General features: G+C 40.1%; 97 protein-coding genes, 1 tRNA gene and 1 pseudogene. 47 read left to right on the forward strand and 52 right to left on the reverse strand.

What is annotated here, in order from left to right; translation table 11 throughout:
- Window positions 1–157: 157 nt before the first annotated feature.
- The 5 genes from fruA to folD all read right to left on the reverse strand — a co-directional run bounded on the left by fruA (window position 158) and on the right by folD (window position 5493).
- Entirely contained in the window at window positions 158–1852 is a 1695-nt protein-coding gene (gene fruA, locus PSE72_RS07130) for a PTS fructose transporter subunit IIBC (protein WP_115166817.1), read from the reverse strand.
- 11 nt (window positions 1853–1863) lie between these two features.
- Complete coding sequence (gene fruK, locus PSE72_RS07135) at window positions 1864–2808, reverse strand: 1-phosphofructokinase (protein ID WP_115166818.1); 945 nt, start codon at window positions 2806–2808, stop codon at window positions 1864–1866.
- On the reverse strand, window positions 2805–3959 hold the full coding sequence (fruB, locus tag PSE72_RS07140) for a fused PTS fructose transporter subunit IIA/HPr protein (protein WP_115166819.1): 1155 nt from the start codon (window positions 3957–3959) through the stop codon (window positions 2805–2807). Before fruB ends, fruK begins: the two co-directional genes overlap by 4 nt.
- Window positions 3960–4404: 445 nt before the next feature.
- Window positions 4405–4617: a ribosome-associated protein YbcJ gene (gene ybcJ, locus PSE72_RS07145; RefSeq protein ID WP_004913522.1), complete on the reverse strand. Its 213-nt coding sequence runs from the start codon at window positions 4615–4617 to the stop codon at window positions 4405–4407.
- An 18-nt stretch (window positions 4618–4635) separates the two neighbouring features.
- On the reverse strand, window positions 4636–5493 hold the full coding sequence (gene folD / locus PSE72_RS07150) for a bifunctional methylenetetrahydrofolate dehydrogenase/methenyltetrahydrofolate cyclohydrolase FolD (RefSeq protein ID WP_004913518.1): 858 nt from the start codon (window positions 5491–5493) through the stop codon (window positions 4636–4638).
- Window positions 5494–5680: 187 nt separating this feature from the next.
- Between folD and PSE72_RS07155 the strand changes: the two genes are divergently transcribed.
- The 3 genes from PSE72_RS07155 to PSE72_RS07165 all read left to right on the forward strand — a co-directional run bounded on the left by PSE72_RS07155 (window position 5681) and on the right by PSE72_RS07165 (window position 8186).
- A tRNA-Arg gene (locus PSE72_RS07155) sits at window positions 5681–5757 on the forward strand.
- A 719-nt stretch (window positions 5758–6476) separates the two neighbouring features.
- On the forward strand, window positions 6477–7286 hold the full coding sequence (rhaS, locus tag PSE72_RS07160; RefSeq protein WP_115166820.1) for an HTH-type transcriptional activator RhaS: 810 nt from the start codon (window positions 6477–6479) through the stop codon (window positions 7284–7286).
- Window positions 7287–7328: 42 nt separating this feature from the next.
- Entirely contained in the window at window positions 7329–8186 is an 858-nt protein-coding gene (locus tag PSE72_RS07165) for a helix-turn-helix domain-containing protein (RefSeq protein ID WP_115166821.1), read from the forward strand.
- A gap of 34 nt (window positions 8187–8220) precedes the next feature.
- On the opposite strand, the gene rhaM is transcribed toward PSE72_RS07165, so the two are convergent.
- From rhaM to rhaB, 6 genes are all read right to left on the reverse strand, one after another.
- On the reverse strand, window positions 8221–8535 hold the full coding sequence (rhaM, locus tag PSE72_RS07170) for an L-rhamnose mutarotase (RefSeq protein ID WP_115166822.1): 315 nt from the start codon (window positions 8533–8535) through the stop codon (window positions 8221–8223).
- Between the two features lie 11 nt (window positions 8536–8546).
- A complete protein-coding gene (gene fucO, locus PSE72_RS07175) occupies window positions 8547–9698 on the reverse strand; it encodes a lactaldehyde reductase (protein WP_004913500.1) in 1152 nt (383 codons plus the stop codon).
- 39 nt (window positions 9699–9737) lie between these two features.
- Window positions 9738–10772 (reverse strand): L-rhamnose/proton symporter RhaT, encoded by a 1035-nt coding sequence (rhaT, locus tag PSE72_RS07180; RefSeq protein ID WP_004913498.1) that lies wholly within the window; start codon window positions 10770–10772, stop codon window positions 9738–9740.
- Between the two features lie 74 nt (window positions 10773–10846).
- A complete protein-coding gene (gene rhaD, locus PSE72_RS07185; RefSeq protein ID WP_004913496.1) occupies window positions 10847–11668 on the reverse strand; it encodes a rhamnulose-1-phosphate aldolase in 822 nt (273 codons plus the stop codon).
- Between the two features lie 10 nt (window positions 11669–11678).
- Window positions 11679–12929 (reverse strand): L-rhamnose isomerase, encoded by a 1251-nt coding sequence (locus PSE72_RS07190; protein ID WP_198641403.1) that lies wholly within the window; start codon window positions 12927–12929, stop codon window positions 11679–11681.
- A gap of 44 nt (window positions 12930–12973) precedes the next feature.
- On the reverse strand, window positions 12974–14422 hold the full coding sequence (gene rhaB / locus PSE72_RS07195; RefSeq protein WP_115166823.1) for a rhamnulokinase: 1449 nt from the start codon (window positions 14420–14422) through the stop codon (window positions 12974–12976).
- Between the two features lie 181 nt (window positions 14423–14603).
- On the opposite strand from rhaB, the gene PSE72_RS07200 reads away from it, so the two are divergent.
- A complete protein-coding gene (locus PSE72_RS07200) occupies window positions 14604–14819 on the forward strand; it encodes a YccJ family protein (RefSeq protein ID WP_004913488.1) in 216 nt (71 codons plus the stop codon).
- 81 nt (window positions 14820–14900) lie between these two features.
- Here PSE72_RS07200 and PSE72_RS07205 read toward each other — a convergent pair whose 3' ends face one another.
- Window positions 14901–16241: a 2-carboxy-D-arabinitol-1-phosphatase gene (locus tag PSE72_RS07205; RefSeq protein WP_272690936.1), complete on the reverse strand. Its 1341-nt coding sequence runs from the start codon at window positions 16239–16241 to the stop codon at window positions 14901–14903.
- A gap of 428 nt (window positions 16242–16669) precedes the next feature.
- Here PSE72_RS07205 and PSE72_RS07210 point away from each other — a divergent pair, with 428 nt between their 5' ends.
- A complete protein-coding gene (locus PSE72_RS07210; RefSeq protein ID WP_004913482.1) occupies window positions 16670–17647 on the forward strand; it encodes a LysR substrate-binding domain-containing protein in 978 nt (325 codons plus the stop codon).
- A gap of 61 nt (window positions 17648–17708) precedes the next feature.
- Here the strand turns inward: PSE72_RS07210 and PSE72_RS07215 are convergent, their stop codons facing one another.
- The 4 genes from PSE72_RS07215 to PSE72_RS07230 all read right to left on the reverse strand — a co-directional run bounded on the left by PSE72_RS07215 (window position 17709) and on the right by PSE72_RS07230 (window position 22082).
- Window positions 17709–18887 (reverse strand): M20 metallopeptidase family protein, encoded by a 1179-nt coding sequence (locus tag PSE72_RS07215; RefSeq protein ID WP_196723739.1) that lies wholly within the window; start codon window positions 18885–18887, stop codon window positions 17709–17711.
- A gap of 573 nt (window positions 18888–19460) precedes the next feature.
- Window positions 19461–20786 (reverse strand): amidohydrolase, encoded by a 1326-nt coding sequence (locus PSE72_RS07220; RefSeq protein ID WP_004913476.1) that lies wholly within the window; start codon window positions 20784–20786, stop codon window positions 19461–19463.
- An 18-nt stretch (window positions 20787–20804) separates the two neighbouring features.
- A complete protein-coding gene (locus PSE72_RS07225) occupies window positions 20805–21281 on the reverse strand; it encodes a hypothetical protein (protein WP_004262394.1) in 477 nt (158 codons plus the stop codon).
- A 12-nt stretch (window positions 21282–21293) separates the two neighbouring features.
- Window positions 21294–22082 (reverse strand): DUF3100 domain-containing protein, encoded by a 789-nt coding sequence (locus PSE72_RS07230; protein ID WP_004913472.1) that lies wholly within the window; start codon window positions 22080–22082, stop codon window positions 21294–21296.
- An 811-nt stretch (window positions 22083–22893) separates the two neighbouring features.
- Between PSE72_RS07230 and PSE72_RS07235 the strand changes: the two genes are divergently transcribed.
- Window positions 22894–23340 carry a GNAT family N-acetyltransferase gene (locus tag PSE72_RS07235; RefSeq protein WP_004913470.1) on the forward strand — a complete coding sequence of 149 codons (447 nt, stop codon included), beginning with the start codon at window positions 22894–22896 and terminating at the stop codon, window positions 23338–23340.
- A gap of 77 nt (window positions 23341–23417) precedes the next feature.
- Here PSE72_RS07235 and PSE72_RS07240 read toward each other — a convergent pair whose 3' ends face one another.
- Genes PSE72_RS07240 through PSE72_RS07250 form a run of 3 tightly spaced genes read right to left on the reverse strand, consistent with a single transcriptional unit; the run spans window position 23418 to window position 28687 of the window.
- Window positions 23418–26381, reverse strand: a complete 2964-nt coding sequence (locus PSE72_RS07240) for a TonB-dependent receptor domain-containing protein (RefSeq protein WP_115166826.1) — start codon at window positions 26379–26381, stop codon at window positions 23418–23420.
- 25 nt (window positions 26382–26406) lie between these two features.
- On the reverse strand, window positions 26407–27906 hold the full coding sequence (locus PSE72_RS07245; RefSeq protein WP_272690937.1) for a porin family protein: 1500 nt from the start codon (window positions 27904–27906) through the stop codon (window positions 26407–26409).
- A gap of 34 nt (window positions 27907–27940) precedes the next feature.
- On the reverse strand, window positions 27941–28687 hold the full coding sequence (locus PSE72_RS07250) for a Slam-dependent surface lipoprotein (protein ID WP_004913462.1): 747 nt from the start codon (window positions 28685–28687) through the stop codon (window positions 27941–27943).
- Window positions 28688–29170: 483 nt separating this feature from the next.
- Between PSE72_RS07250 and PSE72_RS07255 the strand changes: the two genes are divergently transcribed.
- The gene (locus PSE72_RS07255) at window positions 29171–29794 is read left to right on the forward strand and encodes an SDR family oxidoreductase (protein ID WP_115166828.1); all 624 of its coding nucleotides are present in this window, start codon (window positions 29171–29173) and stop codon (window positions 29792–29794) included.
- Window positions 29795–29844: 50 nt separating this feature from the next.
- Here the strand turns inward: PSE72_RS07255 and PSE72_RS07260 are convergent, their stop codons facing one another.
- Window positions 29845–30381 carry a GNAT family N-acetyltransferase gene (locus PSE72_RS07260; RefSeq protein ID WP_115166829.1) on the reverse strand — a complete coding sequence of 179 codons (537 nt, stop codon included), beginning with the start codon at window positions 30379–30381 and terminating at the stop codon, window positions 29845–29847.
- Between the two features lie 183 nt (window positions 30382–30564).
- Here PSE72_RS07260 and PSE72_RS07265 point away from each other — a divergent pair.
- Window positions 30565–31104 (forward strand): annotated as a pseudogene (locus tag PSE72_RS07265) (Rpn family recombination-promoting nuclease/putative transposase); the annotation flags it as partial.
- Between the two features lie 99 nt (window positions 31105–31203).
- Here the strand turns inward: PSE72_RS07265 and torD are convergent.
- From torD to torC, 3 genes are read right to left on the reverse strand one after another with little or no spacing between them, the layout of a single operon-like run.
- The gene (torD, locus tag PSE72_RS07270; RefSeq protein ID WP_004913446.1) at window positions 31204–31818 is read right to left on the reverse strand and encodes a molecular chaperone TorD; all 615 of its coding nucleotides are present in this window, start codon (window positions 31816–31818) and stop codon (window positions 31204–31206) included.
- The gene (torA, locus tag PSE72_RS07275; RefSeq protein WP_272690938.1) at window positions 31815–34361 is read right to left on the reverse strand and encodes a trimethylamine-N-oxide reductase TorA; all 2547 of its coding nucleotides are present in this window, start codon (window positions 34359–34361) and stop codon (window positions 31815–31817) included. Before torA ends, torD begins: the two co-directional genes overlap by 4 nt.
- Window positions 34351–35529, reverse strand: coding sequence for a pentaheme c-type cytochrome TorC (gene torC, locus PSE72_RS07280; RefSeq protein ID WP_036958495.1), 1179 nt, complete (start codon window positions 35527–35529; stop codon window positions 34351–34353). The genes torA and torC overlap by 11 nt, the downstream gene beginning before the upstream one ends.
- Window positions 35530–35665: 136 nt before the next feature.
- Between torC and torR the strand changes: the two genes are divergently transcribed.
- Entirely contained in the window at window positions 35666–36367 is a 702-nt protein-coding gene (gene torR, locus PSE72_RS07285; protein WP_198641409.1) for a two-component system response regulator TorR, read from the forward strand.
- On the opposite strand, the gene torT is transcribed toward torR, so the two are convergent.
- Window positions 36340–37362 (reverse strand): TMAO reductase system periplasmic protein TorT, encoded by a 1023-nt coding sequence (gene torT / locus PSE72_RS07290; protein ID WP_371021352.1) that lies wholly within the window; start codon window positions 37360–37362, stop codon window positions 36340–36342. The two genes, torR and torT, sit on opposite strands and share 28 nt — an antisense overlap.
- 93 nt (window positions 37363–37455) lie before the next feature.
- On the opposite strand from torT, the gene torS reads away from it, so the two are divergent.
- A complete protein-coding gene (torS, locus tag PSE72_RS07295) occupies window positions 37456–40209 on the forward strand; it encodes a TMAO reductase system sensor histidine kinase/response regulator TorS (protein ID WP_217007912.1) in 2754 nt (917 codons plus the stop codon).
- Between the two features lie 70 nt (window positions 40210–40279).
- On the opposite strand, the gene cfa is transcribed toward torS, so the two are convergent.
- The 4 genes from cfa to PSE72_RS07315 form a co-directional block, all read right to left on the reverse strand.
- Entirely contained in the window at window positions 40280–41443 is a 1164-nt protein-coding gene (cfa, locus tag PSE72_RS07300; protein ID WP_115166830.1) for a cyclopropane fatty acyl phospholipid synthase, read from the reverse strand.
- Window positions 41444–41916: 473 nt separating this feature from the next.
- Window positions 41917–43209 (reverse strand): cytosine deaminase, encoded by a 1293-nt coding sequence (locus PSE72_RS07305; RefSeq protein WP_115166831.1) that lies wholly within the window; start codon window positions 43207–43209, stop codon window positions 41917–41919.
- Window positions 43202–44449, reverse strand: a complete 1248-nt coding sequence (gene codB, locus PSE72_RS07310) for a cytosine permease (RefSeq protein WP_115166832.1) — start codon at window positions 44447–44449, stop codon at window positions 43202–43204. The genes PSE72_RS07305 and codB overlap by 8 nt, the downstream gene beginning before the upstream one ends.
- Window positions 44450–44610: 161 nt before the next feature.
- Window positions 44611–45495 carry a LysR family transcriptional regulator gene (locus PSE72_RS07315; RefSeq protein ID WP_115166833.1) on the reverse strand — a complete coding sequence of 295 codons (885 nt, stop codon included), beginning with the start codon at window positions 45493–45495 and terminating at the stop codon, window positions 44611–44613.
- A gap of 101 nt (window positions 45496–45596) precedes the next feature.
- Between PSE72_RS07315 and PSE72_RS07320 the strand changes: the two genes are divergently transcribed.
- Window positions 45597–46040 carry a PACE efflux transporter gene (locus tag PSE72_RS07320; protein ID WP_004262335.1) on the forward strand — a complete coding sequence of 148 codons (444 nt, stop codon included), beginning with the start codon at window positions 45597–45599 and terminating at the stop codon, window positions 46038–46040.
- A 70-nt stretch (window positions 46041–46110) separates the two neighbouring features.
- On the opposite strand, the gene dbpA is transcribed toward PSE72_RS07320, so the two are convergent.
- The 3 genes from dbpA to PSE72_RS07335 form a co-directional block, all read right to left on the reverse strand.
- The gene (gene dbpA / locus PSE72_RS07325) at window positions 46111–47484 is read right to left on the reverse strand and encodes an ATP-dependent RNA helicase DbpA (RefSeq protein WP_115166834.1); all 1374 of its coding nucleotides are present in this window, start codon (window positions 47482–47484) and stop codon (window positions 46111–46113) included.
- A gap of 240 nt (window positions 47485–47724) precedes the next feature.
- A complete protein-coding gene (locus tag PSE72_RS07330; protein ID WP_004913421.1) occupies window positions 47725–49164 on the reverse strand; it encodes a YfcC family protein in 1440 nt (479 codons plus the stop codon).
- Window positions 49165–49187: 23 nt separating this feature from the next.
- On the reverse strand, window positions 49188–50318 hold the full coding sequence (locus PSE72_RS07335) for a M20 family metallopeptidase (RefSeq protein ID WP_004913419.1): 1131 nt from the start codon (window positions 50316–50318) through the stop codon (window positions 49188–49190).
- 1212 nt (window positions 50319–51530) lie between these two features.
- On the opposite strand from PSE72_RS07335, the gene PSE72_RS07340 reads away from it, so the two are divergent.
- Genes PSE72_RS07340 through PSE72_RS07355 form a run of 4 tightly spaced genes read left to right on the forward strand, consistent with a single transcriptional unit; the run spans window position 51531 to window position 56328 of the window.
- Window positions 51531–52676, forward strand: coding sequence for a trans-sulfuration enzyme family protein (locus PSE72_RS07340; protein ID WP_115166835.1), 1146 nt, complete (start codon window positions 51531–51533; stop codon window positions 52674–52676).
- 46 nt (window positions 52677–52722) lie between these two features.
- Window positions 52723–54147: a Na+/H+ antiporter NhaC family protein gene (locus PSE72_RS07345; RefSeq protein ID WP_115166836.1), complete on the forward strand. Its 1425-nt coding sequence runs from the start codon at window positions 52723–52725 to the stop codon at window positions 54145–54147.
- A 16-nt stretch (window positions 54148–54163) separates the two neighbouring features.
- Window positions 54164–55162 carry a D-cysteine desulfhydrase gene (locus PSE72_RS07350; RefSeq protein ID WP_115166837.1) on the forward strand — a complete coding sequence of 333 codons (999 nt, stop codon included), beginning with the start codon at window positions 54164–54166 and terminating at the stop codon, window positions 55160–55162.
- Window positions 55163–55185: 23 nt separating this feature from the next.
- Window positions 55186–56328, forward strand: a complete 1143-nt coding sequence (locus tag PSE72_RS07355; protein WP_272690939.1) for a trans-sulfuration enzyme family protein — start codon at window positions 55186–55188, stop codon at window positions 56326–56328.
- A 144-nt stretch (window positions 56329–56472) separates the two neighbouring features.
- Here PSE72_RS07355 and dmsD read toward each other — a convergent pair whose 3' ends face one another.
- The 7 genes from dmsD to PSE72_RS07390 all read right to left on the reverse strand — a co-directional run bounded on the left by dmsD (window position 56473) and on the right by PSE72_RS07390 (window position 63955).
- Window positions 56473–57090: a Tat proofreading chaperone DmsD gene (gene dmsD, locus PSE72_RS07360; protein WP_198641413.1), complete on the reverse strand. Its 618-nt coding sequence runs from the start codon at window positions 57088–57090 to the stop codon at window positions 56473–56475.
- 121 nt (window positions 57091–57211) lie between these two features.
- The gene (locus PSE72_RS07365) at window positions 57212–58069 is read right to left on the reverse strand and encodes a DmsC/YnfH family molybdoenzyme membrane anchor subunit (RefSeq protein ID WP_109912725.1); all 858 of its coding nucleotides are present in this window, start codon (window positions 58067–58069) and stop codon (window positions 57212–57214) included.
- A gap of 1 nt (window position 58070) precedes the next feature.
- A complete protein-coding gene (locus tag PSE72_RS07370; RefSeq protein ID WP_115166839.1) occupies window positions 58071–58688 on the reverse strand; it encodes a DMSO/selenate family reductase complex B subunit in 618 nt (205 codons plus the stop codon).
- A 10-nt stretch (window positions 58689–58698) separates the two neighbouring features.
- Complete coding sequence (ynfF, locus tag PSE72_RS07375; protein ID WP_147281931.1) at window positions 58699–61125, reverse strand: selenate/tellurate reductase subunit YnfF; 2427 nt, start codon at window positions 61123–61125, stop codon at window positions 58699–58701.
- Between the two features lie 476 nt (window positions 61126–61601).
- Window positions 61602–62348: an energy transducer TonB gene (locus PSE72_RS07380; protein WP_109912723.1), complete on the reverse strand. Its 747-nt coding sequence runs from the start codon at window positions 62346–62348 to the stop codon at window positions 61602–61604.
- Between the two features lie 289 nt (window positions 62349–62637).
- Window positions 62638–63105: a hypothetical protein gene (locus PSE72_RS07385; RefSeq protein ID WP_147281932.1), complete on the reverse strand. Its 468-nt coding sequence runs from the start codon at window positions 63103–63105 to the stop codon at window positions 62638–62640.
- A 379-nt stretch (window positions 63106–63484) separates the two neighbouring features.
- Window positions 63485–63955, reverse strand: a complete 471-nt coding sequence (locus PSE72_RS07390) for a multidrug/biocide efflux PACE transporter (RefSeq protein ID WP_109912721.1) — start codon at window positions 63953–63955, stop codon at window positions 63485–63487.
- Window positions 63956–64064: 109 nt separating this feature from the next.
- Between PSE72_RS07390 and PSE72_RS07395 the strand changes: the two genes are divergently transcribed.
- On the forward strand, window positions 64065–64919 hold the full coding sequence (locus PSE72_RS07395; protein ID WP_115166843.1) for a LysR family transcriptional regulator: 855 nt from the start codon (window positions 64065–64067) through the stop codon (window positions 64917–64919).
- Window positions 64920–65104: 185 nt separating this feature from the next.
- Complete coding sequence (locus PSE72_RS07400; RefSeq protein ID WP_115166844.1) at window positions 65105–65584, forward strand: DUF4822 domain-containing protein; 480 nt, start codon at window positions 65105–65107, stop codon at window positions 65582–65584.
- Between the two features lie 82 nt (window positions 65585–65666).
- Here PSE72_RS07400 and yegD read toward each other — a convergent pair whose 3' ends face one another.
- The 8 genes from yegD to nrfA all read right to left on the reverse strand — a co-directional run bounded on the left by yegD (window position 65667) and on the right by nrfA (window position 74766).
- A complete protein-coding gene (gene yegD, locus PSE72_RS07405; protein WP_004913388.1) occupies window positions 65667–67019 on the reverse strand; it encodes a molecular chaperone in 1353 nt (450 codons plus the stop codon).
- A 407-nt stretch (window positions 67020–67426) separates the two neighbouring features.
- Window positions 67427–67825, reverse strand: coding sequence for a hypothetical protein (locus PSE72_RS07410; protein ID WP_115166845.1), 399 nt, complete (start codon window positions 67823–67825; stop codon window positions 67427–67429).
- Window positions 67826–68156: 331 nt separating this feature from the next.
- The gene (nrfF, locus tag PSE72_RS07415) at window positions 68157–69203 is read right to left on the reverse strand and encodes a heme lyase NrfEFG subunit NrfF (protein WP_115166846.1); all 1047 of its coding nucleotides are present in this window, start codon (window positions 69201–69203) and stop codon (window positions 68157–68159) included.
- Window positions 69196–71070, reverse strand: a complete 1875-nt coding sequence (locus PSE72_RS07420) for a heme lyase CcmF/NrfE family subunit (protein WP_004913376.1) — start codon at window positions 71068–71070, stop codon at window positions 69196–69198. The genes nrfF and PSE72_RS07420 overlap by 8 nt, the downstream gene beginning before the upstream one ends.
- Before the next feature lie 24 nt (window positions 71071–71094).
- Window positions 71095–72051 (reverse strand): cytochrome c nitrite reductase subunit NrfD, encoded by a 957-nt coding sequence (nrfD, locus tag PSE72_RS07425; RefSeq protein ID WP_004913373.1) that lies wholly within the window; start codon window positions 72049–72051, stop codon window positions 71095–71097.
- Window positions 72048–72719 (reverse strand): cytochrome c nitrite reductase Fe-S protein, encoded by a 672-nt coding sequence (gene nrfC / locus PSE72_RS07430; RefSeq protein ID WP_004913371.1) that lies wholly within the window; start codon window positions 72717–72719, stop codon window positions 72048–72050. The genes nrfD and nrfC overlap by 4 nt, the downstream gene beginning before the upstream one ends.
- The gene (gene nrfB / locus PSE72_RS07435; protein WP_198641416.1) at window positions 72716–73285 is read right to left on the reverse strand and encodes a cytochrome c nitrite reductase pentaheme subunit; all 570 of its coding nucleotides are present in this window, start codon (window positions 73283–73285) and stop codon (window positions 72716–72718) included. The genes nrfC and nrfB overlap by 4 nt, the downstream gene beginning before the upstream one ends.
- A 47-nt stretch (window positions 73286–73332) precedes the next feature.
- On the reverse strand, window positions 73333–74766 hold the full coding sequence (gene nrfA / locus PSE72_RS07440) for an ammonia-forming nitrite reductase cytochrome c552 subunit (protein WP_004913367.1): 1434 nt from the start codon (window positions 74764–74766) through the stop codon (window positions 73333–73335).
- 806 nt (window positions 74767–75572) lie between these two features.
- Between nrfA and napF the strand changes: the two genes are divergently transcribed.
- The 19 genes from napF to PSE72_RS07535 all read left to right on the forward strand — a co-directional run bounded on the left by napF (window position 75573) and on the right by PSE72_RS07535 (window position 94355).
- The gene (napF, locus tag PSE72_RS07445; protein WP_004262238.1) at window positions 75573–76064 is read left to right on the forward strand and encodes a ferredoxin-type protein NapF; all 492 of its coding nucleotides are present in this window, start codon (window positions 75573–75575) and stop codon (window positions 76062–76064) included.
- Window positions 76054–76332 carry a chaperone NapD gene (napD, locus tag PSE72_RS07450; protein ID WP_004913364.1) on the forward strand — a complete coding sequence of 93 codons (279 nt, stop codon included), beginning with the start codon at window positions 76054–76056 and terminating at the stop codon, window positions 76330–76332. The genes napF and napD overlap by 11 nt, the downstream gene beginning before the upstream one ends.
- Window positions 76313–78799 (forward strand): nitrate reductase catalytic subunit NapA, encoded by a 2487-nt coding sequence (gene napA, locus PSE72_RS07455; protein WP_004913361.1) that lies wholly within the window; start codon window positions 76313–76315, stop codon window positions 78797–78799. The genes napD and napA overlap by 20 nt, the downstream gene beginning before the upstream one ends.
- Before the next feature lie 6 nt (window positions 78800–78805).
- Window positions 78806–79516, forward strand: a complete 711-nt coding sequence (gene napG, locus PSE72_RS07460) for a ferredoxin-type protein NapG (RefSeq protein WP_004262231.1) — start codon at window positions 78806–78808, stop codon at window positions 79514–79516.
- Window positions 79503–80366, forward strand: a complete 864-nt coding sequence (gene napH / locus PSE72_RS07465) for a quinol dehydrogenase ferredoxin subunit NapH (RefSeq protein WP_004262229.1) — start codon at window positions 79503–79505, stop codon at window positions 80364–80366. The genes napG and napH overlap by 14 nt, the downstream gene beginning before the upstream one ends.
- Window positions 80363–80812 carry a nitrate reductase cytochrome c-type subunit gene (gene napB, locus PSE72_RS07470; RefSeq protein ID WP_004913351.1) on the forward strand — a complete coding sequence of 150 codons (450 nt, stop codon included), beginning with the start codon at window positions 80363–80365 and terminating at the stop codon, window positions 80810–80812. Before napH ends, napB begins: the two co-directional genes overlap by 4 nt.
- Window positions 80813–80821: 9 nt before the next feature.
- Window positions 80822–81460: a cytochrome c-type protein NapC gene (gene napC, locus PSE72_RS07475; protein WP_109912715.1), complete on the forward strand. Its 639-nt coding sequence runs from the start codon at window positions 80822–80824 to the stop codon at window positions 81458–81460.
- A 197-nt stretch (window positions 81461–81657) separates the two neighbouring features.
- Window positions 81658–82398 carry a heme ABC transporter permease gene (locus PSE72_RS07480; RefSeq protein WP_004913347.1) on the forward strand — a complete coding sequence of 247 codons (741 nt, stop codon included), beginning with the start codon at window positions 81658–81660 and terminating at the stop codon, window positions 82396–82398.
- Window positions 82395–82607, forward strand: coding sequence for a heme exporter protein CcmD (gene ccmD, locus PSE72_RS07485; protein WP_272690940.1), 213 nt, complete (start codon window positions 82395–82397; stop codon window positions 82605–82607). Before PSE72_RS07480 ends, ccmD begins: the two co-directional genes overlap by 4 nt.
- Window positions 82604–83095: a cytochrome c maturation protein CcmE gene (gene ccmE, locus PSE72_RS07490; RefSeq protein ID WP_004913345.1), complete on the forward strand. Its 492-nt coding sequence runs from the start codon at window positions 82604–82606 to the stop codon at window positions 83093–83095. The genes ccmD and ccmE overlap by 4 nt, the downstream gene beginning before the upstream one ends.
- Window positions 83092–85023: a heme lyase CcmF/NrfE family subunit gene (locus PSE72_RS07495; RefSeq protein ID WP_115166850.1), complete on the forward strand. Its 1932-nt coding sequence runs from the start codon at window positions 83092–83094 to the stop codon at window positions 85021–85023. The genes ccmE and PSE72_RS07495 overlap by 4 nt, the downstream gene beginning before the upstream one ends.
- The gene (gene dsbE / locus PSE72_RS07500) at window positions 85020–85577 is read left to right on the forward strand and encodes a thiol:disulfide interchange protein DsbE (RefSeq protein WP_004262204.1); all 558 of its coding nucleotides are present in this window, start codon (window positions 85020–85022) and stop codon (window positions 85575–85577) included. The genes PSE72_RS07495 and dsbE overlap by 4 nt, the downstream gene beginning before the upstream one ends.
- Window positions 85574–86647, forward strand: coding sequence for a cytochrome c-type biogenesis protein CcmH (locus PSE72_RS07505; protein ID WP_115166852.1), 1074 nt, complete (start codon window positions 85574–85576; stop codon window positions 86645–86647). The genes dsbE and PSE72_RS07505 overlap by 4 nt, the downstream gene beginning before the upstream one ends.
- A 652-nt stretch (window positions 86648–87299) precedes the next feature.
- A complete protein-coding gene (locus tag PSE72_RS07510; RefSeq protein WP_272690941.1) occupies window positions 87300–88520 on the forward strand; it encodes a PfkB family carbohydrate kinase in 1221 nt (406 codons plus the stop codon).
- 26 nt (window positions 88521–88546) lie between these two features.
- On the forward strand, window positions 88547–89284 hold the full coding sequence (locus PSE72_RS07515; protein WP_213942539.1) for a glutamine amidotransferase: 738 nt from the start codon (window positions 88547–88549) through the stop codon (window positions 89282–89284).
- 119 nt (window positions 89285–89403) lie between these two features.
- Complete coding sequence (locus PSE72_RS07520; RefSeq protein ID WP_198641420.1) at window positions 89404–90369, forward strand: DMT family transporter; 966 nt, start codon at window positions 89404–89406, stop codon at window positions 90367–90369.
- A gap of 1 nt (window position 90370) precedes the next feature.
- Window positions 90371–91402, forward strand: a complete 1032-nt coding sequence (locus PSE72_RS07525) for a phosphotriesterase family protein (protein ID WP_004913332.1) — start codon at window positions 90371–90373, stop codon at window positions 91400–91402.
- A gap of 407 nt (window positions 91403–91809) precedes the next feature.
- Window positions 91810–92142, forward strand: a complete 333-nt coding sequence (locus tag PSE72_RS07530) for a DUF2946 domain-containing protein (RefSeq protein ID WP_371021336.1) — start codon at window positions 91810–91812, stop codon at window positions 92140–92142.
- Between the two features lie 179 nt (window positions 92143–92321).
- Window positions 92322–94355, forward strand: a complete 2034-nt coding sequence (locus PSE72_RS07535) for a TonB-dependent copper receptor (protein ID WP_198641421.1) — start codon at window positions 92322–92324, stop codon at window positions 94353–94355.
- Between the two features lie 50 nt (window positions 94356–94405).
- On the opposite strand, the gene PSE72_RS07540 is transcribed toward PSE72_RS07535, so the two are convergent.
- Window positions 94406–95290, reverse strand: a complete 885-nt coding sequence (locus PSE72_RS07540; protein ID WP_004913323.1) for a helix-turn-helix domain-containing protein — start codon at window positions 95288–95290, stop codon at window positions 94406–94408.
- A gap of 908 nt (window positions 95291–96198) precedes the next feature.
- Between PSE72_RS07540 and PSE72_RS07545 the strand changes: the two genes are divergently transcribed.
- The gene (locus tag PSE72_RS07545; protein WP_004913320.1) at window positions 96199–96453 is read left to right on the forward strand and encodes a helix-turn-helix domain-containing protein; all 255 of its coding nucleotides are present in this window, start codon (window positions 96199–96201) and stop codon (window positions 96451–96453) included.
- A 110-nt stretch (window positions 96454–96563) separates the two neighbouring features.
- Here PSE72_RS07545 and PSE72_RS07550 read toward each other — a convergent pair whose 3' ends face one another.
- Entirely contained in the window at window positions 96564–97559 is a 996-nt protein-coding gene (locus PSE72_RS07550; RefSeq protein WP_232800843.1) for a hypothetical protein, read from the reverse strand.
- A gap of 232 nt (window positions 97560–97791) precedes the next feature.
- Window positions 97792–98628, reverse strand: a complete 837-nt coding sequence (locus PSE72_RS07555; protein WP_004913314.1) for a MurR/RpiR family transcriptional regulator — start codon at window positions 98626–98628, stop codon at window positions 97792–97794.
- 393 nt (window positions 98629–99021) lie between these two features.
- Between PSE72_RS07555 and PSE72_RS07560 the strand changes: the two genes are divergently transcribed.
- The 9 genes from PSE72_RS07560 to iolB all read left to right on the forward strand — a co-directional run bounded on the left by PSE72_RS07560 (window position 99022) and on the right by iolB (window position 111608).
- On the forward strand, window positions 99022–100533 hold the full coding sequence (locus PSE72_RS07560) for a CoA-acylating methylmalonate-semialdehyde dehydrogenase (RefSeq protein WP_004913311.1): 1512 nt from the start codon (window positions 99022–99024) through the stop codon (window positions 100531–100533).
- A 12-nt stretch (window positions 100534–100545) separates the two neighbouring features.
- Window positions 100546–102483 (forward strand): 3D-(3,5/4)-trihydroxycyclohexane-1,2-dione acylhydrolase (decyclizing), encoded by a 1938-nt coding sequence (gene iolD, locus PSE72_RS07565; protein WP_110732113.1) that lies wholly within the window; start codon window positions 100546–100548, stop codon window positions 102481–102483.
- A 581-nt stretch (window positions 102484–103064) separates the two neighbouring features.
- Complete coding sequence (iolG, locus tag PSE72_RS07570) at window positions 103065–104051, forward strand: inositol 2-dehydrogenase (protein WP_004913306.1); 987 nt, start codon at window positions 103065–103067, stop codon at window positions 104049–104051.
- A 392-nt stretch (window positions 104052–104443) separates the two neighbouring features.
- Window positions 104444–105850, forward strand: coding sequence for a sugar porter family MFS transporter (locus tag PSE72_RS07575; RefSeq protein WP_004913304.1), 1407 nt, complete (start codon window positions 104444–104446; stop codon window positions 105848–105850).
- Window positions 105851–105904: 54 nt separating this feature from the next.
- A complete protein-coding gene (locus PSE72_RS07580) occupies window positions 105905–106333 on the forward strand; it encodes a PTS sugar transporter subunit IIA (RefSeq protein ID WP_115166858.1) in 429 nt (142 codons plus the stop codon).
- A 316-nt stretch (window positions 106334–106649) separates the two neighbouring features.
- Window positions 106650–107783: a Gfo/Idh/MocA family protein gene (locus PSE72_RS07585; RefSeq protein WP_115166859.1), complete on the forward strand. Its 1134-nt coding sequence runs from the start codon at window positions 106650–106652 to the stop codon at window positions 107781–107783.
- Between the two features lie 25 nt (window positions 107784–107808).
- Window positions 107809–109713 carry a bifunctional 5-dehydro-2-deoxygluconokinase/5-dehydro-2-deoxyphosphogluconate aldolase gene (locus PSE72_RS07590; protein WP_115166860.1) on the forward strand — a complete coding sequence of 635 codons (1905 nt, stop codon included), beginning with the start codon at window positions 107809–107811 and terminating at the stop codon, window positions 109711–109713.
- Between the two features lie 30 nt (window positions 109714–109743).
- Window positions 109744–110637 (forward strand): myo-inosose-2 dehydratase, encoded by an 894-nt coding sequence (gene iolE / locus PSE72_RS07595; RefSeq protein ID WP_004913294.1) that lies wholly within the window; start codon window positions 109744–109746, stop codon window positions 110635–110637.
- 140 nt (window positions 110638–110777) lie between these two features.
- A complete protein-coding gene (iolB, locus tag PSE72_RS07600; RefSeq protein ID WP_004913292.1) occupies window positions 110778–111608 on the forward strand; it encodes a 5-deoxy-glucuronate isomerase in 831 nt (276 codons plus the stop codon).
- 84 nt (window positions 111609–111692) lie between these two features.
- Here iolB and PSE72_RS07605 read toward each other — a convergent pair whose 3' ends face one another.
- Both PSE72_RS07605 and PSE72_RS07610 read right to left on the reverse strand, forming a co-directional pair.
- Window positions 111693–112334, reverse strand: coding sequence for an NAD(P)-dependent oxidoreductase (locus PSE72_RS07605; protein ID WP_115166861.1), 642 nt, complete (start codon window positions 112332–112334; stop codon window positions 111693–111695).
- Window positions 112335–112475: 141 nt separating this feature from the next.
- Window positions 112476–113444: an FUSC family protein gene (locus PSE72_RS07610; RefSeq protein WP_004913289.1), complete on the reverse strand. Its 969-nt coding sequence runs from the start codon at window positions 113442–113444 to the stop codon at window positions 112476–112478.
- Window positions 113445–113654: 210 nt separating this feature from the next.
- Between PSE72_RS07610 and PSE72_RS07615 the strand changes: the two genes are divergently transcribed.
- Window positions 113655–114275, forward strand: coding sequence for a malonate decarboxylase holo-ACP synthase (locus PSE72_RS07615; protein WP_004913285.1), 621 nt, complete (start codon window positions 113655–113657; stop codon window positions 114273–114275).
- A 141-nt stretch (window positions 114276–114416) separates the two neighbouring features.
- Here the strand turns inward: PSE72_RS07615 and PSE72_RS07620 are convergent, their stop codons facing one another.
- Window positions 114417–115046: a glutathione S-transferase family protein gene (locus PSE72_RS07620; protein ID WP_109912706.1), complete on the reverse strand. Its 630-nt coding sequence runs from the start codon at window positions 115044–115046 to the stop codon at window positions 114417–114419.
- Between the last annotated feature and the right edge of the window lie 297 nt (window positions 115047–115343).

Raw genomic sequence — 115343 nt, forward strand, 5'->3', positions numbered from 1 at the left:
TTTCGAGTACTGATGGACTTAAAAAATCCTGCATATTTAAACGGTTAAATATTGATATTTAACCGTTTTTTATTTTTAGTGTGAAATAAAAGCCCCCCAGTTAAGGGGGGAATAAGACTACCAACAGGGACTAGGAATGGAACTTAAATCTGAGCGATTAAGCGATACTTGCCATTTCTTGTTGAGCTTCTTTGGGCGTTGCTTTTTTGACAATGGCATAAAGCACACCAGAAACCACCGTACCAGCTACTATCGCGAATAAATACATCAATACATGATTAATAGCTCCGGGTATTAACAGCACAAATAAACCACCGTGAGGTGCCATCAACTGAATACCAAAGTACATGGATAGCGCCCCAGTTATTGCACCACCAATGATACAAACAGGAAGAACACGGATAGGGTCTTTGGCGGCAAACGGAATAGCACCTTCTGAAATAAAACATAAACCGAGAACAAAAGAGGCTTTACCTGCTTCGCGTTCAGCGGGAACAAATTTATGTCTCGCTATTAATGTGGCAATCCCCATTGCCAATGGCGGCACCATACCTGCAGCCATAATCGCTGCCATTGGTGCGTAGGTTTGTGAACTTAATAGGCCGACACCAAAGGCGTAAGCAGCTTTGTTGACCGGGCCTCCCATATCCGTACACATCATGGCACCCAATATTGCACCTAAGATCACTGCATTGGTGGTTCCCATGGTATTTAGCCAGTTAGTTAACCAGTCCATCAACCACGCTACAGGGTGACCAATCACATAGATCATGGCTAAACCGGTAAATAAAGTCGAAATCAATGGCACGATTAAAATCGGTTTTAACGCTTCCATTGTTTGCGGTAATTTTAATCGAGTGCTAATAAAGTGAGCACTGTAGCCCGCAAGGAAACCGGAAATGATCCCGCCTAAAAAACCTGCACCTAAGGTGGTCGCAAGTACCCCACCGACTAAACCCGGGGTTAGCCCTGTTCTGTCAGCAATGGAATAGGCGATATAACCCGATAGTACAGGCACCATTAATGCAAGGGCTGTTTGCCCACCAATTAGGCTAAGCGCCCAGGCCAGAGAGCCTTCTACATTGGATGCCTCTAAACCAAAAGCAAATGAAAGTGCAGTACACAATCCTCCTGCCACAACCATCGGGAGCATATAAGACACACCTGTGAGTAAGTGCTTATAGACTCCGCGTTTTTCGTTGGATTGGCTTGATTGTGATGAGTTTTTGCCATTTTGTGGCGAAAATGTACTCGCCTCCTTTATCGCTCTATCTAATTCCTGTGCTGTTTTCTTCAATGCTGCACTGGTAGAGGTGCGGTACATTGGCTTTCCCGCAAATTTATCCACATTGACTTCGATATCAGCAGCGACAATGACTAAATCAGCTTGTGCAATTTCTTCTGGTGTAATTTCATTTCCAACCCCTACAGAACCACGGGTTTCTACTTTGATATTCCAGCCTCGTTTTTTTGCTTCAGCTTCAAGTGCTTCTGCGGACATATAAGTGTGAGCAACCCCTGTAGGGCAAGCTGTAACGGCTAATATAGAGAAAGTTTTTGTGTGCTGCGGTTCGGCAATTTGTTGTTCACAAAGTGTGGCTTCATTAATTGCTGATGTCAGGAATTCAGCAGGTTGCCTAACAGCGACATCGGGGTGGCCGAAATAGATTTTTTTGTCTGCACAATTGAAATCTTCAGGCAACTGAGTGTCGAAACAAATCACAATATCTGCATCAGTAATTTGTTCAGTAAAGGTGATATTTTGTAAGGCAGATACATTTTTTAAGGCATCGATGGCTAGCCAGCAAATAGCAGGGCCTTGCTGGTGGCTTGGAGCGATTAATATTTTCATGTTTTTCATCCTCATTGAGCCGTAAACGGTTGTAAGTCAACCTTTGTCATCATATGTGCAAGTTGCGCTCGGTCTGTGATACCGACATTGGGTTGGGAGACTGCAAGTGCAGAAATAGCAGTAGCTAAGCGTAGTGTGTGCTCACTTGTCTGCCTCATCATTAGCCCGTAAATTAACCCTCCTACCATTGAGTCCCCTGCGCCAACGGTGCTGATAACGTCACATTCAGGTGGTTTAGCAAACCAAGCGCCTGATGAATTGACCCACATGGCACCTTTTTCGCCTAAAGAAACCACCACATGGGCAATACCTTGTTCGCGAAGTTGATTTGCGGCATCAACAATATCTTGATGAGTGGGAAGAGGTTTTCCTGCCCAAATTTCAAGTTCACGATGATTCGGTTTTACTAACCAAGGAGAAGCTTTGAGTCCAGCAACAAAAGCTTCACGGCTACTATCAAAAATGACACACATGCATTGTTCTCTAAGGCGTAACATCCATTGAGTAAAATCATTCAAATCAATACCTTGTGGTAAACTTCCACTGACGCAAATCATATCAAACTGGCCCGCCCAACTGAGTGAATCGGTGACGAAACGCTGCCAATCCGCTTTAGTGACACTGAAGCCCGAGAAGTTAAAATCGGTAACTTCGCCGGTGTGCTCAGTCAGTTTTACATTGATACGGGTGCGGCCTTCCACAACTTGAAAGCGGTTAGCTATTCCTGTTTCACTGAAAGCTTTTTGGAAACCATCTTGGTTTTCTTTGCCTAAAAAGCCACCAACAGTGACATCAATTCCTAAGTTTTTTAGCACTTTAGCTACATTTATGCCTTTTCCAGCAGCATGAAGCCCTGCAGTTTTGACTAAATTCACATCACCTCGATGAATATCAGGTAATAACCCAACCAAATCATAGGCGGGGTTTAGCGTGATAGTTGCGACTCTTCTGCTCATGCGATTTTTTCTCCAAGTCCTGAATTAATTGCCTCGCCAATGGTAACGATAGCTTCTTGTGCATCTGTACCTTCTGCGTGAATTCGTAAACGGTGCCCACATTTAGCGCCTAAACTGACGATTTTCATTAAGCTGCGACCATTTACGGGAGTCGCAGTACCATCAAGATTACTCACAGTAATAGTGCTTTCGAACTGCTTAATGGTGGTGACTAACTGGGTGCTCGGGCGCGTATGTAGCCCATGTGGATTAAGAACGGTGAAGTCCTGAGTGATTCCGGATGTACTTGATGATTCACTTTCCGTGTGTGAATCTTCACTACGCAATAAATTAATTAAATTGTTAACGTTATCAGTGTTGTTAATTAGATTTAATTCTTTATTTTTCAATATATTATTTATTTTAAGTAAAAAAGTTTCTATCTGATAATTAGCGTAAGAGAGAGTGATTAGGGCATTGACTGGGTTACCTTGAAAGCTAAATGGTTTTTTTACGGTCGTTATCGCAATCGCATTCTGAATATTTCCAATAGGGCTATCACTTAACCAAATACCTTGACCTAAATACGAAGGTGTTTGGGTGAGAACTTGGGTAATAAAGTCGGTACTAACAGCTTGGGCATTTTGTAAGTTAATAATATTCTGTATTTTTAATGTGTTTATATTATCAACTTGAGCACTAACAGTGACCATTGAGTCATCAAGTTTCACTGGTTGGGTTTGACGTTCACCCATTAGAATTTGCTTTAAGGCTTCAGGGGTGTCAGCTTTGGCCATCGCGTCAGCAGTGTGCTCATCACTGATAATGTGGGTTAACTGGCGAAGTAATTCGAGATGTTCATTGGATTGAGCTGCAATGCCAATAACAATATAAGCAGTTTGGTTATCACCCCAATCAATACCATTAGGGAATTGGAAAACAGCAAAACCTGTTTTCAACACTTGGTCTCTTGTCTGCGTTGTCCCGTGTGGGATTGCGATACCATTTCCCAAAAAGGTGGGAGCTTGGGTTTCTCGGTTAAGCATTCCTTGTGCGTAACCGCTTTTTGCATAACCTGCATTTTCGAGAGCCTTAGCGACTTGTTCTATTGCATTTTTTTTATCAGATGCAGCAGCTGCAAGGTGGATATCGCTTATTGGTAAGTTAAACATAATTTCTCCTGATTATTATTTATTGCCGGATCAGCCAGAAGACTTGCAAGCGGATCTGATTGTTTGTTAATCATGTTATCGTTAACAAGGTTAGCTGAATCGTTTAGTCTTGTCTATGTCGCTAAGGTACGAAATACAAAAAATGAGAGCTAAGTTAAATTTTTTAAGGGGAGGAACTGAGTGTGTTTTATCTGCCTTATGACAAAGCTGAAGTAATTGCTGAAGCTTTTTGTTTTTGTAAACCAATAAGTTAAATTATCAATATGTTTGGTTATTTGAATGTTTAATACACTAAATATGGCTAAAGAAAAAATCTTCTAAAACCTCAAAAGAGCTTTGGTCGTTTTACAATAAATCGGATTATTTTGAACAAAGGGGGAGAGGGAGGTGGTTATTTATTATGCAAAGGGAGGTAAGCTGAAATTTTTCAGCTTACCTAAATGTATTATTCTACAACTTTAATTTTTTGGCTGCCCATTGAAACGATTTTACCCGCGACAATTTTACAGCGTTTACGTGTTTCGACCACACCGTCAACTTCAACTAAGCCATCTGCAATCATGGCTTTTGCCATTGCACCGCTTTCCGCCCAGCCTTCAATTTTTAGCAAATCACACAGTTCGACGTGTGGGTGCCCATTTAAATTGAATATATCCATGATTACTCCAAAATTACATTAAATATCGTGGTACTCTTCACATGCTTGAAGGGTGTTTTGAATTAAAGTCGCAACGGTCATTGGGCCAACACCACCAGGCACTGGGGTGATCCAAGCTGCGTTTTTCGCGGCTTCGTCAAAATCGACATCTCCTGTGACTTTGCCGCTATCTAAGCGGTTGATACCGACATCGACCACAATCGCGCCAGGTTTAATCCATTCACCAGGAATAAAATTGGGTTTCCCCACTGCGACAACAACTAAATCAGCATGGCGAACGTGGTGTTCTAAATCTTTGGTAAAGCGATGCGTTACTGTTGTAGTGCAACCCGCTAGCAGAAGCTCTAAGCTCATTGGACGACCAACAATATTGGATGCGCCAATAATTACAGCGTTTAAACCATAAGTGTTGATACCGCAGCGCTCAAGTAGAGTAACAATCCCTTTGGGGGTGCATGGGCGAAGGCGCGGCGCACGTTGGCACAAGCGGCCGACATTATACGGATGAAAACCATCAACGTCTTTGTCTGGATGAATACGCTCAATAACTTTGACGTTATCAATCCCCGCAGGTAATGGTAGTTGAACTAAAATTCCATCAATTTCAGTATCTTGATTTAAATCATCAATCAGTTTGAGTAATTCAGCTTCTGTTGTTGTATCTGGCAAATCATAAGAACGTGAAATAAAACCGACTTCTTCACAAGCACGGCGTTTGCTGCCGACATAGATTTGTGACGCGGGGTTAGCGCCAACTAAAATCACAGCAAGCCCAGGGGCGCGTTTTCCTTGTTCTAAACGTAATTGTACTTTTTGAGCAACTTCTTGCCTAATTGTCTGCGCAATCGTTTTCCCATCAATAATTTTTGCTAACATCTGTAACTTAATCCATATATGAGACACGGTAATGTCTCTATTTTGTCAGAAGTTAACGTCATTGTCAGTTCAAACTATTACATAAAATGAGCATATAGTTATTTTAGTAGCGAAAAGCCATTGACTCAGCGCGCAGCAACCGTATAATTCAACGCCATCAGCCAGATAGGCTGCCCGCATTATCAATGCGCCCTTAGCTCAGTTGGATAGAGCAACGGCCTTCTAAGCCGTAGGTCACAGGTTCGAATCCTGTAGGGCGTACCATTTCGAAGTCAATGGACATCAACTGATGTCTTTTTTTATGTCTAAAATTCAGTGAATTAGCTGGTTTTTACCTTATAGTCTTCCCAAGTAGCCCTCATGAATACCTACAAACTATTTTTCTATCAGATTAACTTTCTTATAAATGTACTAAGCTCGACCAGTTTGATAGAAATCGATTCTGATAATGCGATATGGGCGTTTCATTTAAATAGGAATTGATAGATGAAATTAAGTACTCAGACCGCGGAGCAAAAATACGTACCTCTCATGTAGTTTCTTTAAAATCGAAAAATCATTGTGATACTAAAGCAGACTTATCCATTTGGCGGTAATAATTAACCGATCTTTATCGGGAGCCATAGATCCAGAAACTAATAAGTGAAAACATAAGGTTATGTTTACATTCGATAACAGTTTATTGATAACCAATCCTATTTTTATAAGCCAGAGAGTTAAAATACCTGAAAATTGCCTTCTCTTACAAAACAGTAATCTTAGATGAAGTAGCTTTGGTGTATTCAATGTCACATTTCGCACATTTATTCGATGAACTCTTGAAAATATTGCCAATAACAAGTGATTGCTTGGCAGTAATTTCAAGGTGATTTTGGATAAGATCACTAGAATGAAAGGGTAGGGGTATTTACGGTAAATGGAATATCGCGACATAAACCCAACAGTGAATATACAGGTGAGGAGTACTTATTGGGAGATCTTTCATGAAACTCTATAGCGAAGATTTTTTTATCACACCACAGCAGCACATTGCGGTTGAACCAAGGGTACCTCAGCCTATTTTTCCTGAGCATACACATGATTTTAGTGAGATTTTTTTGGTGACTCAAGGCGTTGGCCTGCATGTACTTAATGGGCGGCCTTATACATTATGCCCAGGTATGGTGTGTTACATTAAATCCAGCGATTATCACTTATTTGATAATGTCTCTAACCTCAATTTAACTAATGTGTTATATCGTTCAGACTCTGCCTTTACTTATTTAAACAATATCAGTCATTTTTTTCCTGCCGACACTGAAAAAAACATTTCCCATTGGCTATTAAATAAAGAGCATTGCAATAAAGCGCAACAGATTATTGATAAACTTAACGAAAGTGATGGTTCTGACCCTGCTTATACTGAAAGTTTGTTCTTACAGTTAATTATGAACTTGCAAGAGGGACGTTATAACCACGTAGGTGAGGGGAATAATGAACAGCGTATTATTCAGATGTTACGATGGTTGAATGCAAACTTTATGGAAGAAATTGATTGGGAAAGTTTAACCACTCAGTTTTCGGTTTCGCTGCGTACTTTTCATCGATATATGAAAAATAATTTAGGCATATCGCCACAAAATTATTTAATAAAATTAAGGCTATCTGAAGCATATTATCAAATCCGTTTTTCAGAGAAAACTATTACAGATATTGCGCTGGAAAGTGGTTTTAATGATAGTGCGTATTTTTCAACGCGTTTTAAGAGCGAGTATAATTTCACACCTCGTGACCTGCGTCATTGCAGTAATTAACAAAGATCGCCATGATCATCTTTACACTTTTTTGAGGTGACCATGATACAAAAAATTATCACTCTCAACAGCAGCGATTATTTTATTCGAACTGAAAATACCGTGACGGTAGAAAAACGGAATTCTCAGGAAGATTTTATTATTCATAGCCATGATTTTAATGAGTTTGTGATTGTTTTTTCCGGGAATGGCTTACACCATTGGAATGGTGATGATTATCCGATTACGTGTGGTGATCTGTTTTATATTAACGCAGAGGATCGTCATGGCTATCACTCTGTAAATAATTTAAAACTGGTAAATATATTATATAAGCCTAATGAGTTTTTGATTCAACAATCTATTGAAAAGTATGTGCCATTAGACCATCAGCCAGCAATATCTAGGCATTGGAAGCTACCGCCTTCGAGTTTACCAACATTAACGCCAATTATTGAAAAAATAGCATCAGAATGCCAAAAGCCTGATATTCCATCGATTCATCTTTGTGAAGGGTTATTCTTACAACTGGCAATTTATATTTACCGTTTAAGGTATCAGCCTGACCAAGCGCCAATAAGCTTATTACATCAAATGGATCAGCTAATAAACTGTTTAAATTTAAGTATAAATACACCATTTTCATTAGATAATTTTGCTCAGGAACACCAGTTGTCCGCGCGTTCATTACAGCGTTTGTTCAAGTCGAAAACAGGAATGACGGTAATGGAATATCTGCAACAATTACGTCTGTGCCAAGCGACATTATTATTACGTAGTACTTCATTGTCTATCAGTGAAATCGCGGGGCAATGTGGCTATGAGGATAGTAATTATTTTTCGAGTGTTTTCCATAGAAAAATGAATATGACCGCAAGCGCATATCGACGCTGTTTTTTACAGAAAAATAAATTGAGGTAAGTGCTAGCCAAAGACTAGCACTGTCTGGGGGATATTAGTCTAAATAAAATACCGATCTTAACTCATCACTGATAGGGCTGTTGTCAGGGTTTGATGGCATAATATCCGACATATACCTCCACCATTTTTGGCATACTTCCGTTTGTGCAACGCTATCCCAGCGTTCTTGAGATTCAATTTCCACATAGGCGAACAATAAATTTCGCTTGTTATCTAAGAAAATAGAATAGTGATGTGCACCGTGTTCTTTGAGTGTAAGCACTAATTCAGGCCAAATTTCATCGTGTCGGCGCTGGTATTCTTGGTGAGCGTTAGGAGCAACTTGCATCACAAATGCTTTTTTTATCATGATACTGTCCTCTAATAAATCGCTTGATATAATTCAGCGATATCCTCTAATGTTGCATCACGTGGATTACCCCCAGTACACACATCATCAAAGGCGGCTTGAGCAAGGGATGGAATATCCTCTGGTTTCATGCCGATTTCACGCAGTTTTTCAGGAATACCAACGTTCTTGTTTAGCGCAAAGACAGCTGCAATGGCGGTATCTCTGGCTTCTTGAAGTGGTAGGGAGTCTATATTTTTTACGCCCATTGCACGGGCGATATCGCGGTATTTTTCCCCTGTATAATTTGCGTTATACGCCATGATATGGGGCAATAAAATGGCATTGGCGACTCCATGAGGTGTATTGTAAAACGCCCCAAGTGGGTGAGCCATACCATGCACCAACCCTAAACCAACGTTAGAGAAGCCCATTCCAGCCATATATTGTGCAAGAGCCATTGTTTCAACGCCTTGCGGGTCGCCCTTAACGGATTGCCGTAACGAATTGCTGATCAACTCTATGGATTTAAGGTGCAGAGCATCGGTAAGTGCCCAAGCTCCTTTCGTGATATAGCCTTCAATGGCATGAGTGAGGGCATCAACGCCAGTAGCAGCCTTTAAGCTTGCAGGCATGGATGCCATCATTAATGGGTCAATAATGGCTACTATAGGGATACTATGGGGGTCAACACACACAAATTTACGGCACAGTTTGTTGTCCGTGATGACATAGTTAATCGTGACTTCAGCCGCGGTTCCTGCGGTCGTTGGGATGGCGATAATTGGAACCGCTGGGTTTTGGGTTGGAGCGACACCTTCTAAGCTCACCACATCTTCGTACTGTGGGTTATTGATAATAATCCCAATCGCTTTAGCGGTGTCTTGTGGGGAACCACCACCGATAGCGATAAGATAATCTGCATTAAATTGTTTGAAGTGTTTTAGTCCTTGTTGGACGGTATCAATGGTTGGGTTAGGAATAACGGCATCATAAATGGCGTAGTCCAATTTAGCGTTATCTAATAATTGGGTGACTTTACTGACAACATTAAATTTAACCAGATCCGCATCCGTAACAATCAGTGCTTTGTTAAATTGGCGTTTTTGAATTTCCTCTACAAGGTGGTTAATAGCCCCTTCGCCAAAGTATGAGGTTTCATTGAGTATCATTCTATGGGTCATCGCTGACCTCCCGATCGATTAAAATAAAAAGTCGTTACGTTATGCTGCCATTCCCAAGCCAACAATGTTTGCAGCTAAGATAATCACTAAGCAGCCTAAACATAAAATTCGGACAGGTTTTCTGCCAGTGCCTTTCCATTCTTTTAGGGCTAACCCCACAATACCGCCACACAGAACATAAAAACTCATATGTAGCATCCAGCTCATAAAGCCGTATTGTGATGGGATATTGGCGTGTCCCCATGCGTAGAAGAAGAATTGGAAGTACCACATACCGCCACCCAAAATGGCAAATAAAATATTGCTGATCAGTAGGGCTTTGGGGACAGAGATATCTGATTTGAAAGAGATATCTTGGCGATAAATAAGCCTAATAAAACAATAACCCAAGTTGATTAATGCGCCGCCACCCATGATGATGACGTAACTTGGTAATGCGACATAAAGAGAAGAAACGCCGAGGGCAGCGGAAGCTTCGTGCATAGGGACGGCTGCACTCATGGCGAATGACATACCGGCTGAGAAAATACCGCACATGACTGCCAGTAATAAGCCTTTTTTCAGGTTAAACTCTTCAGCTTGCACTCCGGTCGCTTTTTCTTTCAGTAATCCGGCATAGGAAACGATAGCAACCCCTAGAACAGCCACTAAGACACCAAGAATCGTTAGTTTTCCGCCAGTCGAGGCAATCAACTCGCCAAATGTGCCTTGAATAATAGGGGTCATCAAGGTACCAACAATGAGTGTAATACCAATGGCAATCCCAATCCCCATTGACATACCTAAATAGCGCATGGTCAAGCCATAACCAATATTACCAACCCCCCACATGGCGCCAAATAAAAATACAGGGATCAGAATACTTGCACTGAAAGAGTTGTAATAGGCCCAAAAGTCAGGAAGTAAAATATAACTGATGGTCCAAGGTAAAATAATCCACGAAAAAATACCGGCAATGGACCACATCGTTTCCCATGACCAGTTTTTAACTTTTTTTAATGGTGCGTAAAAGCAGGCAGCTGAAGCTGCGCCGACAAAATGCCAAAAAATACCGAGTAAAATTCCACTGCCCATGAACTATTCCTCACTGTTTATTATCGTTTTAATTTCTCTGTGGAAGGAAAGGGGTATCCACAGAGAAACAGGTTTTATTTCAATGCATCAGACATTGGTGTGACATTAAATCGCTTGGCAAGCGCAATCAGATTTTCTGTTGAAATAGTTTGTTTTTTACCACCCATGGAGAGAACTTTTACCAATATCTCCGCAGATTTTTCTGCGGTATCAATTAAACCAAAAGCATCATCTAAAGTTGGGCCAGAGCCAAAAATACCGTGGAATGGCCAAAGTACTAAGCCATGTTGTTTCATTTGTTCCGCTGTTTCTAAACCGATACCATCTGTACCGGGGACCATCCATGGCAGCACACCAATACCATCAGGGAAAACCACCAAACATTCAGTACTCATTTCCCATAAATGACGAGTGATGGATGCACTATCGAGCGGTAAAACATAACTTAATGCAATGATGTTAGTTGCATGACAGTGCATGATGACGCGGTTAGTGCCATTAGTGGCTTGCATACGTGTGATATGCGATTGAAAGTGTGCAGCAAATTCAGAGGTTGGTATTGCACCATTCACAAAGCCCCAAACAATGTGGTAACCCTGACCTTCGTTATCGATACGAACCAGACCCAAGTTATCTGCGGGGTCTAAGGCAACGTTACGGAAAAACTTACCGGAGCCTGTAACAATAAAATATTGGTTTGCGAGCTCTTTAACTGGCTCTGTCGCTTCGATATAACGTGGGTCAGCGTGAAAAGTGTGTTTAAATGGCGAAACATCATCTTCAGTGAGTCGTAAGCTCACATTACCGCCATTACGTTCATCCCAGCCTTTGAGCCACATATCGCTGGTGGCTTTTATCATTCCTTGAACAAACCAAGATGTCAGAATATCTTGCATACAATTCACCTTAACGTGTTAATAATGTTGATTTTTCGTATTTTTTAACTTCATCTAACCATTTTTCGCCGACAGGAACATTGTTGCGTTCACAGTATTCATCCCAAACAGCTTGCCATGGCAGGCATTTTTGTTCTTCTAACAGCGCGAGGCGAGCTGTGAAGTCTCCTTCAATTTCGAGTTGGCGTAGTCTTGTGGTTGGTTCAAGTAAGGCGCGAAGTAACGCTTTTTTCATATTACGAGTCCCAATGATCCAAGCGGCAATACGGTTAATTGATGCGTCAAAGAAATCGAGGCCAATATGCACACGGTTCTTTAAGTTATGGCGAATGATTTCATTGGCAATGGCTTGAGTTTCATCATCGAGTAAAATGACGTGGTCACTGTCCCAACGCACAGGACGGCTGACGTGCAGTAATAGACGTTCAACATAAGGAATGACCGCTGAAATTTTATCCGAAATGACTTCAGTTGGATGGAAATGCCCCGCATCTAAACATAAAGCGGTTTTACGTGTGATGGCATAGCCCAAATAAAACTCACTGGAGCCTGCGGTGTAAGATTCTGCACCAATACCAAATAATTTACTTTCGACGGCATCGATATGATATTTAATATCAATTTTTTCACTGATAATTTCATCCAATGACTCGACTAAGCGTTGACGAGGGGCATAGCGGTCAATAGGGAGATCTTTCATGCCGTCAGGGATCCAAATATTCATCACGGAAGCGCTGTTTAATGACTCACCAAAATACGCAGAAATACGGCGGCAAGCTTGTCCATGACCAATCCAATAGTCTCTAATTTCCTTATTACTGTGAGTCAGCGTCGCTTCGCTACTTAGCGGATGGGAAAAGTAAGATGGGTTAAAATCGAGCGCGATATGGTTTTTTTTCGCCCAATCAACCCAATTGGCAAAATGGCGAGGTTCAATTTCATTACGTTCGACGGCGGTATCAGCTTCGAGGTAAAGAGCGTGCAGATTAACGCGTTTAGGGCCCGGAATTAAGCTCATTGCTTTATCCATATCTGCACGTAATTCAATCGCATTAGTCGCTTTGCCGGGGTAATTACCTGTAGCTTGAATACCGCCGCTTAAAGCGGTTGCTGATTTTTCAAAGCCGGCTACGTCATCTCCCTGCCAGCAATGCATTGATACAGGCAAGTCAGCCATAGCTTGCATCGCTAGTTCAGTATCGATACCAAGGTCAGCAAAACGTTGTTTGGCAATAAGATAACTTTCTTTGTAATTAGACATGAAATTTTCCTTATAACTTATCGATATACGGTTAATAACCTGAGTTAGCCCGTAATGGTTTTAAATCGTTTCCAAGGTTCATCCAGCGCGATGCTTTGAGGTTGAAACCAACAAAGCTCGGTATTTTCTGCAATAATGGTGCGCAGAGTGGGGACGTCTGGAATGGTGTTGAGGGCAATCAACTGATACCCAATGTTTCCTAAGGTGGAGGCTTCAATCGGACCTGTGCTCACAGGAACCCTGCAAGTGTTGGCGCAGAGTTGGTTAAGTAGGGCATTTTGGCTGCCGCCACCGACGATATGGAGCTGTTGTAATGGGGCATGATTTATCTGCTGCAATTCAAGGAACACTTGACGATAAAGCAGTGCTAAGCTGTCGAAAACACAACGAGCTAGCTCAGCGACAGTATTTGGAACGGATTGTTGATTTTCCTGACAAGCTTCTTTAATGGCTTGGCTCATCGACTCCGGGTTCAAGAACCGGTTATCGTTCGGGTTGATCAGATACGTGAATGCTGGGATAGCTTCTGCTGAGGTAATGAGGCTGCAAATATCTTGCACATTGTGTTCAAGACAAATGCGTTGGAATAACCATAACCCCATAATATTCTTTAGGACTCGGTAGTGGCCATTAATTCCTCCTTCATTGGTAATGTTGGCAACAAATGCATTTTCACATGTACAAGGGGATGTGCGCTCGAGGCCCATTAATGACCAAGTTCCTGAGCTTAAGTAAGCACTATGGCTATCGGCTATTGGTGCCGCAATGACAGCGCTGGCCGTATCATGGCTGGCTACAGCGACCACGGGAGTTTTTTGGCCTTTGGGCGTGATCCAATAGCCAATGACATTACCCGGTTGCTTGATTTGACCTAATAAACGGCGTGGCAATTGTAAATATTCGACTAACTCCTCATCCCAATCACCTGTTTGCAGGTTAACCATTTGGCTGGTGGTAATATTGGTATATTCATGGTTGATTTGCCCGGTCAAACGGTATGCTAAATAATCAGGAATCAATAATAAATGGTGTGCTTGTTCCAGCCATTGGGGGTGTGATTGTTGCAAGGCCTTCAATTGATATAAGGTATTGAAAGGGAGAAATTGGATCCCTGTTTTTTGGTAGATATTTTGAACACCGAGATCGGTTTGAACTCGTTCCATGACACCTTGCGTGCGGTTATCTCGGTAGGAGAAATTGCGACCAACGGTATGACCCTCACGGTCAAGTAGGACATAATCAACACCCCAAGTGTCGATCCCGATGCTGTCAATGTTGATGCCAGATTGTTCTACACGGTGTAAGCCAATCAGGATTTGGTTCTCAATGTCGTCAAGATCCCAATAGCAATGGTTGCCTTCAGTGATCAAATGGTTTGTAAAACGATGAATTTCATCTAATGATAATTTTTTATTATGCACATCATAGCAAGCCAACATGACTCGACCGCTAGATGCGCCTAAATCAATAGCAACAACATGGCGAATATTCATGACTTTTTTATCTCTATTACTTAACTTATAGTCATATACTAGAGAGAGTGAATAGTGAGCGCGTTCAATGGAGCGCCACTAAAAGGGAAAAATGGCAATATATTTAAAGTCGTAGTGATCTTATTCACAGACTTGAAATCTCTCAGTATTTTTACCAGAACCATTTAATCAGGAGCGAATAATGAAAGAGCCTCACGATATAGCTGAATGGGCTAAAGTTAGAGAAACCTCAATTGAAATTGCTCAAGCTATTTTTGAGTTAGCGAATAATGATGAAGTGTTAGCGGAACAAATTTGGGAGGAAGGTTCTGATGAAGTTTTACCTCTGGCCTTTTCGAAGACAACTGCGGATAGGCTATATTGGGGGGAAGAAACTATCGAAAGGAAAAATGTATAATTCGTTTTGAGCTTTTCTGAAGAGATAAAAACCTCGCAATGGCGAGGTTTTTTATTGGCGATTATAAGGTGTTAATTTCTCTTATTTACCATTAAAAGATTGGATGTTTTTGACACTGAATTTTTCATTTTTATATTGCAGGGTAATCAGTTGTAAGTCTTTTTTAGGGATGAATTGGTACTCTGGCTGAACTTTATTTAAAAACGCACTGAAAATAATCGGGTGAGTAACCACCATGATTTTTCCAGTATGGAATTCATTTTGGATACCAATATCTCTAAGTAAGCTTTCTAATCGGTAGGCTGCAATAGCTCCTGTTTCACCATCGACTGGGGATTCAAAGCTCAACACATTTTTTCCTGAATGTAATTTGGTAAACTGGCCTTTAGGGTCTTTTTCTAATGTGCTGATTTTCTCCGCTTCCCAAAGGCCAAGGAAAATTTCATCTAAATTACGATTAATTTGGATTGGTAGGGTGCTATTTTCAAATAAGTGGTTTGCAGTATATTTGGCTCTATTTAATGTGCTGCTATAAACCGCCAAATAGTCAGTAGGGTTAATGTGTTGTTTCAATTGATTAACCGCCGCAACACCTGATTTACTGAGATCGGAGTCTGAGGTGCCTTCCATTACATTGGCATCATTTAAAATAGTCATTGGGTTGATGACAATCGAGATTTCAAGAGGCGGAAGTTTCTCTTGTTTTGCATAACCTGATTTTAAATAATCCGTATTATTAAAGTCGATAAGCGTAAATTGACCATCTTTATATTTTAATACCGAAACGGCAGTATTGCTTAACCCTGATAATGGCTTATCTTGACGATATTTCTGCAAGTAAAATGCCATTGATGAGTGGCCAACGGCTAAAATATTACCAGTTTCATTTTTATGACGGTTAGCAATATCTAATAATGCAGACTCGAAGCGTTGGGAAAAGTCATACATGCTTTCAGTGTTGACGACAGATTTGAAGTTTTTATCTTTATAGTTCCCAAAGTAGTATTCAAATTCATTACCAGAATGGCCGTATTGGCTCGTTAAGTCATCAATTCTACCGCCTTCAGCGTTACCCCAAGAAATATCTTTTAAGTTCTCAATCTCAATAATATCCATGTTACGGCCAGTTAAAATATTACTGGCGGTTTCATGAGCTCGACCTAATGTACTGCTGTATCCGGCGATAAAATCGACATCTTCTAAACCTAAACCAAGGCTGCGTGCATCATAGCGCCCTTTGGTTGTAAGCTGAGTATTACCGCCTCCACCAATGGTCATTTCTTTAATATTAGAATAAGTTTGTCCATGTCTAACAAGGTAAAAATAAAGGGCATCGCTATCTGATGTAGCTAAAGCACTGGTGGAGGTTATTGAAATAATTATATAAAATAACAAAAGAAACTTGGTTTTAATTCTTTTCATGTTTGCACCTATAATTTATTTATAATGCCATTCTTAGTGGCATAATTAACCTGTCTACCAATTGATTAATAAGAAATTGGCGCCCCCAATCTAAGTAAAATGAATTAGGATTAATTGTATTGTTTAGCCAGATATTTTTGAAAATGGCGTAAAAAACAAAGTAGGTAAGATGGCTATCACAAAATGACTATTTATTTTGTGATTATTTTAATTTTAGTGATCTTGAGTGAATAATTTGCTTTTCATTTACTAATGTCAGGTTGCTTGATTACAAAAGAGAAGCGGTTTGCTTGGGAATAAGCAACAGTGTAGTTCTTGCTAATCCATTCGTTATGGTATAATTACTGTACATAACAACCAAGATGTCGCATCTCACTCTGGATTTATATCTCTATTTTTTAATCCATTTTGCATTGGATAAATCAGCAATGAACATTAGTCAGCTTAAAAGTTTTGTTGAAGTGGTTAGAAGTGATTTCAATATCACCAACGCGGCTGAAAAATTATATACCTCTCAGCCGACTGTCAGTAAGCAACTTAAAATATTGGAAGATGAACTGAACGTTTCATTATTCAATCGGAAAAATAATAACTTATTGTCTCTTAGCCCGATTGGTGAGAAAGTTCATCACGTCGCGTGTGATATTCTGGCGCAGTTCGATAAAATTAAAAGTATCGTTTCACATGAAGATACCACGATAAAACAAAATCTTCATATCGCAACCACACACACACAAATCCGCTATAAATTACCCCAAGTGATTGAACGTTTTAACGCACGTTATCCCAATATCTCACTGCATTTTCACCAAGGGGCTCCCGCCCAAATTGCAGAAATGGTGAATAATGGGGATGTGGACTTTGCTATTGCGACCGAATCTATGCACCTTTATGATGACTTATTGGTGATGCCTTGCTACCAATGGTCGCGCAGTATTATTGTGCCCCATGACCACCCGCTAGCTCAATGTGAACAGCTCTCTATTGAAGACCTTGCTGGTTACCCATTAATTACCTATGTATTTGGTTTTACCGGGCATTCAAAACTTGACCAAGTTTTTTACCAACATAAATTAACGCCAAATGTTGTTTTAACTGCGGTAGATACCGAAATTATTAAATACTATGTAAAACGTGGTGCTGGGGTAGGTATTATTTCAACGGTTGCTTTTGACCCAGAGGAAGATAGCGAGACATTACGCTGTATTGATATCAGCCATTTAGTGAAGCCAAGTTATACACATGTATGCATTAACCGGCATATGCATTTAAAAGATTATATGTATGATTTTATCTCTAATTATGCACCTCACCTTGATTTGAACTATATTCATCAGCCGAATCAATGGGTGCCTACAGAACAAAGTGAGCGAGATAGGTTGTATAGAGAATTACCTGAGCTATAAGAAAAAAGCCGAGTAATATGATTTACTCGGCTTTGAAATTGCTGTGTGTGTTATTTTTATCCTAACGAGTGGCAATATTAATAAAAATTTGAGCGCCAATCAGCAAACAATCGTCATCAACAAAATAAGGGTTAGCGTGTAAATAATTATTAATCCCTTTTGCTTGATTACCACTTCCTAAAAAGTACATGGCACCGAGTTTATCTTTAGTGGCATTGATCATATAACTGAAGTCTTCACTACCCGTCATTGGCTTACCATTCGCATCAATCTGTTCAGTAGGTAAGAATGCAGCAGCAGCATCATAAATCACTTTTGCGGCTTGCGGGTGATTGACGACAGCGGGATAACCGCTTGCTTCTAATGTGGTTTTAAACCCGCCGGCTTCACTACGAGCGACAATTTCATGAAAGCTGGCTTTTAAAATTTTGTCGGTTTCTTCATCCATTGAACGGATGGTACCGCGTGCCTGAACATGATCAGCCAACGCATTTGGAATAGTTCCACCGTTAATCATTCCACAACCAAATACGGCAGGGCTGAAAGGATCGGTTTTTTTGGCAACAATGTAGTCCATATAATCAATGATACGTGTTGCTTCTCGGATAGCATCTAACCCTTTATGAGGGGTTGAGCCGTGGGCTGAAACGCCATGAACATCTAGCGTCCACGCTGAGCCATAAGAGGACATAACCCCGGAATTGAATTTAATATAACCCGTTTCAAAAGCGGCATCATTATGTAAGCCGTATACTTCATCAACACCTTCCATACAGCCCATTTCTACCATTTTGTTAGCGCCCGGTACTCGCATGTCTTCTTCGGCCATTTGGAAGATAAAACGGACGTTATGAGTGAGTTCAGAACGGTTTTCGCTAAGGTATTTTGCTGCCGTTAAGGCGATGGTCATGTGGGTATCATGGCCACAGTTATGAGCGCAACCTTCATGGACAGAGCTGTGCTCATTGCATGTTAAATCAGGCATTTCAAGGCCGTCAATATCGGTACGATAGGCAATCAAGCGCTTTGCTGGGTCGATAATCAATTCAGCGGTAAAACCGGTGTAACCTTCAAATAAACGGATGTTATAGCCAAAGCTTTCCATCAATTCACGGCAATATTGTGAGGTTTTGAATTCTTGCCCAGATAATTCAGGGATCTTATGTAAATCCTGACGTGTTTTTTTGCTAAACGTTTCTAAAGCAAAGAGCTTTTCACTGATATTGTATTTATTGGTCATTACGTTTTATCCCGTATACAAAAAGCGTTTTTAATGCTGTTAAGGAGCCCCTGGTGTGAGCATGAATAAGAAACAGCGTACTCATTTAATTTATGTATATTTTAAGCGCTAGATTCAGAAATAAATCACTTCTGATAGATGTTATTTTATCTAACAATTCATAGAGTGAATTTTAACGTGGATATTAAAAAAGTGAGCGTGATGGAGATCGTATTTATATCATATCAGTATTGCATGGCTCATGAATAATAAGGATGGTAATTTAATAAAATAATCATCAGGAAATGCAAAAATAATTAAATTCCTTTAATATCAGTATTTTAAATTTGTATTTTCTGGTTTTTATATTAAAGATTTTTATATTTAAGAGAGGCGGTTATTGAGTTTACGCTAAATTTTATTATTTGAAATAGGACGTAGATAGCATGGTTTTACAAATTATTTTACATGAGATGACGAATATAAAGTATATTGAATTAATGAGAGGGGAAACTATAAAGATAGGATTAAAGCTGGAAAGATTATATGCCCCTTATTGCGATTAACGCATTAATAAGGGACATGTTTCTATAATTAGTTCTTAAAAGAGCCAATAAATGAGAGATATTCCTCTTTGCTCATCAATGGGGTGTAATCAGCTAACATTTCGTCAGCTTGGGATGCATCATCAAATAATAGGTCAATAATTGCCATTGCCATCATTTGCGCAGGGCGGATGTAGGCCATATCATCATCAAAAACAACGTAATCTTTACCGTGCAAGCCACCGCGAATTGCGCCAATCCACGGGTGACTCACTGGCATGATATGTGATAAGTCACCTGTATCTGTGCTTCCAGTCATATGGCCAGCAACCCAAACATTTTCTTCGCCAATCAAGTCGTGGGCATTGTGCTGCAATAAGTCGTTTAACGTATCGTTGTTATATAGCGGCAGGTAACCCGGTAAATCTTTGACTTCTACTTCTGCACCGACTGACATTGCGCCAGCAACCAATGCGCGAGTAATACGCTCATTCGCATCAATCATTGCGGGAACATTTGACGCTCGGACATAACTTTCCATACGGACATCACTTGGGGTGACATTCACTAAATCACCGCCTTGTGTGATGATAGGATGGAAACGAATATAATCTTTTTCTTGGAAGGTTTCGCGAATTGCATTCACCCCCATGATCCCCATCATTGCCGCATTGAGTGCATTAACGCCCAGATGAGGGGCCGCCGCCGCATGGGATGCTTTGCCTTTGTAGTTAATCAGCTTGCCAATAAACCCATTGGTGGTGGTCGACATTTCAATAAAACCAGTCTCACGTTCAGGTTTGACACTGGTTAAATGAATTTGCATTGCCATATCGATATCATCAAACTCACCAAGAGATATCAGCTCAGGTTTACCGCCGATATAACTGATTTTTCCTTGCTCAATCAGTTTATTACGATAAGCTAGTTCAACATATTCCTCTGCGGGAACGGCGAAAGGAACGACGTCTCCCGCGAGGTATTGCATAGCACCTGACTTAACCAGACCAATAGTGACTGCCATCATGTTAGCTATTTGTGCATTGTGCCCGCAGCAATGGGCAGCGCCCGTTAAATCATCAGCTTCTGGGTGCTCCGCACAAATAATTGCATCGAGCTCACCAATCACAGCAATACTATGTTTACTCCCTTTTCCACCCTTAAGGCGAGCCTTAACCCCCGTCAATGCGAGTTGGTTACGGTAATTAACGCCTAAGGCAGAAAATGCAGCTTCCACTTTTTTTGCTGTTTTAACTTCCTTATAGCCGAGCTCAGGTTCTGCCCAAATATCTTCAGCCAATTTTTTGATATCCCCTTTATGGGATGCAATTGTCTCGCAGACGATGGCTTTCAATTGGTCTTTGGTCATTGTCATGGTAAATATTTCCTATTGTTAGATAACGCCGCTCCATGAAAGTGTCACTTGACCAATAAGTGCAGCGAATAAGAATGTTCCCGTAAAGACCGCCAGTGAAACTGGGATGATCCGCCATGAAATGGCTTTAAATTTGTCGATATCTTTACCGAGTGAAAGACCAGCAAAGGCAAGTACTGTCGTACTGATGACGGCAAGTGAGATTTTACCTGTCATTGCGATCATTTCTTTATCGTAAGGGAATAACGGTGAACACAAACCTGCAGCAATCAAAGATACCCAGAAAATCACAGGTAACTTACCTAATGGTGGGATTTGTGCAATTAAGTATGCCACAAATGACATACCTCCTAATAATGCCATGGCGATAAGTGAGTCACTAAAGACTGCGCCAAAGCTACCACGGCCATAAATTGAACCGCCGAGTGCATCACCCAGTGAAGTGAAGATGATGACTAACACGATGATTATTGCAATTTCTGCCATCTTTTTCATGATCTTATATCCTTATTCTGTATCTGCTGATGCGGTTGCACGTTTTCTTTTCAATTTGTTATACAAGAAAGAGGCAAACGGTAAGGAGAAGAAGATGTAGATGTACAGACCTAATACCGAAGACATCAAGTTTGCAGAGGATGAGAATGCTTGAATATCTGCGGCGTGTTCAGGATAAAGTTCCAATAATGGGGCAACAGATGCTGCTAGCATCGAACCACTACCCACACCAGCACCCATGGCTAAAGCAAGTGGGCTCATAATATCGAGTCCTGCGATAACACTGGCGATAACACCCATCCAAACCGCACCGTATAACGTCCCGCAAATATACATTGCCATAACGCCGCGGCCTTCTGGTGAACTTAAACCATATTTGGCTTCGATAATGGCAATATTGGGTTCACGACCGATAGAGTAGGTGGCACCAACAGCCTCACGGCCCATGCCTAACATGATAGCAAGTGGTAAACCGAGCAAAATAGTACCGATAAAGTGACCGACTTCTTGCAAGATTAATGCGCCACCGGCTTGAATTATTTTTTCCCAAGATGCACCAACGGAGGTGCTTAATTTTGCAATTAAGATAACTAACGCAACACTCATTATCGAGCTCGCGTGTGCCATATTTTTTTCGCTAAGGATTTTGAATTTTGGAAAACTGATAATACCACCCATCAACATGGAATAAAGCATTGGAAAAACCATGACTAAACTGATTTTAATTTGCCCTATAGCTTCCGAAAGAAGAATGATAAGTAAGCTAACCAAAAGCAACTTACTATCTTTTAATATACCCATAGTGTTACCTTTCATTGGAAATGTTTTTAAGAGTTTTTCGTATATATTTATAATAAAAATGCATCATTTTCGTATTCATACTATCCATGAAACTATTTTCCTGACAATATTCCGAAAGTCTCTTAGACATGCCGAAAAGGCATGGTTAAAATCAATAAATTAATATTTATTAATAAAGATGTAGTTATTGAAATGTTTTTGCATTTTCATATTAAAAATATTTTTATTTTTCAGATTGATACAAATTATTATTAATTATTTAACATGCTGTTTCATAAGTAATTTTGATTTTTTGGTGTGTTAATGCGAGAAATTATCAAATACCCAGTAAATGTGAGGTTGTTCAGGTTTTATTTATTTTTTTATGGCAAGGTTTTATTTTTACTAAATTTATATAATGATAAAAATTGAATTTTAATTGGAGGTTGTTATGGTTTCTTTGGGCTTTTATTTTTATTTTGGTCTGAATTTAATTTGATTATTAGAGTAATAAACTGATTTGTTTTTGCTGATTTTATTCAAAAAAATTTGATAAATTACAATAATATTGTATTTGGCAGTGATATTTGACATGGATCTCAATTCTGAATATTTCTTAATTTGAAAGCAATAAATGAGTCGAAATTTTATTTTAGTCTATTTGCTGAAATTCATGTTATCCGTAACATGTTTACCTGTTATTTGTTTATTGAATATCGAAAAATATAAAGGCACGAATTGCGCGAACAAAAAAGTGTTTGTTGTTAATTTACACTAAGTCGTCTTTTTATCGCAGCGGCATTGTGAACGGCAAACCAAAAGAAAGGTGTTTATGACTATTACGTTAAAAGATATCACCAAAGATAATTGGGTGGATATCATCTGTCTTGAAATAACTAAAGAACAGGAAGACTTTGTGGCTCTTAACTCAGAGTCAATCGCAGCCTCAAAATTTTTTGATTACTATATTAATCGTGGTATCTATGTTGATAATGAGCCCGTTGGTTTTGTTCAATATTATTCAAACCATGAAAATGGTCGGCCCGAAGAGGTTTTTATTGGCCAATTGATGATTGATATTAAACACCAAAGAAAAGGCTTTGGTTCTCTGGCTATTCCACTTGTTCTCGATGAAATAAAAAGCTTAGGTAAATATCAATCAGTATCAATTTGTTATATCGAAGGCAATGACATGATGAAACCATTTTTTGAACAGTTTGGTTTTTCCGTTGTTGACCAAGATGAATTTGATGAAACCATTATGCGGCTAGTTTTTTAGTGCTGAAATGACGAATATCCGCTCCAACTTATAGTTAGCAGCGGATATTTGTAGAGCGATAAACCTACAATATTTATCTAAAATTGCGCATTTAATCCTAAGCGTAGTGTGCGCCCGGGGGCTGGCATCATACTGCGCGTCAGTGGGTCGATATAATAACGGTCAGTTAAGTTGGTCACTAAGAATTCGACATTAATATTTTTGTCAATTTGGTAACTTGCGTAGGCATCTGCAGTAAAGGTAGGCGTCCAGTGCATTGGGCTATTATTCGCCATCGAATAACTCCCCGGGAACTGCTGCATCAGTTTGCGTTCATCTTTATTTTGTACGCTACTGGTATAACGTAAGCGTGTTCCCACTTCGAGGGCCTCATCCATAAAGCGCATGCCTAGGTTGGAATTTATGGCATATTTAGGCTGTAATTGTGTACGTAAAAAACCGCCAGGGAAACCTGCAGTTGTACATTGGGAGATATTATAGCGATTAGCCGGGTCAAGATTGGCTGGAGCCGAATCATCACAGACTTCATTTTTGAGGCGGTAATCGACACCAATATCCATAAATACACCACCATTATCATAGCGTGCCAAAGCTTCAATTCCTGCTGTTTTATGTTCTTTTACTTGAACAAAATTAAGACGTCCATCACGGTCAAAAGCATTTTCAATGACAGTATGGTAATAGCCTATTTTCACGTCAGCGTGGCGTTCAGCGCCGAGTAAACCTTGTAAATTACGTGAATAACCAAATTCAAAGGTTTTTGCACGTTCGGGTTTAAATAACATTTTCTCTTTACGGGCTTCACTTTCCCCTGCAAACCCAATGCTGTTTTCAAAAATACTCGGTAAGCGAACCGTCTCTATATAGCGTGCATAAACCCGGTCGTTATCAGATAACCAAATATTGGCACCAAAAGCGGGAGCCCAGCCATGGCTTTTTTGTTTGCCTGAGAATTTCCATTTTTCTTCTTCAGTGAGTTCGCGCTTGATATCATCGGCTGGGTGTGAATAACTTGAACCATAGACATAAACTTCCTTGCCAGTAACAGGGTCAACAGCACGAGCTTGAGAGTCAAAAGTACCGTTATGGAAAGGGTTTGTTTTGGTGGTATAGCGCCCATCGCTATCTGATTTCCATTCGGCGCGGAAATTAACGTCTAAAACACCATTTTCTTCTGGGCGCTGAGCGTTGTTTCTTTTAGTAATAAAAACGGTATAGTCGGTATCTTCCAACCCTAATGTTTTAAGTAATATTTGGCTGTTTTTATAACCACCATTAAACGCTTGGTAGCCATTGGCAACAGCCTCGTTATACTCTTCTTTGGTTAAAATTCGGTTGTAATTTATTTGTTTAGCAAGGCGCTCGTCAGGGTTTTGGAAGCCCTTGGTGCGATTGCGCATTTGTTCTTTTAAATAATCATCTTCTGTCCAGCCATCAATATATTTTGCGCCCGCATCCAGTTCTAACCAGCTCGTTGGGCGATAGTTAAAGTTAAAGGCAATACTGGTTTCTTGGCGATGACCTTTACGAGGAAGGGCAATAAAAGGGCTGGCGGTTTGAGATGGCGGTACGTCGTTAGAGTCCAATTTTTCTTTGAGCATTGAACCGCGGATCGTTAAATCAAGATCGGGCGTGAGTGCCATGGTATTGCGCAAATTAAAGCCAATACGGTCATTCTCAGAGTTAGTTGCTGCGGTATTAATTAATGAACCATCAATGTTAGGGGCTTTTCCACCACCATAACCATACTCGAAGCCCCAATCGCGTTCTTTGGGTTCTCGTGGGTAGCCACCTGAGGTATTGGTATCCCCTACGGAATGGGTCATCCACACATTTGCGTTTAGGTCAATCCATTGATTATCTTCAGGTTTCCATTTATATTCGGCATTATAAGCATTGACCGTAAAGTGAGCTAATGGCCATTGGGGTAATACTTGTTTTCCTTCAAGCTCAGCAAATCCTAAACGTGATGGCATGATTTCACCATAGGTGCTTTCACTTCGGCGAAAACCAAGATGTAATGTTTGGTTTTCAGTGAGATATAAATTAGTTTTAACTAAATAGGATTCCAACTCATTGGAGGTATTCGTAACTTCTTTTCCGGGGCGAAATACATTGGCAGCAAAAGGTAAGTAAGGGTCTGGACCAAGCTGTTGCTGTACTGTTTGTTGTTCATTTAATTGAACCGATTCTTTATAACGGTGAGCGCCATTTTTCCCCGCAAAATAATTACCTTGCCGGCGATAAGCATAGGCGGCCATTAAATCAAACTTTTCCTGTCGAGTCCCAACCGCTATTCTTCCGCCATTATCTTTAAAATTAAAGAATTGAGCGCTTCCTCGGGATTTCGGTGTGATGTTGACGACTGGATCAGAGAAAACATAGTTATTATTTTTATAAATCTCAGGGTGATCTCGGTAATCTTCGCCATAACCAAAGTGGGGAACACGCTCACGAGTAGAATTGCTGCTGGTTTCTAGTTTTAAGCTGACACCAAACTTTTCGCCCGGAGCAACAACGTCATCTATTCCTATGGTTCTGATGGCTATTCCACCGCCAACAGAGGTTTTTATATCACCAGCAAGAGAACCACTTTTTTCAATCTCAATGCTACTAATGAGGTTTGGGTCCACATAGTTACGGTTGTTTGCCCCATTGTAACCCCGATAAACGGTTAACGACTGTTCTGTGCCGTCAACCGTGACAGGAACACGTTCTTGCCCTTGAATGCCTCGAATATTCGGGTCTAACGCGCCACTGTTTCTTGCATCACCACTATAGACACCAACTGCACTATTAAGCACATCCGCGGTACTGGTACCTTTATAGCGCTCAACAAGGTCTTTTCCTAAATAAATTTTAGAACCTTTAGCATCATATTGATCATCGTAACCTTGTTGATCCCGTTCTTTGATAGTTTTTGCTGAATCTTGAACAGTAATGGTGCCGATGTGTTCTTCTTTTTCCCCTAAAGCGGTTGTTGGAATAAAAAGAGCAGTAATAATTGCAGTAGTAATAGGTGTTAATTTGTATTTATACATTGTGTTTTTCTCTATGCCATAACGCTTAAAAACGGGTTTCTAATCCAATAGAAATTTCGTGCTGGTGGTAGGAGTAAATTCCATCTGCAGAACTGCGGTTATCACGAAAGCGGTAACTGGTATAAGGCGTAAATGTGAGCAATGAATAATTTGGAAAACTAAGACGCGCAAAATACATCGCTTCTCTATCATGGCGTTTAACATTCAACATTTGGTTGAAGGCCTTGAATTGGCTTTCTCGGTAAGTTGCAAGTGCCAGTAAATGAATATTGGGTGTTAGCACGTGATAAAAGCCGCCTCGGATACCCAATTGGTCATAATCATCGCTACGAACTTCTGTGGTGAGACGAGTCGCATCAGCCCCCAAAAAGAGGGAGGTATCTGGGGTAATACCATAGACACCGGTTAGATGTAGGCTACTTCGATTACCATTGGCACTGTCATACGGTTTTTGATAATGAAGTTGTTGGTAGTCAGCGGAGGTACTTAGGAGCACACGAGGTGAAAATTGGTAGTCAGCTTCAATTTTTCCCCCTATGCCTAAATAACGGCGCTTTTCATTGACCGTTTTTAACTCAACTAATGGGCCGAATGCGATAGTGGTGTTCGCATCATTAAAACGATATAAAGTTGCTAAAGAAGACGTGTTTTCACTGAATTCAGCATAGTGCGGATAGCGGTCACCATAAGATGTCCCCTTGATTTGCAGGGAATGATTGCCCGAGATAGGAATAATTTTACTCAGACTTGCATCATAGGTGAGTCCCGGTGATGATTTGGGGTTAGCCATTTTCCAGGTTCCCCCTGGCGTTTCCCAAACTTTATTTTTATCTGGAACTTGGTTGATATTACTGTTGTATTTATAGCCAAAGGAGAGACTGCCAGTCCAAGCGGTGCGGTTTTCGATAGCACTAATAAATTGCTGGATGGTTTGCTTCACATTCGTAGGTAATGCGAGTGTTTCATCGTTGATTAAATTTTGGAATAAAGCCAAAGACTCTTTATTTTGGTTATCTTCAAAATAAGCCCGGGCCAGTTCTAATTTTATGCGAAGAAACTTTGGCGACCGTGCCAATATTTGTTGGTAGTGGGCAATCGCTTCAGGGTAATGATTTTGCGATTTAGCAATTTCTGCTTTTGCAAATAAAATGAGCAATGGATCTGCATCAGCGAGTTGTTGGTAGCGGGGTAATAAGCGCTGTACGTCTTCAAATTGCCTGTGGTTAATTGCCAGATAAATGGCTTGCCCGAGGTCTTGGGCATTATTCTCAAGGGCATAATTTTCCCCATTTAAGTTAATTGATAGGTCATCTGGGAGAAGCAATTGGTCTTTATTGGGGACTACTGCACTTTTATCACGATAGTTTTGTTTGTCTTTTTGCCATAACAATTGTTCTCGGTCAGTGTCCAAGCTGGCTGGAAATGCAGAGAATACGGCTATAAGCATCATAATGGCAGGGGTTAATAACAGATATCGCATAGGATTAGCTTCGGTAATAAAAGGCAGTGGCCAACTGCCTGTCACGCTTTATGGTTGGCCACCAAGGTTGATTTACGGGTTACTGGGAAATATTCCCACGGCTTCCACCAAAGGCCATATCTTTGCTGTGATCTTCAAATTGAGTGACACCAGCAATATGCTTAGCTTGATCGCCAAAGAAGTGTCCATTTGTTGAGCCTGATTCACCATTAAGAGTGGCCGCCCCGGCGAAAGTGGCATTGTTTTTAATGGTGGCATCAATATTGGTTGCACCAATATTCCCTGCTAAGGATTTAGTACCAAAGTTGGCTGTCAGAGTCCCTGCGGTTAGTGCGCCTCCATTGTATTGGCTTATTCCTTTAACGGAGTATTCCGCTGTGCCAGCTGTAGGCATATTGGTGGTGACATCCTTGCCAGAATAGTAAGCGGTATGTGTGGTGTCACTAACTTGTCCTGTCGATGACCATTCACCAAAATAGACTTCTGCATCTGCAATTTTGGCAAAGTTAAAAACGCCCATTTTGTCATGCGAACCAGGTCCATTAGGCATGGAAATAACATGTGCTTCATTTCCTGCCTGTATTGGTGCCATTCGAGTTAAGCCTGAGAAAGAAATGGTTTTTCCACCATAAACAGATTGCACACCAATACCTGGGTCACCCGCAGCACCGCCATGACCACCACCGGTTCCTTCTGTTGCACCAACACGGACGGAAGGCTGATTAGCATCGAAAGGTTGGCTTTGGCCAGAACCGATTGCTGCAGAAGCACCAAAAGTTACTGTGCAGGTTGCGAGTGCTAGAGCGATAATATTTAACTTTTTCATCGAAATACTCCATTTTTATTAAAGATATTAACGATACTATTGATTAAGAAATTATTATTTCGCATATATATGACGAGTTGTATTAAATCAAATAATAATATAAATGCAAATGATAATTCTTCGCATTAACATTAAAATAATTATGGGTATCAATGAGATAGTGATATTGATCTTGCTGTTAGTGGTTGATATTACGATTTATTTTTGTAGTTAATTTGTTGGATTATCAATTTTAATGGTAATTATTTTTTGATAAAAAAGTTAAATTAGTCACATTTTAATGCGTTTGATTGAATGGATTACATTAAAAACATTAAAGTTTATGTTGTTTATTATTTCATCATCGTTCGTAGACAATGGTGGGGTAAATAAATCAAAAAAAACAAATGCAAACAATGCGCATTATCATTACTGTTGTGGTAATTTTGTCTTTACGGTACACAGCTAGGTTTATAATCACTCAAAATATAAAGGAATAAAGATATGGCTCCATGGTTAATTTTTGGCGCGGGTGGAAAAGGTGTTGGTCGTCAAATTGCTCAGTTGGCAATTGCAAAGAAACGCCCTGTCATCGTTGTTGTGCGTAATAAGCAGTCTGCAGAGGCATTGGAGGCGCTAGGTGCGCAAGTCTTCATTGGTGATGCTTGTGATAGTGAAGTGGTTAAGGCTGCTTGTCATGCAGCAGGAACAACTGCCACGGTTATTTCAACCATGGGAGGGAGCCAAGATTATTTAGCTCACCGTACGGTGATTGATTGTGCAGAACAAGCTGGGATATCTCGTATGGTGTTAGTCACATCATTAGGTTGTGGGGATTCATGGCCTTATTTGTCTGCCCGGTCACGCGCTGCATTTGGTCAGGCTGTGAGAGAAAAATCCCTTGCGGAGTCATGGCTACAAACTAGCTCATTAGATTATGTGATTGTTCGCCCTGGTGGGTTATTACATGGTGAGCCAACGGGAAAAGCAATTCTTCAACAAGAGGTTGAAGTTCATGGCTTAGTGATGCGTGCGGATGTTGCTGCGCATGTTTATCAGTTGGCTAAGCAAGGTGAATTGAAAAAACAAATTTATAGCGTAGTACAGCCGGGGTTGGTACCCGCTTAATAAAAACGAGGTTATTTGTGTAGCTTATCTGTTTTTTATTACAAATAGGGCTACCATTGGTCTCCACTGCGAAAGTCACAATATAGGGGTTGTGAAAAATCAATTAAATTGTTTTTTGACCACCCCATGACGCCACCTTCTTCATCGACAGAGTGGATATAATGGCTTTGATTGAGCTCATATAATGGCCCGTTCCATACCTGCCAGCCGACAGATTGATATACAGGGAAGCCCTGATCTGATGCAGAAAGCAGACCCAGTTGATAACAATCGGCAATAATTTGGTTGGTAGCCAGCATAAGCTGTTTGCCGATCCCTTGGCGACGGTAGTTTTCCCGTACCGCCATCGCTTCAACATAGCCAACCGTTATTGGCGTATTACCGATTGCCATATGACGTTGAATAATAGCAACGTGGCCAATAATTTGTTGTTGGTCATAAGCCAAGACGTGCATTCCCCCCAAAGCATGTTCAAAATCATCATGGGTAAAATCTTGCTCAAAGCTTTGAAATAGCATGGAATATAATGCCTCTCTATTCTCTGCTGAAAGTTGAGATGTGTGTTTGTTTTTATATTCTATAGTCATTTAGCACCATGGAATAATTGTAAAGAGGGCTGAAATAAAAAATCGTTAAGCTTGTAGGAGCAAAGTATATAGCATATCAAAATTGACTATGATGGTTTGAATGCGTTAGTGCTAAAAGCTATTTTGGTGTTTTTTAATAAAGCCATTGATATATTTTGTGGTATTACTCAAACGTTATTTTCATTTCCATATACACAACTTTGGACGGAGTGTTTTCCATTACCAGAGATTGCACATGAGTTATACACACAACCGTTTCCACTCGTAGATATTACCGTTATTGATGATAATGAACTCGTTAACCATCGAAAAATAGCAGTAATGGAATTAGCGATGAAACATAAATATCTTCGGGATGAATTCCAACAAGTACTCCCTCTCTTGGCGAAGGCACTCAATAAACATTATAATAGTGATAACGACATCATAACTATCCTAAATTATTTGTTTATTGCCTTGGATTCCCATAATTTTGAACAAGTTATTCAAGTTTTAGGTGAACAAACAGAAAAGCATAAGGAGACAATCATGAATATTGCGCAACGATTGCAAGATAAAGGACGGCAAGAAGGGCGGCAAGAAGGGTTGCAAGAGGGATTTAAAAAAGGCAAAGAAGAGGCAAATATAACAACGGCACGGAATCTTTTGGAACAAGGAGTTAGTATCGAGATAATAATGAAAAGCACTGGGCTGAGCCGTGAAAAACTTATTTCTTTACAGTAACTCAGGTGTTATGACTCAGATTTAAAAGGGATATTATTTATCAATATCCCTTTATTTAATAATAGTTGAATAATATATAAATTATTTAAATGGCATCTACTAGGTTTGCTTATCCCATTGAACTAGTGCTAACGACAGTTGACTCAAAGCGGCATAAAAACCAAACTCATCATACCGTTGGCAATTTTGGCTAAATATTGGTAGCCATTGCAGTAAAAGTGACAAGGTTTTTAGGCGCAATTGCCTTACTTTTTCTTGGTCCAAATGGGCTTCATTTAATGAAAAATGTAAGTGACTTAATAGCTCCAAAAAAATTGAAATATGATCAGAAGGCTCTCTAAATGCCTCATTAGTTTCCATTCCAGCCTCGGCTAATAAGTACTTAATTTGTTCATTACCTTGCTCACAGTTTGGATAAACTGAGGCGTAAGGTAAAGCTGATTGCTTATCAGACATTAAAAATAAGCTACAGAAGTCGGCGGCTAATTCGAGTTGTGCATCATTTCGCATTATTAGCGCTTGGACTTTTGTTTTAACTGCTTGAATTGGCAAAGTTAGAACGGGTTCCTGCTCGACAGTCGTAAACCAATCCATCATCTCGCTAGATTGAAGTTGCACTAATGTTGCACTATCTAGTTCACGTGAGAACAATTGTGCTAGCCATGCATAAATACACGCTATTTGTTCTGGTGCTAAAGTGCTTTGTTTTGTCATTTATTCACCTGTGATGCAGGAACATATTCACACTGAGCAACCATTTCAATTGGCCCATCGAATGCATTCACGTTATCCACTTGTCCTGTATATTTTTCTATCTCTACTAAGGTTGTATGTGCACTGGTGGCTTGCGCTAATTGAGAGGTTCCAATATCAAGCGTCAATACGTTTGGGTTTCCGTATTTGCACAGCGCATTGATTTCTCCGCCCTTAGTCGGGTCATACCAAGCTCCCTCATGGATACGGGCAACGCCTTTTGTGTATAGGTCTGAAACCACAGCTCCCGCTAACACTTGCCCTCGGTCGTTGAAAACGCGAACGATATCACCATTTTGTATACCCCTAGCTTTCGCATCTTGAGGACTAATAAAGACAGGTTCTTTGCCACTAACGGAATAATATTGACGTAATACAGGGGACTCGCACAGTTGTGAGTGTAAGCGAAAATCGGGATGTGCAGATTGCAAATGTAATGGCCATTTTTTTGAACCTGGACCACCATGAGAGCGTTCTGCTTTTTCGAACCACATTGGGTGGCCTTGGCAATCATCATATTGCATGTCGGCAATAGTTTTTGAGTAAATTTCAATTAAACCACTCGGTGTTCCTAATGGTTCTAAGTCGGGATCTTCTCTAAATGCTTGATGACGAACAAACATTTGTGGATGTTCAAATTCCACATAGCCTTCTTTTTCCCAGAACACATCGAAAGAGGGTAGATGAATACCACGGCCTTTCCCCTGCTGGCTGCCTTCTTGCCAAATACGTTTTAGCCAGCCCATTTCGTCCAAACCTTCAGTAAAGGCTTCTTCACGACCAAAACGGCGGCATAGGTCGCGTAAAATATCCAAGTCATTGCGTGACTCAAATTGCGGTTCAACGAGTTGTTTCATTGCAATAATGCCACGATTTGAATGGTTACCGTATTGGTCAAGGTCATTACGTTCAAATTGCGTGGTCGCCGGTAATACGATATCGGCAAAGCGGCAAGTGGATGTCCATTGATTATCGATAGAAACAACCGTTTCAAGCTTGCGCCAACCTTCAATAATACGGTTAATTTGTTGGTGGCGGTGGAATGGATTGGTTCCGGCAAATACGCACATTTTTAGTGGCGGTAATTTAACCGCTTTACCGTTCCAGTTGATTGTTTTTCCGGGCTCTAAAATCGCATCAATAAAACGAGCAATAGGAATGGTGCTGCTGTAGCCTTTGTAGTCATTGTTATCATGAATGGGGGGCACTTTAGTTGAGCCAGAAAAACCACTTAAAATAATTCCCTGACGGCTAGGGGTTCCTGCTCCATTGTAGTGCCAACCGAAGCCAAATCCTCCACCCGGTAAGCCAATTTGACCTAACATCGCAGCTAAAACAACAATCATCCATGACCATTGTTCACCATGTTGCATGCGTTGAACGCACCAACCTGCAATGATTTGGGTGCGATCTGCTGCCATTTGGCGAGCTAAAGCTTGGATTGTATCGGCATCAATACCACAAATTTCAGCTGCCCATTGTGCATCTTTGGGTTGCCCATCCGTTTTTCCCATTAAGTAGGGAACAAATTGCTCGAAACCGACACAATATTCTTTTAAGAAGGTTTTATCATGTAAGTCTTCAATGTAAAGCGTGTGGGCGATGGCTAATTGTAATGGTACATCCGCTTGCGGGTTAATCGCGATATGTTGAACATTGGCACGCCCAAGGTAATCATGCGTTGAGGTGATTATAGGGTCAATACTGATGACTTTTATCTCACCGTTAGCGGCTTTTGCTTTCAATTGTTCATAATATTCATAAACGTCATGATCAGGGCACCACCAGTTAGCTTGTTGATTTTTAATCAGGTCAGAGCCCCACAACACAATGGTTTTACTATTTTTGAGGACTAACGGCCAAGAGGTTTGTTGTTCATAAACCTCCATCGACCCAACAACTCGAGGTAAAATTACTTGTGCAGCCCCTGTTGAGTAATCTCCGCCAGTACTGACACTATTGCCATGCAGCGCAATGGCGCGAGCTAACATACCTGAAGCGTTGTGAAGCATCCCTGTCGATTGCCAACCATTTGCAGTGAGTAATCCACTTGGTCCATAGGTTGTTTGAACACGTTCTAATTCTTGATAGAACAAATCAAGGGCTTCATCCCAAGAAACACGTACGAAGCGGTTATCACCTCGTTGTGAGGTATCACTTAAATGGCGTTTACGTAGCCAGTCAACACGTACCATTGGATAACGAATACGGGCAGTACCATGAACATGGTCAGGTAACCCTGCAATCATTTTGGATGGAAATTTATCGTGTTCAAAGGGCTTGGCTTCGATAAAGCGACCATCAACCACAGTAGCGCGGATTGCACCCCAGTGCGACCCAGTCAGAATGCCTTCTTGTACCACCGCAGTTTGTTCACCAGCCGTTGCAGCGCTAGCCTTACGTGGTGTTAAGAGGGAAGGGCCTAACATACCCGCAACAGTGAGTCCGCCAAGCTGGAACAAAAAGCGCCGACGAGAAGCTTGAAAAGTTGGATTATTTTTCATTCTGTACTCCGTTATCACCGTGTGAAGATCCTGCGGTATCAGATGCATTCATTTGTAAGTATTTCAGTAAGGTGCGCTCTTCTCGCTTATCTAAACTGGTAAAGCCAATCATACCGTTTAATGTGCCTATCCAACCGTTAGCATCAAAGTGGGCAATATCTGGCGCGCCATGGCATTGATTACAAGAGCCGTTATATAAAGAGTCTGCATAAGCCCATATCGGTTTGATATCATTGACCATATCGCCTTGCTGCATCCAGGCGGTCGCTTGCAATTTGCTCCATGAGGTATCTGTTGCAGCGACGACGGTACTCTCTAAATTTTTCACATTTTCTTGAACATCACCGCGTATAGAAGCAACGAAAATTCGTTTACCAGGGAATTCGGATAGGACTCGTTGGCGGCCATCAGTTTCTGTCCACCCAGTGATTTCAACTTGTAGCCAATCGCCATCACGTTTTAGGACTTTCACCTCTGAGGCAGGAAGTAACGAGCCAGCAGGGTCTTTATCCCCTTTATTTGCATAAATAGGTTTAATATCAAGTGAATACAGAATGTCGGAATCACTATTTGCCTTCGCGCGCAGCTCATCGAATTGTTTACGAAAACCGCTGCTCATATCAGGTAATTGGTGGGCAATTCCTTTGTGGCAGTCAATGCAGGATTGATTCTCTTTCGCAGCGATTTGCATCTGGCGAGCCGCTTCTGGATTTTGCTTGGCGTGATCCATCGAGTCGTAATCATGACAAGAGCGGCAAGTGGCCGAATTGTTCTCTTTCATGCGAGCCCATTCACGTTCTGCAAGTTCGGCGCGTTTGGCTTCAAATTTTTCAGGGGTATCTATCGAATGAGCAATAAATGTTTGATAAATATCATTGCTTGCTTCGAGTTTCCGTTTAATCATGCCTGGAAGGTCGGAGGGAATATGGCAGTCATGGCATTCTGCACGTACCCCAGAGGCATTTTGGAAATGCACGGATTGCTTATATTCTTCGTAAACGGGTTCCATGCTATGGCAACTGACACAAAACTCGGTGGTGCTAGTCACTTTCATCCCAACATGGGGTACAACGATTAACGCAACACCCACTGCAATCCCGACAACGATTAACGTAAGCATTGACCAACGAGCACTTGGTTTTCGCAACGCTCTCCAGAGTTTCCGCATAATAGCCCCTGTAATTATATGGTTTAATACAGGCGATCTTATTGAGTTAATATGAATAGCGGTACTAGTCAGGATGAACAGCTTACGGCAAGATATGGGTAAATATGAACAGATATGAACAGAAGAGAGTATATCAATGACATCACATCATATTGTGGTTGTTGAAGACGAACCCGTTACTCAGGCGCGTTTACAGGCTTACTTTGAGCAAGAAGGATATCGTGTTTCTGTTACGGGGAATGGTGCAGGTTTACGCGAAATTATGGATCAGCAAGTAGTTGACTTGATTCTGTTGGATATTAATTTACCGGATGAAAATGGGTTAATGTTAACAAGGGCGCTACGTGAGCGTTTTACAGTAGGAATTATTTTAGTCACAGGCCGTTGTGACCAAATTGACCGTATTGTGGGTTTAGAAATGGGAGCGGATGATTACGTTACTAAACCTTTGGAACTCAGGGAGCTCGTTGTTCGTGTCAAAAATTTACTTTGGCGAATTGATCTTGCTAAACCATCACAAACCCAGGTTGTTTCTCAAGATAATTGCTATCAGTTCGCTGGCTATTGCCTAAATGTTTCGATGCATACGCTCGAATTTAAGCATCAAGCAATCAAACTCACTCGTGCTGAATATGAAATGCTAGTGGCTTTTGTGACAAACCCACGGGAGATTCTAACCCGAGAACGTCTTTTACGTATGTTATCAGCCCGTCGGGTTGATAACCCTGATTTACGCACGGTAGATGTACTTATTCGCCGTTTACGCCACAAGATTAATGCTGATTTATTAGTGACTCAGCATGGTGAAGGTTATTTTTTAGCCGCCGATGTATACTGATATACGGGCCTAAATCCTCCTGGAGATAATGAATTACGTAAGTGTTCACTATCTGCATTTTGTTGAGTAAGCACTAAAATTGGCGGGCTTATATTGTTTGGAACTGGCTGCTTTTGTAATACTTTGATGGCTTGTTCAATGACTAGCTCACCTTGCCAAACCATTTGGTCGCTAGCTGCCATAATTATTCGGCCTCTTTTTAAGCCGCGATAGACTTGATGTGATAAGTAAAAAGAAACAATATTCAATGGTTTTGTTAAGTTACGGCCTTCACCCATTGCGGCTTCAGCGGCGATAGCTGTGCCAACGACGACATCAATATCTGGGTTACGCTCTAGCATTTCATGTAATAAATTGCGTTGAACTTCAATGTCGTTATCCCCTTGTGCAACATCCACAATTTGTACATGGCTACCCGCAATAGCCTCTCTGAATCCTTGTTCCATTTCAAGGCTACCGCCAGCATTTAATGGCCCAGGCATAAGTAACACTTTCAATGGCTTACCTTGGCTCCATTGCACTAAATAGCGTCCCGGCTGATAGCCCATTTGAAACCAAGGTACACCCACGCGGGTTTTAACTGTTTTATCGTGTGTCGCGTTGATGACTTCAATGACAGGCGTATTTCCTACCAGTTGACTCAGGTTTGGAAAGGCTGTGGTGCTACTGCCCAGTAAAATGGCATCTGCTCCCCACTGTTGGCATTGCGTAATTTGCTTTTGCTGAGTAGCTAGCTGGTTATATCCGCCAGCTTCTAATACATTTAGGTCAATACTATAGCTTTTGGCTGCTTTTTGCATACCATAATTAATTGATAACCAATAAGAATCTTTTAAGCTAGGATAAAGCGCACACAATTTCCATGTTTTTGTAGCGGTAATGGGATTATGTGGTTGGGAGGTAAAGTGTAGTGTATCACGCCACTGAATGAGTGAACTATTCTGCGCCATTGCTAGGCTCAGTAATGAGTAAAATGTGAACAGTAGTAAAATCAATACACGCATGATAGCCTCACAAACCAGAAACCTTTATCCTAAATGCTTTCTTGCAGTTAACTCAACCATTTTAATTTTTAGGCTAACTAAACCGTGAATTTATCACTAACTAGACGATTGTGGATGGGCTTTGCGCTGATGGCAGTATTGACCTTTATCAGCACCCTTGTGGGGTGGTACAACTTACGTTTTGTTAGCCAAGTTGAACAGGCCAATACCGAGGCTTTGATTCCAACCATGAATATGGCAAGGCAATTGAGTGAAGCAAGTGCTTGGGAGCTATTTTCTGCGCAGAATCTCACCAATGCAGATAGCGAAAGTATTTGGTTAGCGCAAGGACGGATGTTAACGGCACAAAGCCTTAAAATCACTAATTTGCTGAAAACATTACGGGAACAAGGCTTCAACACACAAGATATAGAACAACAAGAAAAAGAAATCGCTCAATCATTAAGCCAACAAGGTGAATTAGTTGGCCAGCGGTTAAAACTGCGCACTGAGCAACAACAGTTAAGGCAACATATCATCGCTGCGGCGGGTGATATCGCCCAAAAAGCGCATGGCCAAGCCAATAATGCAGCGACCTCCGCTGGTGCAACGCAGGTGAGTATTTATGACCTAATCGAGCGAAAACAAGGGGAACAAGCACAGCAAGCCCTTGATCAACTCATTGATATTGACCTTGAATATGCTAGCCAAATGAATGAGTTGCGATTAAGCGCTATGCGCGTACAGCAAATGGTACTTAATTTAGGTTCAAACCAACCCAATCGTAATATGGCAGAATTAGAAAATCAGCTGAATTCTGCAGTCAAAATCTTACAACGTCGGCAAAAATATATTGAAGACCCTGCCGTGAGAAGCCAGGTAGAAAATGCCTTAAATAGCGTTAAGCGTTATATCGAGTTAATTACGTTGTATCGCCAAGATAACGACATCACAACTCGTTTACAGATTTTATCGCAAAATAATATTGACCAATTTGCACGTTTTAGTAGTGAAGTAGCTCAATTAGTTGACATCATTGAACTTCGTAACCAAACCGCATTGGGGCAACTTAAACAAGCCAGTGAACGGGGGCAAAATTGGTTGCTAGCATTAAGTATTGTTTCATTACTCTCATTGATTTTGATCCTTTGGCGAGTGGTTTACCGCTTAGTGACAAAGCCGTTGGCACAGCAAACCCAAGCGCTTCAGCGCTTGCTTGAGGGCGATATTGACTCTGCATTTCCTGAAACCGCAGGCGTGAAAGAGCTTGATACGATTGGCCGTTTAATGGATGCATTTCGTGCGAGTGTTCATGCTTTAAATAATCAGCGTGAACAACTAGCGGACCAAGTCAAAGTGAGAACGGCAGAACTGCGGGTGATGGTTGTTGAGCATCGCAAAGCTCGCGCTGAAGCAGAAAAAGCCAATCAGGCAAAATCGGCATTTTTGGCGGCAATGAGCCATGAAATTCGCACGCCACTTTATGGAATTTTGGGGACAGCGCAATTGCTATTAGAAAATAAAGCGCTTAATCAATATCATGATGATTTATATGCAATTACGGATTCAGGTGAATCCTTATTGGCTATTTTAAATGACATTTTGGATTACTCTGCTATTGAAGCTGGGGGACAAAATGTTTCTATCAATGAGGAACCTTTCGAGCCCAAGCCATTATTGGAAAGTACCTTGTATTTAATGAATGCCAGTAATAAAAATCATGCTATTCAGTTGGTTGCTGATATTGCAGATGATTTACCTACAGCCTTACAAGGGGACCCACTCCGGATCCGGCAAATTATCACGAATTTACTCAGTAATGCACTACGTTTCACTCAGCAGGGGCGGATTACTTTGCGTAGTTGCCGTTATGGCAAATATTGGTTTATTGAAGTGGAAGACACCGGGTGTGGCATTGATAACTCGCGATTTACTGATATTTTTAAGCCATTTGTGCAAGTCGATAGCCAGCGGGGTGGAACAGGGCTTGGGCTGACAATTAGTGCAAGTTTAGCACAAGCGATGGGTGGTGAATTGACGGTTAGTAGCCAGTTAGGGAGTGGAAGCTGTTTTCGTTTAACACTGCCGTTATCTATTGCCTCGCATCCAGTTAGTAAATCGGCGGATCTATCATTAGACATGCGGGGCGTACATTTATTACTCATAGAAGACAACCTATTGACTCAGAAAATCAGTGGAGAAATGTTAACTCGAAGTGGGGCACAGGTAACCACTGTTGGTTCTGCGGCAGAAGCATTAGCTGCTTTACAAACTGGGCAACAATTTACGGCAGCGTTGGTGGATTTTGGTTTACCTGATATCGATGGGATCACCTTGGCTAAACAAATAGCGAAAGCCTATCCCGCATTGGTTTTGATTGGTTTTAGTGCTCATGTGATTGATGAAACATTGCGCCAACGGACGAGTCAAGTTTTTCGCGGTATTATTCAAAAACCAGTACCAAGAGATAGGTTAAACCAGTTGATCGTTAAATATATTTCAGGCGGTGAGTATACGTTGTCCGATTCTAGTGTTCAGGAAAAATTTGTAGATTTGCAACAGCTTATTAGTGATGCTGAATTAATGGGGCTTCCGAAAATTCGCGAATGGGTGAGTATTTTTAAACAGCATTCCTTGCCACTAATCGACCAAATTGATATTGCACGAGCAGAAAAGAACACAGAACAAATAAAGCGCCTTGCTCACCAGTTAAAAAGTAGTTGTGCCAGTTTGGGAATGCAACACGCAGCACAGAGCTGTGCATTATTAGAACAGCAGCCAATGGCGGATACTCAGCTGAAAAAGGATATACAGCAAGGCTTACAGGCTATTGAGCAATGGTTGAATAAAACACATTGATTCTTCAAATATCCAGTAAGGTTCATTTAGCTGCTTTTTATCTGTTGAAGACCATGTTCTAGGCTAAAACTTAACGCGCAACACGTATGCCACCGCTCACACCTTGTGGGCTCCACAGTATTTGCCATAATTGGATATCTCGTGCTCTAAATGCACCAGCACAAGCATTTAAATAATAAGAAAACATGCGTTTGAAACGAGGTGTATAATTATGCTCGAGTTCTGGCCAAGCGGCTTGAAAGCGGGAATACCATGCCATGAGTGTGTGGTCATAATCAGCACCAAAATTATGCCAATCCTCCATGACCAGTTTGCCTTCGCTGGCTTCGCCAATATTTTGCACCGAAGGTAGGCAGCCGTTTGGAAAAATATACTTATTAGTCCATGGGTCAACATTCACTTTATTTTGATTAGAACCAATGGTGTGAAGTAAAAACAAACCGTTAGCTTTTAGGTTGCGTTGAATAACATCAAAGTAAGTCGCATAATTTTTAGGGCCGACATGCTCAAACATACCTACAGAGACAATACGGTCAAATTGGTCGTTAAGATTCCGATAATCTTCTAATTTAATATCAACATCTAAGCCTGCACAGCGAGATTGAGCATATTTTTGTTGCTCAGCGGAAATAGTGACACCCGTAACAGAAACCCCAAAGTTTTTTGCTGCATAGGCAGCGAGTCCACCCCAGCCACAGCCGATATCAAGTAATCGCATACCAGGTTTTAATTGCAGTTTTTCGCAGATTAAATTTAATTTTTGTTCTTGCGCGAGAGGAAGGTTTTCAGGAACCGTTTCTAAACCTTTCCAGTAGCCACAAGAATATTGCATATAAGGGTCGAGCATTAGGGAAAACAAGTCATTTCCGAGGTCGTAATGTTCTTTTCCTACAATACGAGCACGTTTTAGGGTTTGTAAATTGCGAACACGTGCGACAGCAATTTTCAGTGTATCACTGAAATTGTGAGGTATTTTTTTATCGAGTTTATGGCGTAAGACATATTGGAAAAATATATCTAAACGCTCGCAATCCCACCAACCATCCATATAGCTTTCACCTAATCCTATTGAGCCGTGTTGTAGCACTCGTTTAAAGAAATGGGGGTTGTGTACCTGGATATCGAAAGGGCGGGAGCCATTAATTTTAATGCCAGCTTCACTCAATAATTCAGTAGCAATGCGTTGCCAAGAGTCGATAGTGGTTTTTTGGTTAACGACTTGTTCAGTACTCATCTGATCTCCAATTTTTATCAAAGTGGGATTCAGAGAACTTTATTTGTGACGTATTCGTGGTACAGCAAAACAGGAATATTGACCACCGCTGCACGACAGTCAGTGTATTAGCGTTATTGTTGCTATAAATAAAGCTCAAATCCAGTTTCAGATAACTCTATAAAAAATATAAAACGTTCACATTGAATTTCAATAGAAATTGCACTTAATACTTAGAAATGGCACTTATAACCAAAAAAAGAGTTCTTATAAGACAATTATTTGCTCATCAAAGCTTTTCAAGCTCTTCAATGAGTATTGGAATAAGTCTAGTATATAGAAATGACATTTGTGTGAAAAAATACATTATTTGTTGCTTTTTATCTGATTAAGATTGGTTTTTTGGGCTGATTTTATTGAAATTAATGATGGGGCGTAGAGCAAATGGCTCACCTATGATTATAGAGAGCCATTTAGGAATAAAAATTCAATGATTAGATTTTTGGAGAATATCCATAACGGACCGTTTCTGTTTGTTCTAAATGAATTTGTGTTACCGCAGGTTGGGTATTAGCGATCACTTGGCCATCACGAATAGAATAACGCACAGGAACTTGACGGCGAACGGCATCAAAGCCATTTTCTGCTGGTAAAATTAATAGACTAGCTCGGTTTCCTTCACTCACACCATAATCTTGCAAGTTCAATGTACGTGCGCTGTATTCACTAATCAGTTTCAGCCCATCATTGATTTGCTGATAACCCATTAATTGGCAGACATGTAACCCCATATGCAGTACTTGCAACATATTGGCTGTACCTAATGGGTACCATGGGTCAAATACATCGTCGTGACCAAAGCACACATTAATATCCGCGGCTAGCATCTCTTTCACTCGCGTAATTCCACGGCGTTTTGGATAAGTATCAAAGCGGCCTTGTAAGTGAATGTTCACTAACGGATTAGCGACAAAGTTAATTCCAGACATTTTTAGTAGGCGAAATAAACGGGAAGTATAAGCGCCATTGTATGAATGCATTGCGGTGGTATGGCTTGCCGTGACGCGAGAACCCATCCCGTGTGCATGCGCTAACGCTGCGACTGTTTCAACAAAACGAGATTGCTCATCATCGATTTCATCGCAGTGGACATCAATCAAGCGGTCATATTTTTGTGCTAAAGCAAATGTTTTATGGAGTGATTCCACGCCATACTCACGAGTAAATTCAAAATGTGGAATGGCACCAACGACGTCGGCTCCGAGGCGTAACGCTTCTTCTAACAGGGCTTCGCCATTTGGATAAGACAAAATACCCTCTTGTGGAAAAGCCACAATTTGCACATCAACCCAAGGTGCGATTTCTTGTTTTACCTCTAACATCGCTTTCAGTGCGGTTAATGTCGGATCTGACACATCCACATGAGTACGAACATGTTGAATACCATTGGCAATTTGCCATTTAAGGGTTTGCCACGCTCGATTTTTAACATCATCGTGGGTGAGCATCGCTTTACGCTCTGCCCAACGTTCGATGCCTTCAAAGAGTGTTCCTGACTGGTTCCAGCTTGGTTGCCCCGCGGTTTGAGTGGTATCCAAGTGAATGTGTGGCTCAACGAAGGGAGCCGTAACTAATCCACCTTCACCGTCTAAGCTGTCTGGTAATACTTCACCTTGAGGTTGTGGAAGAATGGCTTGAATTTTTTGATTGTCGATATCGATACGCCACAGGCCATCACGCTCAGGTAAACGGATATTATGGATATGTTTGATAGTTTGGTTAAGCACGGGTCATCTCCGAATCAGTAGTATGGCGGCGATTTAATAATGGGTTAAGGATAGCGTAACATAATGCACCGCCCAACACGGCATTGACAGGAACAATACCTGGTAACCAGTTACCTGCGATAACCCCAGCGGCAACGGCGATTAATGCACTGATGTTGACATCACGCATTTTACTGCGATCAAAGGTTTCGTAGCGGTGGCGGTACATGAGGTAGTCGGCGATGATTATTCCGCCAATAGGGGGAATAGCCGCAGATAAGAAAGTTAGCCAGCCAACAAAATTATTATATAACCACAGCGCACATAGCGTTCCAACCAGCCCATTGACAATGGATAAGGTTTTGCTGGATAACCCGGTGATATTGGCAAACCCTAAACCTGACGCATATAGGGCGTTATCGTTAGTTGTCCAAATATTTAAACCCAAAACGATAATTGCGGGTAATAGTAAACCTTGGGCAATCATCACATCTGAGATATCTGCCATACCTAATGATGCTGCACCAGCAGCTCCAAAGATAAACATCAATGAATTACCAAGGAAAAAAGCAATAATGGCGACAAGCACCGCAATCTTAGGTTTTCGTCCGAAACGCACAAAATCAGCTGTTAATGTTCCAGCACTCACAAAAGACCCCACTACCATGGCTAAGGCAAGGTTAAAATCGATAGGTTTTGCGGGGACGACTTCCTGCAATGCACTCATTCCACCCATGTCAGTGATAGCAAGGTAGACGGAATAACTGCCGAGTATCGCAATGGCAGGAACTGCAACGATTGACAGTATAGTTAGAGCAGAAATACCGAAAAAAACCGTAACGGTCATTAAGACCCCTGAAATACCAATCAACCAGTTGATATCCCAACCCGTGGCTTTACCAACAGGAATGGCAAACATCGCAACACCGACACCAAACCAGCCGACTTGTGTGCCACCTAATAGGAAAGAGGGGAGCCATGAGCCTTTAATACCAAAGGAATAACGAGCAAGAAGGTGGGTAGTTAAGCCTGTTTTAGAACCAATAAAACCAAGAAATGCGGTGTAGATACCAAGAAGAAGATTACCGATAAGAACTGCGAGGAAGAAATCATGAAAATCAAGACCGGTACCGAGAGCGCCTCCGGTCCACATACTGGCGGAAAAGAACGTTAAACCTAGCATCACAAAGGTTAATGCTAGTCCGCCTTTCCGCGCGGATATGGGCACGGGGCCATGGCTATAATTTTTATCGTCAGGCACGATTGTCTCCAGTTATTTTTCTCAGGCCAAAAAAATCCGACGCATTTTATAGCCATCAAAATAAAAAGCAAACGTTTTCGTTGATGGTTTAAAAGAATTAATGTGTCCAGAAATAATTTAATTTATGGAATTAAAAATAGGAAAAATAAATAATTGAGGGTTTAAATTACCTTATTTTTCAGTAATTCAATGCATTCTTGTGCACCACGTTTAAGCGCATGACCTTGCAAACATACCACATGAATAGGCAGTTTGAAGCCATTTGGGGTATTTTTAAACTCAAGGGGTTTTAGTGAACCATCGTGCAATTTATCTTTAATAAGTGATAAAGGAAAATTACCCCATCCCATACCACTTTCGACTAAACCGAGAGCTAAAGAAAAACTGTCTGTTTTCCAATAATTACTAGAAACTAGAATGCGTATATCACTCAATTCACGTTGACGACTTGCAATAATTATTTGGCGGCTTTCAACAAGGTCTTCGATATAGAGTGACGTTTTATTTTGCAAAGAGGGATGTTTAGCCGAAATGGTGGCAATAATTGATTCTTCGCCAATGTAATGAAATTGCTCTTGGGAATTAACATTTAAACCGCCAAAGACAATCGCGAGATGAATTTTTTGTTCATGTAGTAACGGTAAAAGATCATCTTGAGGTGCGGTAATCAGCTCAATATGCAGTAAAGGGTAACGCTGGCTTAAAATATGTAGAGTGTCAAAGAGTAAATTGGCATTAATACCTGCCGCAATACCAATAGTCAACGTGCTTTCAACGCCTTGAGTCAATTCTAAAGAAAACGTATTGAGCTGCGATAAGTTAGCGACAATATGTCGTGCATAGGGGGCTAATGAAAGCGCTTTTTCAGTGGGTTTAGGCTCCCGAGTGTGTCTATCAAATAGTTCAAATCCAAGTTCAGCTTCTAGATTAGCGACTGCCATACTGACCGCAGATGGCACGCGTTTTAATGCCCTAGCCGCTGCAGAAAATGAGCCTTTATCTAACACGGTGAGAAAAATCGTTAGGTTATCGCTATTAAATGGCATGATTGACCTTTCAATAAAATTGATAGAAGCTGACTTTTATTATCATTGAATAATATTTATTTTACCACCTTGTTGATAATGATATTTTTGGAGGTGGGAAAATGCAGGGGATTAAACGTAAAATTGTTTTTGTAACGGCTTATGAGGTTATTGGCTGGTTAATTTCAGCGTTGGCATTGGCTTTTCTTTCCGGTAATTCAGCGGAAACAACAGGCCCATTAGCTTTAGTCATAACGACTATTGCAGTGAGCTGGAACTTTATTTTCAATACTGCATTTGAATATTGGGAATCAAAACAAAAATCACGCATTAGAACCTTTAGGCGCCGGTTTGTACACGCTATATTATTTCAATTAACGTTAGTGATTTTTTTAATTCCTTTAATTGCATGGTGGTTATCAATTAGTTTATTACAGGCGTTAATACTCGACTTCGCCTTAATTATTTTTATCCCAATTTATACTTTCTTTTTCAATTGGGCCTTTGATAAGATTTTTGGATTGCCTAAATCTGCCTTACCGCAAGAGAATAACGCCACATCATAAGAAAGGTAAGAAAGTTATCGTGTTTCCTTGCCTGCTAACATTGTGCAGAAGGAAACACGAATCACACCGATTATTTTAATAACCTAGCCTTAACGGATTTCCCTTTAATTTTCCCCTGCTGTAAATGCTTGCGAGCATGTTCGGCAACCTCACGTTTGAGTGCCACATAGGCATGAGTAGGGTGGATCACAATCTTGCCAATATCGTCGCCATTGAGGCCAACTTCTCCGGTCAAGGCACCTAAAATGTCGCCGGGGCGTATTTTGGCTTTTTTACCGCCATCAAGGCATAAGGTCACCATCGTCGCTTCTAATGGAGTGACTCGTAAACCTGTTGGTTCGGCTTGCCAATTAAGCTTCATGTTTAACATTTCTTCTAGAGCATTGGCCCGCTGGGCTTCTTCTGGTGCACATAAACTAATTGCTAAACCGCTTTCACCTGCGCGTGCAGTTCGGCCGATGCGGTGAACATGCACTTCAGGATCCCATGATAATTCATAGTTAATCACCATTTCGAGGGCTTTAATATCTAACCCGCGGGATGCGACATCCGTAGCCACTAATACACGGCTACTTCCATTAGCAAAACGCACAAGAGTTTGGTCACGCTCACGCTGTTCCATATCACCATGAAGCACTAGGACACTTTGTTTGCTTGCAGTTAAGGCATCATAAACAGCTTGGCAATCTTTTTTAGTATTACAGAAAACGACGCAAGAAGCGGGTTGTTCACGGCTCAAGAGCTTTTGTAATAATGTAATTTTTTCGTGACGAGCAACTTCATAAAATTGCTGCTCAACCGCGGGAAGTTCATCAACACTATTGATTTCAATGGTTTGTGGATTATTTTGAATTTGCTGGCTAATTCGTGCAATTTCATCTGGCCAAGTAGCTGAAAATAATAATGTTTGCCTATTAATTGGTGCGTAGTCAATGATGGTTTCAATATCTGGCATAAAGCCCATATCGAGCATTCGGTCTGCTTCGTCTAAAACCAATGTTTGCAAGGCATCAAGTTGTACTGTTTCACGATTTAGATGATCAAGTAAGCGCCCCGGTGTAGCAACAATGATATGTGCTGCATGAGCAAGGGAGTCGCGTTGTACGCTAAAAGGTACACCACCGCAGAGTGTTAAAATTTTGATATTAGGGATAGCGCGAGCTAAACGGCGCAATTCATTGGCGACTTGATCTGCCAGTTCGCGAGTTGGGCATAAAACTAATGACTGAGTTTTAAATAACTTGGCATCAACATGTTGTAATAAACCCAGACCAAAAGCAGCAGTTTTACCGCTGCCAGTTTTAGCTTGTGCTCGAACGTCTTTACCGGCAAGGATCGGGGGAAGAGCGGCAGCTTGGATCTGCGTCATGTTTAGGTAGCCTAACTCTTGCAAGTTAGCGAGTTGTTCCGCAGAAAGCGCATTTAGGTCAGCAAATGAAGTCACAATACAATCTCAAATAGAATAAAAGGCATAATGGCGCTAATAATACTATTCCTACCTTACTCTGTCTGTTTTTAATTCGTTATTAATGTAGAACCTGACTATCACTGATATAGTTCAAAATTAAATCAACAGGAAGTGATGAAATGGAAAATTTGCAGCAGCGATTGATAACACGAAGCGGGAAAAATAGCACCACTAAAAAGCGGTGCTAAGAAGAGTGGATTATTCAATATTGATATTTTAGATAGGACCTAAATTAGTCATTACTGCATATATTAGAGCGACAATAGAAATGGCTATCCATGTGAAGACTAATGGCCAAATAAATCTCACCCATTGTGTATAAGGAATTTTTGCCGTTGCAAGTACAGCCATTAAAATTCCTGATGTTGGGTTAATACAGTTAACAACACCTTCTCCAAGTAATACAGTTTGCACCGTCGTTTGGCGAGTAATTTCTAATAAATCTCCCATTGGCGTGAAAATAGGTACAAGCACTGCCGCTTCACCAGAACCAGATGAAATAAAGAAGTGCATAATTGCTGCGGTTGCGAACATGGAAAGGGCAGATAAAGTCTTCGGTAAACCGTCCATCATTGAAATAATGGCATTAACGATGGTATCCAGAATCATGCCATCAGATAATACGATAGCAATAGCACGAGCCATACCAACGATAAACGCGCCGCCTACCATTCCTGCACAACCTTTTAAGAAACCTGTTGCAATGGTATTTGGCGACATACGGTTTAAAATACCCACGCCAACGCCTAAGATGATAAACATTGCCATCATCTCTTTTTCTCCCCAGCCCCACTCAACGGCACCGAAAATAAATCCGATTAAGCAGAATGCGCTATAGGAAAGGGTAATGACATGCAAAGCTGAAATTTTAGAGGTTTGGTGTTCGTCAGTATTAATTTCAATATCAGGCCGAACCATACCTTTGTTACGGCATTTTTTGGTATAAATCGTTAAAAATAAAATACCAGCGATAACAAATGCAATATAAATTGCCATTCTAAAACCGAGACCGGATAACAACGGGACATCGGCTAAACCTTGAGATAGGCCAACCGTCATTGGTGCCATGATTGAGGCGTTAAAGCCCGAATAAGCGGCGACATAGACTAAAGCGGCACCAAATTTATCGTCCATTCCCACGGATTTAGCAACTAAAAGACCGATAGGAACAAATGCAATAATTGAGTTAACGACAATTCCTGTTGTTCCTAAAATAGAAAAAACGACAAAGAATATACTGATTAGTAAAAAGTCATTAAGCCTTTTACTGCGCGAGATATTATTGAGTACCTTTTTGATAGCCCCAGTTTCTTCAAGAAGATGTAAAGCACCTCCAGTGAAAATAATCAAAAAGATAATAGGAGCTGCTTTGATTAGACCATCGGCAATTGAGGTGAAAATTTGTCCTGGTAAAATGCCGTGTTGTTCAGGTAAGCGCTCATAACTACCGGGAATGGTATAAGAACTCGATACTTTTGTTTCTATACCATCTTTTACCATGGTGATGACTTTTGTTTCTGATGCATATTGCCCCGCGGGAACGATCCACGTCGCAATGCCTGCCAATACTAAGATAAAAAACAAAAGCACATAAGGATTTAAGCCTTCAGAACGTTTTTTAGGTGGTGTTGTTGTGTTTGTTGACATCGTTGTCATAGAGTTTCCTATTGGATTATTTTTTATTGTGTAATGCGTTGTAATACATTGAAAAATAGTTGAGCACGCTCTGTGAGCGACGGTATTTCTAAATATTCTTTATCACTGTGCTGGTAACCACCAATCGGGCCTAACCCATCTACAGTGGCAGTTCCGACACCCGCAGTAAAAGAGGCATCAGAACCACCGCCAGTAGAAACATCGAGTAAATCAATATTTAGTTGTGCAGCTTCTTCTTTAATGATGTTGATAAGAACGGTGCTTTCATCCGTTTTAGCCATAGGTGGGCGATTAATTCCGCCGGTTAAGGTGAGTTTGATACCGTCTAATATTGGTGTACTACACACTTCCCTGACTTTTTTATCGATTTCAATACCCTGTTCTTCAGACGAGATACGAACATCGATTTCTGCTCTGGCATTCGGTGCGACAGTATTAACGGAGGTTCCGCCAGAAATTAAACCAACGTTAACGGATAGGCCTTTATCATGAGCTGAGAGTGCGTGTAGGCTTTGAATTTTATATGATAGTTCCTGAATTGCACTAATACCTGCTTCAGGTGCGATACCTGAATGTGAGGCTTTCCCTTCAATATTTAACACATAAGTCCCAACACCACGGCGAGCACTCACTATCGCGCCATTGGCACGCGCAGGTTCCATCACAAGTGCGTAGCGTTTTCCTAAAGCACATTGTTCAATGACACCGCGAGATGAAATAGAACCAATTTCTTCGTCACAATTGAGGAGAATCTCAATATTTTTATAGCGAATGTCTTGATTATCATAAAGTTGCTTCATGACTTGATATACCATGACATGACTGCCTTTCATATCAATCACGCCAGGGCCATAAGCGCGGTCACCTTCAATGCTAAAAGGACGTTCAGTAACGGTACCTTTAGGAAAAACGGTATCTAAATGCAATAAAATTAATATATCAGCCTTTGTTGATGGGTGATAAATTCGATAATTATTACCGAGTGATTCATTTTCAATGATTTCGACTTCGAACCCCATTTCGCGATATTTTTCACACCAGACAGCAGCGTGGTTATCTACACCTTCTTTGTCATAAGAACCTGATTCAATATTGACTACTTGTTTAAGTAGCGCAAGCATACTGGCTTCATGCACTGAAAAGTTATTATTCATAATTGTTTCCTTATATTGTCTCTACTACAAAATTAAGTTGTTTTTATTGTGGTAAATTTAATTTTAGGTAATATAAAAACAGAGTTTATATTAAGTTAAATTTATATAATTCAGATTTTCGCTAAATAAAACGTGGCTTTTATTAAAGATAAGAACAAAAGATAAAATTCAAATTTACTAATAATAATTGTGTTTTTTTTTGATTCTCATTGTTTGTATTGTGGAAAACTAATGCCCCAAATTTTTATGCTCAAGCGAGTCATATCACAGTAAAGGATATAACCAATATTGATACTTGATGCTTGAATCATAGGCATTTTTTGACTGTATCATAATAAATAATTTGTATACAAGATGATTCTTCACTAAAAAATTAAACCCATATAGAGAGTAATTTTACGAAGATATGTAATATGGAATACATTACTGAATTTGTTCGAGCAAATTTGAATTTATAATGAATAGTTCTGCACTAGGCTAAATTGAGATTCTTTAAGAAAAAGTGATTAGAATAATTTATAAAATATATAGTGGTCATGCATTTTTCTAATAATTTAAATAGCGGTAGCATTTCATTTATCATAGTTTGTAATAGTTATTGTACTTTTTTTAAACAAAAAATTGGGGTGATTAAATTAAAAATAACTCAATCAAATTTAGTCTCTGTGCCTATCTTATAAATAGTCCTTGAGCATATTGTTGCTTGATAGCCATTCTTTTGCGTGTTGATTTGCATTAATCGAATTGTTATAGCTTTTAAGTGATATAGCTCATTATAAGAAATAAAGTAAAAGAGAATAACTTTCTCTTATATGCCTATTGTGCAGTATGAGAAGAGGGGAAATAGGTATGAATACTAGGGTTCATGTTAAATCAACGACAGAATATCTACTAAATAATTACATTGCGTGATGATATATTTAACTTTAATAAAACATTTATTGTTTTGTTTTAGTAAGTTATGTATTTTTTATGGCTTGGTCGGTTGTGGAAGATAAACAAAATAATAATATTGTGACGGCTCGCTCATTTATGGGAAACGCATCAACATTATGAATTAAAAGGAAATTAATTCTTTAATAGAAAATTTTTCTCTTAATTTGAATAAAGACACTAATTTTTAGAAAAAATTTTCTATTTCCCTATGGCATATTCTTTTTAGCAACAAATATAAAGATATCACTTTTATTTTACTATATTGGGTTTTAGATTATGACTAAGAATATTGCTACAATTTTAATTCATGGTGGAAAGCAGCAAGATACCGTTAATCATGCTATTTTCCCTGCTATTACAACAGCCAGTACTTTTGTTCAGCAAAGTTTAACAGAACATGGTGAATATTGTTATTCACGTTGCAGCAACCCAACGCGTTATGCATATGAAACCTTACTAGCAGAAATTGAAGGTGGAAGTTATGCAACAGCAACTGCATCCGGAGTGGCAGCTTCAAGTTTAGTCTTAAATTTATTACCAAAAGACTCGCATATTATTGCGATGAAAGGTGTTTATGGTGGAACATTTAGGTTATTTGAACGAGTTTCAACCATTAATAGCGGTCATCAAATAGATTATGTTGATTTGAATAACCTTGATGAAGTTAAAACAAAAATAAAAGAGAATACGCGTTTAATTTGGATTGAAAGCCCAACTAATCCATTATTGGAGTTAGTTGATATCAATGCGATTTGTTCACTTGCAAAAAAACATAATATTTTGACTTGTGTTGATAATACATTTGCAACAGCTTGGAACCAAAAGCCGTTAGAATTAGGTGCTGATTTAGTGATGCTATCGGCAAGTAAATATATTGGCGGTCATTCCGATTTAATTGGTGGTGCTGTGATCACCCAAAGAGAAGACTTAGCCAGCCGCCTTGATTTTCTAAAAACAACTTTAGGAGCAATTGCTTCTCCTTTTGACGCCTACCTTGCTTTACGTGGATTAAAAACATTAGCGTTACGAATGGCGGCACAATGCAGTAATGCAGCGCAAGTGGCTAACTATTTATCGACGCACCCAAGAGTAGAACAGGTTTATTACCCAGGGTTAGCTTCACATCCACAATATGAATTATGTAAAAAGCAAATGCGTACAGGTGGAGCGGTTGTGACAATTAAGTTGAAAGGGGATATTGAAGATACCAAAACGTTTTTATCTAAAGTTAATTACTTTGTATTAGCCGAATCATTGGGTGGTGTTGAAAGCATGGTAAACCATTCGGCAACTATGTCACATGGGTCGATGACAAAAGAAGAAAGGGAAAGTATCCATGTATATGACACCACATTACGTTTATCTGTAGGTATTGAAGATATCACTGACTTATTAAATGATTTAGAAAATGCACTATCTTAATTTATTAAAATCAAAATAAAATTAAAATATAATAAGAGAGCATCTAATGAATGATTATGGAATTTGGACCATCGTCACGCCAATGGTGACGATACTTTTAGCCATTTTTACACGACAAGTTATATTATCGTTATTGCTGGGGATTCTAGTTGGTTTTACCGTTATATATGACCATAATATATTATTGGGTATAAACGGAACGCTCGATGGTATTATTAATACGTTTGCATCACCGGGAAATACAAAAACTATTCTATTTATGGTAATGATTGGCGGTATTATGCGGCTAGTCGTTGTTACTGGTGGTGTGCGATCATTAGTTAAATTATTAACAAATAAAACAAGGCTAATTAAAAATAAAAAAGCTGTTCAATTAATGGCGATAATTATTACATCATTAATTTTTATTGAAAGTTCAATTAACCAATTAATTGCTGGAGCATCAACAAAAACATTAGCGAAGAAATACGGTGTTTCGCCAGAAAAAATGTCCTATATTGTACAAACTTCCTGCGTATCAGTTTGTTCATCAGCCATGATTAACGGCTGGGGAGCGGCAATGATGGGTGTTATTGGTGTACAAATATCTAAAGGTTTAATTACTGGAGAGCCATTTGAAATTTTAGCAGGCTCAATGGTATTTAATATCATGGCGTGGTTTTCTTTAGCTTCAGTATTATTTTATATTTTCTCCAATGTTTCTTGGGGACCAATGAAAAAAGCGGATTTACGCGCAGAGCAGCAAGCTTTAACTTTATTGTCTGCAGAAGAAACTGAGCAGGATGATGAAGATATTATTGAGCATCCTAATTGCCATACCTCTCTTAACTTTTTTATTCCAATTTTATCAACAGTATTAATGGTACCTATTGCGCTTTATATCACTGGTAATGGTGATTTTAGTAAAGGTAGTGGCTCAACATCGGTATATTGGGGAGTCATGTTTGGAACTTTAGTCTCTTTTGTGTGGTTCTTAGCGCGTCGTGTGCTTAATATTGAGACTTTCTTTAAAGAGTTATACATCGGCTATGCCAGCATGGTAAAAATTAGTTCAGTGATGATCCTCGCTTTTTTAATGGGAACCGTTTCTTCAGATTTAAACACTGGTGCTTATATAGCTGAAATTACCTCTGGTGTCATTTCACCGGCTTTCTCAATCGGTTTTATATTTTTAATTAGTGCGGTGATGTCATTAGCAACTGGAACATCGTGGGGAACATTTGCGATTATGATCCCAATCGGTGTGCAATTAGGGCTTTCAGTTGGAATGCCTGTTGAATATATGATTGGTGCCGCAATAGCAGGTTCAATTTATGGGGATATGACATCACCCATTTCCAGTGATGCGATTGTGGCCTCTATGGCAACAGATTGTGACCATATTGAGCATATTCGTACCCAAATGCCTTATGCCACGGTGACTGCCGCTTTTGCGCTGATGGTTTATCTCTATTTAGGTTTCACATATTAATAAGGTGAATAATATAATGAGCATTAGACAACGATTAGCTGCAATAAATAAAATAGATCTACTTCGAGGACCAACACCGTTAGCAAAATTAAATAATCTTTCAGAATATTTAGGCCGTGATATTTATATTAAGCGTGACGATATGACCCCCCTAGCAATGGGGGGCAATAAACTGCGAAAATTGGAATATATTATTGCAGATGCGATACAAAAAAAGTCTAAGGTGATTGTTACGGCAGGGGCTATTCAATCAAACCATGTTCGCCAAACAGCTGCAATAGCATCAATGTATGGTCTGGAATGTGTCGCATTATTGGAAAACCCATTACAGAGTTTGAATTCATTATTTTTAACAAATGGTAATAAACAACTGACAGATTTATTTAATGCCCGCTGTTATTTTTGTGATGAGTTAACCGACCCAAGCTTACAAATGCAAGCGTTAGTTGAATCCCTTAGATTGCAAGATGCTTATATTGTACCTATTGGTGGTTCTGATGCTTTAGGGTCATTAGGTTATGTTAATTGTGCATTAGAAGTTGCCGAGCAGACTCCTAAAGATATTGAATTTGCCGCAGTTATTGTTGCTTCTGGTAGCGCAGGAACGCATGCAGGGCTAGCTATGGGATTACAATCGGTATTTCCTCAAACACCAGTGATAGGTGTTACCGTTTCAAGAACAGTTGCGCAGCAACAACCTAAGGTAGAAACCTTACAGCAGGAAATTGGTGAATTATTAAACCTGACAGATTTTCCTAAAGTGAATCTGTGGGATCAGTATTTTTCACCTTGCTATGGTCAGCCGAATAACAAGGGCCAACAAGCCATTGAGCTATTAGCTCAAAAAGAAGGAATACTACTTGACCCTGTGTATACCGGTAAAGCCATGGCGGGTTTAGTTGATCATATTTTAAAAGAAAGTATTGATGGCAATCAGCCATTACTTTTTATTCATACTGGCGGAGCACCCGCTATTTTTGCTTATTCTGAAATCAATGTAGCAACGATTAAATAGACTTTTGATAATGCGATTTACTTATGAAAATTAATACCAAGGTTATTCATGGTTACCCCATGACAGATAAATATACCGGAAGTTCTTCTGTTCCGTTATATCAATCATCCACATTTTCACAAGCCAATATTGAGGAAAGTTACGACCATATTTATTCGCGTTTTTCCAATCCAACAAGAGATGCAATAAGTGAGGCAATTTGCGCGATTGAAAACGCGAAATTTGCTGAGATTTTTTCCTCAGGAATGGCAGCAATAAGCGCAGTATTACTTAATTTTAGCCAGGGTGACCATATTGTTGCTTGCAAAAATATTTACGGTGGTTCTTTCCAGTTAATGACTGAATTTCTGCCTCGTTATGGCATTTCAGTGACATTTGTTGATGCGACTAATCCAATGAACTATCAGCAAGCAATAACGGAGAATACCAAAGCGTTTTATATTGAAACGCCATCTAACCCCACATTACAAGTGACTGATTTAAAATCTGTTATTGAAATTGCGCAACAGCATAATATTATTACCATCTGTGACAATACCTTTATGACGCCATTGTTATCAGATGTTATCTCTCTTGGAATTGATTTTTCTATTAATAGTGCGACTAAATTTATAAATGGCCATAGTGATGTGATCTTGGGGACAGTAGCAACGAATAACCCTGAATATGCGAGGTGGTTACATAAGTCTGCGGTGGCTATTGGCAGTATTGCAGCCCCATTTGATAGCTGGCTGACGATGCGTGGTTTAAAATCAATGGCAATGCGGGTTGAACGAGCTAGTGAAAATGCGCAAAAGCTTGCAGAATATCTGAGTGAGCACCCAAAAGTACAACGCGTTTTTTATCCGGGGTTAGCTTCACACCCAAACCATATGATTCATATGCAACAGTCCAAAAATGGCGGAATGGTGGTTTCCTTTGATTTGGGTAGCTATGAAAATGTAAAGCAATTTTTAGAAGCAATTCGTATTCCACTCGTTGCGGTCAGCTTAGGGGGAATTGAATCAATTATTTCCTACCCTAAAATGATGTCCCATGCGTGTATCCCTGAAGAGGAAAGATTACTGCAAGGCGTAACGGATGGATTATTGCGGTTCTCATTGGGCTGTGAAGATATAGATGATTTACTCGCTGATGCCGATTTTGCTTTATCGCAGGTACAGTAATTAGGCCATTAGTAACACATTTTTACTTCTGAGTGATACCTACCACACACCTAAAAAACGCCCATAATATTTTAATCCCTCTAAATAGTCTGATTTATTTAGAGGGTTTTTACTTCACAAAATGCTTATTTGAACGATATAAAACTAAAGACAAAGCTCTTTATTCGCTGGGGTTAATTGAGCGCTTTGTTGGATATGTCTTAAAGTTTCTGTTGCCAGCAGCGCAGTGGCTTCATAAAAAGTATTCCCGCTTTGCAATTGCATTTTTTCTAAATAGCGATATACCCAAGGTAAAAAATGTATTTCGAGTAATTCACGTAACAGTTCTGGTTTATTTTCAATCACCCAGGCAGTGAGAAGAAATATTAGCCCCACATGATCTTCGGGTTCTTTTTGATTTAATTCAATATTGATTTGGTTATTACGAAGCCATGCTCTTAATTCAAGTGTCGAAATACCAAAAACAACATTTTCTTTATCAAGATAAACAGAACCCCAAGGTGGTGCAGGTAATGCGTAAGGGCCAATAAATAAGCGCTGGTAGGCTTCTTGTAAAGTTTCTGATTCAGAAAGACTATCTTGAAAAAGTTTATCAATACGTTGGCAATCATAATCCTGAGTAAATGGCCACTCAGCTAACCATTCGCTCGTCGTAAATAAATCAATTAGTTTATTTACGCGTGCATCAGAAGGGTCATAATAAAATAATGCCCCCAAAGTTTGCGCGCAAAGCGAAAAATCTGCCAATAATTTTTGTTCCATATTTGTCCACTTGCTATGTTAATGATGACGCTTTGGTGCGATCGTAGCGAAACATGCGATTGTTGTCGATGATAAGAAGGTAATTAGCCCCCTTATCATCGTAAAAACAATGGAATAGTCGTTATCCGGCGATAGCCATACCTACAGTCATATGTAGCCCGTAGAAAATGCCTCTACCAATTAATTCACCAAAAATCACCAATAATACGGCGACTAATAGCCCGATAATTGACGGATTTTTCATTTTAACATGTGGGTAAATCCAGAAAGCTAGCCCTAATGTTAAGCAAACAGTACGCCATCCCATCAGTGAGGCATAATCTGGAACAAGCTCAGATGCTTTTTGTACTGAGCTTTGGATAGAGCCTAATTCAAACCCCTGTGCCGTCACCAAAATACTACTCGCAACCACTGCAACAATACTGATTAATGTAAAGAAACGGACGTTATTGATATCATAGCTTGCTATGCGTAATAAAAATGCGGCAAGAACAGGCCCTGCAATAAAGCTGGTTAGGATAAATTGCAAACTACCATAGTGATTAAACCAAGTTGGGACGGTATCAATTTGGTAAACGCGGGATATGGCATAAATAAATATTGCCGCAAAAATGATAGTGATAATTAACCAAATAGTACCAATAGACTTAGGCATTTTTTTCAATAATGACAGTAACCAATATACCCCACCTAAGGCGAAGAATATTGAACCACTAACTATTTCGTTACTAAGAGCGGAATGACCAACACGTATCATTGAATTGAATGCACGCATCGGCGAGCCCATATGCAGCATGGAAAGTAAAAAGCCAATTCCCATTAACGCCCATAAACCAAACATGCTCATCACTATTTTATGATGCTGCTCTTGCAAGGGTTTCATTAACAATACCAGAGCCATGAGAATAAATGCACCGGCAACACTTTGACCTATAACGGTGAAGAAGATTAACGGATATTCATGTAAGCCTGCGCCCATTTTAAACTTCCTCCGGATTCGCTAAATAACCTGTGGTGTCACCAACAGGACGGCAATTTGCATTGAGATTTAACACAATATTGGGTTTGGTATAATGTGCAGCGGGTAGAGGTGCTATCTCATTGATTGTGCCGTATTTTGCACGTAGCTCTTCAATGGGCCCAAAATCTAATGCACGTAGCGGGCAAGACTCAACACAAATGGGTTTTTTGCCTTCAGCCACACGTTCATAGCAGCCATCACATTTAGTCATATGCCCTTTAACTGCATCAAACTGAGGCGCACTATAAGGACATGCCATATGGCAATAACGGCAACCAATACAAACACTTTCATCGACAATGACAAAGCCGTCCTCACGTTTGTGCATCGCGCCACTTGGGCAAACTTTAACGCAAGCAGGGTCCTCACAATGGTTGCATGAAATGGAAAGATAATAAGAGAATACATTTTGATTCCATGCACCATCTTGCTCTGTCCAGTCGCCGCCTGCATATTCATAAATACGACGGAAATGAACATCAGCGGATAAGTTTTTAAAATCTTTACAGGCGAGTTCGCACGTTTTGCAGCCCGTACAGCGTTGTGTATCAATATAAAAACCATATTGTTGTGACATACCGGGCTCCTTATAGTTTTGTAATTTCAACTAAGTTAGTATGCTGAGGGTTCCCCTTAGCAAGCGGTGAAGGGCGTTGAGTCGTGAGGACATTAATACACCCGCCTTGGTCTACTTTTTTGCCAAACATATCGGCATCTAACCAAGCCCCTTGGCCCATAGCAGTCACGCCTGGCATGATCCGTGGTGTCACTTTCGCTGGAATATGAACTTCACCTCGGTCATTGAAAACCTTGACCATATCACCCTGTTTAATACCACGTGCTTTGGCATCTATAGGGTTAATCCATATTTCTTGGCGACAAGCTTGTTTTAAGATATCAATGTTGCCATAACTTGAGTGTGTTCTGGCTTTGTAGTGAAACCCTGTCATTTGTAATGGGTATTTTTTATTAAGACTATCGGTATGGCTTTCAAAGCCTTCGGTATAAATTGGCAGCGGGTCAATTACATCATCTGGTGCTAATTGCCATGTTTTCGCTATTTCAGCTAGGCTTTCTGAGTAAACCTCTATTTTTCCGGAAGGCGTTTTCAGTGGATTAGCTTGAGGGTTATCTCGGAAGGCTTTAAATCCAATGACATGTTCATCTGGGCATTTGTGCTTGAAAATACCCACAGTTTTCATTTCTTCATAAGTTGGCATATCAGGGAAGCGTTCGCGGCTTTTTTCACATAAATATTTAACCCATTCGTGTTGGGTACGGCCTTCGGTAAATTTCTGTTCGACATCAGGGCCTAAGCGTTTTGCTATTTCTGACAAAATTTCATAGATGGGCTTACGCTCAAATTTAGCGCTAGTGGCTGGTTGGCCTAAGATCATGTACGACATGTTTCCTGCGGACTCACTAGGAATAAGATCTTCTTGTTCGGTCGGCATTAAATCAGGTAGTAAAATATCGCAATATTTTGCAGAGGCCGTCATGAAGTGGTCGATGCCGACAATCATTTCGCATTTGCTGTCATCTTGTAAAATTTCATGGGTGCGAGCGATATCACTATGCTGATTTATCAATGTATTACTGGCATAGCACCATAAAAATTTAATGGGAACATCTAATTTATCTTTCCCTTTGATACCATCATGAATAGCTGTCATTTCGGTACCGCGTTCGATGGCATCAGTCCATGTGAAAACAGAAATCTGAGTTTTTACTGGGTTATCGAGCATCGGGAACCATTCAACACCGGAATCATAAGTACCTTCACGACAGCCTGAATTTCCACCACTAATGCCAACATTACCAGTAATAATGGCTAACATGGCAATTGCTCGAACGGTTTGTTCACCATTTGAATGACGTTGAGGACCCCAACCTTGAACAATATAAGCGGGTTTTGCTTGGCCTATTTCACGGGCTAACTTAATGGTTTTATCTGCTGGGATACCTGTAATTTTAGCGGCCCACTGTGGTGTTTTAGCAATACCATCAGCACCTTGGCCTAAAATATACGCTTTATAGTGACCATTTTTAGGTGCCGAAGCTGGCAAGGTTTTTTCGTCATAGCCGATACAGTATTTATCGACAAACTCTTGGTCGACCATATCCTCAGTAATAATCACGTAAGCCAATGCGGCAGCAAGTGCACCATCAGTACCAGGACGAATAGGTAACCATTCATCTTCTCTACCAGAAGCAGTGTCATTATAACGAGGGTCAATGACTATCATGCGCGCATTTGAACGTTCGCGCGCTTGTTCGACATAATAAGTGACACCTCCGCCACTCATACGAGTTTCAGCAGGGTTATTACCAAACATCACAACTAGTTTTGTATTTGCAATATCATCAGGACTATTTGCTTCTTGGGAGCCGTATAGGTAATTCATACCTGCACGAATTTGTGCAGTACTATAACTGCCGTAGCGGCTCAGGAAACCACCACATGAATTCATTAAGCGATAAGGAACATTTGAGTTGGTGATATTACCGCCATCAACGCCAGTACCATATAAAACGTGAACGGCTTCATTACCATAATTTTTTAGAATATCGCGTAAGCTATTACCAACAGTATCAAGGGCTTCTTCCCATGAAATTCGGACAAATTTGCCTTCACCACGTTTACCCACACGTTTCATTGGGTATTTCAATCTATCTGGGTGATTCATTCTTCTGCGGATTGAGCGACCACGCAGGCAAGCTCTGACTTGATGATTACCATATTCATCTTTTCCCGTGGTATCAGATTCAACCCAATATACCTCATCGTCACGCACATGGAGGCGTAATAGGCAACGGCTACCACAATTAACGGTACATGAACTCCAAACGGCTTTTTCTTCAGGGGATGTTGAGTTTTGAGAGGTATCGATTGCTTTTGCATTAAAAGGAAGTGATAAACCGCCAACTGCAGCAAATAAACCGCCAGCAGCGCCAGATTTCACGACATTGCGTCTTGAGATAGGGCTATTTAATAATTTATTTTTTGTATTCATTGATATTAGCCTTTATGACCATATTAAATATAGTGTTATTCAGGGGCTATCTTACTCTGACATATTTAGTTTTTTTTGCGCCATATCAACGAAGTTATATTTTCAAAACTGGTAACTTTTTTATAATAAATAAATATTAATGATAATTGATATCATTATAACGTTATGAATAAAAACAGGTTTTATTTTTATTGCTCGTGTCTAAAAATTTAGAAATGTTAATATTGAGTTTTGTAGAGAAAATATTTCTCTCGGTAAGGCCATTTTCGGAAAATAGGGAGAAGACTTTTAGTCATATAGTTGGAATATAATAATAAATTTCTCTAGGAGCATTGATTTCTCTTAAAAAACAATAAAATTTATTATTATTTTTTGGAATGAAAAATAAATACAGAATAACTAACTATAAAGTGAACATCTAATATCCAATTAAGGTGTACTTTTTTATTGAAAATAATTGTTATTATCAGTGTTGGTTAATTAAATTCAATATTGAGAGTGATAGATTGAGCAAAACCTGCTGGTGGCTTACCGACAGAGCGGCTTTTTTGTACTGCAAGTAAAGCGGCTTGATCTAATAAATCATTTCCTGAACTGCTTGCTAAGCGAATTAAACTAATTTCTCCGGTTTGGCTTAATTGAAATTGAATAGTTGCGATACCACGGTTTTTCATTTTTTTTGCGCGGCGAGGGTATTGCTTGTTTCGCTCAACTTCTTGGCGCAGTTTTTCTCGATAGGCATTAATTAGTTGGCTATTAGTGTCACTAGTCGCATGTTGGTTTTTGGGGCCTTTAATTCCTGCTGATTGAGAAGAAACAAGGTCACCGGCTTTTTGTTGTTGTGCGATTGGCAAATCATTTTTAATTTCGGAATCAGCTTGTTTGCTGGGGTTTTCAGTTCTTTTAGTGAGTTCTTTGGGTTTTACGGGTTCTTTTTGTGTTTTGATCACCTTTTTTTGCTTTTTAGGCACAACAACGGCGGCATTTTCAATAATTGGGCTGGGTTCTATTTTTACCTCACTAGGGAGTTCTATCGGTTGAAGGAGCTCTTCAGGTTCTGCAACGTTAACCGCTTGAGTCAATGCGATCGATATAATCGGCGCATCCTGTTGTGCTTGGTTTTTTAAGGATAATGATTGAGCCGTAACATAGGTTAAGTACCCAATAACAAGAATATGCAGTGTTATGGATAGCGTAAAAGTAATTAATTTTCGACTCATCATAAGACCTCAATATTCTTTCTTGTTGAACCTAAAGAGGGTAGACCAAAACAGCTCTTAAGTAGTTATGCTTGAGTTATAACTCATAAGATAAAATAACGATTCGAATTATATGTTAATAATTATCAATTGCAAATGATAGTTATTATCAACTTTGATGGGTATATGTTATTTACTATTAATGCATTGATTTTTAATAATATAATTTTAAAATGAAAAAGGCTTGGTGAGTCACCAAGCCTTAATAAGATTAATTGTGTGATAAATCAGTTAAATATCATTCTCTATTTTATTATTTTGTCTGGCTCCTGCTTAAGTGTTGCTGTACAGCGTATTTGATAGAAGGGGATTGGTTGTTTTCGGTAAAACTCAACGCGACTGCGGCTTTTTCATGTCCATCCATTGCTAAAAAACTTTTGCTGATACCATTAATTTTATCTGTTGCTAAATTACCAGCTTTTAGATGTGAATTAATGGCTGCTTGGTTCGCTGCGGACATATTATTTTCATTAAAACTTAATGCAGTAGCGGCTTTTTCATGCGAATTCATCTGTGCAAAAGATTTCGTAATACCTTGGATACCATTAGGTGATAAATTAGCGGCTTTTGCATGGTTAGCAATAGCGGCTTGGTTTGCATAAGCGGTATTATTTTCAATAAAACTGAGTGAAATAATGGCATTTTTATGGGTGGTTACGTCTGCTTGAGCACTTAAATTAAATACCAGAAAAAGTGCAGAAGAAATAAATAGTTTGTTCATCTGAATACCTTTAAATAACATTGCCTAAACTTTGGACAAAATAATGGATAACTTTATATAAATGAGTTCTAAAAAATGAAGGAATTTAATGTTTAACTTCTATTTACTGCACTCGAACTTAGGTCTGTTATTGATAGATAAACGCATCTAAGTAGTATTTTTATAAAGTTATCGTAGGACTAATCATTACGATGGCGTCAATATAGGTGATCATGTTCAATGATGAAATTGACATCTATGCATATGATAAGTGCATAAAACGCATTCATCATTTTGCAAAAAAAAAAAGAGAGAATTATTTCGGCGTGTTTACCGTATTTATGATACATAAATAACACCGTATAGATAAGCTACACGGTGTTTGAATATTTAATTAAAATTAAGAACGTTTAACCGCTGTTTCTGAGACGCGTATTGCATTTTCTTTATTCGCAAACCAACGCTCACGTAAGATGTCATATACAAGATTAAACGCATAAGTATAAAATAAGAAAAAGGCAAAAAAGCCGATTTCAAGTAAGAATGCGTCTAAGAATGACATTTTAAGTAAAAACGCCAGCATTGGTACACCCATGATCACAAAGCTCAATTCAAATCCAACGGCGTGAAAAATGCGTACTTTGGCTGGGCGAGGCCCTTTGGATAAGGGCCAATAACGATCAAAGACCATGTTATAAAATAAGTTTAATAGCATTGCCAGTGTCGACAAGACAATAGCGACTGTTCCCATTTGGAAAATTGAGCGTCCTAAAAGCCACGCACTGACCGGTGCAGTTATCGCGATCGCGATGACTTCAAATGAAACTGCATGAAAAATTCGTTCAGTTAATGTTTTTGTATACTTGCTCATAACTACCTCAAAGATATGGAAAATTATTTTATGGGTAAAAATCGGGTGCAATTATTTGCTTTTTTTTATATATATACAAAATGGCAGCCATCGGAAAAAGCGATACCTTATGAATTATTCTATAGAAACATTGCGTACCTTTGTGGAGGCGGCATCCCTAAGGTCATTCTCTGCTGCGGCTCGTAAATTAAATAAAAGCCAATCAACTGTGAGTACGACAATCAGTGGTTTTGAAGACGACTTGGGCTTTTTGTTATTCGATAGGCAGGGACGTGAATCAACATTAACTTTTGCAGGTAGAAAAGTTTTGAGTTTAGTTGAGGATATTTTATCGGCAGATGAGCGTCTTCAAGCGCTTCGAGTTGAACTGCTACCAGATATAGAACCAAGATTAAGCTGCGCTTTTTCAGATATTTATCAGCCCCCTCATGCTGAACATATTGTAACGACATTAGATAGACAATTTCCGCATCTTGAGTTCGAGTTTTTAATTGCAGAAAATAATGCCGTTATTGAAATGATCCAAAACCAACAGGCTCATGTTGGTATGATGGAATCTCGAACAGAATATCCTGCAGATATTTCTTTTTCTCGTTTACCTATTCAAGGTGAATTAGGTTTATATGTATTAAATAGCCATCCATTAGCTAAAGAGAAAAAAACTACTTATCAGCATTTAACAATGACACGCCAACTACGGCTAAGCAGTAGTAGCCAAATTATTATTAATAGTGAAAAGAACTGGTTTGCGCCAAATTATTTACTATTATTAGAAATGGCAGAACAAGGAGCTGGATGGGCAATATTACCGACATGGTTAGTTAAGCAATTTGGCCATAACCGTTTAGTGAGTATTAATTATGATTTATGGCCACGTAAAATTGATGTGGATTTAGTTTGGTCTAAGAATAATCCACCAGGAAAAGCGGGTTACTGGCTGATTAATAAATTACTTAATAGCTAAATTTAAGGAGATTAATTTTAAAATCAATGTGTTTGTGCTATATTTTATTTTGTAAAACAGTCTATATTAAATGTAATAAGATGTTATCTTGTAAATAAACGTAATATAATTTTTAAAGTTGGCTTTATATCGCTAATCTAAACTTAATCAAATTGTTGTTTGAGTTAATTTATTAGAGGATAAAAATGAAAAAATTATTAGTACCTACACTCTTTGCTGTTGCATCTACTATGTCATTTGCTGTTAATGCAGCGACAACTCCAGCAGCAAGCCAATCACAGAAGGCAGAACATAAATTAAATGCTTACGAAGAAATTATGGTAGGCAAAGTCTGGGTAACGACAGAAGCTTTAGATCAAGATAAAAAAGAAGTTAATGCAGAAGATAAACAAGTTGCAAACTTCTTTGGGGTTGCCGAATATTATCCAGACGGGACCTTTAATATGACCACGTTCGATGGCAAACCAAAAATGAAAGGTGACTGGTCATTTGATGAAAATGGCAAAAGCCGCTCATTAACAGCGAAAGATGATGACGGTAAAGTTTTATTTACTCGTGTTGTTGAAAATGTCACAGTAACACCTGAAGAATATACGTATCGTATTTATCCAGAGCAAGATAGCAAAGATAAGTACTTTGATATTGTCCATAAAGTTAAAAAATAACATTTAAACCAATGCCGCAGTCTAGATATAAAGCTCATTGATTGAGTAATTTATTCTGCGGCATTATTGCTCTATTGTAGCTTTATTTAAAACAGGTTTCTGCCCAGCGCGTTAGTCCAGCAGTAACGGAACCAAAATCATCTCCACGTATTATCGGAATATTTGGTAATTCTTGGCTAATTGCTTGGTGTAATACTGGTGAGCGAGCACTTCCACCTGTAACGTAAATAGCATCAGGTTTGACCCCACCTTGGTTGACAGCCTCTTTAACTAATTCAATCATTTTACTTTTTGGTGATTCAATTGATTCCACCATTTGTTCATGTGGAATATTCACTTCTAGTTTTTCAGAAATTAATTTAATTTGAGCTAAATAACTGGAAGCGTCCGATAAAGCAATTTTAGCTTCTTCAGCTTTACGTACTAAGCTATAACCTAATGTTTCATTATAAACTTCTAACAATCGAGATATTATTTGAGGCTCTTTTGCATCTTGTTTTAAGCGTGTTAATGCAGTCAAATTTTGTCGTGAGTAAAATTCTTTTTGCGCTTCAACATTATTGATAGCAATCGGGTTCCAAAATTGTAGAAATGGCATTTTAATGCCTGATAAAGATTGGCTTTCCATTCCAAAAAGTGGCATTAATTGTTTTAATGCTAGGTAAATATCAAGGTCGTTTCCACCCACTCGTTGGCCACTATGTGCAAGTAAGGATTGTGTTCTGTCCTGTGCGCCTCGATAAGTTGGTCCCATTTGAATCAATGAACAGTCTGTTGTTCCACCGCCAATATCAACGACTAAGATGATCTGGTCTTTACTTAATGTTGATTCATATTCAAGCCCGGCAGCAACAGGTTCGAACTGAAAAGTAATATGATTAAAACCTGCACGTTTTGCCGCACGATAGAGTATGGATTCTGCTTGTTGATTTGAAAGTTCCCCGCCACGCCCATGAAAATTAATTGGTCGGCCAATGACTGTGTCATCAATAACCTGTTGTAAAGAATGTTCTGCAGTATTCTTTATATTTTTCATCATGGCACAGACAAGGTCTTCAAAAAAACTAATTTGAGTATCATGTAAGCCTGAAGCCCCTAAAAAAGATTTTGGGGATTTTACATAATAAACATCTCTAGGGTCGCTCAGATATAAATCTAAAGCAGCTTGCCCAAATACAATGTCCTCAGGTATTAAATCGATCCCTTCATCACGGTTAAACGCGATAGATCTTTTTAAAATTTGTTGTCCGATTTCATTCGAGGGGGAGATTTTACAATGGCGAAATAAATGCTCAGAAACTGATTCTCTTGTTGGCGCGCATAAGGTTGATGGAATATAAACGCTATCGCCTTCTAATGGTAATAGTGTGGGTACCCCGCTTTTCATGACTGCGACAGCACAGTTAGATGTGCCGTAATCAAAACCAATAAACATTTCGCCTCCAAGAGTAACGACTTTGAAAAAAGGCAGAGACTTTATATCAAGCAGGAATGAATTACTATCGAAAAAATAGTTCGATATGAAGGGAAAAACTCAAAAGGAGATAGCTTGAATTGATTGCATGTTGTCTAGATGCTCTGAAAGCACAGAAGCACTATGACAAAATGCAACCGTTATAGAAGGATTGATTTATTGATGTTCATAAAAAGGGCGTAATTAATTTAGCTTAAGGTGGGTAAATGAAAATACCTATCGATAATATTAAGGTTATTTAAAGCTATTTTTATTTAGAGTGTGGTTTGTGATGTAATATTTTATTTTTCCTCCTCTTTAACATTTTAATGTAATATTAAAGAGGTTCTCGGAAATATCTTATTTAAACAGTTAGGTTTTATATATTTTTAACTATTACAATACTTATTCCAAATTACATTAAAATCATTATTAGGAAATTCTTTATTATCTCTATCAATTAATGGAATAGAAACAACATTACGGCCGTCATCATGAAGATAGGTTTTGACCACAAAACGTTTAAATGAATATGAGTTTTGGCTAGTGAAAATAAGCACTTCACCGCATACATAACCTAGCATACCATGGTCTAAGGTTTCTCTTATCTCATGATATTTAACATTTTTATACTCGGCCGTTTTGGGGAATGCTAAAAAATCCTCAACCGCTTTTTGAGATTTTTCTACAATATCTAAATCAGGTGTATAGTTACTTACAACGCCTCCTATAAAGGAAGCGCCTGCAATTAGGCCAACGACTAAAAATGAAAATATTTTATTTTTCATAGTGTTTATTTCTTATGTTATTATTTTTGAACCTCCCAATGAACGCCAAAATATAAAAATTAAATGAAAATTCATTAGCATAAACTAACTTTTAATTGATAATTTCACTTACGGAGATATACTTGGATTACATTTGGGATAATTAACGGTTACCAATCTAACATAAGATAATTTGAAGTAATATAGAGGGGAAACAATGGTAATCAATAAGAAACGAAAAATTACACATTTAAATAAATAGACATTTCATAAAAGGATACTTTATCACTATTGTGATAATTCAGTATGTATTAATCCCTAGAGTAACAAAACTCATAATAAAATAAGATTTTTATTTTTTGTTCTTCATTATTTTTGCCATATGAATAGCTTCAATGAGTTGAGAACGATTAATACGAGAACTATTACTATCTAATAATTTTTGCCAAATATCAATTGCTTGTTCATAATTTGCATTCATAAAAGCATCTGAAGCGACTAGCATTAAAGCAGTAATTTCTTGTTTATCAAGGTTTAATGCTTTGTTGATTACCGCTCTGACATCTTCTGTTAGTTGTTGACCTGCTTGATAATATAAAACGGTTGCAATAGCGGAGTATATCTGAGCATTTTCTCCTCCATATTTTAACGCTCTATGATAAGCAATTAATGCGTTATCATAACTATTTTGATAGAGATAGTATTCACCTAGTGTAGCCCAAAGCTCACTATTTTTAGGGGATTGGCGAATATCATCTTGCAAGCGTAATAAATCATTTTGTTCTTGCTGCAATGGTGTGAATGAGAGTAGAGGATCTGAAATACGTTGGTATTCCTGGTAGGCTAATTCAAACCGAGGCGAAAAAAAGTAACCAATAACAACTGACACCATTAATATGGCGAGTAATTTATTAATATGCCATTGCTTTGCAACTGATGGCGCTGTTACATCATCTGACAATAATTGCTCGAATACCTGCTGATGGTGAAAATTGCTCTCTAAAATCGGCTGTTTTTGTGAGCGATAAAATTTGAAAATGAAATAAAAAATGCCAACTAGAGCAATGCCCGGTAATCCCCAAAGCAGTGCGGTGCCAATAGTCAAGGGAGGGTTATACAGCACGAAATCGCCATATCGCTCGGTCATATAATGCATGATTTGCGCTTTATCTTTCCCCTCTGCAACCATTTTAAAAACTTGGTGGCGCATACTTACTGCAGTGGGTGCATTGGATTCGAGTAAGTTTTGGTTTTGGCACTGCGGACAACGTAATTGTGAGGCTATTTGCAAAGAATATTCTTGTTCTTCAATAGAATTAAATTGCCACACATCAACAATCTGAGCATTGGATATAAAAGAGCAACATAGGAAAAATAGTGCTAATAGGGTTTTAAGCATTTTTTATCCTCCCTTTTATCCAGCTTATTAATAGGCCAAAACACATTACAAACGCACCGCTCCAAATCCATTGAATGCCATCTTGTACGTAAAGGCGTATTGCATAGCTATTTGTTCCCGTTTTCTCACCTAATACCGCATACCAATTACGTAGCCACCCCCAATATATACCGGGTTCAATCATTAATTGCTGGCGAGCAGTATAAAAGCGGCGCTCGGTGATTAGCTGGTGTAATGGTTGGTTAGCTTTGCTAATTTGTATAATGGCTTTTTCGGTAGTGTAATTAGATTTAGCTTCAAGTTGCAACTCGTTGAATTGAAATTGATAATCTGCGAGTGAAATAGATTGCCCAACAGAAAGACTAACACTGGTTTCATGGTGACTACCAATGGATAAGGCAATGCCAGCCGCAAAAATCACAACCCCTGTATGAGCGATAAGGGAAGGGAATTGTTGACGAATAGCATCGATGGGTCGTAGCCAAAAGATAAGTAAAATAGCAAATAAAAAACCACAAGAAAGAGCGATAATAATCCCTTTAGACCAAAGAGATAAGCTTACTAATACACTGAGAAGTATAATGAAAAGAATACGCCATTGGGCTTTAATCCGAGTTTTGTTAAGCGGATAAATGGCACTTACCGCCATTATGATTAGCATCAAAATACCAAATGGTAGTAATGCTTGGTTAAAATAAGGTGCCCCAACCGATATTTTTCCCCAACCAAATAACGTGTAAATCATCGGGTAAAGTGTGCCCGTCAGGACAATAAATAATACAGTAGAAAATAGGATTAAAGTGAGTAATAAATAAAGCTGACGGCGATTAGTTTTGGTTGGTAAATTATCAATGTTTTTAGCTTTCCAACCATATATACATAAAGCACCGAAACTCAGGAAACTGAATAGTAAAAAGAGGGGGACAGCCCTAACGTTATCTAAAGCAAACGCATGGACAGACATTAAAATACCTGAGCGTACAATCAACGTCCCCAATAGAGATAAAATAAATGTGAGGATCGCCAGTAATATTGACCAATGACGATAATGACCCGTTTTGTATGAAATGGTAAGGCTATGGAATAACGCAGTTGCACTTAGCCATGGTAACAGCGATGCATTTTCAACTGGGTCCCAAAACCACCATCCACCCCAACCAAGTTCACTGTATGCCCACCATGAACCCAGTGTGATACCCAAAGTGAGTATGCACCAACTAGGAACGACAAAGCGCCAACAGAGCCTTGCAACAGTTTGGTTAAATTGCGTGCACAGCGTGGATGCAAGTGCCAAGGCGGTCACGACCATTAACCCGCTATAACCTAAATAAAGTAGTGGAGGGTGTAATATCAACCCCCAATGTTGCAGCATTGGGTTGAGATCTCGCCCTTCAATAGCAGGAGGAAAAATGCGAACAAAGGGGTCCGAATAAAAGACGATAAACAGTAATAATGCGGTACTAATAATAGCGAGTAGGGTTAATGTGAGAGGAAATACGGGGTGAGTTTGCCGACGATAACACCATGCAAATAGGCAACTCCAAGCAGAGATAAACAGTAGCCAAAGAAATATTGAGCCTTCATGGCCTCCCCATACTGCGGCAATTTTAATATATAGCGGCGATAGCCGGTGGCTATGTTGCGCCACATACACGACTGAAAAATCACTTTGAATAAAGCTGAGAGTTAAACAAACATAGGCAACGAGCAAGAAAAGAAACTGTAAGTAGGTCCAAAGAATATTCCGAGGCATTTGCCTCGGAATATGGCGGAAGAAACCAATAACTCCAAACAATGCTTGGAAACAGGCAATACAGAGTGCCAATGCGAGGCAGAGAAAGCCAATTTCTGGGAGTATTAGTTCCAATGATTACCCTTATTTTTGAGTGAGTTATGCGACGGTCAACTGCCCTGCGTATAACACAAAGAAGCGTAAGCAGAAGACACCCAGTAAGCTTGCACCACTGATAATCAATACTCTTGCTGCACCTTGTCCTTTATCCATCCATTTTTTGAATAGCAGAGGAATAATAAAACCACACCCGACAACGCCAATCCAAAACCACCAAGTCCAGAAACCACCGCCTAATGCGGCAATTAATGAACGAATTTTCCCGTCATCCCCTAACGCTAGCCCGACAAAAAAGGCTGCTAATAGGAATATCTCGAGCCAAATAACAAAGCCTTCGATACGGTGTAAAAATGCGGTTTCGTCGTTATGGATATTTTTACGGTAGCGTAATGCTATTGCCATTAATGATACCGCGATACCTGACGATATTCCTGAAAATAGGAATAAAGCTGGTAATAATGGATTGTTTAAGAATGGATAAGATTTTAATGCTGAAAGTAAAAATCCGGTATAAGCCCCAAGCAAAACAGCCAAGACTAGCATTACAATATCCAGAGAACGCATCGCACGATTTAGCAGGGTTAATATTCTTGGGATAAGCGTAAACTTAGGCAGCCATTTTTGCTGTAAAACCATGAGCTCTTTTTCATAAATTTTAGCAAGCCAAATAACAAGTACAGCCATATACACTTGGAATAACATTACCCCCATCGACATCACCGAAGTTGGGCTGTAATGAAACATTAATTTCCAGAATGTCCATGGACGCGTCAAATGGAGAATTAAGATCAATAACCCAAAGATGATTGTTGTCGGAGCTAAAATCAGTGTTGTGCGCATGAGAGTGCTATCACTGCCAGCCGCAGTGGGATAATACTGGCGCATAAGTACCGCAAGTACCACGAGCCCAGCTGAAATACCAATTAAGAATAAGTAAACGGCAATGGGCCAGTCCCACACTAAGGATTCAAAATGGAAAGCAGAAGCTGTTGTCATTGGCTAACCTCCCCATATTTGAACGGGACTCGATACATTTTGGGGTGAGTACCGAGTGCAATCTTGAATCGATAAGTCGGTTTTTCTTTTAGCATCAACGAAATATCGCTCTTAGGATCATCTAAATTACCGAAGGTTAATGCTTTGGTCGGGCAAGATTCGACACAAGCAGGTTGCTTACCCTTTTTTAGATTTGTTTTACGACAAAAATCACATTTATCCGCGGTTTTATTGATAGGGTGAATGAATCTGACGCGATAAGGGCAGGCAGCAATACAGTATTGGCAGCCGACACATAAGTCAGGGTTTACATCAACAATCCCCGTTGTTTTGTCGATAAAAGAGGCACCAGTAGGGCAAACATCAACACAAGGCGCACTTTCACAATGTTGACAGGAATGGCGAAAAAAACGGTATTTAACATCAGGAAATTGGCCTATGGGCTCACTACGGATGATGGTTAACCGTGAAACACCTTCCGGTACTTGGTTAACCTCTCGGCACGCATCCATACACGCCGTACAGCCGATGCACAGATTTTCATCGTGCACCATGCCGTAGCGAACGCCATCTATTTTCATGGTGTTAGCTAGCGTATGGCTAGCAACCCCTCCTACCGCCGCCAGTGCTCCTGTGTAGATAATGAATTGACGACGAGAACAACTCATGGCTGCTCCTTACGCAATTTCACCGCTGCTGGATTGAAATCAGGGTTATTGCGTTGATCTGAGTGACAGTCGACACATATTTTTACTTTGCCCTTATCAGTCAGTACCTTCATCGTATCTTGTTTCGGATGAAGGTCATGGCAACTGGCACAGGCCACTTTGGTGACGTGGACATCATGAGGCCAGAACGCTTTTTGTAGTTGCTCTGGTAAGTGACATGACAGACAGACACTGTTTTGTTGTTCAACGTTATACATTGGGTTGTTAAAGCGCATGACATCTTTGACGCCTTCACGGTGATCAGGCCCTGGGTTACCGTGGCAGTTGGTACAAGTCACGGGTAAATTATTGTTAGGGTTAATCACTTCTGCGTGAGTGCCATGCATGCCTTCTTGGTCTGGTTTATGACAGTCTAAGCAGGCGCTGTCAGCACTGCGTTGCTGCGTGACAACCCAACGGCCTTCTACATTTTCTTGTGCCATTTGTGGGGTTGCGGATGCGGCTGTTGCCCATAATAAGCCTGTTGCCAGCACCCCAGCAGTTAATAACGAACGTAGTACGCTCATATTCACTCCATTGGTTGTATTGCCCCATTATTTGGGGCAAATCATGGTTATTTGGCTAATAGGTCATTTTTACGAGCTTGGTCATCCCATTGCGGAACGACAGTTTTTAAGAACTCTTGTTTCTCCGCGTTAATTTTTTGCATATCTAAACCAATGGCTTGTTGTGCTTTTTCCTTGGTTGAAATATCTGGAATGGCAATTTCATGGGTGATGCCTTTTGAGCCTAACAGGCGAGCTAGTTTAGTACGTGCATCTGCCGCTTTATCCATCGAACCACCTAACATACGTAGGCCTTCATCTGGTGCGTGCATATGAATACCGTGGGAGGCGATAGCTAAATCCCAGCGCCATTGTGCATGGCGAATATCGGTTAAAATTGGTTTCATTTCATCTTCTGTTGCGCCTGCATCCCATGCGGCTTTCGCTTCAAAGTGAGCGCGAACCAATTGGTCTTCCGCTTTGATTTTCATCTCTTGGATAGCGACTTTACGTTCAGCAACCACATCTTGCAGTTGTTGTTTGCTTTGGGTATGGCAAGTGCTACAGGTTTGTTCGAAATTGTCGAATGGATTACCAATTTTATGGCTGGTATACAGTTCGCCTTTCTCGTTTTGCAGTTTTGGCATATGGCAATCAATACAGGTCACGTTATTTTTGCCATGAATACCCGCACTCCAAGTTTCATATTCTGGGTGTTGGGCTTTTAGCATTGGAGCTTTCGACAGTGAGTTGGTCCAGTCAGAGAAACCAATGTTGTCGTAGTAGACTTCCATATCTTCCACTTTGGTGCCGTTATCCCATGGGAATTTCACGGCTTTTTTATCACCAGAGAAATAATATTCTACGTGGCATTGGCCACACACCATGGACTGTTGGTCGAACCGGCTGGCTTTATCAAACGGTTTGCCAATCGCTTCCATTGCACGCTCTGCATAAGGGCGAGAAAGTGTTAGCTCTGGTTTACCTTTTGCAAAATCCGCTGAGTCGGTTTTATGGCAATCTGCGCAACCTAAGACATTCACCACTTCTGGACCACCTTTTGCCCACTTACCTTCGAAATAGCCATCTTCGCCATGTTCTTGGATAAGCCTAGCCACATCGGGACTTTTACAGCTCCAACATGCCATCGGAAGCGGGCCATCTTGGGCATCTTTCGGAGCACCAGTTCGTAAGGTTTCACGGACGTCGATGATGGCATAGGCGTGACCACGAGGTTTGTTGTAGTCGCGTGAGAATGGGTATCCAGCCCAGAGAACGACTAAGCGAGGGTCTTCCGCTAATGCGTCTTCTCGGTTTGATTGCTCGGATGTTGCTCGCCAAGAGTGGTATTGATCAGGGTGAGCAGCTTCGAAAGTTTCATTTCGTGCGTTGATGGTAGATGTACTATCTTTAGTCGGAGTTTGAGCATGAACAGAGGTAAAGAGAAATATTCCTGCAACCAGACTCAATAAGCATAGTGCATTATTTCTTATGTTTGCCATAAAAAGGGCCTCGAGTAATTTTAGCCAGTCATCCCTTCATTTTTCGAGTTGTTGTTGTAATGTGACCTGTGACTCGAACTATTTTGGGTATCTTTTTGTTATTTAGGTTTGATAGCAAGCTTTCATCTGCTACCAAGACATTGCCAATTTATATGTGTAACAAAAAACCACACTAAAAATATTGTTTTTGATCAAAAGATAATTTGTAATAAGGAAATAGAATGTGAGGAAATAATAAAAAATAGGTATTATTGAAATTGATATAGTTATTTTTCTGTAGTTTTAAACTGTTACTTTTAATAATTAATTAGTAATGATTCTTATTTTGATATTTGGCGTTATCTGATTTTATTTTGTTGATTTTAAAATAATTTTTTTATTTTAAATATTTGAGTGCTGTTTTTAAAATAAAGTTAGAAATGAAAGTTGTTTAATATCAAAAAAAATACAGATATTTTTTTGCTAAATGACATTGCATATACCACTTTAGTGGTAGTTTTGAGCTGGAATTATAATTTAAAAAATTAAAACTTGAGTTTAAATTAATAATACATATTAAAAAAATGTTAATAAATAATTAAAAAGGCCTACTTGCTTATCATTTTGGTGCTACTTTTAGCTAATGGTGAGTAAATAACGTAAATGTTGGCATTTCTAGTCGTATACGGGGAATTACCTCTTTTACCCACTTGGTAGTATGTATTTTTATAACCTCTATCGTTAATATTTCTCATAAATACACATATAAAAAATGCGGTTTATCAATACGTTTTAGTTTTTTTGTTGGCAATGTAAAGGAAAAAAACATGGTTGATCTCACCCGTCGGGGAGTATTAACTGGTGCGTGGCGTAGTGCAGCCCCAGTGGTTCGGCCGCCATGGAGTGGTAGTGAAACGCAATTTATCGAATTGTGTACCCGTTGCAATGCCTGTGTTGAAAGTTGCGAAACGGCAATTATCCAACCAGGAGCAGGGGGCTACCCTGTTGTTGATTTTAAGCGTGGTGAATGTACATTTTGCTATGCATGTGCAACAGCATGTCCAGAACCTATTTTCCTACCAAAACATTCCCAACCTTGGGATATCTCAATTTCGATTGGCCAAAATTGTCTTGCTTATCTTTCGATTGAATGTCGTCGTTGCCAAGACAGTTGTGAGCCTGAAGTCATCTCTTTTCGTCCGTCAATGGCCGGTATATACCAGCCAAAAGTAGAAACACCAGGTTGTACAGGCTGTGGTGCTTGCGTCGCAGGTTGCCCAGTTTCAGCCATTACCGTGGAGCATGAACATGCACAGTAACTATCAAGTGTGCAGTTTAATAGTACAAGTAAAAAGTGAGCGACTGTCTACTGTGGCCGAAGAAATTAATCAACTTTCCCATTGTGAAGTGGCGCTAAGCGCCCCGGAAAACGGAAAACTGATTGTGGTTGTTGAAGGGCAAGGTAGTAGAACGTTGTTAGATACTATTGATTTAGTACGCGATATTGACGGCGTACTAGATGTTTCGCTGGTTTACCATCAGCAGGAAGAGCAAGGTGAGGAAGATTATGAAACTCAGTCGTCGTAGCTTTATGAAAGCCAATGCGATAGCGGCCGCTGCTGCGGCGGCCGGTATTGGCGCACCGAGCATTGCGAAAGCAGTGGTTGGTCAACAAGAAAGTATTAAATGGGACAAAGCCCCTTGTCGTTTTTGTGGTACAGGCTGTGGGGTACTGGTGGGAACTCAAAATGGTCGCATTGTGGCCAGCCAAGGTGACCCAGAAGCCCCTGTAAACCGTGGTCTAAACTGTATTAAAGGGTATTTCTTACCAAAAATTATGTACGGAAAAGACCGTTTAACGCAGCCAATGTTGCGCATGAAAGATGGTGAATATGATAAAAATGGGGAGTTCACACCGATCACGTGGGAACAAGCTTTTGATGTCATGGAAGAAAAAGTCAAAACCACATTAAAAGAAAAAGGTCCTGAAGGGATTGGTATGTTTGGTTCGGGCCAGTGGACAGTTTGGGAGGGCTATGCGGCATCAAAACTGTTCAAAGGTGGTTTCCGTTCTAATAACTTAGACCCTAATGCACGCCACTGTATGGCTTCTGCGGTAGTGGGCTTCATGCGTACTTTCGGTATGGATGAACCAATGGGTTGTTATGATGACATTGAGCATGCTGACGCGTTTGTCCTTTGGGGTTCAAACATGGCAGAAATGCACCCAATCTTGTGGTCTCGTATCACCAACCGTCGTCTGTCTAACCCTGACGTGCGTGTTGCGGTGTTATCGACTTTCAAACACCGTAGCTTTGAATTAGCGGATAACGGCATCGTCTTTACACCACAATCTGACTTGGTGATCCTGAACTATATTGCAAACTATATCATTCAAAATAACGCAGTTAATCAGGAATTCCTCGATAAACACGTGAATTTACGTCGTGGTGCAACAGATATCGGTTATGGATTACGCCCAACTCACCCACTCGAACAAAATGCGAAAAATGCAGGTTCTGATGCGTCTGAGCCAATGACATGGGACGAGTATAAAGCCTTTGTTGCAGAATATACGTTAGACAAAACCGCAGAAATGACCGGGGTTCCAAAAGATCAGTTAGAAGAACTCGCTAAACTTTACGCAGACCCTAAAACGAAAGTGGTTTCTTATTGGACCATGGGCTTTAACCAGCACACTCGCGGTGTTTGGGCGAATAACTTAGCGTATAACTTGCACTTACTGACAGGAAAAATTTCTCAACCTGGTTGTGGGCCGTTCTCATTAACAGGCCAGCCATCAGCGTGTGGTACTGCTCGTGAAGTCGGTACGTTCTCACACCGTTTACCTGCGGACATGGTGGTTACCAATGAAAAACACCGTGAAAAAGTAGAAGGTGTGTGGGGGTTACCTGCTGGGACGATCCCTGAAAAAGTGGGTTTACACGCCGTTGCCCAAGACCGTGCTTTAAAAGACGGTAAATTGAATTTCTACTGGGTAATGTGTAACAACAACATGCAAGCGGGCCCGAATATCAACCAAGAGCGTATGCCAGGGTGGCGCGACCCACGTAACTTTATCGTGGTATCTGACCCATACCCAACGGTCAGCGCATTGGCTGCCGACTTAATTTTACCGACAGCCATGTGGGTAGAAAAAGAAGGGGCTTACGGTAATGCGGAACGTCGTACCCAATTTTGGCGCCAGCAAGTTAAGGCACCAGGCGAAGCAAAATCTGACTTAATGCAGATGGTACTGTTTTCTAAACGCTTTACAACGGATGAAGTGTGGCCTGAAGAGTTACTCGCGAAAAAACCTGAATTACGTGGTAAAACCCTATATGACGTGTTATTCGCTAACCAAGCTGTAACGAAGTTCCCTGTGAGCGAGTTAGCAGAAGACCAACTTAATGATGAGTCTCGTGAATTAGGTTTTTACTTACAAAAAGGGCTGTTCGAGGAATACGCTGGCTTTGGTCGCGGTCATGGTCATGATTTGGCTGATTTTGATGACTACCACAAAGCGCGCGGTATCCGTTGGCCAGTGGTTGATGGCAAAGAAACTCAGTGGCGTTATAGCGAAGGAAATGACCCTTACGTTAAGGCTGGCGCGGGTTATCAATTCTACGGTAAACCAGATGGTAAAGCGGTGATTTTTGCTCTGCCATTTGAGCCTGCTGCGGAATCGCCAGATAAAGAATATGACTTATGGTTATCAACAGGCCGTGTATTAGAACATTGGCATACCGGTAGTATGACACGCCGTGTTCCTGAACTGCACCGTGCTTTCCCTGAATCTCTTGTGTTTATACATCCAATCGATGCGAAAGAGAGAGGTTTACGCCGTGGTGATAAAGTCAAAGTGGTTTCACGCCGTGGTGATGTGACCACGATTGTCGAAACACGTGGCCGTAATAGACCACCAAAAGGCCTAGTTTACATGGCGTTCTTCGATGCTGCGCAGCTAGTGAATAACTTAACACTGGATGCAACCGATCCGCTTTCAAAAGAAACGGATTACAAAAAATGTGCCGTTAAACTGGAAAAGGTGTAATTGCTCATGCCCCAGAAAGCTAAGTCTCAACAGGCTAAGTCCCAGAATAGTCGTCGTCGCTTTTTACGCGATGTCGCCCGTACTGCGGGTGGGTTGGCGGCTGTTGGTGTGGTGCTGGGGCTTCAGCAACAAACTTCCCGTGCGAGTGGCGTTAAGCTTCGTCCGCCGGGAGCCCTTGATGAAAAAGCATTTGCCAGTGCATGTGTCCGCTGTGGACAATGCGTTCAAGCCTGCCCGTATGACATGTTGAAATTAGCGACATTGGCATCCGGTTTGGCTTCTGGAACGCCATACTTCATCGCCCGAGAAAATCCGTGTGAAATGTGTGAGGACATTCCTTGCGCCAAGGTTTGCCCAAGTGGTGCATTGGATAAAGACATTGAGTCGATTAACGATGCACGCATGGGGTTAGCCGTTTTACTCGATCAGGAAAACTGCCTGAACTTTCAAGGGCTAAGGTGTGATGTATGTTACCGCGTATGTCCACTGATTGATGAAGCCATCACATTGGAACTTGAACAAAACCACCGAACAGGTAAGCACGCGCGCTTCTTACCCACCGTCAATAGCAACTACTGCACGGGATGCGGTAAATGTGAACAGGCATGTGTATTGGAAGAGGCAGCTATCAAGGTATTACCAAGGTCGCTGGCGAAAGGTGAGTTAGGACACCATTACCGCTTTGGTTGGCTGGAGGGTAACAATGGCGAATCGTAAACGTGATGCCGGACGTGAAGCTCAGGCAAAAAAAGGCTGGTGGCAGAGCCACAAATGGTTGGTGTTTAGACGTATAAGCCAATTGCTGGTGTTAGCGATGTTCTTGAGTGGGCCATGGTTTGGGGTATGGATTTTACATGGTAACTACAGCAGTAGCTTATTGTTAGACACCGTACCTTTGACTGACCCATTAATCACCTTAGAGAGCTTAGCAAGTGGTTACTTACCGGGGATCTCAGCATTAGTTGGGGCTGCTATCGTATTCGGGGTTTATGCACTGCTGGGTAAGCGCATTTTCTGTAGTTGGGTCTGTCCTGTAAACCCAGTGACGGATGCGGCGGCGTGGTTAAGACGTAAATTTGATTTTAACCAATCCGCAACAATACCGCGCAATATTCGCTATGTATTGCTGGTCGTGATCCTGATCGGTTCTGCTATTACAGGTACCTTACTTTGGGAATGGCTTAATCCAGTTTCATTAATGGGGCGCAGTTTAATTTTTGGTTTTGGCAGCGGTGCATTGGTTTTAGTTGCACTGTTTTTATTCGATTTATTAGTTGTGGAACATGGTTGGTGCGGTCACCTTTGCCCATTAGGTGCGCTATATGGCGTGGCAGGGTGCAAGGGCGCATTGGTTGTTACAGCGGAAAATAAAGAAAACTGTAGCCGTTGTATGGACTGTTTCCACATTTGTCCGGAGCCGCAAGTTCTGCGCGCACCGGTCCTAGATAAACAAGCTCCAGCGCAGATATCCGATAAAGATTGCATCACTTGCGGTCGTTGCATCGATGTTTGTTCTGAGGATGTTTTTAAAATAACACTAAGATGGAGTTCGGGAGCAAAATCATGAAAAATCCTGTCCTGAAAAAGACGATCAGCCGTTGGGTGGCTGGAATGGCCTTTGTTGTAAGCAGTCTTGTTTGGGCTGCTAATGGTGTAGACCTGACCCAATCACCAGAAGTATCCGGTACGTCAGAAGGAAGCATTCATATTCCGAAAGAGCAAGAAAGAATGGCATTAAACTATGTGAATCAACCACCAATGATCCCACATAGTGTTGAAGGTTATCAAATTACCACCAATACTAATCGTTGCTTGCAATGCCATGGTGTGGAAAATTACCGCACGACAGGGGCACCAAGAGTCAGCCCAACGCACTTTATGGATGCAACAGGCAAAGTCCTTGGCGAAGTTGCACCAAATCGCTACTTCTGTTTACAGTGCCACGTGCCTCAGTCAGACACAGCACCGATTGTTGATAACACATTTACCCCATCCAAAGGTTTTGGGAAATAAGGGGGAATTATGTCAAATAACAATGATAAGCAAACAAATGATGACAAGCCGAAGAAAAAGGGCTTGTTTGGGTTAATCGGCAGAGTATGGCGCTGGTGGCGTAGGCCAAGCCGATTAGCATTAGGAACCTTATTGCTGATTGGTTTCGTGAGTGGTGTTATTTTCTGGGGCGGCTTCAATACCGGTATGGAAATGGCCAATACGGAAGAGTTCTGTATTAGCTGCCATGAAATGCGTGAGAATGTCTATGAAGAATATATGGATACTATTCACTATACTAACCGTAGTGGTGTCCGCGCAACTTGCCCTGATTGTCACGTACCGCATGAGTTTGGCCCCAAAATGGTGCGTAAAATTCAAGCGAGTAAGGAGTTATACGGAAAAATTTTTGGCATCATTGATACGCCACAAAAATTTGAAGACCATCGGTTAGCGATGGCGCAAAGTGAGTGGCGACGAATGAAAAATAACGACTCACAAGAGTGTCGTAACTGCCATAACTTTGAGTATATGGACTTTACAGCACAAAAAGGAGTTGCAGCCAAAATGCATGACCAAGCCATCACGGATGGTAAAACCTGCATTGACTGCCATAAAGGGATCGCCCATAAGTTGCCGGACATGCGTGAAGTTGAACCTGGCTTTTAATTCAAGGTAATCATTTTATGATGAGTTACATCGATGAATTATAAGTAATGATCAATAAATAGGCTGGTTATGCGTTTGAGTATGATCAGCCTAAGTTATATTTGTGTTAAATCAATATATTTGCTTTTTTAATGTGTATTGTATGATGCTGTCACGCAGCATTTACTAACAATATAATAAATCAGGGTAATTAAACTATGTGGAAAAAGCTTCATCAACTAGCCATCCCAGTCAACCTTTATCGGTTATGTGGGCGTCTAATACCGTGGTTTATTATATTGAGTGTAATTTGTTTAGCGGTGGGATGGATTTGGGGATTTGGTTTTGCGCCAACCGATAAAGTTCAAAGCCAAAGCTATCGTATTATGTATATTCATGTTCCTGCCGCAATGTGGTCGATGGGAATTTATGCCACGATGGCCATTACTGCTTTTGTTGGGCTAGTCTGGCAAATGAAAGTCTCGGAATTGGCGATAGCGGCGATGGCACCAATAGGGGCGGTATTTACCTTTATTGCATTAGTTACAGGTGCGACATGGGGTAAACCAATGTGGGGTGCATGGTGGGTATGGGATGCACGTTTAACCTCTGAATTAATTCTATTTTTTCTGTATGTGGGGATTATTGCTTTATGGCATGCGTTTGATGACCGTCGCACCGCAGGAAAGGCCGCTGCAATTTTAGTATTAATTGGTGTGATTAACTTACCTATCATTCATTATTCAGTTGAATGGTGGCAAACCTTGCACCAACCTTCGACTCGCATGCAAGAAAGCATCAACCCTGCTATGCGTACACCACTTCGTTTAGCCATCCTTGGTTACCTATTTCTTTTTATCTCATTAACGTTAATCCGTTTACGTAGCCAATTATTGATGTTAGAACGTAACCGTCCATGGGTATTAGATATTGTGAATAAAAAAGGACGTCAATCATGACTAGCGCATTTGCATCTTGGAGTGAATTTTGGGCGATGGGCGGCTATGGTTTTTATGTATGGCTGGCGGTTGCGCTGACATTAATACCTATTTTGTTACTCTGTTTGCATACGTATATACAAAGAAAAATGATAATAAATGCAATTATTCAACAGCAAGCTCGTGAAGTCAGGCAAAAAGCAGCAAGAGCGCATAGGGAGGGAGTGTGAATATTCGTCGTCGTAACCGACTTTGGCTGATCTGTTCCATATTGGTTGGTGTGGGGCTAACCCTCGCATTAATTCTCTATGCATTACGCTCAAGTATTGACTTGTTTTATACCCCCGGTGAAATCATTTATGGTAAGCGAGAAACTCAGCAAATCCCTGAAGTTGGACAACGCTTACGTGTCGGTGGCATGGTCATGCCAGGTAGTGTAGTACGTGATTCTGACCCTGTCTCTAACGCTGTCAATATCACTTTCACTGTTTATGATGCCGAAGGTGAGGTTAACGTAAGTTATCATGGAATTTTGCCCGACTTATTCAAAGAAGGGCAAGGTGTCGTTGTTCAAGGGGAATTACAAGAGAATAATCATATTTTAGCGAAAGAAGTGCTTGCGAAACATGATGAAAACTATACGCCACCAGAGGTTGAAAAAGCGATGCAAGAAAACCATCGCAGGCCAGCTGCTGCCTATAAGGACAATGCATCATGATCCCTGAAATTGGTAGCGTTTTACTGTGCTTGGCATTAGGTCTTGCCGTTTTGCTGTCTTTCTACCCGCTATGGGGAGTGGCGCGCAATGATGCACGCTTAATGGCATCATCACGTCCATTAGCATGGTTACTTTTTCTTTGTGTAACAGGGGCATTCCTAGTATTAGTGAATGCCTTTGTTGTTAATGATTTCTCAGTCACTTATGTTGCCAATAACTCTAATACGCAATTACCTATTTGGTATCGTGTTGCGGCAACATGGGGAGCTCACGAAGGCTCATTATTACTTTGGGTATTATTAATGAGTGGCTGGACATTTGCGGTGGCAATTTGCAGTTATCGCATGCCTCTCGACATTGTTGCTCGTGTTTTAGCTGTTATGGGGATGGTTAGCGTTGGTTTTTTGCTGTTTATCATCTTCACTTCAAATCCGTTTTCGCGCACGCTACCCGCCTTTCCGATTGAAGGGCGTGACCTCAATCCATTACTGCAAGATCCAGGGCTGATTTTCCACCCACCATTGTTATACATGGGATATGTCGGTTTTTCAGTGGCATTCGCCTTTGCGATTGCTGCATTGTTAAGTGGCCGGTTAGATAGCTCTTTCACGCGTTTTGCTCGCCCTTGGACGATGGCAGCATGGTTCTTTTTAACGCTAGGGATCATGTTAGGTTCCGCATGGGCTTATTATGAATTAGGTTGGGGGGGCTGGTGGTTCTGGGACCCGGTGGAAAATGCTTCCTTTATGCCATGGTTAGTGGGAACAGCATTGATCCACTCACTCTCCGTGACTGAGCAGCGAGCCACTTTTAAAGCATGGTCACTATTATTGTCGATTTTTGCTTTCTCATTGTGTTTGCTCGGGACTTTCTTAGTCCGCTCGGGGGTACTGGTTTCCGTACACGCCTTCGCCTCAGACCCATCTCGAGGGTTATTCATCTTAGCCTTCATGGTGTTAGTGATTGGCGGCTCTTTATTAGTGTTTGCACTGCGTGGGCACAAAGTACGCTCAAGAGTTAACAATGCGCTATGGTCCCGTGAATCCATGTTATTGGGCAATAACGTTATCCTAACAGCCGCGATGTTAGTCGTGTTACTCGGTACTTTGCTACCGTTGGTTCATAAACAAATTGGTCTAGGTACGATTTCCATTGGTGAACCGTTCTTTAATACCATGTTTATCGCGTTGATGGTGCCATTTGCCTTGTTACTGGGAATTGGGCCACTCGTACGTTGGGGGCGTGACCGCCCTGCGGCGATTAAAAAGTTATTAATCATTGCAACTGTTTTAACCGTTATTCTCTCATTTGCTCTGCCATTATTGATGGAAGATAGGGTAGAAGCCCTAACGGTTGTCGGCTTAATCATGGCGTGCTGGATTGCTATTCTTGCCTTCGCAGAAATGCGAGTCCGCATCAGTAAGAAAATCAAGCTCACACCAAGTTACTGGGGAATGGTACTGGCGCACTTAGGTTTGGCGGTAACTATCGTCGGTATTGCCTTTAGCCAAAATTACAGTATTGAGCGTGACGTGAAAATGAAGCCGGGTGATAGCATTTCAATTCGTGCTTATACCTTTGTATTTAATGGAGTACGAGAAGCTGATGGCCCTAACTACCAAGGTGTCATTGGCAGTATTTCAGTGAAGGAAAAAGACAAAGTCATCGGTGTTTTAATGCCAGAAAAACGTTTTTATAGTGTTAGTCGAGCTGTTATGACTGAAGCGGCGATAGATGGTGGTTTTACTCGCGATTTATATGCTGCATTGGGTGAGGAAATTGCTAAAGATACATGGACTATGCGCTTGTATTATAAACCGTTTGTTCGTTGGATCTGGTCTGGTGGCGTATTAATGGCTATTGGTGCGTTATTCTGCTTGTTTGACCCACGTTATCGTCGTCGTAAATTACAAGGGGAAACAGCATGAACCGCAAAGTCTTCTTAATTCCTTTTATTATTTTTGCAGGAATTGCCGCGGTTCTGTTATGGCAATTGATGCGTAATGCAGAAGGGGATGACCCTCGTTTATTAGAATCTGCTTTAATTGGTAAGCCAGTGCCTGTTTTTCGTCTTGAGTCATTAGAAAACCCGGGGCAGCACTACGAATCTGATGTATTAACACAAGGGCAACCTATCTTATTGAATGTTTGGGCAACATGGTGCCCAACATGCCGAGCAGAACATCAATATTTGAATAAGTTGTCTGCACAGGGTGTTCGTGTGGTTGGGTTGAACTATAAAGATAAACGGGATAAAGCCATTGTGTGGTTGCGTGAGTTGGGCAACCCTTATGCCTTAAGCTTATTTGATGGTGAAGGGATGTTAGGCCTTGACCTAGGGGTATATGGGGCACCTGAAACGTTCTTAATTGATGGTAATGGTGTGATCCGTTATCGTCACGCAGGGGCAATGGACGAGCGCGTTTGGGAAAAAGAGTTTAAACCCCTTTGGGAGCGCTATAATCAGGAGGCGAACCAATGAGGTATTTACTGGGTTTATTGATGTTAACGTTAAGTGCAACGGTGACATATGCATCGACAGAAGTCTTTACTTTCGATAATGAACAACAAGAGCAGCAATTCCGTAAATTAACCGAGGAACTGCGCTGTCCTAAATGCCAAAACAACAGCATTGCAGATTCTAACTCAATGATTGCACTGGACTTGCGCCAAAAAGTGTATGAGTTAATGAAAGAAGGCAAGAACCGTGATGAAATTGTTGATTACATGGTTGCCCGTTATGGTTACTTCGTCACTTATAACCCACCGCTGACACCGCTAACGGTTATGCTGTGGGGATTACCGTTTGTTGCGATAGCGGTAGGCGGTTGGATCATTTTTGCCCGTTCTAAAAAACGCGTTAGATTAAAACAGGTTGAGCAGGGTGATGAAGAATCATTACCTGAGGCCTCTCGCACTAGCAATTGGGTTTATTTACCCGGTTTTATCATTGCATTAGGTGTTGCGGGTGGTGCTTATTATCAGGTAGGTAGCTACGAGAAAGTGGCGGATTGGAATAATGCCTATCAACAAGCTCCGGCCTTGCTAGATAGAGCGCTAGACCCGTCAGAGCCGCCACTTAATAATGCGGAAATGGAACACCTCGCCTTAGGTCTACGTACTCGCCTTCAAGAAGACCCGCAAAATGTAGAAGCGTGGGAAATGCTAGGCCGTATTGGTATGGTGTTGGGGAATGCGACCATGGCAACCGATGCCTATGGCCGTGCTTATCGCCTAGCACCTAAAAATGAAAATGTAGTGATTGGCTATGCGGAAGTTTTGACGCGCTCTTCTGACCCAGAAGATAACCATCAAGGTGCGGAACTACTTAAAAAGCTGATTGCAGAAGACCGTACCAATGTGAAAGCGTTGAGCATTTTTGCATTCAATGCGTTTGAGCAAGAACGCTACGCTGAAGCCATTTCTGCTTGGCAAATGATGTTAAAACTATTGCCAGAGAATGACCAACGTCGCCCTATCATCGAGCGCAGTGTTGAACAAGCACTGATGATGGTACACGAAAAGAAAGGGTTGCCAGCGAAAGCGGAATAGTTAACGGCAGTCAATTACTATGACCAAAAGGGAGCAACTGCTCCCTTTTGAGGTTGTTGACAAAGCGGGATAAAAGCGTGGTTTTTCCCGCTTTGTGTTATCAGCCGAAAATCAATGAGTTGATTTTCCTAATGTATTTTCAAAACCAATTAGACTTGCTGCCAAACCTATTATGTTTGGCAGCAAGTCTAAAAAGGGAGCAACCGCTCCCTTTTATTTATCTGGTGAATAATCCATTTACTCAAATTGTGATCCTTCTCTCAACCTATCATTATTTTACCCATAATAGATTATAACGATTAATCAGGGTTATTTTATCTTATTTAATTAATGAAGCTATAAATATAACTTATTAATTTAACTTTGTTTTATTTTAAAGTTTTTATATTTATGAAATATATAATAAATAATCCGAATTATTATATTTACTTATGTACTTCCCTCTTAGTCTAAATTCCATAAAGTAAACTAATCAATTCTTATATTATTTTGATAATAATAGAAGATTTACCTTTAGTTATTCTTTTTTGGTTTTTTTTGTTTTTACTTTTATGCTTTTTGCTTTTTTTTGCTTTGCAGGGAGAACCTATGAGTACAATCACATTAATGTAACAAGGTATAAATTAGAGTAAATGCCATGAGGTAAAATGGCATGAAAGCAGAACGACATAAGAAAATAATTAATATTTTAAAAAATACTGGATCAGCCAAAGTTTCTGTTTTATCGAAAGAACTTAATGTCACTAAAGAAACCATTAGAGCAGATTTAAACTCTTTAGCAAAAAAAGGAATTATTAGCCGTTGCCATGGTGGCGCATACATCGAATTTGAAACACTAGATAAAGTTGCTAAAAAAGAAATAATTCAATTTCTTGAGTGCAATGAAAGTTTTAATGAAAGAACAGATAAGGATGATGCCGTGTTAGGTAAAGTATGTGTATTAGGTTCATTTAACGTAGATATGATTAGTTACTTACCTCGGTTACCAGAGGCAGGCGAATCATTATTATCAAATAAATTTATTTTTTCTCCTGGTGGTAAAGGGTGTAACCAAGCATTCGCAGCGAGTTATTCAGATTCACCTGTCCACTTTATTACGAAGATAGGAACAGATCAATTTAGTGAATATGCAATAAACTTCATATCGTCATCTAAAATTAAAACTTCGACCATATACCAAACTGAAAAATATCAAACGGGTACAGCATCTATATTTGTATCTGAAAATAGTGGTGAAAATATTATTTCAATATACCCAGGTTCTAATATGGATATTACTGCTGACGAAGTGAAGATTCAAAAAGATAAAATTGTAAACTCAAATATTATTCTTCTTCAGTTAGAAACGAATATTGAAGCGTTAAAGGAAATTATTGAGATTGGTAATGAATATAAGATTCCAATTATTTTAAATCCTGCGCCGTATAACGACATCGTTAATGAATTAATTGAAAAGATTGATATTTTAACCCCTAACGAAACTGAAGCAAGTCTGCTTTCTAATATTAATGTTATTGATTTAGAAAGTGCTAAAAAAGCGGCTGAAGTTATCTATCACAAAGGTGTAAAAAAAGTAGTTATTACACTCGGAAGCAAAGGCTCTATTGCATTTGATGGTAATAAGTTCATTTATTCCCCGGCTTACACTGCTGTTGTTAAGAATACGGCGGGTGCCGGCGATGCATTCAATGGGGCTCTTGCTGCATCTTTGGCGAAAGGTAAACAGTTTTCTTACGCCTTGCGCTATGCATCGGCGTTTTCATCCCTTGCTGTTGAAACAAGTAATGCTTCAGAAATGCCTGAAGATATAAATGTTATGCATCGTATTAATCAAACAACCTATTCTCAGGTTGTGACTCAATCCCCTGAATAAATTAATATTCTGAAAAGAGGAAAAAAATGAAAATTCTATTTATTGGTGAATCATGGCATATCCATATGATCCACACTAAAGGTTATGACAGCTTTACTTCAAGTAAATATGAAGAAGGTGCAACTTTCTTATTAGAATGTTTAAGAAATAAAGGCGTTGAAATTGATTATATGCCTGCACATACCGTGCAAATGACATTCCCTAAAACCGTAGAGGAATTAGAAAAGTACGATGTTGTCGTTATTAGCGATATCGGTGCCAATACTTTCTTATTACAAAATGACACTTTCTATAATATGAAAGTATTACCTAACGCACTTGGATTAATTAAACAATATGTTAGCCAAGGTGGTGGTTTATTAATGATCGGTGGTTACTTGTCATTTATGGGAATTGAAGCCAAAGCTAATTATAAAAATACATTATTAGCCGATGTATTACCGGTTGAAATGTTAGATGGTGACGACCGCGTTGAAACCCCTGAGGGAGTTTTTGCAACACCCGCTAATATAGGCCATGAATCAATTAAAAACTTTGGTAATTGGCCAATGTTTTTAGGTTATAACAAAGTTGCTGCTAAAGAAAATACACAAGTTGTTTTAAATATTGGTGAAGACCCATTATTGGTATTCGGTGAATATGACAAAGGAAAAACAGGCTGTTTTATGAGTGACTGCTCGCCACACTGGGGAAGTCGTGAGTTTATGGCTTGGGAGCATTATTCAGATATGTGGGTAAATATTCTTAAGCAAATCGCTCGTTAATTAATTCTTTAAAAGTAAAAAATCAAAATAAAGAAAATGGGTGCTGAGTTAATTCAGCACCTTGTAAGCCGATTACAAAAAATAATGACTCATAGTCAAAAATCCAAAAGGAATATTTTATGAGTGTTAAAAATTATTCTACCCCTTTTTTAATGATAGCGACGGTATTAGCCGGTATGTTATCGCCAATGCAATCCGCAGTGAATGGGCAGCTGGGTGATGTATTAAAAGATGGAAATGCGAGCGCCGTTATTTCATTTGCCAGTGGTTTGGTGGTGATGTTTTTTATCATTATTGCGAAGAAACAAACCAGACAACAATTTGCAGCAATTCCTAGCTTAATTAAAAATAAAAAAATTCCATTGTGGAATTGGTTTGCAGGCCTGTGCGGTGCGATGGTGGTGTTTTCTGAAGGCGCATCCGCGAGTGCATTAGGTATCGCAACTTTCCAAACTGCATTGATTTCTGCACTATTATTATCAGGCTTGCTGTGTGACCGTTTTGGTATTGGTATCGATGAGAAAAAACCATTCACTACCTTTCGTGTATTAGGTGCCATTTTTGCGGTTGTCGCGACGTTGTTTGTGGTTTCACCACAGTGGCATTCAAGTTCTGCCATTTATTTAGCTATTTTGCCTTTTTTAGCTGGCTTGTTAGCAGGGTGGCAACCCGCAGGTAACTCAAAAGTTGCAGAAGCAACAGGTTCAATGATGGTTTCTATTACGTGGAACTTTATTGTTGGTTTTACCGTACTGACGATAGCTCTCGTGATCCGTATGGCATTAGGTCATCTCACTTTAGATTTACCGGGTGTTTGGTGGATGTACCTAGGTGGCCCGTTAGGTTTAATGTCCATTGCATTAATGGCAATCTTAGTCCGCGGCTTAGGTTTGTTGATGCTCGGTGTTGCTTCAACGGCAGGGCAGTTATTGGGTTCGGTACTGATTGACTTATTGCTACCGTCTTTGGGCAATACCGTGTACTTAGTGACTATTATTGGAACAGTATTTGCTTTAGTCGGCGCAATTATTACGACCATTCCTGAGTTTAGAGAAGCCAAAGCGACAAAAGCCGCAGGAGTATAAAATGAAAGGTTATATCCAAACGGTGACAGGGCCCGTTAAAAAAGAAGATATGGGACTGACATTACCACATGAACATCTGTTTAATGATTTATCAACGGTTGTCGATGAGCCATTTTATGACTTCTCACATGTGTTGGTTGATAAAAAAGTCAGTGCTGATATTCAATGGGGACTGAAGCACGACCCATATTGCTGCTGTGACAATATGGATAAAAAGCCAATCGAAGATGTGATTTATGAAGTCAATAATTTTAAGGAACTTGGTGGTAAAACATTGGTAGATGCTACAGGTTCCAAAGCGATTGGCCGTGATGTACATCAATTGCGCGAAGTTGCCATTAAAACGGGTATTAATGTGGTTGCTTCTTCTGGCCTGTATATTGAAAAGTTTGAAGGAGACCGGTTAGTCAATGATATCGATGCTATGGCTAAAATGATTGATGATGAGCTCAATGTAGGCATTGATGGAACGGATATTTGTGCAGGAATGATTGGTGAAATCGGGGTATCTCCTTTTTTTACTGATGGTGAAAAGAATAGCCTAAGAGCGGCATCAGTAGCGCAACTGGCTAATGACCATGTTTCAATGAATATTCATATGCCTGGTTGGCAACGTCGAGGAGATGAGGTTCTCGATATTTTAATCAAAGAAATGGGTGTTAATCCCGCTAAAATTTCATTGGCACACTCAGACCCGTCAGGTAAAGATTTTGACTATCAACGCCGTATGCTTGATAGAGGTGTTTGGCTTGAGTTTGACATGATTGGTCTAGATATTTCATTTCCAAAAGAAGGTGTTGCACCAACAGTAACAGAAACTGCGGATGCGGTTTGTAAACTGATTGAGATGGGGTATGGGGCACAAATCGTGTTGAGTCATGATGTTTTTCTCAAACAAATGTGGGCAAAAAATGGGGGTAATGGCTGGGGGTTTGTACCCAATGTTTTTCTCTCGTTATTGGCCAAAAAAGGGGTGGATAAATCGATGATTAACCGCCTTTGTATTGATAACCCTGCAAACTTATTAGCATAGAATACCCTTTGTTATTTTTAGAATTCTTTGGATGGAAAATTAGTAGCAATCACTTGTGGTTGCTACTTTTTTATGGCGCCTTTAAAACAGTTTGCTGACTTAGAGAAATGTACCTAATACTATAAATCAGTCAATTGATTGATTTTTCAATGGGTTTGTATTGATGATAGATAATCAATTTTATCAATAAAGTTCATCTTAAATTAACATTTTCGGTAAATATCAATAACAATGGGTATCTAAATAAGATACAATTCTGCGCTATAAATTCGTACTCAGATGACGGAAAAACGTTGCACCTGCGCACTTCAATCAGACAATTTGCTGCCTATCTTGCACTATTGGCTGTGGTTATGCTGTTTATCGCTCCATTGTTCTCTAAATCGATGAGGCTGATGGAACACTGCGTGAGCACTAACCCTAATAGTACAATTGAGCATTCATCAATGGCAGGCCATTCGATGCACTCGCATCAAGGTATGCTGATGCCTGAAAATTGTGACGTTTCTGCACCAATGAATCACATGTTAATGACGGGGATTGGGCAATCTCCGATGGAAGACATTGCATGTGGTTACTGCCAATTATTGATCCACTTCCCATTTCTTATCTTATTTATTGCCGTAGTTATTCGGCAATTAGCGACACTGGCACTATTTATTCCTTTTGAACGTAGTGTTCACATTTGGTTATTTAGACCATGGTCATTACACCTTGCTCGAGCCCCGCCTATTTCCTGATGTCTTAGCATTGTAAATATTACAAATCAATTTATTGCTATTTTGCCTTCACTGGGCAAAACGCGTTCGCTCGCCTTGAATTTCTTTGCTTATTAAGCAATTTATCTGTGGGAGCTGAAATGTGTTTGCAGCCTAAAAGATGAAGGTAGCATCTTCCTTTTCTAAGAAACAGGTGAAAAATGAATACACACGTTTTTAAAGTGGCTCCTATTGCGACACTGGTAATTAGTGCGATTTTTACGGCATCAACATTAGCGAAAAATGAAGTTAATCAAAGCCCTATTTCTGAAAACTCAGTAATGATTGTGACGGCGCCTGTTGATTCGCCATTAACAATCACCACGTCGCCAAAGACACCAAGGCAGCCAGTCCCTGCAAGTGATGGTTCTGATTACCTCAAAACCATTCCTGGTTTTTCACAAATACGTAATGGTGGAACTAACGGTGATCCGGTTTTTCGTGGCATGTTCGGCTCTCGTTTGCGTATTTTAACTAATGATAGTGAAATGTTAGGTGCGTGTCCTTCTCGTATGGATGCGCCGACTTCTTATATTTCACCTGAAAACTTTGATGTACTGAATATGATTAAAGGCCCGCAAACTGTTTTATGGGGGCCAGGAAATTCTGCTGGAACAATCCGTTTTGAGCGCGAAAAGCCGCTATTTACTGAAGCGGGTATTAAAGGCAACGCAAGTGCCTTAACAGCATCTAATGAGCGTTGGGATGGCAATGCAGATATCAGTTTAGGTAATGAAACGGGGTATATTCGTGTCATTGGTAATAAATCACGTTCAAATGATTATAAAGATGGCAATGGTGATAAGGTTCCTTCGAAGTGGGATAAGTGGAATGCAGATATTGCTGTTGGCTGGACGCCTGATGAATACACATTATTAGAACTGACCGCCGGTAAAGGTGATGGGGAAGCTCGCTATGCGGGGAGAGGAATGGATGGGTCTCAATTTAAACGCGAAAGCTTAGGCTTGCGCTTTGAAAAGAGTAATATCGGCGAGGTATTTGATAAAATTGAGGCTAATATTTACTACAATTATGCCGACCATATTATGGATAACTACTCGCTTCGCTCTCCATTAGGCGGTGGAATGAGCGGTGGCCATATGGGGCATGGAGGCCACGGTATGATGAATATGCCAATGAAAATGCGTGTTGATCGCGAAACCATGGGTGGCCGTACCATGGGAACATGGTTGTGGAAAGATTATGAACTGCGTGCAGGGGCTGACATGCAGACTAATAAACATCGTAAAAACAATAATAATAGCTGGAAAAAAGATGCACAATTCCAAGACTATGGTGTTTTTAGTGAATTAACTTGGCATGCGACTGAACAAGGCAAAGTGGTCAGTGGAGCTCGTTTAGATCGCGTGATAGTTGAAAATAATACAGAAGTAGGTTCTTCAGGGCGTAATACGGTGATGCCAGCGGGCTTTGCGCGTTATGAGCATTCATTATCTGGCACGCCTATTATGCTATATGCAGGTGTCGGCTATACCGAACGCTTTCCGGATTATTGGGAGCTGTTCTCGCCTAAACTCGGCCCAGATGGTAGCAATAATGTGTTTGATAAGCTAAAAACAGAAAAAACGACTCAGTTAGATATTGGTGCTAAATATAGTCATGAAGATACCAATGCCTGGGTTTCTGCTTATGTGGGGCATGTTGATGACTTTATTCTCTTCCGCTATAGCGCAACAAACCCAAGAATGAGTCAGGTTGAAAATGTGAATGCGTTAATCATGGGGGGCGAGCTCGGTGTAGCACAAAAACTCAGTGATGAATGGAAAGCAGATGCAAGCCTGGCTTATTCGTGGGGAGAAAATCGCACAGATGGAAAGGCATTACCGCAGATGCCACCGTTGGAAAGCCGTTTTGGCTTATCATGGGAAAAAGGCGATTGGACCACGACAGGTTTAGTACGCGTTGTTAGCCGCCAAAATCGCGTTGCTATAAACGATGGTAATGTGGTGGGTAAAGACTTTAGTAAAAGTGCAGGTTTTACGATTTTTTCATTAAATACAGCATATACAATTAATGAAAACATGAAGTTAAGCGCAGGCGTTGATAACCTGTTCGACAAAACCTACAGTGAGCACCTTAACTTAGCTGGAAATAGCGGTTTTGGTTATTCATCCAATGTGCCAGTAAATGAACCAGGAAGAAATTTCTGGGCAAAAATTAATGTGACATTTTAATTATTAGATAAACAACCCGTACAGTTTCCGTATGGGTTGTTTGCTATTTATTAAATAATAACAGGAATATAGTAATTTAGCTCTTGAATAAAATTTCGTGAGTCATTCACGAACGCTTCATAAGAGGGCTTCGATTTCAGGACATATTGTTCTACATCTGGTCCTTCGCCACGGACGATGTCCATTTCAGCAAGTACCTTCCCATAAGCAGTATAAATAATATCATTGTAATCTATACCATGAAGGCTACTGGTTATCTTGATTTCTAAATAATTACCTGCAGGTAATTGTAAATGGGTTGTCTGGGGAAGTGCAATCTCTACATCTTGTTCATCTAGAGCCGTGGTATATAGGAAATGGCCTTCTGCATTCGCACTTTGGTCTACACCATGAATTGCATATAAATGCTGAGTGACATAAGGGTTTTTATCGAAAAAAGCTTTCCAATAGTATCGGCGTAGCTCATCCGTTTTTAGGTTCCACTCATTAATATCTTTAGTGTAACGATGTTTAGTGCCGAGTAAATTAATGGCTGGTAATTGAGTCAATTTAACTCGAACATTTAACTCTTTACTTTCTCGTAGAGGTAAACAGAACCCTTCAATCTTCCAACCTTCGCGTTTTCGATATTCAGAAGGCGTGAGATTAAATTGCTTTTTAAACGCGCGGCAAAAAGTTTGTTGTGAGTCAAAACGGTACCTCAGAGAAATATCCATTATGCTGTCATTTGTTAGTCGTAATGCGACAGCAGAACAAGAAAGGCGTCTTGCTCGGATATAGGAACCAAGCGCGAGCCCTGTTTGGTTCTTAAACAGGCGCTGAAAGTGCCATTTGGTGTATCCTGATTTATCGGCAACAGTATCTAGGGATAGGCGAGATTCTAAATTTTGTTCTATCCAGAGAATGATTTCCCTGATAACACTTTCTTGTAGCATGATTTTCCTTTCAGGTCTCTTTTACTTACCAAAAAAAAATAAGCCATAAAATACATCAAGGTTATGACAGGTAAGTATTCATAGGTGCTCGTAATATGATACCACGCCAACTGACAATTTTATTAAAAAGATGTGAAGTTAAGTAAGTTTTGGGGAGTAAAAAAGTAGGAATATTACCTAAATACACCTATTTAGAGTTTGTGTAATTTATCTAATTTTTACATATTGCAGTATGGACTGAAAGTAATGAACATGGCATAAATAGGGTGAAGTAATTTTATTTTTATCGAAAACAGCCTGTTGAAGTAATCTATTTTGGAGGCTCAATATAAGAGGTGTGTAATGTAAGCTATTAATCTGAAAAGGTCATTTAGTATTATAAGCATAATATGAAATATTTTGCTTTATCGTCTAAATTTAATGTTGTAATTCCGACTAATAAATAAAAAAAAACGTCTTTTTTTATGATGTGAAAAAATTCAATTTATTATAATTATCTTCTGGAAACTTATTGATACGCATGAATACAAATTGTCACTAATTTCTTAAGGTTATAACATTAAATCAAGCAAGATAGTTTTATCTAACTGAAGAGCTAAGCTAGAATTTTAGTTAACTTGAAAATACAACTTTTAGTCGTCGACTGATAATAATGTAAATTTAACTATTGATGGTGAGATTAAATAATGTGACCAGCTTCACGAGTTAAATGTAATGATGAAAATCATCTAGCCTTTTTATATCAGTAAGTTAGCTAATGTTTTGGTTTTTTAAATCATAAATGAATGGTCTTTAAATGACTTATTTAATTAGGGTTTTATTATTTTAAGTCAATTTATAAATTTATGGTTGGTGATAATTTACGCGCCGGTTAATTATATTAATTTTAATATTTAGTAGAGGTTATTATGGGGAAAGAAAGTATTGCTAAAATGCTAGGGATAAAAATCCGAAAACAACGAGAAAACCATAAAATATCGATAGAAAGAATGGCGAGTTTAATCGGTGTAACAGAAGAAGAAATGAATCGATTTGAGACAGGAGAGAGTTGTATTGATGTTGATTCATTATTCCAATTTGCATACCTCTTCAATGTTGACCCGGCTTCTTTTTTATATGGGATTGTCAATGTAAATAGTGGAACGTGTAGGTTAATACACTGATTATAAGTAATTTGATTATGTTACATTAAATTTTAGAGTATTATTATATAACCTACTAATATAATAATGTGTTCTGTTTCTATCAGAATAATCTTTATATTTTATGGTAATCAAATATATCCATAGATATTTAACTGTTTTATTACTTTATCTGTTAGCTCATTAGCGCGGCTCCATTGATTAATCTTAGCTAATTTTGTATTACTACTGAGCCTTAAAACAAATTGGTCAAGTTGCTTTACAATGAAATTATCTTGATTAACCTCTTGATATTTTTCATTAAAAGAAAATTTTTTCTCTACCTCATAGCGGTTATTGCACTGCTTCAATGATAGTTTGTCTGAGATCTTTCCTGTATTAAAAAAGATTTCAAATGAAACCAATAAACCGTTTTCTTGGCGTAAATTAATTATTAAGACGTCGCCATCGGCTCTTTGATTGAAGGGATGCGAGAACTGAATAGAAGGAAGTGAAAGGACAAAATCAGGCATTAGTGATAACAATAATTCTATGCTCTTTGTGATGGTGTTTCGTAATATATTGAATGGTAGTTGGTTTTCTGGCTCTACTATTCGGTGTGTTGTGATACGTAATAACCCTGTTTCGCTACCATGTTTAGGCATTAAAGATGCTTTTATTTGATTGAACTGGTTATCAGAGCTCAAAGGTTGGTTGTAGTCAATAAATACGTCATGGCGCATGGCTTGCTTTAATACTTCATTCAGTTCGCTTTCACTAAAGTTAGGGATATCATTCAATAGAACATCTTTTCCAGCAGTTACCGCTGTCTGAATAGCAAACTTTAGTAATTCATCACTACAAGTGGATGTCACTATGATGCAATCAACGTCATCATTGTTGATTAGCGCTTCTATTTTTTTCTTTTGGCACATGAAGTCAGTCATAGAAGGAAGAGATGGGGACAAATGGCAAATTGACTTTAGCTCACTATGATGGGTGCAGCATTTTATCGCATTTATATAAAGTTGGTTATAAGGTGCAGTGCCGATTAAACCAATACCAGAACGATTAATTGACGTGACAGAATGCTGTTCTTCAAGTAAACGCAGGTGGCCGAGTAAATAAAGAAAGTGTGTATTTAACATGCTTAGCCCTTATTCTTGGTTTATCTAACACGCGATATAATTCCAACATAACAGGGTGAAATAATAATTTCATTTTATTGTTATTTTAGAACTTGTATTTTCTGATGGGATTCACAAATTAAAGAAAAAGATGAAACTTAATTAGTATTCAATAATGACGTTTATGTTAATCAGGGAAAAGGTAGGAAGGGGCTCTGAATTAATGGAGGTGTTTAATTACAGAGCCGTATAACTAGACTAAGCTGCTGCCTTGACGATAGGCTAATGCAACGGTTAGTGATTGTGCTAAACATAAGGTGGCTGACTGCGAACGAAATGCATCTACTTGGGCTTCTTTGATAACAAAACAAACATCACTGAAACTTGCCAATGGGCTGATTTGACTATCAGTAATCACGATTTGCTGTGCACCCGCTTGAGCCGCTTTCTCACTTACCATGACAGTTTCTGAGGCGTAAGGTGTGAAACTGATTGAAATTACAACGTCGTTTTCACTGATCCGACTGATCTGCTCTTTGAACATTCCGCCAAGCCCATCAATAAGGACTGGACGGCATTCCAAATGGCTAAGTGCGTAACTTAAATATGTTGCAACGCTGAATGAACGACGCAAACCGATAATGTAGATATTCTGTGCATTCGCTAAAAGTGATACGGCTTTTTCAATATCTTCAGCAGGGGTTCTGGCTGCCATTTGTTGTAACGCTTGGGCGTTAGAATGAGCGAACTCCTTCAAAATTTGTGAGGGGTCATCACTCAGTTCTTGGGAACCATCCATTTCACGAAACATACGGGCTCTATCTGTGTAGCTGGCCGTTTCTTCCACAAGGTTCATACGAAACAATTGTTTCATTTCATTAAACCCACTGAAATTAAAAGCATTTGCAAAGCGGATCAGCGTCGAAGGCGGAACCTTAGCTTCCTTTGCAATGACGGCAACGGTATCAAATGCGACACTATTCGTATTATCTAATACATAGCGTGCCACTTGCTGTAACCGTTTACTTAGTTCGTCATATCGCGAGCGAACTTGCTCTTGAAACTCATTTAAATTTGATGCACTTGACATATAACCTCCAGAATTTGGCTCTAATTGTAGTTGTTTTACAGCGTTAGTCGAATCTTTTTGAAACACTTAGTTCATATTTAAAAATTTTCTTTTTTTAGGATCGTGAAATAATTTGAATTTGGGATAATAAATTGAACAGCTTACATCAATTTGCTCTCTTATTTTCTTGATTGAAACAAGGCCATGTTTAGCTCAATACAACGGCAAAATAGCCAATAAATAGGTGATGGACATAAGTTTAGGATTGGTATTTTTTTAGTCGCGATTAAAATTTCACAAAAACTTTGTCTAGATCACATAAATTGAATGTTATTTCAAATTTAGTTGTAAATGAAATAAATATTTCATATACATTGAGTAACAAGGTAACTCTGTCAGCTAAAGAGAGGCAACATGGAACAGATTCATAATTTCATTGGTGGTGAAATAGTATCCAGCAAAAGTGGGCGTTTTGCGCCTGTATTCAACCCGGCAACGGGGGAGCAAATTGCTCAAGTTGTACTCAGCAGTGCCGATGAAACAAAAAAAGCCATTGAGATTGCGAATAAAGCATTCCCTAAATGGTCAAAACTATCTCCCCTAAAACGTTCTCGGGTTTTATTCAAATTTAAAGCTTTACTTGAAGAGAATATGGATGAGCTGGCGCGTTTAATTTCAAGAGAACACGGTAAAGTTTTTTCTGATGCGGTAGGTGAATTAACCAGAGGTTTGGAAGTCGTTGAATTTGCATGCGGTATTCCTCACTTACAAAAAGGTGAGCACTCAGCCAATGTTGCTACAGGTGTTGATAGCCACTCATTAATGCAGCCTTTGGGTGTTTGTGCGGGGATCACGCCATTTAATTTTCCAGCAATGGTACCGATGTGGATGTTCCCAGTAGCTATTGCAACAGGTAATACCTTTGTTTTAAAACCATCAGAAAAAGATCCTTCATTAGCATTAGCATTAGCTAGATTATTAAAAGAAGCTGGCTTACCTGATGGCGTATTTAATGTTGTTCAAGGGGACAAAGAATCCGTTGATGTGCTTTTAACTGCACCAGAAGTTCAAGCCGTTAGTTTTGTTGGCTCAACGCCTATTGCTGAATATATTTACACGACGGCATCCGCTCATGGTAAGCGTTGCCAAGCACTCGGTGGAGCGAAAAACCATTGTATCTTAATGCCTGATGCAGACATGGGGCAGGCAGCTAATGCTATTATGGGCGCTGCGTTTGGTGCTGCAGGTGAACGTTGCATGGCATTATCCGTCGTCTTAGCTGTCGGTGATGAAACGGCAGATGCGCTCATTGCTAACCTGAAAGGCCAAATTGCCAAAATGTCCGTGGGTCCTGGTATTACTGACGGTAAAGAAAATGACATGGGACCTGTGATTTCCACGCAACATAAAGCCAAAATCTGTGACTATATTACCAGTGGCGAAAAACAAGGTGCGACGTTATTGGTCGATGGCCGTGATTTTAAAGTGAAAGGCTTCGAAAATGGTTATTTTGTAGGGCCAACATTATTTGATAATGTCACGCCTGAAATGGACATTTATCAAGAAGAAATTTTTGGGCCTGTATTAGCCGTAGTGCGAGTTCCAGACTTTGAAACGGGTTTGAAACTGATTAACCAACATGAATATGGTAATGGAACGGCTATTTTCACCCGTGATGGTGAAACAGCGCGCGAATTCCAAGAAAATGTTCAAGCGGGAATGGTCGGAATTAACATACCTATTCCAGTACCGATGGCATTCCACAGTTTTGGTGGTTGGAAACGGTCTATTTTTGGTCCATTAAATGTACATGGAAATGACGGTGTTCGTTTCTATACTCGCATGAAAACAGTCACTAGCCGTTGGCCTGCCAGTGTTCGCTTAGAGCACCATGAAAGTAGTTTCACAATGCCAACCATGGAATAAACGGAGACCCGTATGAATAAGCAGAAAATGACGACCGCTCAGGCGTTGGTTAAATTTTTAAACCAACAATACGTTGATGTTGATGGTGAGCAATATCCGTTTATTCAGGGAGTATTTACGATTTTTGGCCATGGTAATGTTGTGGGTTTAGGTCAGGCGCTTGAAGAAGCGCCTGGTCATCTACGCGTTTATCAAGGATGTAATGAGCAAGGTATGGCGCACATTGCGACGGGTTTTGCTAAACAAAAAAAACGTAAACAAATTTTTGCTGTGACATCTTCAGTCGGCCCCGGTGCCGCAAATATGATTACCGCAGCAGCAACGGCAACTGCCAATCGTATTCCATTATTATTGTTGCCAGGGGATACCTTTGCGACTCGTCAGCCCGACCCAGTACTGCAGCAAGTCGAACAATACGGTGATGGGACTATCAGTACTAATGATTGTTTTCGCCCGGTTTCACGTTATTGGGATAGGGTTTCACGGCCTGAACAACTGATGGCGGCGATGGTTAATGCCATGCGAGTGTTAACTGACCCTGCGGATACTGGCGCGGTAACCATTTGCCTACCTCAAGATGTTCAAGGCGAGGCGTGGGATTACCCCGATTATTTTTTCCAAAAACGCATCCATCGTATTGAACGTAGACCACCGACAACGGTGAGTATCGAAGAAGCCGTAAATTTAATTCGTGGCAAGAAAAAACCATTGCTCATCTGTGGTGGTGGGGTACGTTATTCCGAAGCTCACGACGCATTTTTGCAATTTGCGGAAGATTACCGTATTCCATTTGGCGAAACTCAAGCAGGTAAAAGTGCCATCGTTGCTAGTCATCCCTTGAATATGGGCGGAATTGGTACAACAGGTGGGTTAGCGGCAAATTTGTTGGCTAAAGAAACCGACTTAGTGATTGGTGTGGGAACACGTTTTACGGATTTTACCACCGCCTCTAAGTCGTTATTTAGTCATCCGAATGTGATGTTCTTAAATATCAATGTTGCGGAGTTTGATGCAAGTAAGTTAGATGCATTGAAAGTGGTCGCAGATGCCAAAGAAGCGTTACAAGCACTGAGTGTAAAATTGAAAGATTCTCACTATGAAGCTCAGTGGGGGGATGAAATTCAGCAGGCTAAACAACAGTGGAAAAATGAGCTGGAGCGCTTGTTTAGTATACAGTATCGGCCATTAGATTTTGTCCCTGAAATTGCAGGCCATCTTGATGACAAGCTTGAAGAGTACCGTAAAACGCTTGGTACAGAATTGGCGCAAACACGGGTGCTAGGCTTGATGCAGCAATACATGGAAGACGATGCCATTATTGTCGGGGCTGCAGGTTCATTACCGGGTGATTTACAACGTATTTGGCTACCAAAACAACGGGATACATACCACCTTGAATATGGCTATTCATGCATGGGGTACGAAATTGCCGCTGCTGTCGGAGCTAAAATTGCTGCGCCAAAACAACCTGTTTATGCGATGGTCGGAGATGGCTCTTATTTAATGCTACACAGTGAGCTGCAAACTGCGATTCAGGAGAATATTAAGATCACCATCTTATTGTTTGATAACGCGGGATTCGGCTGTATTAATAATCTGCAGATGAGCCAAGGCATGGGAAGTTTTGGTACAGAGAACCGGCATCGAAACCCACAGACGGGGTTGATGGATGGGCCGTTAGTGAAGGTCGATTTTGCTAAAAACGCAGAAAGCTATGGCTGTAAAAGTTATCGGGTACATGATGAGGAACAATTGATTGCTGCACTGAAAGACGCGAAGTCCCATTCGGGCTGTGTATTGATTGATATTAAAGTACTTCCGAAAACAATGACCGATGGTTATGAAGCTTGGTGGCGCACAGGAACGGCTCAAGTTTCTAAAAAGCCTCAAATAGTTGCTTCCGCTGAAAAAATTAAAGAGATGGTTGAACATAAAGTTCGTCTTTATTAATCAACATATTGCGCTAGTGCCTTATAGTGTCAAAATAACTCGACGGTGTTTTACCGTCGAGGAATGTTTTTCGTTTTCTTAATGAGTCAGATGTGTAACTAAGTAGGGTAGTTACTGGAAACTTAGCAGGGATTGCTTTGGTTTTTATTTGCATAGTGGTTATCACTTGCCGTTCTATATTCGTCATACTTCAAGTTAAATGGGGATAGCGTTACGCTCATCGCCAACACAACTCGAATCATTTTGGATTATATACCCAGCTTTGGCTGGGTTTTTTTATGGTTTTTATAGTTTGAAAATTTATTTATTGAAATATATGTTTTATTGCGAGGTAGGGAAAGAACAAAAAAGAAGTTATGGAAATTTAATATGCCAACAAACACAGACTTTATTGTTAAATGCTATTCGCTTGCATTGTCAATTTGTGATCTGAATAACACTAAAAATACACTTTAATATAACATTTGTTATCTAGAGCCCAAAAATATAATTTTCAAAAAATTATAAATTGAAATGAACGTTTTATTTGGTATATTCCGTAATATCCAAATAGTGGATTTAAGGTATCAAGGAGCATTTGAATGTTCAATATAGCACTATTCGGCGCAGGACGTATCGGACAGGTTCATGCTGTTAATATTGCCGGCCATAAAGAAACCAAACTTTATTCTGTCATCGACCCTTATCAACCGAATGCGGTTGCCTTGGCTGAAAAATACCAAGCAAAAGTACAGACGACAGAAGAAGCAATGCAAGACCCTAATATACAAGGGGTTTTAATCGCTTCAGCCACAGATACTCACGCTGATTTAATCGAACTCGCAGCCAAACATAAAAAAGTGATCTTCTGTGAAAAGCCTGTTCATCTCGACCTTGAGCGTGTGAAACAGTGTTTAAAAAGCGTGAAAGAACATGATGTTCCACTGTTTATTGGTTTTAATCGTCGCTATGACCCTCAATTTCGCCATTTGAAAAATTTATTCCAACAAGGCGCTATTGGTAAAGCAGAATCTTTGATTATCACGTCTCGTGATCCGTCACCACCACCTGCGGAATACGTCAAAGTCTCCGGTGGTATGTTCAGAGATATGACGATTCATGATTTTGATATGGCGCGCTTTATGATTGGCGAAGAGCCTTGCTCTGTCTACGCACAAGGCAGCAATGTTGTTGACCCTGCTATCGGTCAAGCAGGTGATATTGATACCGCGTTTATTATCTTAAAATTCCCATCTGGCGCAATGGCGACCATTTCTAACAGCCGTCGTTCAGGTTACGGTTATGACCAACGCATTGAATTACATGGTGAAAAAGGCTTATTAACGGCAGGTAACATTAAAGAGAATAGTGTTGCGCTGTTAAGTGAAGTTGGATGCTTATCCGCCAAGCCAGAGTATTTCTTTTTACAACGTTACCATGAAGCATACCAAGCAGAGTGGCAGCATTTTGTTGATATCTTAGCAGGCCGTGCGGAATCTGAAACGACAGGTACCGATGGTGAATTGGCTTTATATCTTGCAGACAAAGCGCTGGAATCATTAAAAACAGGTAAAGAAGTTAAATTGTAATTAATACGGTAATACTATTTAACTTAATTATAGACTTGCGGTTAAAAATCTATTTTTGGCCGCAATAGTAAATATATTCATTTATCAATGAGTATATAAAATACTGACCTTACTTTTATTTAATACTCTTTAGGCTTTCAATATTCTGAGATTAATTGAGGCTTTTTATAATCTTACTTTCTTTAATTTAACTGATGTATTTATCGTTTTAAATTCGTGAAAACTATTTTCAAAGAGTTTATCGATCAGGCCTAAAGCTAGCAAAGTAGCGATTCAAACCAGAGTGCCAGAAACTTATTTCATTATTTAACATTTAACATTAAACATTTATTTAAATATTGAAAAATTGTTTTTTTGGTAAGACATAATGATTCAAATAATAAGGTAATAATATGTCATTAATCATGAATCTCAATCAACAACAGAGAAAAAGGTTGCACCAAATAACCTTGGTTGCAACCTTTGGTGGATTACTATTTGGTTATGATACTGGCGTCATTAACGGTGCATTTTCATCACTGAAAGAAAATATGGGCTTAACACCAACCACGGAAGGGTTGGTAATGAGCGTCCTATTAGTGGGCGCGGCATTAGGCAGTGTTTGTGGTGGACGTGTAGCAGACTTTGTCGGGCGCCGTACTTATTTGCTTTACCTCTCATTTCTGTTTTTATTTGGGGCATTTTTATCTGCGGCGGCTCCAAACATTGAAGTTCTTCTTATTGCTCGGTTTATATTGGGGTTTGCGGTGGGCGGGGCTTCAGTGACAGCACCGACATTTATTTCGGAAGTGGCCCCGACTGAAATGCGGGGAAAACTTACCGGACTCAATGAAGTTGCTATTGTTATCGGGCAGCTAGCGGCATTTGCTATCAATGCGATTATCGGTTCTATTTGGGGTCATCTACCGGATGTCTGGCGTTATATGTTGTTAGTGCAGGCGGTACCTGCATTGTGCCTATTATTTGGTATGTGGAAAGCACCTGAAAGCCCACGCTGGCTAATGAGTAAAAACCGTCGTGAAGAAGCGCTGAAAATTTTAAAGCAAATTCGCCCTGAAAAACGTGCTATTCAAGAATATGAAGATATCGTGACCTTATTAGATGTTGAAGCTGCGGAAGCTAAACGTCATCCGAATGCCAATAAACAAAATTTAGCGTTAATTTTTAATACGCCTTGGATTTTTAAATTGGTATTAATTGGGATGGTGTGGGCGGCATTACAGCAAACGACTGGGGTTAACGTTATTATGTATTATGGTACAGAAATTCTCAAAACAGCGGGTTTTTCTGAACAAACTTCTTTAGTTTTCAACGTATTAAATGGTGTTTTTTCTGTTGGTGGTATGGTGATAGGGGTACTATTCCTTGTTGACCGATTTAAACGTAAGACACTGATTGTTGGTGGTTTTGCTCTAATGGCATCATTACACTTATTAATTGCAGCAACAGACTACTTCTTAACCGGGGATGTTAAAGCAACATTAATTTGGTTACTTGGCGCGGTGTTTGTTGGGGTTATGCAAGGAACAATGGGCTTTTTAACTTGGGTAGTACTTGCAGAGCTATTTCCACTTAAAATCCGCGGGTTATCTATGGGGATCTCAGTCTTCTTTATGTGGATTATGAATGCGATTGTGAGTTATTTATTCCCTGTATTACAAGCAGAACTTGGTTTAGGTCCAGTATTCTTAATTTTTGCGGTAATAAACTACTTAGCTATCGTTTTTGTGGTGAAGTTATTACCAGAAACATCAAACAAATCATTAGAGCAATTAGAAGAAGAGCTCTCATCAATGTAATTATTACTTATTGGTGGTGTGAATATACCTAATTAACTTAATCGAGGGTTGGATATGATAGAACAACTAACCACAAGTAATTTGCATTTAGGTTGTCAGGCAAGAAATAAAGCTGAAGTACTCAACATGGTGGGTACGGAATTTAAAAATAAAGGTTATGTTGATAGGGATTGTGTACATTTCTTAACGGAAAGGGAACAACAAATATCAACATTCTTGGGGAATGGTATTACGTTGCCACATCTACCTAAGTCCGCCAATGATATTATCTTGCATACTGGTGTTGAAATTTTTCAATTCCCTGACGGGGTGATATGGGACCGGACCAATGTGATGTTTATCGCAATAGGCGTGATCGCAAAGTCAAGAGAACATATTGATGTACTTAGGGAAATTGCATTGATTTTCAGTGATGAGTTTATTGCCAATGCATTGTCTTTGACGTCAAGTAAAGAAGAATTTTTAAGCATTCTTCATCGCTAGTTTTGGGGGTTGAAGATAGTATGGGATCTTTACCTGATCCCATACTCAATAAATTTCATCTTTAGTTATTCTATTTCATTTCATTCCACGTCATGACGCTTCTATTGTTTTTCCCTTCTGTAAATTTAATATTTATTTTCTTATATATTAATTAATTACATTAAAAATTCACGTTAGATCACATAATGAAATTAATATTCCCAACAATATTGAAAATGAAACGAATGTTCCGTATAACATGATTATTGAAATAAAAATCTGGAACAAGTATTAGGCCAGCCATTGTGTTACAGAAAATGAGCGAGAGGTAGAACAGATGAAAGAGATCCGTATCGGGATGATAGGTACTGGCTATATAGGACGAGCTCATGCCATTGCTTATGCACAAGCAGCAACCGTTTTTCCATTACAGGGGAAATTGGTTCGTGAAATGATAGCAGAAATTACCCCTGAGTTAGCACAGACCCGAGCTCAGGAAATGGGATTTAATCGTGCAACCGATGACTGGCGAAAATTAGTTGCAGATCCAAATATTGACGTGGTGGATATTTGTTCGCCTAATTTCCTGCACAAAGAAATGGCAATGGAGGCAATTAAGCACGGTAAACACGTTTATTGCGAAAAACCATTAGCGCTCAATTCTGAAGATGCCAAAGAAATGGTCGAAGCGGCTAAAAAGGCGGGTGTCTTAACGTTAGTGGGTTTTAACTATATGAAAAACCCTACCTCTCAACTAGCCAAAGAGATCATTGCAAATGGCGAAATTGGAGAAGTTATCCATTTTTATGGCACCCATAATGAAGATTATATGGCTGACCCTAGCGCGCCGATTCACTGGCATTGTTTTAAAGAAAAAGCTGGCCTAGGTGCTCTGGGCGATTTATCTGCACATATTATTAATATGGCGCAATTCCTCGTAGGGGATATTGAAACCGTTTGTGGTGATATGGAAATCGTCATTAAACAGCGCCCAGAAAAATCGGGTTCAGCCGTTATGGTTATGGTTGAAAATGAAGATCAGGCGCATGCCATGGTGCGTTTTGCTGGTGGCGCAATGGGTGTCATAGAAACTTCACGAATCGCAGCTGGCCGTAAAATGGGGCTAACCTATGTGGTGACTGGCACCAAAGGAACACTGTCTTTCACCCAAGAAAGAATGGCAGAGCTAAAGCTCTATCGTCATGATGAACCTAGTAATCGTCAAGGTTTTAAAACCATTTTTGTGGGGCCAGAGCACCCGGATTATGCGCCATTTTGTAATGGTGCAGGCCATGGTATTGGCTTTAATGACCAAAAAACAGTTGAAGTGCGTGATTTAATTGATGGCGTTGCAACAGGGCAGCCAATGTGGCCTGATTTTGAAGAGGGCTGGAAAGTATCACGAATATTAGACGCGATAGCACGTTCATATGATGAACAACGTTGGGTTAACGTTAAAGAAATCAATTAATTCTGTTGTAGTTAAGGGGTAATTAATGGATAAGCAGAAGAAGTTAGATGTTATCTGTATGGGCCGTATTGCCGTTGACCTGTACGGACAACAGATAGGTTCTCGTTTAGAAGATGTGAGTTCGTTTGCCAAATATTTAGGCGGCTCTTCTGGAAACGTGGCATTCGGCACTGCAATACAAGGATTAAAATCGTCAATGCTTGCCCGTGTGGGGGATGAGCACATGGGACGCTTTTTACGTGAGGAATTACAGCGGGTAGGCTGTGATACCAGCCATCTTATTACAGACAAAGACAGATTAACGGCATTAGTTATCTTAGGGATCAAAGATCAGGATACTTTCCCATTAATTTTCTATCGTGATAACTGTGCAGATATGGCGATTACGCCAAATGATTTTACGGAAGAATATATTGCATCCGCACGTTGCTTGGCAATTACAGGAACGCATTTATCGAATCCGAAAACCCGCGCGGCCGTATTGAAAGCGTTGGAATATGCTAAACGTAATAACGTCAAAACAGCCATTGATATCGATTATCGCCCAGTCTTATGGGGGCTGACCTCTTTGGGGGACGGAGAAACGCGCTTTATTGCTTCTGATAGCGTGACTGCGCAGCTACAAGAAGTATTATCGCAGTTTGACCTGATTGTTGGTACCGAAGAAGAGTTCCACATTGCTGGTGGCACAACGGATACCGTTCAAGCCCTTAAAAATATCCGTCAATTAACGGATGCAGAACTAGTATGCAAACGTGGCTCTCTGGGATGCTCTGTATTTAGCGGTGCGATCCCAGAAACATTGGATGAAGGGATCACTGTTCATGGTGTGAGAGTTGAAGTACTTAACGTATTAGGTGCTGGCGATGCATTTATGTCTGGTTTACTACGCGGTTATTTAAACGGTGATGGTTGGGAAAAAGCCTGTGCTTATGCGAACGCTTGTGGGGCTTTAGTGGTTTCTCGCCATGGCTGTGCACCTGCAATGCCAACAAAAATCGAGTTAGATAATTACCTTGAACGTGCTGCGGCAGTACCACGTCCAGATCTCGATCCTATACTCAACCATCTACATCGAGTGACTTCACGTAGCACACAGTGGAATGAGCTCTGTGTTATGGCATTCGACCATCGCATCCAATTTGTTGATATGGCTCGTAATGCTGGTGCTGATATTTCCTGTATTCCTTATTTGAAGAAATTGATTTTCCGTGCCAGCAGTGAAGTGGCGCAAGAAGCAAATTTACAAGGTAAAGCTGGGCTACTTTGCGACAGTACCTTTGGCCAAGACGTATTGAATGACGTGACTGGTCGTGGTTGGTGGATAGGCCGTCCAATTGAGCTACCGGCATCAAGGCCATTGTGCTTAGAACATGGCAATATCGGTTCTCAGCTGATCAGTTGGCCAAAAGAGCATATTGTGAAATGTTTGGTATTTTTCCATCCAGAAGACAACCATCCCCTGCGTTTAGAGCAAGAAAAAACAGTTCAAGAAGTTTACAGCGCTTGCTGCCAATCAGGGCATGAATTATTGCTTGAAGTGATATTACCCGCAGATATGGAACGCAATGATGAACTGTATTTACGCGCAATCAAACGCTTCTATAACTTAGGTATCAAGCCTGATTGGTGGAAATTACCACCACTACAAGCAGAAAATTGGGATGCGGTTGACCGATTGATTCAAGAGCGCGACCCATATTGCCGCGGTGTCGTACTCTTAGGGCTTGATGCGCCACAAGCTGAGTTACAAGCGGGTTTTAATGCCGCAGCTGGAAAATCCATCGTCAAAGGATTTGCTGTTGGTCGTACCTTATTTGGTAAGCCTTCGTTGGAGTGGATGAAAGGTGAAATCAATGACGATGAGCTGGTTCAGAAAATCAAAACTAATTACTTAAACCTGATAGCCCTATGGCGTCAGCGTAAATAATATTACTTTTACCTACACAGGAGCTTCATCATGGCAATCCAACTTGGTATTAACCCGTTGACATGGACGAATGATGATTTACCCACTTTAGGGGCAGAAACATCTCTAGAAACATGTTTAACTGAAGGCCGTCAAGCAGGTTTCGCTGGTTTTGAATTAGGTAATAAATTTCCACGCAAAGCGGAGATTCTAGGGCCGATTTTAAAACAGCATGACTTACAACTGGTTTCAGGCTGGTATTCGGGAGAACTATTATCTCGCAGCGTGGAAGAAGAAATTGAAGCGGTACAAGGGCACTTAGCGTTACTGCGTGATTTAGGCGCTAAAGTGATGGTGTTTGCAGAAGTGACCAACTGTATTCATGGCGACCAAAACAAACCTGTTCATATGCGTCCATTGTTCCCAGCCGATAAATGGGAAGAATACGGTAAGAAACTGACCGAATTCGCGAAATATACCTTATCTCAAGGCGTGAAAATCGCCTATCACCACCATATGGGAACCGTGATTGAGTCAGCAGAAGATGTTGATAACCTAATGAAGCACACGGGCGATGAAGTTGGTTTATTGCTAGATACTGGCCACTTAACCTTTGCTGGCGCAGATCCGGTTGAAGTGGCTAAACGTTGGGCAAAACGGATCAATCACGTACATTGCAAAGATGTCCGTGCAGATGTCCTAAAAGATGTTAAAAACCGTAAAACCAGCTTCTTAGATGCCGTATTAGCCGGTGTGTTCACGGTACCGGGTGATGGTTGCGTTAACTATCCTGACGTGTTTAAGGTATTGAAAAATAGCCAATATGAAAATGGCTGGCTGGTAGTTGAAGCAGAGCAAGACCCTGCGATTGCGCATCCATTAACTTATGCCACATTGGGTTACAACAATTTGTCTAAGTTTGCTAAGGATGCGGGTTTAATCTAAATCGTCGTCATATTTCAGTCTGTGGCGTTGTTGGCTTCGTTTGCCGACTCTAGCCACAAACTGAACTATTTGATAGATGAAATGGTTAGTGACTAAAAAGAATTGCCTATCTAGAATCTAAAAAGTGTCAGAGGAAAGTTATGTCAAAATTATTGTCGAAATACCATGCTCCAGATGCACATAAGCGTACTCAGCATATCACTCCACAAATCGCTAACTGGGGTTATGTTCACTTTGATGTTTACGAATTAAAACAAGGTGAGTCTATTTCCTTACCTGCTTCTGAAAATGAAATGTGCTTAGTCTTAGTCGCAGGTAAAGCGACGATTAAAACAACTAATCAAACGTTTGAAAACATTGGCGACCGAATGGATCCTTTCGAACGTAAAAAACCCTATGCTGTGTATGTGACAGCCCAAGAGTTTGCTGAGGTCATCGCAGATACCGATCTTGAATTGGCCGTTTGCAGTGCTAAAGGAAAGGGCACCTATCCAACACGTTTAATTGGTCCAGATGATATTGGTGCAGAGCAACGTGGCCATGGTTATAACAAGCGCTACGTGCATAATATTTTACCGGATGATAAAGCCGCTGACAGCTTATTAGTCGTGGAGGTCTTTACAGATGAAGGCTGCACCAGCTCTTATCCAAGCCATAAACATGACACCGATAATGAACCCAATGAAACTTATCTAGAAGAAACCTATTATCATCGTTTAAATCCATCTCAAGGTTTTTGTATGCAGCGTGTTTACACTGACGACCGCGAGTTAGATGAGTGCATGGCGGTATATAACAAAGATGTTGTTATGGTACCAAAAGGGTATCACCCAATGGCGACAGTGGCTGGCTATGATAACTATTACCTTAATGTGATGGCGGGACCAACACGTAAATGGTTATTTACATGGGAAAAAGACCATAACTGGGTGAACAGCGAAATCTATGCAGCGAAACATCGTGAAAAGTAAGTTAAAAACAGCAATATGTGAATGAATTAAGTTCTGTTATCTATCTTTGCCGGTAACTATTTACCGGCTTTTTTATGCTTAAACTTAATAGGCTGCGGTAAATTGTTGGCGAATAAATTGTGAATTATTCACTTCATCAAGAATAGCAACTGCAAAGTCTTCAACAGAAATTTTAGCGGGAGTATTACCATTCATTAATAATTGATTCCCGCCAAGCCGGAAGGTTTCTGTTCTTTCTCCTTCTTCAAGCATGGCGGCAGGAGAAACGTAGGTCCAATCTAATGAATCAATGGATTGTAATTGGTTTTTAAATTCTCTCATTGCTTGGGCGCCAGGCTTTATTTCAGCGGGAAAATCAGGGGAGTCAATTAAATCAATACCTGCAGTGGTTTTTAGACTTCCTGCACCACCCACCACAATGAACCGTTTGACCATGGATTTTTGTACAGCATGTAAAATTGCGAGGTTACCCGCAACAGTATCTTGATACAAATTAGGGTTCTGCCAGCCGCCATTAAACGCGCTGATAACCACATCCTGCCCCTTAAGGCGTGAGGTTAACCATGGAATATCGGTGATATCTCCTGCAGCGGTGATTAAGTGAGCGTGTTGAGATAGTTGATTACTATGACGAGAAATCGCTGTTACTTGGTGATGCCTAAGTAGCGCTTCAGCGACTAATACTCTGCCAACAAAACCTGTTGCGCCAATAATCGATATTTTCATCTTCAGTTCCTCTTTGCTTGAATGTCACACTCAAGAGTAATGATACTGATAGGGCTAGGCTTTAGGACTAAGACTTCTTTTCCCAATGTGTTCTTTTTTTGAGTATAGAACAGACGTTCTTATTGGGGAATATGCTTAATTTTATTTCGTTTCTCTAAATAACTTTAAAATAATACTCGTCATGATGGCGATGGTTCCTCCTAAGGCGGTTTCAAGAACGCGGTCAAACAATAATTCATAGGTTGGGTGACGCCAATATATAACGAGCTCAAGAATAGATAAAATTAAGCTTGTCACGACAAATGTCATAAACGTATATCCATGATGAAAACTCATTGGCATTAAAAAGGCGAATACCACAACTGCAATTAAACCGATGTATGGCATAAGTGGTAGGTTGAATAAAAAATACAGCAATAAAACAGAAATAAGGCTGCCTAAGACTCTCTGCAAAGTAATTTTAACGATGCTTTGTGATTTTGGATGCAATACAAAAACAAAGGTCAATAATGTCCAATAAAAGTGCCCTAGATCTATACTGCGTGGAATGGCAAGTGCGAGTAATAGCCCTAAAGCATAAATCATCGAACGGGGAATAATATTTTTTCTCAACGTAAACAAATTTTGTTCAACTAAAGCACTCGTAATAACGCTATGGCGTGTCATTTTATGACTAAGGAGATAATACGTGATTAGCGTTACTCCACTGCCAATAATAAAACCTAACGCCAAACTTCTTGATATATCAGGTAAAATGGTGCCAATTGTCGACATGATAATCATAAACTTCATCGTTAAATCCATTGCGGGATCTGTGCCATACAATTGGTAATAAATGAACGAAAAAATGGCGAGATAAATATAATACGCCGTACCAAGCCGCAGGGTATCACCGATAAAAATAGCCACTAAAATCATCAATAAACAACAAGCGGTGTAAGCATAGTTTTTATATTCTTTTGCTGCATTGAATAAATTAAATGAATACAGTGTTGAGAATGTCGCCCACATCGCTGCTTGCGCATCTAAAATCACAAAAGCAGTTGCGGCACTAAAAAACATACAGCTGGTAAAAATAATCCCATCATGAATAGCAGGAAACGTTCTCATAATTCGATGCTCGTAAATAGAAGCTTAACTCATTAATTAATAACGTAATTAAATATTATACGGTGTGAAATTTCAAGGCAATCACTCAGTATTTATGACAAGTTACCATTAAATGGTATCAGTGGCGTTGTTAGTATTGATATTCTGTTTTTATGTGACAAAAAAGGCATAATAGGGAAGAGCAGTCGTAGCAATCATAAAGGTAATAAAATGCAAATAATCAATCCTCATGATTTTGTTTGGGTCAGCAGTAATAATGATGTCGCGATAGAATCGCTTCCTGAATGGGTTGGCTCACAATGGAACAGTAAATTACCGTTGACGGTATATCGAAATAAAGCGGATGAGAATAAACTGACTGTTGCAATTCGAGGAATTAAGCCACACCAACGCATCACGACACAAATTGAAAAATCGGCAATCACGCACATTATGAATGTGGAATCCTTGGTGGCAAATTCGGTGGAACTACAACGTTCCATGTTTATCGCTTTACCACCTGTGCAGGTTTTATGGATCATTTCGCAGACTAAATGGCCTTGGCAATGGGGAGTCACAGGCAGCTGTGCTTACACTTTAGCGACAGATATCCAAAGTATGTTGTCAGACTGCGACCTTGATGTGGTCATTCGCTGTCCGAACCCTCAAGAAAAAGAAGATTTTGCTGAGTTTGCTATTAAGGCGAATACACCCTATTGCCCAATCGATATCCATGTTGAAACGCCGAAGGGTGGGTTTTCATTAGCAGAGTGGTTTAAAAATGAACAGGTTACATTACACACACCACTTGGCGATATTATGACGGCAGACCCATGGGATGAAAAATTATAGCTGCTGTTTGTCTGTTAAATATCCGACTGTAGCTTGAATAGCCGACAAATTGATTAAATATTAATTTTGATGTTCGAGCAGGTGATTTTTTACTAATCAAATAAAATCGGAGGCACATAATGCCTCCCTATTCGCCTATTATTAATGCTCAATATTCGGTTCTTGTAAACCTGCGTCATGCCATTCTTTCATTGCAGGCAAAACTAAAACTCGGTCAACCCATTGTTTAGCCGCTGGGCTTACAGGTAAATGATAACTGCGGATTCGGAAGGCAACGGGTGCAAAGAAGGCATCTACAGCCGTAAATTCATTGCCCGCAAGCCAAGGGCCGCCAAATTGGTTCAACCCATCCTGCCATAGTTTCTGCAAGCGGTTTAAGTCAGTTTGTAATTCAATTGAAATATTATTAAGTGGTGCATTATGAGCTCCATCCATTGGACACTGCTGGCGTAACGCACTAAAACCTGAGTGCATTTCTGCGCTGGCACTTCGAGCCCATGCTCTGGCTTTGCGATCTTTTGGCCAGACTTGCGGGAAGTCTTCTGCAATATATTCACAAATGGCTAATGAATCCCATATTGTTTGGTTTTCATCGATTAAACAAGGGACTAAACCGGTAGGGGAAAAACGACTGAATTTCTCATGACTGCTTTTACCGTTTTCAAATAAACACAAATTTTCTTCAAACGGGATCTGTAATACCTTTAGTAAAACCCATGGGCGCAATGACCATGAAGAGTAGTTTTTATTTGCTATCCAAAGTTTATACATAGTATTTAACCTATCAGTCAGTTCGCGCAATGTTAAAAGGACGAATACCAATGTATGGGGAAAAAGGCAGACCTACAAATGTTATTTTATCGAAAATAGCTTATATCTATTAGGAATAAGCTAGATTTAATTGAAATTAATAAATAAATGAACTAAGTATTTAGTTACGACCATTTACAAAAGTGGAAGAATCTTTATTCAACTTTTATAATTAAAACTAGACAAAATCAAATAGTAATCTATTTTTCATTATGTTGATCGTATTTGAATGTCTTCAACAAAATATTTGTTTAACTT

It is taken from the genome of Providencia sp. PROV116, assembly GCF_028482485.1.
Classification (GTDB): domain Bacteria; phylum Pseudomonadota; class Gammaproteobacteria; order Enterobacterales; family Enterobacteriaceae; genus Providencia; species Providencia rettgeri.

Excerpts from the sequence above, each read along its gene's own strand:
- fruA (WP_115166817.1), bottom strand. The coding sequence starts at position 1,852 with ATGAAAATATTAATCGCTCCAAGCCACCAGCAAGGCCCTGCTATTTGC.
- fruK (WP_115166818.1), bottom strand. The coding sequence starts at position 2,808 with ATGAGCAGAAGAGTCGCAACTATCACGCTAAACCCCGCCTATGATTTG.
- fruB (WP_115166819.1), bottom strand. The coding sequence starts at position 3,959 with ATGTTTAACTTACCAATAAGCGATATCCACCTTGCAGCTGCTGCATCT.
- ybcJ (WP_004913522.1), bottom strand. The coding sequence starts at position 4,617 with ATGGATATATTCAATTTAAATGGGCACCCACACGTCGAACTGTGTGAT.
- folD (WP_004913518.1), bottom strand. The coding sequence starts at position 5,493 with ATGTTAGCAAAAATTATTGATGGGAAAACGATTGCGCAGACAATTAGG.
- rhaS (WP_115166820.1), top strand. The coding sequence starts at position 6,477 with ATGAAACTCTATAGCGAAGATTTTTTTATCACACCACAGCAGCACATT.
- PSE72_RS07165 (WP_115166821.1), top strand. The coding sequence starts at position 7,329 with ATGATACAAAAAATTATCACTCTCAACAGCAGCGATTATTTTATTCGA.
- rhaM (WP_115166822.1), bottom strand. The coding sequence starts at position 8,535 with ATGATAAAAAAAGCATTTGTGATGCAAGTTGCTCCTAACGCTCACCAA.
- fucO (WP_004913500.1), bottom strand. The coding sequence starts at position 9,698 with ATGACCCATAGAATGATACTCAATGAAACCTCATACTTTGGCGAAGGG.
- rhaT (WP_004913498.1), bottom strand. The coding sequence starts at position 10,772 with ATGGGCAGTGGAATTTTACTCGGTATTTTTTGGCATTTTGTCGGCGCA.
- rhaD (WP_004913496.1), bottom strand. The coding sequence starts at position 11,668 with ATGCAAGATATTCTGACATCTTGGTTTGTTCAAGGAATGATAAAAGCC.
- PSE72_RS07190 (WP_198641403.1), bottom strand. The coding sequence starts at position 12,929 with ATGTCTAATTACAAAGAAAGTTATCTTATTGCCAAACAACGTTTTGCT.
- rhaB (WP_115166823.1), bottom strand. The coding sequence starts at position 14,422 with ATGAATATTCGCCATGTTGTTGCTATTGATTTAGGCGCATCTAGCGGT.
- PSE72_RS07200 (WP_004913488.1), top strand. The coding sequence starts at position 14,604 with ATGAAAGAGCCTCACGATATAGCTGAATGGGCTAAAGTTAGAGAAACC.
- PSE72_RS07205 (WP_272690936.1), bottom strand. The coding sequence starts at position 16,241 with ATGAAAAGAATTAAAACCAAGTTTCTTTTGTTATTTTATATAATTATT.
- PSE72_RS07210 (WP_004913482.1), top strand. The coding sequence starts at position 16,670 with ATGAACATTAGTCAGCTTAAAAGTTTTGTTGAAGTGGTTAGAAGTGAT.
- PSE72_RS07215 (WP_196723739.1), bottom strand. The coding sequence starts at position 18,887 with ATGACCAATAAATACAATATCAGTGAAAAGCTCTTTGCTTTAGAAACG.
- PSE72_RS07220 (WP_004913476.1), bottom strand. The coding sequence starts at position 20,786 with ATGACAATGACCAAAGACCAATTGAAAGCCATCGTCTGCGAGACAATT.
- PSE72_RS07225 (WP_004262394.1), bottom strand. The coding sequence starts at position 21,281 with ATGAAAAAGATGGCAGAAATTGCAATAATCATCGTGTTAGTCATCATC.
- PSE72_RS07230 (WP_004913472.1), bottom strand. The coding sequence starts at position 22,082 with ATGGGTATATTAAAAGATAGTAAGTTGCTTTTGGTTAGCTTACTTATC.
- PSE72_RS07235 (WP_004913470.1), top strand. The coding sequence starts at position 22,894 with ATGACTATTACGTTAAAAGATATCACCAAAGATAATTGGGTGGATATC.
- PSE72_RS07240 (WP_115166826.1), bottom strand. The coding sequence starts at position 26,381 with ATGTATAAATACAAATTAACACCTATTACTACTGCAATTATTACTGCT.
- PSE72_RS07250 (WP_004913462.1), bottom strand. The coding sequence starts at position 28,687 with ATGAAAAAGTTAAATATTATCGCTCTAGCACTCGCAACCTGCACAGTA.
- PSE72_RS07255 (WP_115166828.1), top strand. The coding sequence starts at position 29,171 with ATGGCTCCATGGTTAATTTTTGGCGCGGGTGGAAAAGGTGTTGGTCGT.
- PSE72_RS07260 (WP_115166829.1), bottom strand. The coding sequence starts at position 30,381 with ATGACTATAGAATATAAAAACAAACACACATCTCAACTTTCAGCAGAG.
- torD (WP_004913446.1), bottom strand. The coding sequence starts at position 31,818 with ATGACAAAACAAAGCACTTTAGCACCAGAACAAATAGCGTGTATTTAT.
- torA (WP_272690938.1), bottom strand. The coding sequence starts at position 34,361 with ATGAAAAATAATCCAACTTTTCAAGCTTCTCGTCGGCGCTTTTTGTTC.
- torC (WP_036958495.1), bottom strand. The coding sequence starts at position 35,529 with ATGCGGAAACTCTGGAGAGCGTTGCGAAAACCAAGTGCTCGTTGGTCA.
- torR (WP_198641409.1), top strand. The coding sequence starts at position 35,666 with ATGACATCACATCATATTGTGGTTGTTGAAGACGAACCCGTTACTCAG.
- cfa (WP_115166830.1), bottom strand. The coding sequence starts at position 41,443 with ATGAGTACTGAACAAGTCGTTAACCAAAAAACCACTATCGACTCTTGG.
- PSE72_RS07315 (WP_115166833.1), bottom strand. The coding sequence starts at position 45,495 with ATGCCATTTAATAGCGATAACCTAACGATTTTTCTCACCGTGTTAGAT.
- PSE72_RS07320 (WP_004262335.1), top strand. The coding sequence starts at position 45,597 with ATGCAGGGGATTAAACGTAAAATTGTTTTTGTAACGGCTTATGAGGTT.
- PSE72_RS07330 (WP_004913421.1), bottom strand. The coding sequence starts at position 49,164 with ATGACAACGATGTCAACAAACACAACAACACCACCTAAAAAACGTTCT.
- PSE72_RS07335 (WP_004913419.1), bottom strand. The coding sequence starts at position 50,318 with ATGAATAATAACTTTTCAGTGCATGAAGCCAGTATGCTTGCGCTACTT.
- PSE72_RS07340 (WP_115166835.1), top strand. The coding sequence starts at position 51,531 with ATGACTAAGAATATTGCTACAATTTTAATTCATGGTGGAAAGCAGCAA.
- PSE72_RS07345 (WP_115166836.1), top strand. The coding sequence starts at position 52,723 with ATGAATGATTATGGAATTTGGACCATCGTCACGCCAATGGTGACGATA.
- PSE72_RS07350 (WP_115166837.1), top strand. The coding sequence starts at position 54,164 with ATGAGCATTAGACAACGATTAGCTGCAATAAATAAAATAGATCTACTT.
- PSE72_RS07355 (WP_272690939.1), top strand. The coding sequence starts at position 55,186 with ATGAAAATTAATACCAAGGTTATTCATGGTTACCCCATGACAGATAAA.
- dmsD (WP_198641413.1), bottom strand. The coding sequence starts at position 57,090 with ATGGAACAAAAATTATTGGCAGATTTTTCGCTTTGCGCGCAAACTTTG.
- PSE72_RS07365 (WP_109912725.1), bottom strand. The coding sequence starts at position 58,069 with ATGGGCGCAGGCTTACATGAATATCCGTTAATCTTCTTCACCGTTATA.
- PSE72_RS07370 (WP_115166839.1), bottom strand. The coding sequence starts at position 58,688 with ATGTCACAACAATATGGTTTTTATATTGATACACAACGCTGTACGGGC.
- ynfF (WP_147281931.1), bottom strand. The coding sequence starts at position 61,125 with ATGAATACAAAAAATAAATTATTAAATAGCCCTATCTCAAGACGCAAT.
- PSE72_RS07380 (WP_109912723.1), bottom strand. The coding sequence starts at position 62,348 with ATGATGAGTCGAAAATTAATTACTTTTACGCTATCCATAACACTGCAT.
- PSE72_RS07385 (WP_147281932.1), bottom strand. The coding sequence starts at position 63,105 with ATGAACAAACTATTTATTTCTTCTGCACTTTTTCTGGTATTTAATTTA.
- PSE72_RS07390 (WP_109912721.1), bottom strand. The coding sequence starts at position 63,955 with ATGAGCAAGTATACAAAAACATTAACTGAACGAATTTTTCATGCAGTT.
- PSE72_RS07395 (WP_115166843.1), top strand. The coding sequence starts at position 64,065 with ATGAATTATTCTATAGAAACATTGCGTACCTTTGTGGAGGCGGCATCC.
- PSE72_RS07400 (WP_115166844.1), top strand. The coding sequence starts at position 65,105 with ATGAAAAAATTATTAGTACCTACACTCTTTGCTGTTGCATCTACTATG.
- yegD (WP_004913388.1), bottom strand. The coding sequence starts at position 67,019 with ATGTTTATTGGTTTTGATTACGGCACATCTAACTGTGCTGTCGCAGTC.
- PSE72_RS07410 (WP_115166845.1), bottom strand. The coding sequence starts at position 67,825 with ATGAAAAATAAAATATTTTCATTTTTAGTCGTTGGCCTAATTGCAGGC.
- nrfF (WP_115166846.1), bottom strand. The coding sequence starts at position 69,203 with ATGCTTAAAACCCTATTAGCACTATTTTTCCTATGTTGCTCTTTTATA.
- nrfD (WP_004913373.1), bottom strand. The coding sequence starts at position 72,051 with ATGACAACAGCTTCTGCTTTCCATTTTGAATCCTTAGTGTGGGACTGG.
- nrfC (WP_004913371.1), bottom strand. The coding sequence starts at position 72,719 with ATGAGTTGTTCTCGTCGTCAATTCATTATCTACACAGGAGCACTGGCG.
- nrfB (WP_198641416.1), bottom strand. The coding sequence starts at position 73,285 with ATGAGCGTACTACGTTCGTTATTAACTGCTGGGGTGCTGGCAACAGGC.
- nrfA (WP_004913367.1), bottom strand. The coding sequence starts at position 74,766 with ATGGCAAACATAAGAAATAATGCACTATGCTTATTGAGTCTGGTTGCA.
- napF (WP_004262238.1), top strand. The coding sequence starts at position 75,573 with ATGGTTGATCTCACCCGTCGGGGAGTATTAACTGGTGCGTGGCGTAGT.
- napD (WP_004913364.1), top strand. The coding sequence starts at position 76,054 with ATGCACAGTAACTATCAAGTGTGCAGTTTAATAGTACAAGTAAAAAGT.
- napA (WP_004913361.1), top strand. The coding sequence starts at position 76,313 with ATGAAACTCAGTCGTCGTAGCTTTATGAAAGCCAATGCGATAGCGGCC.
- napG (WP_004262231.1), top strand. The coding sequence starts at position 78,806 with ATGCCCCAGAAAGCTAAGTCTCAACAGGCTAAGTCCCAGAATAGTCGT.
- napH (WP_004262229.1), top strand. The coding sequence starts at position 79,503 with ATGGCGAATCGTAAACGTGATGCCGGACGTGAAGCTCAGGCAAAAAAA.
- napB (WP_004913351.1), top strand. The coding sequence starts at position 80,363 with ATGAAAAATCCTGTCCTGAAAAAGACGATCAGCCGTTGGGTGGCTGGA.
- napC (WP_109912715.1), top strand. The coding sequence starts at position 80,822 with ATGTCAAATAACAATGATAAGCAAACAAATGATGACAAGCCGAAGAAA.
- PSE72_RS07480 (WP_004913347.1), top strand. The coding sequence starts at position 81,658 with ATGTGGAAAAAGCTTCATCAACTAGCCATCCCAGTCAACCTTTATCGG.
- ccmD (WP_272690940.1), top strand. The coding sequence starts at position 82,395 with ATGACTAGCGCATTTGCATCTTGGAGTGAATTTTGGGCGATGGGCGGC.
- PSE72_RS07495 (WP_115166850.1), top strand. The coding sequence starts at position 83,092 with ATGATCCCTGAAATTGGTAGCGTTTTACTGTGCTTGGCATTAGGTCTT.
- dsbE (WP_004262204.1), top strand. The coding sequence starts at position 85,020 with ATGAACCGCAAAGTCTTCTTAATTCCTTTTATTATTTTTGCAGGAATT.
- PSE72_RS07505 (WP_115166852.1), top strand. The coding sequence starts at position 85,574 with ATGAGGTATTTACTGGGTTTATTGATGTTAACGTTAAGTGCAACGGTG.
- PSE72_RS07510 (WP_272690941.1), top strand. The coding sequence starts at position 87,300 with ATGAAAGCAGAACGACATAAGAAAATAATTAATATTTTAAAAAATACT.
- PSE72_RS07515 (WP_213942539.1), top strand. The coding sequence starts at position 88,547 with ATGAAAATTCTATTTATTGGTGAATCATGGCATATCCATATGATCCAC.
- PSE72_RS07520 (WP_198641420.1), top strand. The coding sequence starts at position 89,404 with ATGAGTGTTAAAAATTATTCTACCCCTTTTTTAATGATAGCGACGGTA.
- PSE72_RS07525 (WP_004913332.1), top strand. The coding sequence starts at position 90,371 with ATGAAAGGTTATATCCAAACGGTGACAGGGCCCGTTAAAAAAGAAGAT.
- PSE72_RS07535 (WP_198641421.1), top strand. The coding sequence starts at position 92,322 with ATGAATACACACGTTTTTAAAGTGGCTCCTATTGCGACACTGGTAATT.
- PSE72_RS07540 (WP_004913323.1), bottom strand. The coding sequence starts at position 95,290 with ATGCTACAAGAAAGTGTTATCAGGGAAATCATTCTCTGGATAGAACAA.
- PSE72_RS07545 (WP_004913320.1), top strand. The coding sequence starts at position 96,199 with ATGGGGAAAGAAAGTATTGCTAAAATGCTAGGGATAAAAATCCGAAAA.
- PSE72_RS07550 (WP_232800843.1), bottom strand. The coding sequence starts at position 97,559 with ATGTTAAATACACACTTTCTTTATTTACTCGGCCACCTGCGTTTACTT.
- PSE72_RS07555 (WP_004913314.1), bottom strand. The coding sequence starts at position 98,628 with ATGTCAAGTGCATCAAATTTAAATGAGTTTCAAGAGCAAGTTCGCTCG.
- PSE72_RS07560 (WP_004913311.1), top strand. The coding sequence starts at position 99,022 with ATGGAACAGATTCATAATTTCATTGGTGGTGAAATAGTATCCAGCAAA.
- iolD (WP_110732113.1), top strand. The coding sequence starts at position 100,546 with ATGAATAAGCAGAAAATGACGACCGCTCAGGCGTTGGTTAAATTTTTA.
- iolG (WP_004913306.1), top strand. The coding sequence starts at position 103,065 with ATGTTCAATATAGCACTATTCGGCGCAGGACGTATCGGACAGGTTCAT.
- PSE72_RS07575 (WP_004913304.1), top strand. The coding sequence starts at position 104,444 with ATGTCATTAATCATGAATCTCAATCAACAACAGAGAAAAAGGTTGCAC.
- PSE72_RS07580 (WP_115166858.1), top strand. The coding sequence starts at position 105,905 with ATGATAGAACAACTAACCACAAGTAATTTGCATTTAGGTTGTCAGGCA.
- PSE72_RS07585 (WP_115166859.1), top strand. The coding sequence starts at position 106,650 with ATGAAAGAGATCCGTATCGGGATGATAGGTACTGGCTATATAGGACGA.
- PSE72_RS07590 (WP_115166860.1), top strand. The coding sequence starts at position 107,809 with ATGGATAAGCAGAAGAAGTTAGATGTTATCTGTATGGGCCGTATTGCC.
- iolE (WP_004913294.1), top strand. The coding sequence starts at position 109,744 with ATGGCAATCCAACTTGGTATTAACCCGTTGACATGGACGAATGATGAT.
- iolB (WP_004913292.1), top strand. The coding sequence starts at position 110,778 with ATGTCAAAATTATTGTCGAAATACCATGCTCCAGATGCACATAAGCGT.
- PSE72_RS07605 (WP_115166861.1), bottom strand. The coding sequence starts at position 112,334 with ATGAAAATATCGATTATTGGCGCAACAGGTTTTGTTGGCAGAGTATTA.
- PSE72_RS07610 (WP_004913289.1), bottom strand. The coding sequence starts at position 113,444 with ATGAGAACGTTTCCTGCTATTCATGATGGGATTATTTTTACCAGCTGT.
- PSE72_RS07615 (WP_004913285.1), top strand. The coding sequence starts at position 113,655 with ATGCAAATAATCAATCCTCATGATTTTGTTTGGGTCAGCAGTAATAAT.
- PSE72_RS07620 (WP_109912706.1), bottom strand. The coding sequence starts at position 115,046 with ATGTATAAACTTTGGATAGCAAATAAAAACTACTCTTCATGGTCATTG.